Here is a 100,760-nt window from a genome sequence, read left to right as displayed (position 1 = left end):
TTTGCCATCATCTGCCACGAATTGACGCATTGGACATCGGCAAAGGGACGGCTCGATCGCGATCTCAGCCGCTATGGGACGGATCGCAGTGAGCGCGCCCGGGAAGAACTGATTGCCGAACTCGGCAGCGCATTCCTGTGCGCCGATCTCGGGATCGTTCCGGAACTCGAGCCGCGTCCCGATCATGCAAGCTATATCGATAGCTGGCTGACACTGCTCAGCGGTGACAAGCGCGCGATCTTCCAGGCGGCCTCACAGGCGCAGCGTGCCGTCGATTACCTGCACCACCTGCAGCCACGCATCGCAGACGAGGGGCGGCGTGAGCCGCCCTTTCACACATGACGATGCCGAATGGAAAACAGGACCCCGCCCAACCCGAGCGGGGTTGTTTCTCACTGGCTCGTTCAGTGCATCCCTTGGCCAGATCAAGTTTTCGACGCTTCTGATTAAATTCGCGGGCGATGACCGCTGCTCGCGGCTTGGCCAAGATACTGACGTCTCGGACTTGACGTGTATTGAAGAAAATGGCGCCCCGGAGAGCGCCTCCTCATCTTAAGTTTGCTGCTTTTCGAACAGTCCCGCAAATTCCGGATCCGCGTAATATCTGAGCTTTCCGGCGGCAATCGGCCGCTGTCCGGCGATGAACAGGATTTGGACACTGAGGGGCAGGTTGCGGACCTCATCGGGTGTCAGAAGCGGGCGGGCGACATGCTGCTCGGCCAACGAGAGACCGGTCTTTTCGGAATTGAGTGCGCGCGCAATCGTATTGAACACGACAGTCTCCTCACCGAGCAGATCGGAGACGAGCCGGGCACTGTCATGATCATTGACCCCGAAGACCTGCAACACGCCGGCATTCGATAAGAACGTGCCGGCGCGCTGGCCATAGGTGGCGCGTAGCTGATGAATGTCCTGGACGATGGGCCAGAGCTGCACGCCGTACCCCGCCATCAGCCCCATCGCTCGCTCGATCGGGGCGAGATGACCAAGGGCTGCAAACTCGTCGAGAAGATATAGGACGGGTGGTGCCGATGAACGTGGCGCCGATGGAACTGACGAAGGTGACGTGCGCGCCATCTCGATCAGGCTCTGGGAGATCAACAGGCGCAGCCAGCGCGAATAGGCCGCAAGCCTGTCTGGCGGCAACACCAGAAAGACGGTCGCCTTTTCTGACTTCAGATCGCCAAACCGGAAATCCGATCGCGAAAGCACGTTGGTCATGCGCGGGCTGTCGAGGAAATGCGTGTGCCGCTGGGCGGCCGAAAGCACGCCGCTTGCCTCACGATCGGACTTGCCTAGATGCCGATTGGCCGCACGCGCGATCAGTCCATTGACCGCATCACTGTCCTGCATCTCGTCGAGCAGGATGCGGAACGCTTCTGGTGCCAGCGTCAGCATGTGCCTCAGCATCGTCAGCGTGCGCCTGTCATCGGGCTGGGTTGCAACGACATGGAGGAGCAGTCCCGCAATCAGGGCCTTGGCTTCCTCGTTCCAGTGAGCATCGCCCGCAAGGCCTGGTTCGTCGAACACGAGCGCATCGGCAAGTGTGGCCGCGTCTTCGGCGACATCGATACTGTCAGCGTCAAAGCCGCTGAGAGGATTGAAGGCAGCCGATGGCATGCCGGAAATGCCGAATGGATCGAGGATATGAACCTGTCCGAAGCGGAGCCGTGCGTCCCCCGATATTGCTGCATTCTCGCCTTTCGGATCGACGCAGATGATCGAACGATCCGCCGTCAACAGGTTCGGGATGATCGTTCCGACACCTTTGCCGCTTCGGGTCGGTGCCATCGTGATGAGATGGGCCGGTCCGTCATAGCGGAGAAGCCGGCCCGAGCTAGGCGCGCGACCGATCAGCAGGCCGTCAGGTGATCGCGTCAGCGGTTTGATTTCCTTTTTGCTGGCAAGGCGCGCCGAGCCATGCGTGTCATCACTTGCCATTCCGAAATGGGTGATCAGGGGAGCCGACAGCATCCGCAGGAGCAGCGCCAGTGCAAACAGGAAAAACAGGCAATTGCCGACAAGGACGAGGATGCCTCCTTCGCTGCTGCCGGGAAGGCGCCAGGTCAGATAGTCGATCCCGATTGAGACGATCAGGATGATCAAGACATAGCCGAGCGCATGCATGGCGAACGACTTTGCGTAGCGGAACGGAAACGTGATCATCGCAACGATCGCCCATAGCGGGTCGCGCGCTGCCATGCGCATCATGTTTGCCGCTGCGCGTTTGACGAGAGCAAATTGGGTCATTGGCCCACCTCACTGTCAACGGTCTGGGTGCCCGAGGTTGGCGCCTGCGCCACCAGCAGGTCGTCAAATAGTTGCCGGTCGGCATCCCGGACCAGGAACTTCGGCAGTTCGGATCTGAGCCACGTGGCGAGCCCTTCCGATATCTGCACATCGCGGTTGGTCAGCCGATGCAGGATGAGGGCGCCGATCAGCACCTTGCGCCTGGTGTCGATGCTGCGCTCCTGCTTGCTGAGGCGAATCTGCAGTGTCTTTCGCCGCGCTTCCAGCTGCGCCAGCCGTTCGCCGATTGATTTCCGTGCCACGTTGCTGTCTCCCCTTTGAACGTTGCTGAAGCGCATGTCCGGCCAGGTGTCGTCCGCGATGAATGCGCGGCCATGAGGCTCATCGAACCCTTGCATTCCGGCAACTCGCAAATCTGCGGGTAGATACATGCAGCAGGCCACGGAGACACTGGTCGCGGGCATCGCCTGCATGCTCCCATTGGGCCGGAGGAGGCAAGCCGACGAGGGCACAAGGGCGCACTTACGAGTTGCCGGGCAACTCAGTGCGCGGGCCGGCAGACCCCGCGGGAAGAGGAGGACTATGGCGATCTATCATCTCAGCATGAAGGCGATCGCTCGCAGTGGCGGGCGCAGTGCTGTCGCCTCCGCCGCCTATCGTGCCGCGGCGCGGCTCACCAATGAGCGCGACGGGATGACCCATGACTTCACCAACAAAAAGGGTGTCGAGCATGCCGAGATCGTATTGCCCGCTGAAGTGTCGGCTGATTGGGCAATGAAGCGATCGGTCTTGTGGAACGCCGCCGAGCGTGCGGAGAAGCGAAGCGACGCGCGTATCGCCCGGGAATTCGAGATCGCGCTGCCGCACGAGCTCAATTCAGATCAGCGCTTGGCTTTGACCCGTGCGCTCGCCCAGCATCTCGCCAATCGCTATGGCGCGGCCGTCGACTTCGCAATCCATCAGCCCGACGTCAAAAGCGATCTGCGCAACTGCCACGCGCATCTGATGATGACGACCCGAGAGGTGAAAGAGTGTGGCCTTGGCGATAAGACGCTGCTTGAGCGAGAGAACCGATGGCTTCTCGCCAACCATATGCTCCCATCGCAGTTGCAGCTGCAGGAGCTCCGGCAAGCTTGGGAGCACCTCGCCAATCGGCATCTTGCGAAAGCAAGCGTCGATGTTCGCATTGACCACCGCTCGCACCTGGAGGCTGGGCTGACGATCGAGCCGACCGAACATGTCGGTGTTCACGCGACCCAGATAGGTCGCCAAGGTGGGCAAGTCTCGCGTGCCCGCATCGCTCCGCAATCGGCCGATCGAAATGCAGAGACAATTCGCCGGCGTCCCGAAGAGATTCTGAAGCTCATCACCAACGAGAAGAGTGTCTTCAACCGTTACGACATTGCCCGGGCCCTGCACCGCTACATCAATGATGATCCTCAGACATTCCAGAATGCCTTTGCATCAGTCATGTCGTCCAAGGCACTGGTCGAACTGAAACCTGAAACAGCGGATCGCGGCGGCAGCGGAGAGGCACGCTATTCGACGATGGAGATGGTTGCGGTCGAGGGTGCGATGGCAACCTCGGTGGTGGCAATGAAAGGACTTCAAAAGCACTGGGTCTCGAAGCGGCACGTTGAAAAAGCGATTTTCGATCAGGACCGGCTCATCAAGGCGAGCGGTGCATCATCGGGGCAGGGCCTGTCGGGCGAACAGCGTCGTGCGATCGAACATGTCACCGCGCCTGGTCAGATCGCAGTGGTGCTCGGCATGGCCGGTGCCGGCAAGAGCACGATGCTGGCAGCCGCTCGGCAGGCCTGGGAGGCTCAGGGCTATCGTGTTCACGGGGCAGCGCTTGCCGGCAAGGCGGCGAAGGATTGGAGGAATCGTCAGGCATAGTGAGCCGTACTCTTGCGTCCTGGGAATACAGTTGGCAGGCCGGTCGCAGTCGCCCCAAATCGAGGGATGTGTTCGTCATCGACGAAGCCGGAATGATTGGAAGCCGGCAGCTTGCGCGCTTCGTCGAGGAGATCAGAGAGGCTGGAGCAAAACTCGTCCTTGTCGGAGACCATGAACAGCTCCAGGCGATTGGAGCAGGAGCGCCGTTTCGAGCAATCGCAAAAGTGGTCGGACATGCGCAGCTTTCTGAAGTTCGCAGGCAAAGATCGGATTGGCAAAAGCGGGCCTCAATCGACTTTGCCTCTCACCGGACCGCTGCTGGGCTGTCAGCCTACAACGCACACGGAAATCTTCATCTGAAGGCAAGCCGCGAGGATGCTTTGAAGGCGATCATTGCGGATTATGTTGCTGACCGATCGGCAAACCCTGATGCTACACGCATTGCGATGGCGCACAGTCGCAAGGACGTGGCTTCGATCAATGCTGGAATACGGGCAGCATTACAGGAGCGTGGTGGCCTTGCGAAAGGCGCTAAAGGATCGGACGTTCAGGGTCATGAACTCACTTACCGGACGAACAACGGGATACGCGCCTTCGCCCCGTGCGATCGGATCGTTTTTCTGGAAAATGATCGCGACCTCGGCGTCAAGAACGGCATGTTGGGTGAAGTGATATCTGTCGCGCCGGACGCAATACAAGTCCGGCTTGATGGAAGCGCACAGGCGGCAAATGGCCAACGCTGCGTGACTATGCCGGTGAATAGTTATCAGGCGTTTGATCACGGCTACGCGACAACAATCCACAAGACCCAAGGGTCGACGGTGGATTGCAGTTTCGTTCTGGCATCGAGGACCATGGACCGACATCTGGCCTACGTCGCAATGACCCGTCATCGTGAGAAGGCGCAGCTTTATGCGGGGTTGGACGAGTTCAAGACGGTGCGGTCCTTGAGTGAGACACTCAGCAGGTCAGGGGCCAAGGAGACCACGCTCGACTATGCCCCATCGGTTGCCGGCCGACGCGGCATAGGTGATCACCATGGCAAGGGCGGTGAGGCCGAGAAGGAGGAGCGGTCCGTTCCGGCTGGGCACACTGTCGCGCCCACGCACGAAATGCCGTCGCTGAGTGGTCATAATGTGTGTGAAGGCGTCCGTCCTGAGAGGCTTGACCACGGTCATGATCGTCCGGTGCTAATTCCGGCAATCGCGAAGTATGAGAACAGCGTGGATGACGTCGCACGCTTGAAAGCGATGCCGGTATTTGAACGCGATTGGGAATCCGCGAAGTTGCTTGCCCGACGGATATACTCCAACGCACATGCCGTCATTGACGGGTTGCGGGGCCGCATTGTCGAAGGAAACGTAGACCCTGCTGAACTCGGGAAACAGCTTCGCTCCACACCGGAGACACTCGGCACTCTCGTCGGAAGGACAGGAACATTCGGAGAGAACGCCGAGCGCCGACAGGCACTTGGCCTCGTCAACGCGCTTGCGTTTCGTGTCGAACAATCCGGAAAGACTTGGCAACGCCGTTTTGAGGCGGAATGCAGTTCCGAGCAATGGAGGCGAGAAAAGCAGGATGTGATCGACGTGCCTGGTCTCAGCAACCATGCCGAGGCGCTGCTTCGGAAGCTCGATGATTTGCCTTACGCGGAAAAGGGGGCGTTCGTTGCACAGCTAAAGGTAACGATCGAGGGCTCCAAGGCGCTCGACGAGGCAAGTGAGACGGCGAGTGCGATCGAAAAACGCTTCGGCCGCGCCAATCCGTCGGATCTTGCGGAGCAGCTGAGGCGGGCTGGGCTCAATCAGACTGGCGATATCGAGCGCATCCGCGACGTCGTACGCCTCGCCGATCGTAGCCATCGGGCCGAACTCACTCAGCAGAGTGAGATGAAGCGCTCGCTTTCACGGAGGAAGGGGTTGCGATTGGGGATGTAGCGTCGACAATGCCGAACGCGCTGGCTGTCACCAGATGTTCATGGCGGAAGGCAAAAACTCGACTTGTGTGCCGTTCAGCAATGTGCAGACTTCATGTGGGTGGGGGACGGGAACGCGTGTCGGAGAAGGTGTTCGTAAGTGCGCAGGAAGTCGCTGATAGAGCGGGCGTTTCACGATCCGCTGTGTCGCGGACGTTTACGCCAGGTGCCAGCGTCTCACCCGAGACCCGGCGACGGGTGCTCGAGGCAGCCGAAACGCTCGGCTATCACGTAAATGCTCTTGCCCGCGGTCTCATGCGCAATGAAAGCGGCATTGTTTGCCTCATCGTGTCCGACGTGGCGACACCCAATCGTTCTGCTTTGCTACGCGAACTGACAATGTTGCTGCAGAATGCCGGCAAGGTGGCGATGTTGATCAACACGGACCGCTCGGACGGCAGCGTGGACCAAGCCCTTCGCCAAGCGATCCGCTATCGCGCAGATGCTTCGATCATCCTGTCCGGAATGCCGGACAAATCCATCGCACAACTCTGTCTGCGAAGCGGACAGCGGCTTGTCCTCATCAATCGCGATGACGAACAGCCCGGTCCATTGCGGATCAATCTTGATGATCGCGAGGCGGCCGGGCAGGTGGTGACCGCCTTCGTCAGAGCTGGATGCCGGAAGCTGGCTTTTGCCAACTCGGAAGCCGGAACACCAAGCTTGATGGCTCGTGAGCGGGGATTCGTCGCGGCGGCGAATGCGCTCGGAATGGAGGTTTCTGTCGAGCGTCATGGGTGGACGGGTTACGATGCGGGAAAAGTCCTTGCACAGCGAATGTTGACGCGCCTGGAACGCCCGGATGCCGTCTTCTGCGCGACCGACCTCCTCGCATGCGGGTTCATGGACGCCGCCCGCCACCAGTTTTCGATATCGGTGCCAGACCAGCTGTGCATTGCAGGCTTTGACAATATCGAGCAGGCCTCATGGTCCTCGTATGACCTGACGACCTTCGCCCAGCCGGTTTCAGCGATAGCTTCCAAGGCGATCGACTGGCTCTCGCATTCGCAGCCGGACAATGACGGCGCCCTCCAGGAGCAGTCGATCAGACTTCATGCCGAACTGGTTTGGCGCGGCTCGATTCGGGGCGGCTAAGTCGATCTGCCCGGCCGCGTTATTTCCATTCCCAGAACAGAGCAGATGCAAAAGGTCTGCGCAGCACCAAACTGTCCGTTCGAGCCGTCTGCTCGTAGGATGTGGCTTCCGCCTCCCCATTTAATCCAACAAAGTGCATCCGGGTGGACGCCGTCTTTGGTTGTCCCTTCCGACGGTAGTCAAAATGCACCGCACAGGTCGGGTACTGCCAATTATCGGTTAGAAGCTCGGCGAACTGTTTGGCATCCTGCTCGCGCCCCTGTCCGGTGAAGGCCAGAAACTGGCCAAGATTGAAGAACCCGCTGAACAGCGCATAGGCGCTTTCCTGCTGCATCCGGACAGCTTGCCCCGTCGTAAAGTCGCGTCGATAGGAGATGCCTTCCGTCAGCCCCTTCGCTTTTTTTGCGGAGTAGCTGACAAGGTTCTTTTGGGCCAGCAGTTCCATCGTCAACGCGTAGCTCTGATAGCTCTCCGCGTTGGTGTGCAGGTCATCGATCCTGGCTTTCAGGTCAACGATGTAGTCTCGATACAATGCGGCGGCCATCTCAACTGCTCCGGTGACGGTGGAGCGCGCTTGCTATCAGATTGTGCGGCGTGGCCAAACCGATATCGCGCCTCCCAAGCCGTTCCTGCGGAAAAATCGTATCAGATGTGCAGCGCGTGCCCCAACGCCTTCAGTGCTGCTTCCTGCACGGCCTCGCTCCGTGTCGGATGCGCGTGGATCGTGCCCGCGAGGTCCTCCAGCCGTGCGCCCATCTCGATTGCCAGCGCAAAGCTCGCCGACAGTTCTGAGACACCCGCACCGACGGCCTGCAGGCCAAGAACGAGACCGGTATCCGCACGCGCCACGACCCGCACGAAGCCTTCCTCAGACACCATCGTCATTGCGCGGCCGTTCGCGCTGAACGGGAATTGACCGACCCGGATCGCGTAGCCTTGGGCGCGCGCCTCCTCCGGCGAAAGTCCTGCCGTTACGATTTCCGGATCGGTAAAGCAGATCGCCGGGATGCAACGCTTGTCCCAGGCACGCTGCTTGCCGGCAACGATCTCCGCAACCATTTCTCCCTGCGCCATGGCGCGATGGGCCAGCATTGGCTCGCCGGTAATATCACCGATCGCATAGACGCCCCGCATCGAGGTGCGGCAGCGATCGTCGATACGCAGATATGGTCCTGTACGATCGAGATCGAGCTCTTCGATACCCGATCCCGATATTTTGGGGCGGCGACCCACGGTCACCAGCACGCGGTCGGCGGGAAGCAGTTGTTGCTGGCCGTCCGACGTCTCGACGGCCAGCGCATTGCCGTCGTCCGAAAGGCCCTTCGCTTTTGCGCCTGTCAGGACCCGAAGGCCAAGTTCGCCAAGCCGTCGTGCAACCGGCCGCACGAGATCGGCATCATATTGCGGCAGTATCTGCTCCATCGCCTCGACGATCGTTACCTCCGACCCCAGCTTCGCAAATGCCGTGCCGAGTTCGAGGCCGATATAGCCACCACCCACGACGACGAGTTTCTTCGGCAATTCGGCCAGCGAGAGCGCCTCCGTGGACGAGATGACCCAACCTCTGAATGGCAGCGCTGCGAGTTCCACAGGTTCGGAACCCGTAGCAATCACCACCGTCTCGGCACGAACGACCTGCGTGCCGACCTCCGTTTCGACCTCCACGGTTTTGCCGTCGCGGAAGGCCGCGCGGCCGTGAACGATCTTGACCCTGGCCTTCTGCAGCAGGGCGGAGACGCCTCCATTCAGCCGACCGACGATCCCATCCTTCCAGGCGATGGTCTTTGCGAGGTCGATCGAAGCAGCCTCGACACGAATGCCCATTGCGTTCTTGCCAGCAAGCATCTGTCTTGTGGCTCCGAACTCCTCGGCCGCATGGATGAGCGCCTTTGACGGAATACATCCGACATTCAGGCAGGTGCCGCCGGGCTTGCCCGCCTCGACGATGACGGTATCGAGGCCGAGTTGTCCGGCCCTGATGGCGCAGACATAGCCGCCCGGCCCGGCGCCGATGACGAGAAGCTTGCAGACGATCTCTTTCATGGATGTTAGCCTTCGATGAAGATAAGGGCGGGCGTCTCGAGAAGGACCCGAACACGTTGGACGAAGGTGGCGGCATCCCATCCGTCGATGATGCGGTGGTCGAAACTCGAGGAGAGATTCATCATCTTGCGCGGCACGAATTGGGTGCCGTCCCAGGCCGGGCGCACAGCGATCTTGTTCACGCCAACGATCGCGACCTCCGGGTGGTTGATGACAGGCGTCGAGACGATGCCGCCAAGCGCCCCAAGCGAGCTGATGGTGATGGTCGAACCGCTTAATTCATCGCGGGTCGCGGTGCCCGCGCGCGCAGCATCCGCCAGGCGGCCCATTTCGGTCGCGCACTCCCAGATGCCACGCGCCTCCGCGTTCTTGACAACAGGGACGACAAGCCCGGCGGGCGTCTGCGCGGCAATGCCGATATGGACACCGCCATGCCGGGTGAGGATGCCCTTGTCGTCGTCGAAGGTCGCGTTCACGTTCGGTTGTTCGGCGACAGCCCTCACGATTGCCCGCATCAGGAACGGCAGGACAGTGAGCTTCGGCTGCTCCGGTTTGCGGTCGCGGTTCATGGTGGCCCGCAATTCCTCCAGCGCCGTCATGTCGACTTCCTCGACATAGGTGATGTGGGGAATGCGAGAAGTCGACAACGACATCTTTTCGGCGATGCGGCGCCTGAGGCCGGTGAGCTTGATCTCCTCGGTCGACGTCCGTTTGGCGATCGTTACCGGTTGGGACGGCACTTCGCCGCGCGCGATAAATAGCTCGACATCCTCGCGAAGAATGCGGCCGGCGGGTCCCGATCCCTTGAGTTGGCGCAGGTCAACGCCGCTTTCCCTTGCAAAGAGCCGCACGGATGGTGATGCCAGCGGCTTTTCTGCCGGTGCCGGAGCCTCGGGGCGAAGCACAATCGCGGCCTTGGTGACCGGCCGGGTGTCCGGCTCGACTGCAGGGGGTGGACTGTCGGCAGCTTTCGCCGGTGCCTCGGCAGGAGGTGCCTTCACGTCGCCTGCCGTCTCGCCATCGCCAGTCTCGATCCTGACAAGCGGCGCCTTGACGGCGATCTTGTCGCCAACTTCAGCGCCCAACCAGACGACGGTCCCCGTAACGGGCGAAGGGATCTCGACCGTCGCCTTGTCGGTCATGACGGCGGCGATGACCATATCCTCCTTGACCGGGTCGCCCGCCTTGACGTGCCATTCAACAAGCTCGGCCTCCGCCACGCCTTCGCCGACATCGGGCATCTTGATCGTGAATTCGCCCATGTGTCAGGCCTCCATGACTTCGGCAAGCGCCCGTCCAACCCGTCCGGGGCCGGGGAAGTAGTCCCATTCCTGCGCATGCGGATAGGGCGTATCCCAGCCGGCAACGCGCATGACCGGCGCTTCGAGATGGTAGAAGCAGTGCTCCTGCACGAGAGATGCGATCTCTGCGCCAAACCCTGACGTCAGGGTCGCCTCATGGACGACGACGCATCGCCCGGTCTTGTTGACGGACTGCACGATGCTATCGAGGTCGAGCGGCAAGAGGCTGCGCAGATCGATCACCTCGGCATCGATGCCCGTGTCTTCGGCGGCAGCAAGCGCCACGTGCACCATCGTGCCGTAGGCGATGACCGTCACGGCTGAGCCTGAGCGCCGAATGTCGGCCTTGCCGATCGGGATCGAGTAATGGCCCTCGGGCACCTCTCCGAGGTCGTGCTTCGACCATGGCGTGACCGGACGCTCGTGGTGGCCATCAAATGGCCCGTTGTAGAGCCGCTTCGGTTCCAGGAACATCACCGGATCCGGATCCTCGATCGAGGAAATGAGCAGCCCCTTCGCGTCATAGGGATTGGACGGTACGACGACCTTCAAGCCGCAGACATGTGTGAACAATGCTTCCGGGCTCTGGCTGTGGGTCTGGCCGCCGAAAATGCCGCCGCCAGTGGGCATTCGCAACACGATCGGACATGTGAAGTCGCCGTTTGAGCGGTAGCGGATGCGGGCGGCCTCCTGGGTGATCTGATCGTAGGCCGGATACATGTAATCGGCGAACTGGATCTCGACACAGGGCTTCAGCCCATAGGCCGCCATGCCGATAGCGGTGCCGACAATGCCGGACTCGCTGATCGGCGTGTCGAAGCATCTTGTCTTGCCGTACTTCCCCTGCAGTCCTTGGGTACAACGAAACACGCCGCCGAAATATCCGACGTCCTCGCCGAACACCACCACGTTGTCGTCGCGGGCCATCGAAACGTCCATGGCGCTGCGCACCGCTTCAATCATCGTCATCCTGGCCATGTCAGAAACCTGCCTTCTGCCGCTGGCGACGAATGTGTGGCGGCATTTCCGCGTAGACGCCTTCGAAGATGTCTCGCACCGAGGGCTTGCCCCCTGCATGCAGCGTGCCGTGGTGCTCGGCCTGCTTCTGGGCTTCAATCACCTCATCCATGATTTCCGCTTCGGCCTGGACATGCCGCTCTTCCGACCATGCGCCCCTGATGATCAGGTGCTTTTTCAAGCGCAGCACCGGATCGCCCAGTGGCCAGGCTTCGGACTCCGTCTTTGGCCGATAGGCGCTCGGATCATCAGAAGTCGAATGGGCGCCAACGCGGTAGGTGACATATTCGATCAGGGTAGGTCCGAGGTTTCGCCGTGCCCGCTCGGTTGCCCAACGTGCGACGGCGTAGACCGCGAGATAGTCGTTGCCATCGACGCGCAGGGCCGGAATGCCGAAACCAAGTCCGCGCGCTGCAAACGTGCCGGAGCCGCCGCGGGCGATCCCCTGGAATGTCGAAATCGCCCACTGATTGTTGACGATATTGAGGATGACCGGGGCTTTGTAGGTAGAGGCGAACACGAGAGCGGAATGAAAATCAGACTCCGCCGTCGAGCCGTCGCCGATCCAGGCAGCCGCGATCCTGCTGTCGTTCTTGATGGCCGACGCCATGGCCCAGCCGACCGCCTGGACATATTGGGTGGCGAGGTTGCCCGAGATGGTGAAAAAGCCGTGTTCCTTCGACGAATACATGATCGGCAGCTGGCGCCCTCGCAACGGATCGCTTTCGTTCGAGAAGATCTGGTTCATCATCTCGACCATCGGATAGTCGTCGGCGATCAGGAGACCTGCCTGGCGGTAGGTCGGGAAGTTCATGTCGCCCTTGCGAAGCGCCTTACGGAAGGCGCAACTGACGGCTTCCTCGCCGAGATGCTGCATGTAGAAGGACGTCTTGCCCTGTCGCTGCGCCATGAGCATGCGAGCATCGAAGGCGCGAAGCTTCATCATGTTGCGCAGGCCGATCAGCAACTCTTCGTCGGAGAGCATGCCCGACCATGGGCCGACAGCCTCTCCCTCGCGGTTGAGGACACGAATGATCGAGTAGGCGAGGTCGCGGATCTCTTCCGGCGCAACGTCGACCTCAGGGCGCGGCACCACGCCTGCCTTGGCTATCTTCACGTTGGAGAAATCGGGTAGGCCGCCCGGCCGGACGGCAGGTTCCGGCACATGAAGGCTCAGTTGAGCTGTGTCCGTCATATCGTACTTTCCCTCCCAACTGCGGTGCTCGCTTCTCTCCTCAAAGAGGAACGCCGCAGTTCTTGTTCTTATAGATTGCGCGCGATCACCATTCTCTGCACGTCGCTTGTGCCTTCATAAATCTGGCAGATGCGCACATCCCGATAGATGCGCTCGACCGGATAGTCCGCCATATAACCGTAGCCCCCATGGATTTGGATCGCATCCGAACAGACCCGCTCTGCCATCTCGGACGCGAAGAGCTTGGCCATCGATGCTTCGGAGAGGCACGGCAGGCCATTGTCGCGCAGCGCCGCAGCGTGAAAGACGAGTTGGCGCGCTGCTTCGATCTGGGTCGCCATATCGGCGAGGCGAAAGGCGACCGCCTGGTGCTCTATGATCGCCTTGCCGAAAGCCGTGCGCTCGCGTGCATAGTCGCGCGCTGCCTCAAAAGCGGCGCGTGCCATGCCGACAGCCTGAGCGCCGATGCCGATGCGACCGCCTTCGAGATTTGCCAGCGCGATCCGGTAGCCTTCGCCCTCCGCACCCAACCGCAATTCGGCCGGGATGCGCATGCTGCTGAAGGCGATCTGACACGTGTCGGTCGAATGCAGGCCAAGCTTTTCCTCGACGCGGACGACTTCGTAGCCCGGCGTGTCGGTCGGTACGATGAAGGCGGTAATCCCCTTCTTGCCGGCATCCGGATCGGTCACCGCAAAGACGATGATCATCTGACCGTTCTTGCCCGACGTGATGAATTGCTTGGCGCCATCGAGCACGTAGTGATCGCCATCGAGGCGCGCGCGGCTGCGCAGGTTGGACGCTTCCGAACCTGCTTGCGGCTCCGTCAGCGCAAAGCCGCCAATCCATTCGCCGCTGGCAAGCTTCGGCAGGAAACGCTGCTTTTGCTCCTCGGTGCCGAACTTCAGGATCGGCACGCATGCGACCGAACTGTGGACACTCATGATGGTCGAGCATGGCCCGTCGCCTGCAGCGATCTCCTCGAGAGCTGCTGCATAAGCGAGCGTTCCGGTATTGGAGCCGCCATATTCCTCGGGAACCAGCATGCCAAGCAGACCGAGTTCGCCCATCTCGCTCATCTCTTCGCGCGGAAACCTGTGTTCCCGGTCACGTGCTGCCGCACCAGGGGCAAGTTGCTCGCGGGCAAAATCGCGTGCCAGATCGCGAATTTGCTGCTGGAGATCGGAAAGAACCATGCTTGCCTCCTTGCTGTCCGCTCTAGTGCCGCTCGATGGCCACGGCGGTCGCTTCGCCGCCGCCAATGCACAGAGCTGCCATCCCGCGCTTGAGGTCGTAGCGTTTGAGAGCGGCAAGCAACGTGACCAGGATACGCGCGCCGGATGCGCCGATCGGGTGGCCAAGAGCGCAGGCTCCGCCGTGCACGTTAACCTTTTCCTCTGGTAGCCTGAGGTCGCGCATCGCAGCCATGGCGACAACCGCAAAGGCCTCGTTAATCTCGAAGAGATCGACGGTCTCGAGCGGCCAGCCGGTGCGATCGGAGAGCTTCTGCAAGGCGCCGATCGGAGCCGTAGCAAAGAGATTGGGCGCCTGCGAGTGTGTGGCGTGTCCAGTAATGGTCGCGAGCGGTGCCAGTCCTTTGCGCTCGGCCTCGGAACGACGCATCAGCACGAGGGCGGCCGCACCGTCGGAAATCGAGCTGGAATTGGCAGCTGTCACGGTCCCGCCGTCACGAAAGGCAGGCTTGAGGAGCGGGATCTTGTCGATCTTCGCCTTGCCCGGCTGCTCGTCCCGGCTGACCGTTTGTTCGCTCTTTCCCGCAGCGATCGTGACTGGCGTGATCTCGGCTTCGAAGCAGCCGGTGTGGATCGCCTCTTGCGCTCGGGTCAATGATGTCACCGCATAATGGTCCTGCGCCTCGCGCGTGAACTGGTAAGCTTCGGCGCAGTCCTCGGCGAAGGTGCCCATCAAACGTCCCTTGTCATAAGCATCCTCCAGCCCGTCGAGGAACATATGATCGATGACGCGTCCGTGGCCGAGCCTGTAACCGCCACGGGCACGATCGAGAAGATAGGGCGCGTTGGTCATGCTTTCCATGCCGCCGGCGACGCCGATCGTGGCGCTGCCCGCTGCCAGGAGATCATGTGTCAACATGACGGCTTTCATGCCGGAGCCACACATCTTGTTGACGGTGGTTGCACCGGTCGAGAAAGGCAGGCCCGCGCCGATCGCCGCCTGCCGGGCAGGCGCCTGGCCGAGGCCGGCCGGGAGCACGCAGCCGAAGACGACCTCGTCGACGGCATCCAGCTCCACACGGCTTCGTTGAAGTGCCGCGCGGATCGCGGTGGCACCGAGGTCGGGCGCCGTTGCCCCTTTGAGTTCGCCTTGGAAGCCGCCGATCGGCGTGCGCGCCGTTCCGACAATGACGACAGGGTCCTGCAAAGCCATGTTCAAGTCTCCGGGTCAAAACGCGCTAGCGCGCGCTCATGCGCAATGCGCCGTCGAGGCGAATGACCTCGCCGTTCAGCATGCTGTTTTCACATATATGGCGCACCAGCGCCGCAAATTCCGCAGGCCTTCCGAGGCGTGGCGGGAAGGGCACGCTCTTGCCGAGCGCTTCCTGCACCTCATGTGGCATGCCGGCCATCATAGGCGTCTCGAAGATGCCCGGGGCGATCGACACGACCCGAATTCCATGGCGGGCAAGCTCGCGTGCAATCGGAAGCGTCATTGAGGCAATGCCACCCTTGGACGCTGCGTATGCGGCCTGTCCAACCTGTCCATCGAAGGCCGCGATCGATGCGGTGTTGACGATGACGCCGCGCTCCCCCTCAGCGTCCGGGTCCTGCTGCTGCATGGCAGATGCCGCCAATCGGATCATATTGAACGTGCCAACGAGGTTGATGGTGATCGTGCGCACGAAGCTGTCGAGGTCGTGGGGGCCGTTGCGACCGATGATCTTCTCGCCCGGCGCCACGCCTGCGCAGTTCACCAGCCCGCTCAGGCCGCCAAAGGCCCCCATCGCGGCGGCCACGACAGCTGCACCATCCCCGGCGCTTGTCACATCGGCCCTGATGTATCTTGCGTTCACCCCGAGTTCCGCGGCGATCGCTTCGCCGGCAGTCTCGTTGAGGTCGGCGATGATGACGCGCGCGCCGTTCTCAGCCAGCATGCGCGCCGTGGCAGCGCCCAGGCCAGAACCTCCACCGGTAACGATAAAGCTTCCTTCACGGATCAGCATCGGTTTGCTCCCATCACCTTGCGATCGTCTGCCCGGACTGTGACACCTCCCCGGCCCAGCCCAAGCTGACGGATTCTATTCCGTCGCCATATTGCAAGCGATGACAAAAATGCTGCATTGTTTCGGACAGTTTTGCCATAGGTGGAGGAGCTGGTGGCTGACATTGAGAGACGCATGATCGCGCGTGGCTTCGTCGAGGAGGCGCTTGACAGCTTGCGCCGAACAGGGCGGCCGACAGCGCCAATTCTATTGTCGCTGGGGCTGCCCGAGGTTATCGATGAGCCCGTATCCGCCGAGAGCTATGGCGCTCTCTGGCTTGCGATTGCCAAGGAGCTCGATGACGAGTTTTTCGGGATGGGCGGGCGTCCGATGCGAAGCGGCAGCTTTACGCTGCTTTGCCATTGTGTCCTGCAGGCGCCGACGCTCGGCCATGCGCTGCGCCGGGCACTGCGGTTCCTCGACGTGGTGCTGGACGATCCGCGTGGCAAGCTTGTTGTCAGAGACGGGCTTGCCCAGATCGAACTAACGGATGTCTGTGAAGCACGGTCGGCCTTCGCCTATCGCACCTACTGGATCCTTATCCATGGGATAACCTGCTGGCTGGTCGGCAGACGCATTCCGATTCGGCTTGTCGATTTCCGTTGCGCCGAGCCGACGCAGGGGGCTGACTATCGCCTCTTCTTCGGAGCGCCCGTCAGGTTTGGACAACCAACCAGTCGCCTCGGTTTCGACAGCGCAATGCTGGATTTGCCGGTCACACGCACGGAACAGGCGCTGAAGCAGTTTCTGCGGGGCGCACCGGCCAATATCCTCGTGCGCTATCGCTACGATGCGGGGCTCGCCTCCAGCGTCAGGCGGCGCTTGGACAAGGTGCCTCCTGCCGCATGGAAGAGATTTTCGGATCTCGCTGTTGAAATGCGGATACCGCCCTCAACCTTGCGTCACCGCTTGCGTGACGAAGGCCAGAGTTACGCCGGCATCAAGGATGACATACGCCGCGATCTTGCCGTCGATCTGCTGCTCAACACGTCGAAGACAACAGGCGATATCGCCGCCCAGCTTGGCTATTCGGAGCCCAGCGCCTTCTTCCGAGCCTTCCGCAAATGGATGTCGAAAAGCCCCGACGCGTTCCGGCGCGAGGGCAGTGGCGCGGCCGGGCAGGACGGGCGCAGCTCGCGGACGATGCGTCACGTCTCCCGGATCGAGCCCTGAACTTTTCAAGGTCCGTCACTCGGCGCATGAAAATACCCGGCTGACGATGGTATTTAAACGGCGCACCATTGCCGTGCCGAGTACGAGGGGGCGTCGTCAGGGGAGGGCAGCCAGGGATATGGCGGCAGCGAGCATTGCGGACTATCATGTTCCTCCGTGCATCGGTGCTTCGGATGCCGGAACGTGTGCCATCGAGCGCATGCGTGTTCTTGAAAGGAAAGGTTGATCGGTATGCCTGCCGCTCGCGAGGATTTGCGGGACTTCTTGCGCGGAGAACCGGATTGCATACTCGTCGAAGTGACGGGAGCGGTTGGCTCGACGCCGCGCGATACCGATGCCTGGATGCTGGTGTCCAAGAGCCGTTCCTTTTCAACGATCGGCGGCGGCCAACTGGAATATATGGCGATCGACCAGGCACGACGGGCACTCCGCCAGTCCCAGTCGGTAGCGACGATGAGCATTCCTCTCGGGCCTGAGATCGGTCAATGCTGCGGTGGTCGCGTTGGCCTTTCCTTCACCGCAGTCACAAGCGAACTGGCCGATGAGTTGATTGCTCGGGCCGATGACGAGATTGCCCAACGGCCCCATGTCTATGTCTTTGGAGCCGGTCACGTTGGCGACGCATTGGCCCTTGCGCTGTCACTGGCGCCATTGCGCACAATACTGGTCGATACCCGTGAAGACGAGCTTGCCGCCTCGCGTGCTTCGGGGATCGAAACGTGCCTGACCGCAATGCCCGAGGCGATCGTGCGCAATGCACCGGCAGGAAGCGCGTTTGTCATCCTCACCCACGATCACGCGCTCGACTTTTTGATTGCCACGGAAGCACTGCGTCGTGACGATGCCGCCTATGTCGGGATGATCGGCTCGAAGACGAAGCGTGCGACCTTCAGGAATTGGTTATCACGCGAAGTGGGCAGGCCAGAGCTTCTTGATCGCCTCGTCTGCCCGATCGGCGGCACCGCCATAAAAGATAAGCGCCCCGCTGTCATCGCAACGCTGGCGGCTGCCGAGATTATGGTGGCGGTGCTATCTTTCGGCGCGGGGGCCATTAGCGGAAAGCACAAGCTCAAGGCTGACGAATGACCTTTCGACTACCGCTCCCTCGAGGCAGCCGTCGGGTTCCTGACCGACCGTGATTTGTTACGATGTCACGATCGGTGGCTATCCGATGCCAAAGGGAACTCTTGACAGAGGCGTATGAATTTCGCGCCTTCGATGCAATGTTGTTCTGCCTCGCGCGGCAAGCAGCCTGTCCATTTCATGCCGGGAGCTGCCGAAACTGGTCAGCAGCCGCCGCGCTTCTCCCTTGTCGAGGCAATACTGTCTCTGCAACATGGCCGGTGAATACGATATCTCGCGTGACTCTTCTCTCATGACGTCTCCTTTCAACTAGGAAACAATCGCGGGCGCTCGGTCGTTCCTTCACTGCTTGAGACCGCGTGTAAGATTGGGCGAGGTCGAGGGCTACGGCCTGACGGCTAAGCCGACTTCGGTCGATGGGTCGGACGGACCGTGTGGCGTTCGATCCGCCCCGCGACTGAAAAGATCAGCACCTCGACTTCCATGTCGATCCTGTCGCCATCCATGAGCCTGACCACGTCGTCGATACCCGAGGTCGGGTGGCCATCAATCGCAAGCAGGTAGTCACCTTCCCGAAGCCCGGCTCGCGCTGCGGGACTGTCAATTTCGACCCGGCGCAGTCGCACTGCCGTTGTCTGGGCAAGCCCGGCTTCCAGGGCCACGCGGCGTTGCAGTTCCACGGTATCCGCCGCGATGCCGATGTAGGCGCGCCTCACATGGCCGAACCTCAAGAGTTCCGACACAACATGCTTGGCGGTGTTGGAAGCGACGGAGAAGGCGATGCTTTGCGCACCTTGGATCACGGCCGTGTTGACGCCAATGACCTCGCCTGCCGAGGACACCAGCGGGCCTCCGGAATTTCCCGGATTGAGCGCCGCATCGGTCTGGATGATATCATCCATCAAGCGTCCGCTGGCGGCACGCATCGATCGGCCGAGCGCGGACACGATGCCAGCCGTCACCGTCCACTCGAAACCGAGCGGATTGCCAATTGCGATTGCGATGTGGCCGCGCTTCAAGCTCTTCGAGTCCCCAAGCTTGGCCCAGGCGCCCGGCCAGTCGTTCGCTCGAATGAGAGCGAGGTCGCTGTCCGGATCCCGGCCCAGCACCTTGCCCTCGATCACGGCGCCATCTGGCGTTTTGATGCGAACGGTTTTGGCATCGTCGACGACATGGTTGTTCGTCACGACAAGACCATCGGGAGAGATCGCGAAACCGGAACCGTGTCCGGTGCGGCCGCCCACCCTTTCAATGCGACTGACCGCGGGGCCGACGAGGTCGACCGCGTTCGATACAGAATGAGAATAGGCATCCAACAGGCTAGCGTCCTGAGACGGTTGGATGTCACGATCCAGGAATCCCATGAAAACTCCTCCGACGCGCAAGCGTCGCTTTGAGGAACGGCAGCGGCTGCAAAGGCGAGGGGCTGTCGGTTCGACAGGTTGAAATAGTGTCTATTCAGATGAGATTGCGCGCAACTTAAATCAAGGGGTGAGTCCGAGCTGCTGTAGCGGACACGTTCAGAGACGCCGGCATTGCGCCGACCCATCACTGAAATTTGACCCAGGGGATGCAAGGCAACGTCGCCTGCATATCAAGCTGTGCTACATTTTTGACTGCTTGGATAAAGGGATTGGAGTGCCATGTTTGCGACGCTCGCGATGCTGATCAGCCTCTCCGGTGCAACCCCCGTTGTGGCGGAACCCGGGGGAGGCGAGGTTGACGTGAAACTCGTCCTTGCTGTCGATACCTCTCGATCCATGGATCAGGAAGAGGCTCGCATCCAGCGCGAAGGCTATGTCGAGGCGCTCAAGCACAGAGAATTCATCGACGCGGTGACCGGGGGCCTCACAGGCCGCATTGCGATCAGTTACTTCGAATGGGCGGGCTATGTGGTGCCGGATTCCGTCATCGATTGGCATGTGATCGCGACGGAACAGGACGCGATCGACTTTGCCAACAAGCTCGAGCAGCGGCCGATCGCCACGCAGCGCCGCACGTCGATCTCCACCGCGATTGCGCAAGGGGCTGCGATGATCGTCTCCAGCCCCTACACCGGTATGCGACAGGTGATCGACGTCTCGGGAGACGGTACGAACAATTCCGGCAGTCCGGTTGCGCCAACGCGCGACAAGGCAGTGGAGACGGGCATGGTCATCAATGGACTTGCGCTCATGCTGCGCCCGTCCGGGGCTCCAGCCGGTCTCGACAGGTATTATGCGGATTGCGTGATCGGCGGCCCCGGTTCTTTCGTCTTGCCGGTCTACAAGATCGAGGATTTCGCCGTCGCGGTGCGGCGGAAACTTGTGCTTGAGGTCAGTGGTCTTCCTCCACCGCCGGCGACACAGCGGATCGCCGGCCAACCCGCGACCGACTGCATGATCGGCGAGCGGCAATGGCAGGACATGTTCGAGCGATGATCGCGAGCCGGCTGCCGCCCGCTCAGCCCCTCAAAGTGTCGCGCAGCACATCGAAGACGCGGGCATCCAACGTCTGGGAAACATTGAAGCGCATAAAGTTCTGGGCTGATTGTGAAAGGCTGAACGCGTTTCCTGGGGCGAGGACAATTTTCTGTTCCAGGGCAGCGCGTGCAACATCGGCGGCGTTGACGTCTCCGGGCAACCGGCACCAAAGAAACATGCCTGCCGAGGGTTCCAGCCAGGGAACGATGCCGAGGTTCTTCAGCTTCGCCGAGACGTTAAACATCGCCTCCGAGAGCCGGCTGCGCAGAGCCTCGACATGCTTGCGGTAGTTGCCATCACTGAGGACCTTATAAACAAGTTCGGACGAAAGCCGCCCGCCGCCGAATGTGGTGGCGATCTTGAGGTCGATCAGTGCGTCGACCCATTCCGGCTTTGCGGCGATGAAACCGCAGCGCGCCGAGGCCGACAGGGTTTTGGAGAAGCTTCCGATATGGATGACCCTGTCCAGGCCATCAAACGCCGCAAGACGGGGCGCCGGCGTGTGCTCGAAATCGGCGAAAATATCGTCCTCGACGATGGTGAGTTCAAATTGATCCGCGATCTTCAACACCTTGTGGGCCGCAACAGGAGAAAGCGTCGCGCCTGTCGGGTTGTGGATTGCCGAGTTGGTGATGTAGAGGCGTGGTCGGTGTTCAGCGACAACCTGGCCGAACAGTTCGATGTTCGGACCTGAGGGTGTATAGGGAACGCTGACGATCCTGGCACGATGGGCCCGCAGCAGCGCCTGGAAATTGAAGTAGCAGGGATCATCCACCAGCACGACGTCATCAGGTTCGAGAAGGAAACGGCAGAGGAGATCGATCGCCTGTGTGCCCGATTCCGTCAGCATGATCTGATCCGGGGAGGCCTCCACGCCTCGCTCCGCCATGCGTCGCGCGATGTGCTGGCGCAACGGCGGTAATCCAAGGGGCGAGCCGTAGTCGGCGAACGCCGTGTTGTCGGCACGCGACAGTGTTCGCAAGGCCCGTCGAATGCCGTTTTCCGGAAGCCAGGACGGTGGGAGCCAGCCGCAGCCTGGCTTCAGATCCCCGTCATCGGCTTCAAGCGACTGCCGGGATACCCAGAACGGATCGACGGCTCGGTCCAGCTTGGGGCCGATGTCGGAGAGGGAAAATGGAGCGGCCTGGTTTGCGACGTAGAAACCGGAACCCGGTCGAGACAGGATCACGCCTTCGGCAACCAGGCGCTCATAGGCGTCGACGACCGTCGACGTGGACACGCCGGATGCTTTGGCCATTGCCCGCACCGATGGCAATTTCGCGCCTGGCGTCAGGTTGCGGCCGGCGATCCGTTGCCGGATCGTGGCCATGACCGTCGCCACCCGGCTGGTGTTGAGTTCCGTATTTACATCCATCTGTACTGCTACCTCAAGCATAACAGTTTTCTTGAACTGTACCAGATTGTCGCTGGCGCTGCCAAGGCTTTGGGCCGATAAGAACGGCATGTGAGAAAGGCAGTGTACATGGACCGCACCGCATCTGGGTGGCTTAACGGCCTTATTGGCGTCGTGATTTTCAGCGGCTCGCTGCCCGCCACGCGTGTGGCGGTCATGCAGTTTGATCCGGTGTTTCTGACAGTGGCGCGAGCGGGAATTGCAGGAGCACTGGCGCTTTTGCTTTTGCTGCTGTTCAAGGAGAAGCGTCCGGCAAGAGACGATCTGATATCGCTGGTGGTGGTTGCCGCAGGCGTGGTGGTCGGCTTTCCATTGTTGACTGCGCTTGCCCTGCAGCATGTTACCTCGGCACATTCGGTGGTCTTTATCGGGCTCCTGCCACTTGCCACCGCCATCTTTGGCGTGATCCGCGGCGGGGAACGTCCGAAGTTGGCATTCTGGCTCTTTGCAGTGATGGGAAGTGCGCTGGTCTGCAGTTTCGCCTTGGCGCAGGGACTGAGTGCTGCGCCCCTCGGAGACGCCTTGATGATGGCGGCGATCGTCGTCTGCGGGCTTGGTTACGCTGAAGGGGCGAAGCTTTCGCGGAAACTCGGGGGATGGCAGGTCATTTCCTGGGCGCTCGTTCTGTCGCTGCCGCTGATGATCCTTGCATCGATCTGGTTCATGCCGACAAGCTTCTCGGGCATCAATGCCCCTGCGTTGGCGGGCCTCGTCTATGTCTCTTTATTCAGCATGCTGATCGGCTTTGTTTTCTGGTATCGGGGCCTGGCACAAGGCGGAATCGCGAGCGTAGGTCAACTGCAATTGCTTCAGCCCTTCCTCGGCCTGACGCTTGCCGCAACGCTGCTGCATGAAACGGTGACCTGGACGATGTTTGCGGTAACCGCAGCGGTGATTGCCTGCGTGGCGGCTGCCCGCAAATTCGCCCGATAGCGCGGCGCCTCGTTGTCGGCAGCGCTTTTCAAGCGCCGTCGAACCTGAGTGCTCCTTCCGCCTCCAGACGAACGCGGCCCCTTCCGACCCTGACAATCCGGATTGGGGCCTGCTTCTCTTCGAGCCGCCGGCGCAGCAGCAACAGTCGGGTCTCGAGATTGTCCTTTATCTCCGGCATCCGGCCGCCAACGGCCAGCCTCATCTCCCTGTTGGTGAACTCGTTGCGGCCGTCGCTCAGGTGCCATTCGAGCATCAGACGAAGCAGCGTACCGGCAATGCCCTTCACGATATAGGTACCGTCGACGAACACGCTGTCGTCCACGCGATGATGGACAACACGGATATCCCGGCCGCTGGCCGCAGGTTCGGATGCAAGCGCGGGTGCACCCTGCGTCGGCTCGGCCGACGCCGCCTCCCGTTCGCTCGCCCTCAAGGCGCTGGCGGCCTGTCCTGCCAGAATTTCAAGCGCGGCCTCATCTTCCTCGCGAAAGGCCAGCCGTTCCGCGCTTTCGACGAAAAGTACTCCGATCACGGTGCCACGAGCTGACATGGGAACGGCGATCTGGCTCATTACCATGGGCAATTGCGGAAAGGCGACGATACGCGTGGCGTTTTCCGATGCCTCTGCCTCCATGCCGATCGCTTCCCCGAGCCGGCGCACGCGGCTCATGTCGCTGACCTTGATCGTTTGTCCGCTCGTTGCCGCCGCGCCGATCAGCCCCTCGCTCCCGGCGATTTCGGATCCCAGTCCCGAGCGGTCGTAGCCGAGGCTGCCGGTCGTGACCAGGCAGCCGCGATGGCTATCATGGATGAGCACGACCGCATTTCGATATCCAAGAACGCGCTGAATACCGGCGAGCAGGCTATCGATGATCTCGTCCGCTTCTCCCTGCCGTTCGATGGCCCGGATTGCGTCCGAGAGAGCGGGAAGGCTGACGCTATCACGGCCTGTCGGGCTACGCGTGGTTTCCACCGGGGAGGGGACCTTCTCGATCCGGCGCACCCGGAAGATATCCGCGCTCCGCAGCCGCATTACCTCCGACATGCCGACCTGCGCGCTGCTCGCCTTGAGCTGGAGCGCTATCTTGTCGAACAGCTGGCCGGCATCGACGGAGCGCACGAATCCGATGTCGAGCAGGAACTGGTCGCCCGTGAAGCCATCGACAAGGATCAGCGCGACCTGAGGGTTGGCGCGCACGTTCGCCGCCGTCTTGGCAAAGAACTGATTGGAGAGGGCAACGTGGTCTTCATCGACCCGCACCACATGAGAAAGATAGGAGATGTTTGGCGTTCCGTCGGCCGCGGCAGTGGCGATGATGGAGGGAATGACGCCTTCGAAGCAGGCTGACAGGTCGCTGAGACGCAAGCTCATCTGGGCCTCGCGAAAGCCAGCATGCCGGCAAGCGGGCCCGGCGTCTGGATATATATTTCACTCACGGAAAGCCGAGCGACCTTGGCCTCGCGCGCAGTAAGCCACGGCGTGATGATGCGCCCGGGCACTCCAAGGGCTTCAAGCTCGCCCGTGGCTGCCGCGATGAAGCGGTCGGCACGATCGATATCATGTGCCTCAGTGTCCCGCATCGAGGCGGCCCCCTTGAGCTGAAAGCTTACATAGTCAGACGGACTGACGAAGGTGGCGGCAATCCGGCCCGTCTGCCGGACGGAGGTTTCGAGCCGAGGCCATTGCCAGGACGAGAAGATGACGTCGATCGTCTCCCGGTCGTCGAAAATGTGGAAGCCGACACCGCGTCCAGCGGATGGGTGCCCCGTTTCGTCGGCGGCGGCTATGATGCACATAAGTGGTCGCTTGAAGAAATCGAGAAGCTTGTCGTCGACCTGCACCGCCGCCCCCACTGCGTGTCCTAACCCTCTTTAACATCCTTTTAGGATATTCGGCACGGTTTGCACATTCTTTTAGGAACGCGCGTTTTTCCGGCGCGCTATAGAAACGCCGCACGGATTGGGCCGTCTGGATAACCATCTGCCCCGTCGTTTGTGGATCTATGCCACCGAAGCTGCAAAGGCCGAGATCATGCCGGCATATCGGACCGGCACGGCATCCGAACCCGTCCGTGCACGAAATAGTCGCAACCGAAACGGCTGAAGCCTGGAGTGAATGATGGAGAAGTTTACGCATGCGGCGGTATCGCCGCCGAACCATGGAACGCCCGCAATGGCGTTCGGCAAGCATGTCATACGCATGATGGCGGCCAACACCGGCGGTTCGTTCGGTATGTTTGAGGCCACCGTGCCGCCCGGAGAAGGTCCGCCGCTTCATATGCACGAGCGCGAGGATGAGTTCTTCCGTGTCCTGTCTGGCCGCTTCGGTTTCTGGTGTGCCGGTGACTATGTCGAACTGACGGAAGGCGGCTGCATCGCGCTGCCACGCGGCGTTCCGCACCGCTTCCGGAATGTCGGCGAAAGCGAAGGCCATATCATGGTCGTTGTGACGCCCGGCGGGTTCGAGAATTTCTTTCCGATCATCGAGCTTTGCAAGCCCGAAACGCCCGAGCAAATCGCCTCTGTCGCGATGGATTTCGGCCTGACCTTCCTGCCCGTCGAAGGCCGCAAGGTCGCCTGATCCGGCGACAAGCCACCCTGAAATACAGCATCGAGAATTCAATAACGGTCCATCGAAAGGAGACCGAAGGATGACACGCGCGCCTTCAAACGAAAACGAAATGACGCTGACAGCCGATCAGCTGGATGCCTATCTTGCCAAGATCGGGGTCTCCCGGCCTATTTCTCTCGACCTTCAGGGCCTGTCGAGACTGCATCGCGCCCACCTCATGACATTCACATGGGAAGCGCTGGATGCCTTCATGGAGTGGCCGTCCTCGATAACACCAAGATCGGCTTTCGCCAAAATGGTGGAAGGAAGGCGCGGCGGTTGGTGCTACGAGATGAATGGCCTCTTCGGTGCGGCTCTCGATGCACTCGGCTTTCGAGTGACCCGCCTTTGCGGCGGCGTCGACCGTGAAAAGCTGGGGAACATCGCGATCGGCAATCACCTGACGCTACGGGTCGATCTTCATCGACCTTATCTCGCCGAAGTGGGCGTGGCCGACGCCATCATCGAACCCGTTCCACTTGCTGTCGGACCCATCAGCCAGCGCGGTTTCGATTTTTCGATCATGCCGACAGATGACGGCTGGTTGCGCTTCAACAATCACATGCGGGGTATAGCGTCCAGCTTCGATTTCCGGGCGGACCACAGCGACGAGGCGGCCATGGCCGCCACGCATGCCTGGTTGATGCAGGACCCGGGGTCGCCGTTCACAAATGCGCTTGCCGTTCTGCGTCATACCGCGGACGGCTATGTCGCCCTGCAGAACGATCGCTTGCGCAGCGTAACGCCGAACAGCGTTCGCGAGCTGCGCATCACAAGCGCGGACCATCTCGCGGACACGTTCGAAGCCTTTTTCGACCTCGACGTTCCCCACCTCGGACGGGTCTGGGAGAAGATCCAGGCGATTGGTCACAACAAGGCGGCCTGAACAGACCGCGCATTTCAGCACTATGGACTTCAAGGAAATATCCATGCTTCGAATAACGGCATTCTGTATCGGTCTCGCCCTGAACACGGCATTCTCCGTTGCCGCGGACTCCGGTGAGCCGGCTCCCGCGGGAGCCTACAAGACCGACCCCTCGCATTCGAGCGTCAATTGGTCGTTCAGCCATTTTGGCCTGTCCCACTACACCGCGCGCTTCACAAAGGTCGACGCGCGGCTTGAATGGAATCCTGAGAAGCCGGAGACATCCGCGCTTTCGGTCAAGATCGACCCGCTTTCAGTTCGCACCGATTATCCCTGGCCGGAACGGGTCGACTTCGACGCGAAGATCGGCGGTGACGAAATGTTCCTCGCTGGCAAGCCGATCACTTTCGTCTCAAGGGCGATCCGCGTGACGGGCGACAAGTCTGGGAGCGTCGAAGGGCTTCTAACCTTTCGCGGCCAAACGCACCCGGCAACCCTCGACGTCATCTTCAATGGTTCGATGGCGAAGCACCCGATGATGGGAATTCCGAAGGTCGGGTTCTCGGCGACCGGCAGCATTCGGCGCAGCGAATGGGGACTGGACTTCTCCATTCCGGAGCTGAGCGACGAAGTAACATTGGTCATCGAGACTCAAATGGTTCCCGCCGATTACGAGTTCCAGTGATCGGCCCATTGCCGGCGGAACGGGTTCGGCCGAATTCGGATCATTTAACCCGCCGCTCTGCAACGCATGGATATTGTCATGCCCGAACCAACGGCAAATTCCACTTGCAGAAGGGCGGGATGTTACGCGCAGTTTCAGTGGATTTACCGTTGCGTACTTCAGTCGCGAGGAATTGAAGGCAAAACTCGATACAGACGGTGATGGGCTGAGGTCAGCTCCCTTGCCGCCGGATATCGGAGGAAGTCTGAATGACGGCGCGTGACGACATTTTCGAGCTTGGCAAACGGGTCAGCCAATCCATCATTGGTCAAAATACAATGGTCGAGCGGCTGATCATCGGTCTCCTTGCAAACGGGCACCTGCTTGTCGAAGGTCTTCCGGGGCTTGCCAAGACGCGAGCGATCAAGAGCCTGGCGAAGAACCTCGATTCAGAGTTGTCACGCGTGCAGTTCACGCCCGATCTGCTTCCCGCCGACATCACGGGTTCGGAGGTGTATTTTTCCGAAGGTGGAAAGGGCGAGTTCAAATTTCAGCAGGGACCGATCTTCGCAAACCTTATCCTCGCCGATGAGATAAACCGCGCGCCAGCCAAGGTCCAATCCGCGCTTTTGGAAGCGATGGAGGAGCGGCAGGTAACCGTCGGCGGCACAAGCTATCCGCTGCCCGACCTTTTCATGGTGATGGCAACGCAGAACCCTATCGAGCAGGAAGGCACCTATCCCTTGCCGGAAGCTCAGCTTGACCGCTTCCTGATGCATGTCGAAGTCGGCTACCCCGACGAGACGTCCGAGGCGGCAATCATGCGCCTCAATCGCGACGAGGAGAATGCAGGGCAAGACAAGCACGCCGATGCCCCGAGACTCAACCCCCAGGCGATATTCGACGCGCGGAAGGAAATCGGTGCCACTGCGGTGTCAGAGCCGGTGGAGAAATATATCGTCGCTCTGGTGATAGCCACGAGGTACCCGGATCGCTACGACAAGGATCTCGCCAAGCTGTTGCATGTCGGGGCGAGCCCGCGCGGCGTCATCAGCCTAGACAAGGTTTCACGATCGCATGCCTGGCTCAAGGGGCGCGACTATGTGACGCCCGACGACGTCAAGGCGGTCGTCAACGACGTCCTGCGCCATCGCCTTATTCTGTCCTATGAGGCGCATGCCTCTAATACGAGCGCGGATGAGGTGATCAACCGCATCACTGAATTGGTGGCAGTCTCATGAAGGCCCCGACACCGAGCATCGGGAACGGCATACATGTCACGACCCAGGAACTTGTTGCCCTGGAGGGACGCGCGCGCGACCTGGCTTTCATACAGCGTGCGCGTAGCCATCAGCAGCTTGCGGGGCGCATGCAGTCCTCGGTGCGTGGCCGGGGTTTGATTTTCGAAGAGCTGCGAGAGTACCTCCCCGGTGACGACGTCCGCGCGATCGATTGGCGCGTCACCGCCCGAACGAGGAAGCCCGTCGTCAGGGTCTACGGCGAGGAAAAGGAGCGTCCTGCAATTGTTGTCGTGGACCAGCGCATCAACATGTTCTTTGGCAGCCGCTTCGCGATGAAATCGGTAGCAGCCGCGCAAGCGGCGATGCTCGCGGCCTGGCGCATATTGGGGTCCGGTGACCGCGTCGGCGGCTTCGTGTTTAATGATGAAGACATCAGCGAGATCAAGCCGCACCGCAGCCGGAATGCCGTGATTGCGCTGGCGGACAGGATCGCCGAAAAGAACGGGATGTTGAAGTCCACCTATGCGGGGGTGCCATCACCCGAGGCATTGGACAACGTTCTCCGGCAGGTCGCGGGCGTCGCACATCACGATTTTCTCCTCGTCGTGGTGAGTGACTACGATGGCCATGGGGACACAACGCGGCAGCTCCTTCTCGAGCTTTCCAGCCGCAACGATGTCATCTGCCTGCTGATCTACGATCCGTTCATGCTGGAATTGCCGACAACCGGGGATATCGTGGTGAGCGGCGGTGCGCTGCAGGCCGAACTCTCGTTCAGGCAAGCCGGCGTGCGCCAGTCCATCGATACCTTTGCCCGTGATCGCGGTCGCGAACTGCGGGAATGGCAACGGCAACTCGGCCTTCCAATGCTTCCGATTTCCACCGCAGAAGAGGTCGCTCCACAGCTCAGAAGCCTGCTTGAGCAATCCGCCTGGCGTCAGCGGAGGCGCTGATGGACTCCGAACCCAAACTCGACCCCATCACTGAAATGGCGCTTCGTTCGCTGAAGGACATCGTGGTCCCTGCGCCGGTTTCCTGGATGCCTCAAACCTGGGGCTGGCTGATTGTCGCGCTGCTCCTGCTCTCTGCGATGTTGCTGTGGTGCGCGCTCGCCTATCGTCGGTGGCGGAAAAACGCCTACCGCCGAGAAGCCTTGAAGCACCTTGAGGCAATAGAGGTCGCGGTTCGTGACGCCGATAAACGCGCGCGGGCACTCCGCGACCTTGGTGAATTGCTCAAGCGTACAGCTCTGGCGGCTTGGCGGCGGAAGGATGTTGCCGCGACCTCCGGGCTGGCTTGGGCAGCGTTTCTTGTCGAGCATGGCAATATGAAGAATGGGGAAGCATTTCAGCGGTTCTTTGACGATCTTGAATACCAGGCGGCTACGCTGGTTTCCACAGAGGCTGCAGACGAACTTGTTCGTGACGCTCGGCGCTGGATCGAGGGGCACCATGTACCAGCTTGATATCCCCTGGCTGCTCCTGATCTTGCCGATTCCCCTGATCGTGTGGTGGTTGTTGCCCCCGCATCGTGAAACGTCCGCTTCGATCCGCCTTCCGTTTTTCAACGAGGTCGCACGCGCCGCCGGCGTGGAGCCCACCGAGGGCTCCGTCGTGCCGAAGAGGTCCTGGATGCAGGTCGCGGTCGATCTGATCGCCTGGTGCCTCATCGTTCTCGCTCTGGCCCGGCCGCAATATGTCGAACCGCCGGTCGTGAAGAACGAACCGCAGCGAGACATACTGCTCGCGCTCGATCTGTCGCAATCGATGGATACGCGGGATTTCGCCGCGCCCGACGGCACGTCAAAGGCGCGCGTTGAGGCAGTCCGAACCGTCGTTGCCGATTTCGTCTCCAGACGACCCGGGGATCGCCTCGGGCTGATCGCCTTCGGAGACGCGCCGTATCCCCTTGCTCCATTCACGATGGACCATGCCCTTGTCAGAAACCTCGTGGAAAGCCTTTTGCCCGGCATTGCCGGTCCGCGCACGGCAATGGGGGATTCGCTTGGGCTCGCCATCCGAATGTTTGAGAAGACAACGGTGCCGCAAAAGGTCCTGATATTGCTGACCGACGGAAACGATACAGCCAGCAAGATGCCGCCTCTCAAAGCTGCCGGCATCGCCAAAAGCAAGCAGATTGTCATCCACACGGTCGGTATTGGCGACCCCGCGGCAACGGGAGAGGACAAACTCGACACCGCGTCGCTCGAGAAGATCGCCACTGATACGGGAGGCCGCTACTTCTTTGGGGGTGATCAAAGCCAGCTTCAGGAGATTTACGACGAGCTTGATCGCATCACGCCTGAGGACCAAAAGCAGCTTTCCTGGCGCCCCCGAACCGAGCTGTTCTTCTGGCCGCTGGGCGGAGCGATCGTCACGATGCTCGCCTGGTATGGTCTAACCGGATTGTATAGCCTCGTTCGCAGGAGATTGCCGGCATGATCTCCGATTTTCATTTCCTGCGCCCCCTGTGGCTGCTCGCTCTTCTGGCGCCACCGGCAATCGTCTGGATGGCATCCCGTTCAGGCGATATTCGCAATCGCTGGAAGGGCATGATCGCGCCGCACTTGCTCGACAGCCTCGTGATCGAGCCCGACGGCCAACGTCGGCATCTTCCAGCCTGGATGTTGGCCGGCGTGATTTCGATTGCGGTGCTCGGCGCTGCCGGACCGACCTGGAAACGCGAAGCCCCTCCCTTCGTTGCCGACACGGCTTCCCTGGTCATTGTCATTGATCTTTCGCCGACGATGGACGCCATCGACGTCTCCCCCAGCAGGCTTGAACGGGTCAAGCTGAAGATCCACGACATTCTGGCTGGCCGGAATGGCGCACGCACTGCTGTCGTGGCCTACGCCGGTACGGCGCACCTGGTGGTCCCTCTGACCGATGACACCGATCTCATCGAAACCTATACCGATGCCCTCGCCACAAACATTATGCCAAAGCCCGGTAGGAATACCCCTGCGGCCCTGAAACTCGCGGATGGGCTGCTTCAGCGGGATGGAGCTCCCGGAACGATCCTCCTTGTTACCGATGGCGTCGAAGCGGGAGCGACAGTCGCGTCCGACGGGCTGCATAGCGCAATTGTCGTTCTCGGTGTCGGCACCCCGGAGGGTGGCGTCGTCAAGCGCTCCGACGGTAGCTTCGTCAATGACGCAGGTGGCGCTCGGATCAATGCCAAGCTGGATGTGGAAGCTCTGAAGAAGTTCGCGAATGACGCTGGAGCGGATGTCGCGACGATGACGGACGATGACACCGACATCAGGTGGGTCGGACAGCGCGTAAGGACGAATTTTGCTCAACAAACGACAGCCCAGGGAGATCGCTGGCACGACGTCGGATGGTGGTTCATCGCACCGGCTGCTGCGCTATCAGCGCTTTCGTTTCGGCGAGGCTGGCTGGTCAAGTTTGCATTGATCGGGCTCTGCTTTCATCTGCTGCAGCCTTCGTCCGCGGGAGCAGCCGGGTTCATGGACCTTTGGTTGACGCCCGATCAGCAGGGCCGTCTTGCGTATGAGCGCGGAGACTATGCATCGGCCTCCGCGCACTTCCGCGATCCCATGTGGAAGGGGACGGCGCTCTATCGTGCCGGCCACTATCAGGATGCCATCGATGCGTTTGCGTCGATCGACAGCGCGGACAGCTGGTACAATCAGGGAAACGCGTTCTTTCATCTGGGCGATCTGGAAGAGGCGGTTTCGGCCTACCAAAAGGCCTTGGAAAAACGGAAGGACTGGTCCGACGCGCAAGGAAACCTGGCACTCGCGCAGCGACTGCTGAAGATACAGAAAGAGAAGGAGCAGGAGCAGCAGCAGGATCCGAACGAAAAGCCCGACAGCGTTCAATTCGATAAGAAAGCCGACAAGGGCAAGGCAGGCGAGGTCCAGGTCGTCGAACAGACGTCGGAGATGTGGATGAAGAACATTCAGGTGAGCCCCGCCGATCTCATGGCGCGAAAATTTGCCATCGAGGCGGGTGAGACCAAGCCATGATGAAGTTTCTGCCGGGTGTCTCCCTTTTGCTTTTACCGGCCCTGGCCTGGGGAGCGGAACCCTTCGCGCGTGCCACGGTGGAAGACAACGGCAACATAGTGCCCGGGCAGCAGGTGCGAGTTGATGTCGATGTGTTCGCGCCTGATTTCTTTACCTCGCCTCCGCAGTTTCCTCTTTTTGATGTTCCAGACGCTCTTGTCACTCTTCCAGAAGAGCGGACGCAGAACATCAGTGAAACCATCGACGGCGTTCAATATTCCGGAATCCGGAAATCCTATGCCGTCGTGCCGCAGGCGCCCGGAAAGTTTGTTCTGCCGGAGATCGACATCGGGTTGGGCTATTCGGTCGATGGAAAGCCGACAAAGGCAACGGTGAAAATGCCTTCGGTTTCGTTCAACGCCGGAGAGGCATCCGGGGCCGCTGGGCAAAAGATTGTCTTCGCAGCCAGCGATCTCACGATCGAACAGGCTTTCGACCCGAGCGCCCCGTCGCTCAAGGTCGGCGATGCTCTCGTCAGAACAATCACGGTGACGGTGGAAAACACGCAAGCCATGATGATACCCCCGGTTGGGGTCGGGACCGTTTCGGGGCTGCATCAATACGAGAAGCAACCGAAGATCGAAGACGGCATCCCCGCCGGGCGCGAGACGACAAGCCGACGAACCGAAACCTATGTGTATACCGCGGACAGGGAAGGGTCGTTTACAATCCCTGCGGTTTCCTATGATTGGTTCGATGTCGCGCGCCATGAGCAGACATCCGCTTCGCTGCCGTCGGTAACGGTTGCCGTCTCTCCCGCCGTCGCCATTACCCCGATCAAGCCTGTACTTGATGACGTACGACGCCAGGCGCCCCACGTCATCAGACAGAAAGTCGCGCTGGCAATCTTGGGGCTGTTGGCGGCGATGGGAGTGTTGTGGGCTGTCTTGCGCTTTTGGCCGGTGATCAACAGTCTGCGGCAGAACGCGCGCCTGAAATACCAGGCATCGCACGGCTACCGCTTGAAGCGGCTCCGCCAACTCATCCGCTCGGGGAGCGAACAAGAGATCTATAATGGTCTCCAAACCTGGAGCCGAAGTCTGGGGAATGGCACGCTGGAGGAATGGGTTCGTTTCGGCCCCGCCGACCTACAGCGCCAGGTCGACATTCTTTCTCAAAAGCTGTTCCGATCCGGGCGTGCTGAAATCGACAGGGAGCGACTGGCCGCAGTCGTTGACTACCGCCGACCAGCGCGCCTGGACGCGTCCCCCGTGCTTCCGCCGCTCAATCCTTGATCGGAAGCCATAGATGTTCGCCTTTGGTGGAGACCGTCCACTGGCGACGATATCGGGGAATGCGAGCTCCTGGTGACCTGCTGGCCCCGGTGGTGGGAATGCGCCAACACCTAAGAGGAAGCCGTTTCAAGCTCGTAGAGCTGGTCCATGCTCAAGGTCGCGATCTTGGCAAAGGAGGTCTGGTTCTTGACGCGGCCATCTTGAAGTATGACGACTTCGTCGCAGAACGAGATGGTGCTGCGATGATGGCTGATGACGATTGTCGTGCGCCGACCGGCTCTTGATTTCAAGGTTTCGACAATCGCTGCCTCCGACAGTCCGTCCATGGCATTCGTGGCCTCGTCCAGAATGAGGATTTCCGGATCGCGCACCAGGGCCCTTGCCAGAGCGATGCGCTGTCGCTGTCCCGCCGAAACGGTGGCTCCCCGGTAGCCGACGACGGTCTCATATCCATCTGGCAGCTTCTCGATGAATTCGTGCGCTTCAGCAAGTCTGGCTGCGTTCTTGACCTCTTCAAGCGAAGCGTTGTGGCCATAGGTGATATTTTCGAGAATGGTGCCGTCAATCAGCTCGAGATCCTGGCTGGCGAGCGCAATTTGCCCCCGCCACTGCATCGGATCGATTTGATTGAGTGGGGTGCCGTCGACCAGAATGTTTCCTCCGTCAGGCTCGACAAATCGACATAGGAGATTGACGATCGTCGTCTTTCCGGCGCCGGACCGTCCAATTATGGCGGTTGAACGACCTTTGGGAAGATTGAAGGTCGCAGCGCGCAGCACGACGGGTCGCGAGCCGGAGCCCGGATACTTGAACGTTACGCCATCGAATTTGATGTGCTGACGGATGGCCTGAACCGGAGCATCGCCTGCCGGTGGGTTCGGCTTGTCGGACGGATCCAGCAACCATCTGACCTCTTCCAGGGACCCGCTCCAGCCTTGCACGGCGCTCCATGCCATTTGCAGCGCACGGACATGCGGCTGGAGCCTATAGAGCAAGACAACGAAGGCCACGATAACAGGAAAGCTTATACCCCAAAGCCAGGCGCTGACGACGACAGTCAAAAAGAGAGCCGAATGCAGCACCTCTGTCAGTGGCGGCAATACCGCCTGGCGGGATTGGAGATCGAAGCCAGCCTCTCTGACCGCATCCGACGAGGTATCGAAGACTGCTTTCTCCCGCTGTTCCTGTCCGAAGGCGCGGATAAGCCGTCCGGCGTGAACGAGATGAAGCATCTTGGCGGCAAGTTCACCGTTGAACGACGTGACTTTGCGGCTCGGGGCTCTGAGGCTGGCTGAGAGAAGCGCGTGCAGGGCCTGGATCACCACCAGCCCAAGTGCAACGCCAAGCGTCATCTGCCATGAAAGAAGCAGGAGAAAGGCGAGGAGAATGACCACAGCCGATGCGTTTACGACCGCTGAAAGTGTAGTCTGGATTGCGTCCGAAGCACGCCATGACTCGTTTGATATGATGTTGAGCAGTCGCCCCGGACTTTGCTGGAGGAAGAATGAGTATCCAACCGTCAAAAGCTGGCGGGCAAGAGAGCTTCGCATGGCATGGCCGGCCCTGCCGTAGATCAAATTGGTGAGCACGGCGTTGGCGAAGGCGAGCACATTCTTCAGGGTGATCAATCCGAGGATTGCGGCGGCAATCACAATCAGCCTTGCCCGGTCATCCAACCCGGCACCGACTTGCTGAAAGACCGCTGAGAGCCCCGCCATTCCCGATGGTTCCTCCCCGCCGGCGATAATGCTGAGCATTGGGATGATGAGACCGATGCCCGTACCTTCGAGAACGGCGGTGCTTAGTCCCAAAATGACGACGACCACCAGCAGACCGACCTGCCGGCCGAGTGCCTGACGCAATAGACGAAAGCTCAATTTGGCGAACTCTAGCATGGCTGTGACCCCAGCGAGTGATGAACGCGTGCGCGCGGGAATTCGCGATACTTTCCGGCCATCATGCTAGCCCCTGAAGCGGCTGTACGGACTTGGCGGGCACCGATTGATAGTACCGCGTCATGAGGTCCATGCGCCGGGTTGCACCGTCCGAGAAACGGCACAGCCACGGTGCATAAGCGGCGGAAAGAAGGCCGTATCGCTCTCGACGCCGGATGAGCCGCCACTTTCCCGTCTGCGTGAGAAAGGCGTGTGTCAGCTCCGGGCGCTGCTCATCGATAATGAGCTGATAGAGGAAATAGAAGAAGCACAAGGTTCCATGCGCATAGCTCGAGGACGCGCGGCCTGCCTGCTCGGCGATTTTTCTTTCGATCGTAAGTATGCAATCCGCAGCGCGGCGCACGGTGTCATGGGTGACGGCAGCACCAATATCGTGAAGGGCGCCGGGATCGTCGCAGAGAGACTGTCGTTCAAGGTTCTCGGCCACGATCTTCAAGTGGGTTCGCCGCATTTGCCGCTTGTGCCTGCTTGAGACGCTGTCGCTATGAATACGATAGGCGACCAGGCTCTCATCGATCATCGCTGCTGGAAATTGCCGTGCAATGCGTCCGAAGAGATCGAAATCCTCGGCATGGACATAGCCTGCATCGTACACCAGCATATCTTCGGGAATGACATTGCGGTTGTACATCACTGTCGAATGCAAGAAGATGGTAAAAAACATCGACAAGATGTGCCAATCGCCGGTCTGATAGATTGGATTTGGCCTGCCGCGGACCACCCGGTTGCCGAGAAGCTGATCGATGCCGGTGCCGCTGATGGCGAGCTGAGGCTGTCGGGCAAAGAGCGCGACCTGACGCGAGAAGCGCGACGGGTAGGAAATATCGTCCGCATCCATTCTGGCGATGAGATCGCCTTTCGCCAAGGCGATTCCCTCATTCAGCGTCGCAATCAGCCCACGATTTTCGCGCGAGACGATCCGGATGCGATTGTCGGCGTTTTGATATCGTTGGAGGACCTCCAGCGAGCCATCGGTCGATCCGTCGTCAAGAGCGATGACCTCGAAGCGGGTGTAGTCCTGGCGCAGAATGCTTTCGAGTGCGGCGGCAACATGGGGTTCACCGTTATAGACCGGCAGCACGACGGAGATCAGTGGATCAGACATCCTTCAGCTCCCACGTTCATCAGGGTTGGCGTAGCTCGGGCGATAGGCCGAAGCCTCATACCGCTCGCCGGCAATGCTCGGCCGGGACGACGGCGTGCTCGGCCTCGCGGAGCTGACGTAGGGGAAATAGCGCTTGAGCTGGTTGAGCGGCCTCTCGAATGCCAGCCAGGAAATCGAAGCCAGCATCAATGTCGCTGCGGTCGCAACCACAAAACGACCGGGCCCCTGCTCTGAGACATTGACCGGGATCCAGGACTGAGCCTTGACGACCAGCGACAGCACAACTGGATGAAATAGGTAGACCCCGTAACTCATACGTCCGATCGCGGTACTCGTCGGTCGTTCCAGCATCCGGCCGAATGCACCCTGCATGCCCGATGAGCAGCATCCGACCAGCATGACGAGGGGTATGAGGGGGAACACCTCCCCGCCGATCCATGTCACCCATTCCAGGGGCGGTGTCATGGACACCGACTTCAACCACAGGAACGTGATCGAGGCTATGGTTAAGGGCACGACACTTACCCCAATCCATCGGGGCCAAGCCTCGGTTTTCCTGCGGTACACGGCAAGCAGAGCGCCGGCCACCAGCGCATCGACGGACGCCGGAGGAAGGAGGTCCCGCGCCAGAGACGGTGTGCCCGTAAATGGCCAATAGAGGCGATAGGCCAGCGAGAATGCTATGACGGCGACGCAGACAGGCGCAATCAGCCGGCGCGGAGCCAGCAGGATCACCAGAGGCCAGGCGATATAGAACTGTTCCTCGATGCTCAAGCTCCAGGCGTGACACAACACCCAGGGCGTCCATTCGTTTCGAAGCGCATACCAGAAGTTCGACAGATACAGCGCGTGCCACTTGAGGCTGCCCCGGGCGCCCTCAAGGTTGACAAACCATATGAAGCCCAACATCGCGAAGTAAGGAGGAAATATGCGCAGTGCGCGGCGAATGTAGAATGCCTTCAGCGCCGCACTCGGCTGGTAGTCGGCAAAGGAACGTGCGTCTAGCAGGAGCCGGGTTATCAGAAAGCCGCTGAGGACGAAGAACAGACGTACGCCGAGATGGCCCAGGACTGATCCATTGACCGCAAAGAAGTGGTGATAGAGGACCATTGTGACTGCGAGAGTCCTAAGTCCGTCCAGTTGCCGGTCGCGAGACATGGATCTCCTTGGCCGATCGGGACTCGCTCCTTGTGAGAGCCTTCCTCGATGGCATTCTTGCAGCTCGCATTGCTGCTGATTGTGCCGTCCCGGACGAGACGAACTGAAGTATCGACGCAGGCGCGAAAATTCTGGCGAAATCGGGCCAAACTGTGACCCTGGCGTGTGATCAGACTTTGGTCCGATGCCTCCGCGACAAGGTTTGCCTCGATCTCGGGGCTTCGCGTGTCGGCACTGATCCTCCAATTCTGCAGCCCAGATCGGGTTCCAAAGCCGCTCGCGGGCACCCGGAACATGACGGCTAGTCGACTGCCAGCTGACATCAGACGAGCCGCTGGCCCAGATGCACGAAAGCTATTCGGTACTCGCTACGAGCGCGTGAATTGCGCTCTCATTGCGGGGAGGGGAGAAGTCGTCGGGCCCTCATCGCGGCGCGATATTGCAAACCAAAGGCGAGGCTATTTCTGCATGACCCTTTGCCGAAATTGAATTGGTCAGCCGGCCCAAGTTCGCGTCAATGTGCCGGCCTGGGCCAAACAGTCGAAATGAGGGTTGCATGAGCAGGATCGTCTTTGTTCACGGGTCTTTCGTTCCCGAGGCGGAGGCGCGAATCAGTCTTTTCGATCGCGGCTTCCTGTTCGGCGACGCGGTCTACGAGGTCACGGCCGTGATCGATGGCCGGATGATTGACAACGATCTGCATCTGGCTCGGTTCGCCCGTTCTCTGAAGGAGATGGACATTCCCCTGGCCTTGTCTCTGGATCACATCGTCTCGATCCAGTTGGAGCTGATCGAACGCAATGACCTGCAGCACGGCACCGTCTATCTTCAGGTTTCGCGCGGCGAGGCCGATCGCGACTTTCTGTACAGCGACAAGATGGAGCCGAAGCTCGTCGGCTTCACCCAGGCGAAGCGGCTTACGGGAACCGTGGCGCAGCGCGACGGAATCTCCGTCGACCTGGCTCCGGATCAGCGCTGGCAGAGGCGGGACATCAAGACGGCAATGCTGCTCGCACAGGTCATGGCCAAACAGGCTGCACGCGCGCGAGGCTTCGACGATGTCTGGTTGGTCGAGGACGGACTGGTGACGGAAGGCGCGTCTTCGACTGCGCATATCATCACCGCGGATCGACGAATCCTCACCCGGCCGGCTTCCCGTGCCACGCTGCCGGGCTGTACGCAGCGCGCCGTTGCACGTTTATGTGCCGAACAGGGATTGCTCTTCGAAGAGCGTGCCTTTACGCCCGAGGAAGCGCAGGGCGCCGCCGAGGCGTTCCAGACCTCAGCCTCAAATCTGGTCATGCCGGTCGTGCGCATTGCCGACAAGTCGATCGGCGACGGCAAGCCTGGCCCGATGACGCGTCACCTCCAGACGCTCTATCTGAAGGCGGCTGGCGTTCTGGCATAGACAAGAGAATAGAGATGAAAACAGCGCGGGAACTCGGACTGATATTTGAGGGAGTAATGGCTCCCGGGCCAGAAAACGCCATTACCGATGTGCCTGGCGTGGCGGTTGGGCACCGCTCGCTGCGCGCCGAAGGCATCCATACGGGCGTCACCGCCATTGTTCCTCATCCAGGCGACATCTTTCGCAGGAAGCCGCGTGCGGCGGTCGAGGTGATAAACGGCTTCGGCAAGTCGGCGGGACTGATGCAGGTCGCTGAACTCGGCACGATCGAGACACCGATTCTCCTGACCAATACGTTTGGTGTGGCCGCCTGCACCGAAGCGCTGATTCGCCGTGCGATCGCGGCAAATCCGGCCATCGGGCGCAAGACCTCGACGGTCAATGGCCTCGTCTTCGAATGCAATGACGGCAGCATCAGCGACATCCAGGCCATGGCGGTAACGCCCGCCGACGCCTGTGCGGCGCTTGACGACGCACGGACGGGTGAGGTGGAGCAGGGTGCGGTCGGAGCCGGATCCGGCATGACGGCGTTCGGCTTCAAGGCTGGCATTGGTACCGCGTCGCGGCGACTGCGGGTTGCGAAGCGTGATTTCACCTTGGGAACACTGGTTCTTGCCAATTTCGGCGCTGCCGGCGATCTCATTCTGCCCGATGGTCGCCGTCCGGATCCTCGCCGTCCAGCCAGCCCGGAGCGGGGCTCCGTCATCGTCGTCATGGCGACGGATTTGCCGCTCGGCGATCGCCAGCTGCAGCGCGTCGCCAAACGCGGCGGTGCGGGGCTGGCGCGACTCGGTGCCTTCTGGGGCAACGGTAGCGGCGATATCTGCCTGTGCTTCACCACCGCCGATCCGGTCGATCAGGAACCGGCGTCACCCATTACGGCCCAGGACCGGCTTTCCGACGCGTTCATCGACACTGCCTTCCGCGCTGCCGCTGAAACCACCCAGGAGGCGGTACTGAACGCGCTCTGCATGGCGCCTGCAACGCCCGGCCGCAACGGCCGCCTTTATCCCGCCCTTGCCGACTGGCTACAGGAGAACCCGCTGCAATGAAAGTATTCATCTCTGCCGATATCGAAGGTACCGCAGGTATCGTTCATTGGGACGAGGCCGAGCGCACGCATGCCGACTGGAACGAGTTCCGCGCACTGATGACTGCCGAGGTCGTTGCTGCCTGCGACGGGGCCCGCGCTGCGGGAGCGACCGAGGTCGTGATCAAGGATGCCCATGACAGCGGGCGCAACCTGATCCTCGAGCGGTTGCCGGACTATGTCCGGATCGTGCGTGGCTGGTCGGGGCATCCCGATGCGATGATGTTCGGTCTCGATGCCGGTTTTGCGGCGGCGATCTACACCGGCTACCATTCCAAGGCAGGCAGCGAGGCCAATCCGCTCGCTCACACGTCCAACCTGCGCATATCGCGCCTGCTCCTGAACGGTGAGGTGGCTTCCGAATTCACCGTGAACGCCCTCTGCGCGGCGGGATATGGGGTGCCTTCCGTCTTCCTGTCCGGCGACGCGGCCATGTGCGCGGAAGCGCGCGCGATGGTGCCCGGTATGTCCACGGTGGAGACACTTGAGGGAAAGGGCCGTGCCTCCACGTCGATCTCGCCCGCTTGGTCGCGCCGGCTTATCCGCGAGGGCGTGGCGTCCGCGCTGTCGGCGGATTTCAGCCAGACGCTCCCCGACCGGGCCGAGCGCTACGAAGTGGTGATCGAGTTCAACAATCCGACCGACGCCTATCGTGCTGGCTGGTACCCGGGCGCACGAGCCCATGGTCCGCGCGCCGTTGCTTTCGCCAATGCGGATTTTGCCGAAATCCTGCGTGCACTCGTTTTCATGAAGGTCTGAGCCTGCCGTTTCGTGAGCCGGTCGTCAGGCCGGCTCGCGCTCCAGCAATTGCCCGGACATGCGCCAGAGTTCGTCGACCTTGCGATTGCGGCTCGCCGCGTGGCGGTAGAGGCGGATTTCGAGATCGAGGTTCCACCCCTCGTCCTTCGAGGCGGGGACGAGGCGCCCTGACTCCATCTCGTCGCGTGCGAGGCTTTCAGGCAGCCAGCAGACGCCCGCTCCCGCAAGCGCCATGTTCATCAAACCGGCACTGATCGTATTCTCATGTGTCGTCCGGCGACGAAATGGCGGGCGGCGAAGCAGAAGACGCGAGAGAGCTACGCCGAAGAAGGAATTGAAGCCGTAGCTGAGATAGGGGATTGCCAGCCGCTGCTGCTCGACGGCCCGATCCAGCAAATTTCTTCCGGCTTGCGAGTGACCGGAAACGATGACGTTCGGCGCCACCAGGGGGATCAGCCGGTCATGGGCGACAGTCAGCCACGCGAATTTGCCGCGGTCGAGATGGAATGGCACCTCCGGATGGGCGTAGGTCAGGAAAAAATCGGCCTCGTCGCCAACGAGCGCATCCAGGTTCGCCTCGATGCCACCTCGGTCCGGTATCAGCGAGGTGTTGAACGCTCCCCCTGCTTTCTCCAACGCCCTTAACCATTGCGGAAAGAATGTAACCGTCAGCGTGTGCAGTGCCGCGAAGCGAATGAGGCCGGGTTCATGTGACGGACGCAGGGCCTCTCGCGCCGCATAGCATGACCGGATCGTTTCCTGTGCGACGGGCAGGAAATTCCGGCCGGCCGGCGTCAGCTCGGCAGGCATCGCCGCACGGCTGATCAAGGTCGCGCCCAGCCATCCCTCGAGCTGCTTGATTCGGCGGCTGAAGGCCGGTTGTGTCACGTTGCGCAGTTCAGCCGCTCTCGAGAAACTGGAGGTGTCCGCAAGGGTTACGAAGTCCTCCAGCCATTTGATTTCCATTCCATTCTCCTCCCCAATACTCCTCGCCCAATTCAGCATAAGTCATTCATCTTGAATAGATATGCCAAATTCGCATGAGGTTGTGCCAAAACCGAATTGGCCAAGCCTGCCACAAGCTTTCACCTTGTCACACGACAGAAATTCATGGACGGAGCGAGCGCTTCGCATCGCCTGTCCTTAATGCCGGGTTCGTCCGGGTCGTGGCAACGGAGCAGTTAATGGCAGTCAGAATTGAAGCCGATCTCATCCTTCACAACGGCCGCATATGGTGCGGTCGCGAGGAAGGATCCTGCGAGGCGGTGGCCGTCTGGCAGGGAAAGGTTCTCGCAACCGGCAGCGATGCAGAGATGCTGAGCCTTAAGGGATCGCGCACCGAGGTCATCGATCTGGACGGCCGTTTTGCCAGCCCCGGGCTGATCGACAACCATCTGCACCTGATTTCGACCGGTATCGTCATGGGCTGGGTGGATGCGACGCCTGCCGCGGCCCCCACCCACGCCGAGCTGATGCGCCAGATCGCCGAACGCGCGGCGGTGACGCCGAAGGGCGAGTGGGTTCGCGCACGTGGCTATGATCAGGTCAAGCTCGATACGGGCCGGCATCCGACACGCGCGGACCTTGATCTCGCTGCGCCGGATCATCCGGTACTGGTGACGCGGGCGTGTGGCCATGTGGCGATCGCCAATTCGAAAGCTTTGACGCTGGCAGGCGTGACCGAGGCGACACCGGTGCCGGATGGCGGCGTCATCGGCCTGACGGACGGCAAACTGAACGGCCTTCTGGCGGAGAACGCCATGAACCTCGTCAAGGCCGTGATCCCGTCGGCCACGACCGCCGAACTGATCGATGGGATCGAGCGCGCCGGGCAATATCTCTTGTCCCTCGGCATTACGAGCTGCATGGACGCCGCCGTCGGGCAGCTTTCCGGCTTTGCGGAAATTCAGGCCTATGAAATGGCCAAGATCGCGGGTCGCTTGCCCGTGCGCGTCTGGCTGACCCTTCTTGGTGATCCCGGCGTGTCGATCGTCGAGGATTGCTGGCGCGCGGGCCTCATCTCCGGCGCCGGCGACGACATGCTGCGCGTTGGCGCGGTGAAAATATTTCTTGATGGATCGGCCGGCGGACGCACGGCCTGGATGACGAAGCCTTACAAGGACGAGCCGGAAAACCTCGGCGTGCAGATGCTGCCCGACGCGGTCGTCGAGGAGATTGTGCAGTCCTGCCATGACCGGGGCTACCAAATGGCTTGTCATGCAATCGGCGACGGCGCCATCGAGCAGTTGATCACGGCTTATGAGAAGGCGCTTGCTGCCAATCCTGATCCGGATCGTCGCCACCGTGTGGAGCATTGCGGCTATCCCTCTCCGGAGCAAAACGCGCGCATGAAAGCGGCGGGCATTCTGCCGGCGCCGCAGATGGCCTTCATTCACGATTTCGGCGACAGCTATATCTCCGTCCTCGGCGAGGAGCGTGGCGTGAAGTCCTACCCAATCGGCACGTGGGCGCGCATGGGGCTCAAACCCTCCACCGGCTCCGACTCACCGGTCTGCTCGCCCAATCCTTTCCCCGACCTCTACGCGATGATCACCCGCCAGACCGGCAAGGGCACCGTCATGGATGCCTCCGAGAAGCTTAGTCGCGAGGAGGCGCTCCAGGCCTACACGGAATACGGTGCCCATTCGCAGAAGGCTGAAAACGTGAAGGGGCGGCTGGTCGCTGGTCAGTGGGCTGACATCGCGGTCTTCGACAATGATCTTCTCACCGCATCGCCCGAGGCGATCCTGTCGGATACGCGCTGCCTGCTGACGCTGCTGGCGGGCAGCGTTGTGCACGACGCGCGAGGCTGAGCCACTCAAAAAAATGACTGACACGATGCCGAAAAGGGAACCCGGCACAAAGAGGGAGAACGAAATGCTGAAGAGACTTTCAATCGCTGCGATGCTCAGCCTGGGCGTCGCGACCATGGCGTTTGCGGATGGCGAGCGTCATGGCGGTACACTTGTATTCACCGCGCCTTATGGCTCCAGCTTCGCGACGCTGGATGTTCAGTCGAGCCCCAACACGCAGGAAGAATTCATCACCCAGGCCATTCACCGGGCGCTGTACAGCTGGGACTCGATCAACAACAAGCCGGTTCTGGAATTGGCGACCTCGGCTGATGTTTCCGAGGACGGGACGACCTACACCTATCATCTGCGCGACAACGCCGTCTTTCACAACGGCAAGCCGCTGACGGCCGATGACATCATCTACAGCTACAAGCGCATCGGCAACCCGAAGAACGCGTTCCCCGGTGCCAGCTACATCGCCATCATCAAGGGCGCCGACGACTATATCGCCGGCAAGGCGCAAGACATCAGCGGCCTGAAGAAGGTCGATGATCACACACTTCAGGTCACCTATACCGGGCCAATCAATCCCGGCTTTTCGTTGATGCAGAACACGACGGTGATCTATCCCTCGAACGTCGCGGACGAGTCGACTTTCGGCAAAAATCCGATCGGTCTCGGCGCCTTCGCCTTCAAGGAATACACGCCTGGCTCGCAGGTCGTCGTGGAGAAGTTCGACAAGTACTACGAGAAGGGCAAGCCCTATCTCGACCGCGTGAAGATCGTGCTGATGGGTGAGGATTCCGCCCGCGACGTGGCCTTCCGCAACAAGGAAATCGACGTGTCGATCCTTGGGCCCACCCAGTATCAAGCTTACCAGGGTGAGGATGCCCTGAAGGACCACCTGCTGGAGGTCGCCGAGGTCTACACCCGCAACATCGGCTTCAATCCGGCCTTCGAGCCGTTCAAGGACAAGCGGGTGCGTCAGGCCATCAACTACGCAATCAACACGCCGCTGATCGTCGAGCGCCTGGTCAAGAACAAGGCCTACCCGGCTTCCGGCTGGCTGCCGCTCTCCTCGCCGGCGTTCGACAAGGAAAAGCCTGCCTATGCCTATGATCCGGAAAAAGCCAAGGCGCTTCTCGCCGAAGCCGGTTACGCCAAAGGCTTCTCCTTCGAAGTGACCGCCAGCCCGAACGAAAGCTGGGGCGTGCCGATCGTCGAAGCCGTCCTGCCGATGCTGCAGAAGGTCGGCATCACGGTGAAGCCGAAGCCGGTCGAAAGCTCGGCACTCGGCGATGCGGTGACGTCGAACAACTTCCAGGCCTTCATCTGGTCGAACCTCTCAGGCCCGGATCCGCTGCAGGCGCTTCGCTGCTACTACTCCAAGACGCCGCAGTCGGCCTGCAACTACGAGAGCTTCTCGAACGCCGATTTCGACAAACTCTACGAGGCAGCGCAGCAGGAACGCGACCCGGCCAAGCAGAACGAACTGCTGCGCCAGGCGAACAACCTGATCCAGGACGAAGCGCCGGTCTGGTTCTTCAACTACAACAAGGCAGTGATGGCATACCAGCCGTGGATCCACGGGCTTGTTCCGAATGCGACGGAACTGGCCATCCAGCCTTACGATGAAATCTGGATCGACGACACGGCGCCGGACTCGCGCAGTTAATCCGGGAGTTCATGCCGGTGGTCGCGGGATTTCCCGCGGCCACTCGAATTCGCATTGCCGCGCTCCTCTCTAAAGGGCGACCAAATCGGGTGTGTTCATGCTTCGCTTCACTCTGCGCCGCGTCCTGCAGATCGTGCCGACGGTGATCGTCGTGGCGTTGTTGATCTTCGTCATCTTCAGCGTTGTGCCGGGCAGTTTTGCCTCCAGCCTTCTTGCCGACGGCAAGCGCACCGCTGACCCACAGCTGATTGCCCACCTCAACCAGGAATTCGGCCTCGACAAGCCGCTGACGGAGCGGTTCGTGAAATACGTCACCGACCTTGCGCGGCTCGACCTCGGGACCAGCTTTCGAAGCCGCCAGCCGGTGCTCGATCTGATCGGCGACCGCATGTGGGCTTCGCTGGAACTAGCGCTCGCCGCCATGGCGTTCGCGGTCGTGGTCGGCGTGCCCCTCGGCTTTCTCGCCGCTCTCCGTCCCGGATCGATTCTCGACACGACGACGATGATCGGCGCGGTCTCGGGTCTTTCGATGCCCCAGTTCTGGCTCGGGCTCCTGATGATGTACGTCTTTGCGCTTCATCTGAACTGGCTGCCGAGCTTCGGCTATGGCGACGGATCGTTCCGTAACCTGATCCTGCCCGCCGTCACGCTCGGCGTTACGCCGCTGGCGCTTCTGGCACGCACCACGCGGGCAGGGGTTCTCGACGTGCTGAACGCCGATTTCATTCGCACCGCGCATTCGAAGGGCATGAGCGAAGCCAAGGTCGTGCGCTGGCACGTGATGCGCAACGCTCTCGTGCTGATCGTGACAACGGTCGGCCTGCAATTCGGTTCGCTGATCGGGCAGGCCGTGGTGATCGAGAAACTTTTCGCCTGGCCTGGCATCGGCTCGCTCCTGGTGGACAGCGTGGCGATCCGCGACATTCCCGCGGTGCAGGGAACGATCCTGGTCATCGTCCTCTGGTTCCTCGTCATCAACACCCTTGTCGACCTGATCTACGCGGCGATCGACCCGCGCATCAAGCAGGGGTGAGGCGATGCGCTTTGGTTTCAATTTCATCCTCGGCGCGCTTCTCACGGTGCTCGTCATCCTCGCCGGCATCTTTGCTCCCTGGATCGCGCCGTTCGATCCGGTGTTGAATGCCGATCTGATGAATGCCGAATTGCCGCCCGATGCCACATTCTGGTTTGGTACGGACGCTCAGGGCCGCGACGTCTTTACGCGCATCCTCTTTGGCGCGCAGATCTCGCTGACCGTCGGGATCGTCTCGCAGGTCATCAACTCCATCATCGGCTGCACGCTCGGCATGACTGCCGGCTATTGGGGCGGCTGGTGGGACGATCTCGTAAACGGTCTCACAAACGTCATGCTTGCCATCCCCTCCTTGATCTTCGCGCTGGCGGTCATGGCCGTACTTGGCCCGGGCCTGCCATCACTTCTGATTGCCCTGGGGCTCACGAACTGGAGCTGGACGTGCCGCATTGCACGCTCCTCCACCCTGTCGCTGAAGTCTCAGGGATACGTCCAGGCGGCACAGACGCTTGGCTACGGCGATCTGCGCATCATGTTCACGCAGATCCTGCCCAACATGATGGGTCCGATCCTTGTCATGGCGACGCTGGGCATGGGCTCGGCGGTGCTTTCAGAGGCGGCTCTCTCCTTCCTCGGACTTGGCGTCCAGCCCCCCTTTCCGAGCTGGGGCTCGATGCTGACGGATGCGCGCCAGTTGATCCGTACCGCGCCCTGGGTCGCGGTGTTTCCGGGGCTCGCCATCTTCCTCTCGGTGCTTGGCTTCAACCTTCTGGGCGATGGGCTGCGCGACAGGCTCGATCCGCATATGAGGACGCGCACGCCATGACCGCTCCGCTTCTCGACATCAAGGAACTCAAGCTCGATGTTTCGGCCGGGCGCTCTCTTCTTCCAATCCTCAAGGGCGTCTCGTTCCAGATCATGCCGGGTGAGGCCTATGGGCTCGTGGGCGAATCCGGTTCTGGCAAATCGGTGACGTCGCTTGCCGTGATGGGTCTCCTGAAAAGGCCCTTGCGCGTTTCGGGCGGTGAAGTCGTCTTCAAGGGCCAGAACCTGCTCGCCCTGCCGAAGCGGGAGATGAGGCGGCTACGGGGAAACCGCGTCGCCATGATCTTCCAGGAGCCGATGACGGCGCTCAATCCGCTCTCCACGGTCGGGCGCCAGATCGCCGAGATGTTCGTCCTGCACCAGGGCAAGGACTGGGGCGAAGCCATGAAACTTGCCGTCGACGCGCTCGCAAGCGTGCGCGTCCCCAATCCGGACCGACGCGCCACGAACTATCCGCACCAGATGTCGGGCGGCTTGCGCCAGCGCGTGATGATCGCCATGGCGCTCGCCTGCAATCCCGACCTCTTGATCGCGGATGAGCCGACAACGGCGTTGGACGTAACCGTTCAGGCCGAAGTGTTACGGTTGATCAAGGAACTCTGCGCCGCGCGCGGCACCGCGGTCCTGTTCATCAGCCACGATCTCGGCGTGATCGCCAGTGTTTGCCAGCGGGTGGGAGTGATGTATGCCGGTTGCCTGGTGGAGGAGAACGATACCGCTCTGCTGTTTTCCGATCCGAGGCACGAATACACGCGCGGGCTTCTCGGAGCGCTGCCGCGGCTGGGGAGTCGCAGCCTGCATGGACGCCAGCGCCTGGTAGACATCGACAGCATCATCGCCGATCGCTCGAAGTTGACCGAGACGCGGTTCATTGCGCCACGCCGCGACGAAGGAGGAAAACCGTGACCGGGTCTTTGCTGCAAGTGGACGACCTGCATGTGCGCTTTCCGGTGTCTGGTGGCGGGCTTTTGGGAACCGGACGGCGGACACTTTACGCCGTAAACGGCATCAGCTTCGAATTGGGCAAGGGTGAGTGTCTGTCGATCGTTGGCGAATCAGGCTGCGGCAAGTCCACGACGGCGCTGTCGATCCTCGGTCTGCAGGCACCGACCTCAGGAACGATCCGCTACCGGGGTCAACCGCTGACCGGACCTGGTGCGCCGGGGCGCATGCAGCGCGCCAAGGCGGTGCAGATGGTATTTCAGGATCCTTACGCCTCGCTGAATCCCCGCCAATCGATAAGGGCTTCGCTCGCCGCACCCCTGCGCCTTCATGGCATCAAATCGGCATCGGAGATTTCCGACAGGATCGAGGCGATGCTGATCGATGTCGGGTTGAAGCCGGAACAGGCCAGTCGTTACCCGCACGAGTTCTCGGGAGGGCAGCGCCAGCGCATCGGCATTGCCCGCGCACTCATCCTCGAGCCCGAGATCGTTGTATTGGACGAACCGGTATCGGCCCTCGACGTCTCGATCCGAGCGCAGATCATCAATCTTCTTCTGGATCTGCAAGAAAAGCTTGGTCTTTCCTATTTGATGATCAGCCATGACCTAAGCGTCGTGGAGCACATGAGCGATCGTGTGCTGGTGATGTTCTTCGGCCAGGTCGTCGAGGAAGGTGGGTGGCGACAGATCTTCGAGACGCCGGCCCATCCCTATACGCGCCGCCTTATAGGGGCCATTCCCGATCCCGAAATCGCCATGAGCGGGCAGCCGAAGGCGAAGCGCTTCCATGATGCCCAGCTCCCGGCCGGACGCGGTTTCGGATCGGACGGGAGCCCGGCACCGGATGTCTTTGCCGCGCCGACCCCGTCGGAACTGGTCGAAATCGCCGACAATCACAGGGTGAGGCTGTCCGTCGCGGCTTGATTGAATTTCATGGTTTGATTTCCGGGAAAAGCGGCCCCGAATTGACGACTGTATAATTGCGTTGGGGCTCGTTCTCGAGCGGGGCATCATGCCCCTGTCGACGCATTGAGCAAGTCTGCCGATATGCCGTTCGCAATGTTCGCGGGCAGTACCTGCGAAGGGAATTCGCAGAGCGGGCCGAAGCTTCTGGACAACGAGAGTGGGCGAAGCTGCAAGAGCTTTCTCCGGATCAAAGCTGACTATCGATGCATACTACCTTTTCAGTAGGCGGCAGCGCTATTCTGCGAAGTTCAACGCGATGCAACTTATTGTAACTTGTGCTGGCATCACTCTTTTTTCAAAGGAAGCCAGCATGTCATCTACCGATGATCGGAAGTTGCCCCTCAATACCGCGCGCAGGCATTTTCTAGGTGTGGCGGCTGCGGCCGGTGCACGTTTCGCGAGCGTTGCAACCATAGCAGCGGCAGTTTCATCGTCTCCTGCGCGTGCAATGGGCCGGCGCTGGGGGCGCGGTCACTCCGGTGGAGGCGGGAACGGCAATTCTGGTGGAAACGCTGGCGGTGGCGGCGGTGGCGGCGGCGCGCAGTGCTTCCTGCGCGGGACGTCGATCCTCACCGATTGCGGTGAAAAGCGTGTTGAGGATCTTCGCATCGGTGATCGCGTGGCGCTTGCGGACGGAGATGCCCGACGGATCAAGTGGGTCGGTCGCCAGGTGTTCAAGAAGAGTGGTGCACGCTGGCAGGAGGGTGTCGTGCCGATCCGGGTCTTGCGCCATGCGCTGGATGATTGCGCGCCACATTCTGATCTCTATCTATCGCCAGGCCATGCACTGTTCCTGAATGGCGTTTTGATCCGGGTGCGTGATCTCGTGAACGGTACGACGATTGCGCCGATCCTTCCTGCCGACGACACGATGATCGAGTACTATGCGGTCTTGCTCGATACCCATGAGGTCGTTCTTGCCGAAGGCGCCGCGGCCGAGACGTTCCACATTTCAAGCGGCAATCACGAAAACTTCTCAAACTTTGCGGAGTACGAGCGCCTCTACGCCGCTGAGGGCCGCACTGCAATGACCTCCTATGCCCCGGTTGCCGGCGAGGAAGGCGGTTGGAAGCATTTGAAATCGCTTTTGCTGCTTGGTGCGTCGCGTTTGATCCCGATGCGTGACCCATACGAAGAGGCGTGCGAGAAGATCAACGCCCGCGCCAGGGAATTGTCGAGCTGATACCTTGGACCGTCGCTGGCGCCTGCGGCAAAGGGACAGCAAATAGAGGCCTGGTCGCCGGCCAGCCGTGACGGCTGTCGAACACCTCATCCAGGGACGTAGTGTCCTGTTTGACAAGAAAGCGCTGAGCCTTGTCAGCAAGACAGCTGACAGGCTCGCGTCAGTCGACAAACTCGACAGTCACGCCTGGTTTTACCATCGCGGCCAATTCCTCGGCGTCCCAGTTGGTCAGGCGGACGCATCCATGTGATCCGATCTTGTCGATAAGGGAGGGTTCCGGTGTGCCGTGAATTCCATACGTCGGCTCTGTCAGATCGATCCAGATGGTTCCAACGGGGCCGTTGGGACCTTTGGGCAGCGTTAGGGGCCTGGTGTTCTTTCCCTGCTGAAAGTTGATTTTCGGATCGTAACTGTATGGCGGCATTCGCGCGACGCCCTTGACCTTGTGGGTTCCTGACGGCGAAGGCGTTTGCCTGCTGCCGATCGTGGCGGGATAAACGGCCAGCAAGGAGCCATCCTTGCCAAACGCCAGGACTTGCCCAATTCGTCGTCGCACTTCAATCCTCTTGACCATTTCTTCCTTCGCGTTGCCGGGCATCGCCACCAGTATTGTCTTTCCGACCGTAAAGGGCGTGCCGGCGTTCAGCGCCTTCAGAAGATCGATGTCCATGTGGAACCGCTCGGACAGTTTCTCGGCAACACTTGTGTATCCGAGGTACCTCATCTTGGCTTGCCTGGCGTAGTCTTTGGGAATGCGGTCGACGAGATCTTGTGTGTCTTCCGGGGAGATTACATAGGTCCCGATGACTGGCTGGTCGTCAAGCAGAAGGCGAATGACGTCAGGATCCAGCTTTCCATCGGTCGGGATGCCCCGCATCGCTTCGAGGCCAGCGATCGCCTTGGTGACGTTCTCGCCGTAATGCCCGTCTATCACCCCGGGAGACGACCCCAAGCGATCCAGAAGCACCTGCAGACGTATAACGGCAGGCTCTGGTCGAGGGGAGGCTTTGGCTGGTCGCTCGGTTGGAATGGAGTCGAGCGAGGCACTGTTGATGGTTTCCGCACCAAGCTCCTGGGCACTTGCGTTGCCAAGCAGCCCCAGGGTCAGCAACACGACGAGAAAGATCGTTGTTTTCATGAGCGTGAAATCTACGACCGGCCAAGTTGTTCCAACGGCGGCGTCCGTTGAGGCAGTCGGAAGTTCAATATCATCAAACGGTATGCAGAATGCTTTCACGCGGTTCACTGCACGGCGACACTGTTACAGATCACTCACTGAGCGGAGTCTCCGTGGAAGCCGGATGGCAAGACTACGTCTTTAGAGAACGTAGCTGATCGGATCGTTGCTGACCGGATGCGGAAAGACACCCATTTCCAGATCGAAGACCGACTTGAGCACATCGGACCTTACGATGTCGGCTGGCGTGCCGTGTGCCGAGATGCGGCCTTTCCTCAAGGCCACGATCTCGTCGCAATAGCGGGCGGCCAGATTGATATCGTGGAGGACGACGACGATCGTTAGCCGGCGCTCGTGGCTGAGTTCGCGCAGCAGCGCCAACACGCTGTCCTGGTGTAGCAGATCCAGCGCGGAGGTCGGCTCATCAAGAAGCAGGCACTGCGCATTCTGCGCCAGCATCATGGCGATCCAGGCGCGTTGCCGCTCGCCGCCGGACATGCTTGCGACCGGGCTGTCTGCAAAACGCTCGAGATCGGTTCGCTCTATGGCCTCGTCGACGAGATTCTGATCGGCGCTGGTGAAACGGCCGAGCGTGCCGTGCCACGGGAAGCGGCCAAGCGCCACCAATTCACGAACCGTCATGCTATCGGTCGCTGGTGTGAACTGCGGCATGTAGGCAACCTGCCGGGCAAAGGGTCTGGCGCCCCAGCGCGAAATCGCCTCGCCTTTCAGCTCGACCCCACCAGAGGTCGGGGCAATCTGTCGGGCTATGATCTTCAGAAGCGTACTCTTGCCGCTACCGTTCTGCCCAACCAGACCGTAGATGCGTCCGCTCGTCAATGTCAGATCTATCCCGGAAAGGATGCTCTTTCCTGCGGCTTGATAGGCAATCTGTGACGTTATCAGGAACGGTGGTGTGGACATGCGGCTTCTCTTTGCTTGCATCAGATAGCGATCGCGGCTTTACACGCGCTCGTGCAAAACTCTACCGTTGCTGTCAACTTATATATTCTCTGGCGAGCAATTATTTCGAAATGAAGCTTTGCCGCCTTGAGACAGGTTGCCCCGGACGCCGTCTTAAAGAGGTGGGCACTTTCCGCGCATTCGCAAACAGCGGCCGAAATCGAGCTGGTCAAGTTGCATCTTAAGGCTTGCGAGTTGGTTGGAAGAGCAGCAGCCTGCCATGTCCGCTGATTTGCGGGTTGAGATCAGTGATTTCCGATAAGCGAACCCGGTCGCGCGCCGTGTTGCGCTCCGCGTCAAGCGAGGCGAGCACTGCGCGGTCGTCTTCTCTGCAATTGCGCCATCGACGGGAGCGTTGACGAGAGCCAAGCGTGCGTTGACGTCTGCGACTGGTTTGGCCGGTGAATTGCTGGCAATGAGACCACAACTGCCGGCGCAAGTGGTTGCAATGGAATTGTACTCACGAAGGGAGCACCAGAGTACCAAGCGGGCCAGAGGGAGACCCGCCGCCCGTTCTGCGCGGCCGCACAGGCGGCCGTCAGGTCATCCTCAGATCCACGCCGGGGTGCAGCTTCTTCAAATTGGGTAGCGATTTCGTCTGCCACGAAATTTGGGAGGAACCCAGAACGGTCAAATGGATCTCCGGGCGTTTGCGCGCTTCGATTGTCAGCTTGGCAAGCAGATTTATGCCGGAGGAATTGAGGAACTCCAACCCCGTCAGGTCCAAAGTGGTTTTGCCGCTGCCATTTTCGAGCGCCTTCATGGCGAGTTCTTGGACCGGGGCGTAAGCGTCAGGCCCCGATAACCGCATTGTCCCATCGAAATAGACGGTGCTGCCTTCGGACCAGACGCGGTAGGCTTCTTCTCTAATTTCCATCGCGCACCTCTTGCTGTTTCATGCCGGAATTGACATAGCTGCATAGGTTTCAAGCCTTGTTCGGTCGTAAGGGTCGTCCTCCTGGAAGAGCCAGGCCATTTGCACTTCGTAGTCGCTCATCAGGGTCAACAATCCGAGGCCCGATGCATTGCCTGACGTGGCCGTGGCGTTTGCTTCGATCTGCCTGATAAGCAGCTCGCTCGGATCACCGCTCGTTACCTTGCGGAGCAGTTGCTTGAATCTACCAGCCGTTTCACGGTCAACGAAATTGGACACCCTAAGCCGCAAACAATCGGCTTGCGCCAGGGCTTCGACAACCACCTCGCCGCGAATGCGAAACTTGATAGCGTTCTCTATCAGCTCGTTTGCAAGGTAACCGATGTCCTGTTTGAGCTGGTTGTAGATCCGTTTCGGCGGCCGAAACCTTGAGACCATCATTTCTGCAATGAAATCAGACGTCATGCCGGAGTGCTTCCAGGCAAGATCAAGTGGGCCATCAAGCAACCTAAGCCGAATTGCGTGGGCTGCAGTGGAGGAGGCGAGGTGCTCCTGCCCATAGAGTACGACTGCCATGTCATCACCTATGCCGCATCACGACCAGCGTGATGTCATCATGTATTTTTTGAGTTCCGATGTAGGCCATCAAACCTTCGACGATACCATCCTTCACTTCCTCCGCGGTCTGGCCATGAAGCAGCCGCGCACTCTGACAGAGCCGGTCGATGCCAAACAGCTCGCCACGCGGATTTTCGGCTTCCGTAACACCGTCCGTATGGAGCACGATAAGGTCGCCCTGCTTGAACGATATCTCGCGAGTATCAACAAAAGGCGAAATATCGGATTCAAGCCCAACCGGCAGACCGAGGTCACCGGTATCGATCCGCTCGACTTCACCTGTCTTGCGGATGACGATAAGGTCTTCATGCTGTCCTGAAATGGTGAGGCGATCGCCGTCATAGTCAAGAAATGACAAAGTGAGGTGCTTGTCGGTTTTTGTCCTCTCGATATTCTTGAATATCGCCCGATTGAGATGCGCGAGGAATTTCGAAGGATCGGTTTCTCCGGCTTCCTGGAGGGCACGGGCGACCGACTGCACCATCAGCATCAGCACGCCGCTTTCCAGCCCGTGACCGGTTACATCGCCAATGCCGATCTTCAGGCTTCGGCCGTTTTGCAGGACATCATAATAGTCGCCACCAACCTCGTCGGCCGGACGCATATAGGCGGCAATATCGAGGTGTTCGACCGCTCCAAGCTCAGCGGGCCGCGGCAAAACCATCATCTGGATGTGGCGTGCTACGTCGAGCTCTGCGCCGAGGCGCAGGTTCTCGCTCTTCAGCTGCGTATTCAACGCCTCGATTTCTTCCTTTGCCGCCTCGATTTCCTTCGTCCGTTCATCGACCAGCTTTTCAAGATTCTCCGTATGGAAGCTGATCTGCTCGGCCATGCGATTGAAGGCAAGTCCGGCCTGCGCCACCTCATCCTTGCTGGTAATCGCCACCCGAACGGAATAGTCCTTCGCCTCAATGCTCCTTGCAGCGGCTGCCAAGGCGCTGATCCCGCCAGTGATGCGCTTCGACGCCGCAAATACTGCGGCCGCAACGATGAGCAACGACACCAGAACCGCAAGAATCTGGTAAAGCAGGATACGATTGGTGGCACGCGCTATCTGCTCTCGAGCAGCGATAAGCGACGCATAAATTTCGTGCTCCCGTACGACGATACCAAGCGACATGACCTCGCGTTGAACCGGACCGTTGACCCAAAGATTCGATGGGCGGAGCTGCTTGGTGACCACCAGATAGGGCACATCCTCGCCATTCTCTCTCAGTGAAATGCGGTGAATGACGCCGTCGGCGTCGAGCGGAAGAGAGGCAATAGCTTTCTGCGTACTGTTTCGCAGCGAGCGGTCAACGCCGGTCACGCCCTGGTTGGTGGCGTCGCTTGCCGCGCGCAAGCCGATGATCTTCTCCCCCGTCCGGTTAATTGCGGCAACATTGCCGTTGGACATGGCAAGGAAGCCGAAACCGGTTTCGGCGACCTTCACGTGTTCGACGATTTCGGCCAGCTGGTCGAGCGTTATGTCGGCGCCGGCTATCCCGGCGACGTCGCGGCGATCTGCCGTCCAGAGAGGATGAAAAAAGCTGACGATCAGCTTTCCCGTTATCGCGTCTGTGTATGGTGCAGTCTGGGTAATGTCTTCAGGAACGGGGCGTGAGGCTGGATTTCGGGCCCACTGCTGCCATGACTCGTAGATGCCCGGAAAGAAGAAGGCCCAGAAGTTTTCTTTATTGTGGCCGGGGTAGAGCCTGTCGAACGTCTGCGCCTGGTCCGTATAGGGAGCCGTTCTAAAGATCGGCCGCTCTTTCGGACCGATATAGTACATTTGAAGTTTGGAGGCCCCATTTTGCAGGAGGTTAGGGGCAACCAGATCAAGAACGGCGCTGGTTTCGATGTCTGTCTGCACTTGCGGCAGCGGACGATGATCCTTGTCGAGAAGGTAACCCCAGACACTAACGACGGATGGTGACCCGGGTGCGTTCTGCGCCCAACCGCCGCCGCTGTCGAAAGTGACCGTCACGGCGTTAGGATCAGCTTTGGCCATTGCGGCCCCAACCTTACTGTTCCTCGTCGGCCGATCTATCTGCGACTGCAACACGCCAGCGAGCGCCTTAACGTCGGAATGCACCTGATTAAGAAGCAGCCCAACCTGTGCAACTGTGGACTCGGTGGACGAGCGAATATAGTCTTGGCTTGCCTTTTCAAGCCCTTCTCCGACTTGCGTGGTCGCGTCACGCGATAGCCGTTGCACGTTCCAGAGCGCCAGGCTGCCGCTGACAAGAAGATCGAAAAGCACGGCGCCGCCGACGACAAGGATGAATTTCGTCCGAAAGGAGCGTAATCCGAGGCTTGGCTTCTTTGGCGCAGCGGTCATAGCGGCTTCTGCCCCGACGCCGCCCAGATCGGCCAGCCGGCATAGCCTCTCGGGTGAAGCGCTGCAAAGATATGATCCCTGAAGCCCTGCCTGAACCGTGCGACGAACTCGGGAGAGTCCCCGCGTCTAGCGGACATCTCGCCTGCGTAGACATCTTCCCAGGCTTCAATGACATCGGCGAACTCCTGCGGGTCGCCGTCGTGGTTGGTGACCATGAAACTTTCGATCCTTACATCCTCGAAACCGGTATCCAGCAAGAGGCGAGAACCCTTTGGTCCCATTTCGACGTCCATGTCGAAATGGCGAAAGAGCTTGGCGACCTCGTTATAGGTCCATTGGATAGTTTCGGCGCGCGGTTCACCCAGGCAGTGAGAGTTCTTTTCGTTTGTGATGTAGACCCGGCCACCCGGCTTGCAGATCCGATAGAGTTCTCTCAGAAGGAGCTCGGGCCGATCGAAGATCTGTAACGAGTGGCGGCACGTCACAAAATCAAACTGGTCGCTTTCGAACAGCATCTGTGATGCATCGCCAAAGGTATATTCGATATCGCGAACGCAGAAGTCTTCCGCTACGGAGCGCGCATAGTCGAGGCTGGCCACGGAATGATCAAGCGCGACAATCCTGGCGGGGTCGAATTCTTTCCTGACAAGCATAGCGAAATCACCGATGCCGCAGCAAATGTCGGCAATCGCCATGCCGCCGCGCAGACCGTGCCGTGGTAAAATCGTCCGTTCGTGACGCCAGGTCATTTTCGTCTGGGTCCGGAGAATCGGTATGAAGCTCTTATCCTCGACGAACGCCTGACCAGGATAGAAAGCAGAGTCATAAATCTCCATGGAAATGTTGGGCGAAAGTTCCCCAAGGTGCCGAAACATCTGCGTCGCCCATGTGACGACACTTGATGCGAGCACGACAATCTTGAGTTCGGGTCGGGAGTACGAGGCATCGACGAGAACACGCGCCAGAGCGCCGAACGCCGTGCTGTTCATGTGGGTGACGCGTTTCAGATTGACGTAGAAGACGCCGTGCACCTTTTCGATTTTGTCGCGCAGCAGAAGCAGATCGTCCGCAATGTCTGCGATCGAACGAGGCCGGAAGACGCCTGTTGCCACGAATTCCTGGTTGCTTGTGTCGAATTGCGTCGCAAAGACAGGGGAGGGGTTGTTCGCGGTCAAGTGAGGAGCCTTTCAAGAGGCAGGTCGACAACGAATGTGAGCGCCTCGGCTGCCGAAGCGCGCAGCTCTATCTCCGCATCATAGTTGACCGCCAATCCCAACAGGATCGCTTGTTCCAGGGGAGCCGTCTCGTCGGCGATGACCTTCACGTAGTTCGCCAGTTTTCCACTGTGTTTCAGACCCCGGACGAGTTCAGCATAAAAGCGGTGCTGTTGTGATGGGCACGGAAAACTCAACTCGATCCGCTCGATTTGTTCATGACGATAGAAGGCGCATGCTAGTTCACCCTCTTGCGCCTCCGAGCGAAACGACATCTCGAGGAGTTCGTTGAGGGCGGAGGACAGAAGGTTGGAATGGCGCAGTGGATCACGGCGGTCATGGCTGACCATTTGGGCGACGTAGTTCGAGAGCTGGTCGCAATGCAGCCAATCGGATGTAAAGGTTGCCATCTCCATTTCCAGGTTGAGGAGTTGCTCAAAAGCTGCGTCTGCCATTGCCATCGCCTCCTGCCTTTTCAACCTGCACCTCCCTGGCCGATCGCCATCCCGGTTGCATCCCGCCCACCGCCGCCGTTTCCCCGTCGTCCTTTGCGGGGGGCGATGAATTGGCGAATGTGATCGACATGCATCGGCGGGCTCAGGAAATGCCCCTGCAGTCTGTCGCAGCCTTCCTCCAGGAGCCACGCGGCCTGTTCGGCAGTCTCCACGCCTTCGGCAGTGACGCGCATGCCTAGCCCATGCGAGAGGGCAATGACGGAACGTACAATCGTCCGGCTCTTTTCGTCGCTTAGGAGGTCGTTGACGAAGTATTTGTCGATCTTGATGTTATCGAAAGGAAAATTCTTCAGGTAACTCAGGGATGAGTACTCCGTCCCGAAGTCGTCGAGCGAGATCTGGATGCCAAGCACGTTCAGGGTGTTCAAAGTATCGAGATTGTTGATCGTGCGCTCCAGAAGGACGGTTTCCGTAATCTCGAGTTCCAGGCGTTCGGCGGGAAGACCGATAAGATCGAGAGTTTGCGACACACGATCTGTGAAACCTGCTGTCAAGAATTCCGCCGGGGATAAGTTGACGGCAACGGTGTAATGGTCCGGCCAGCTCAGAGCTTCCCGACAGGCCTGTTCCAGCACCCATTGGCCGATTTCGCTCATCAGCCCATCTGCCTCGGCCATCGGGATAAAGGCAATCGGAGGAATCACGCCGAGCCTCGGATGGCGCCAGCGCAGGAGAGCCTCGAAGCCGGTTACGGTGCGTGAGCGGTCAACAAGAGGCTGGTATTCGAGGAAGAACTCGCCATGCTGGAGCGCGACCCTGAGGCTGCGCCTCAGCAACTCCCGTTGTTCCAGGACCACCAACATGCTGGGATCAAAGGTTCGTGCGCGACGGCGTCCTTCCTTTTTGGCGGCATAAAGGGCGACGTCGGCTGCTTTCATTAATTGCTCGCCCTCATCGCCATCGCGGGGCGCAATCGCAATGCCGATACTGGCTCCCACAAAGACAGTGATGCCGTCCACCACGAATGGTTTCTTGAATTCGCCAACAAGCGCATCTGCCAGTCGTTCTGCCTCTGCGGGCTGCTCGTGAGAAGTTTGAATGACGGCAAATTCGTCGCCAGCAAGTCGGAAGGCTGTTTCGCCGGTACCGAGCACGCTTCGGATTCTGGCGGCCGCAAGCTTCAGAACGATGTCTCCGGCGCCGTGTCCCAAGGTATCGTTCACCGGCTTGAAGTCGTCCAAATCAATCTGCATCAGGGCGAGACCGCATCCGCCGCCGGTCGGAAGAAAGCGCCCCAACTGGTCGCTGAACTGCCGGCGGTTGGGAAGCCCGGTCAGGGCGTCATGGGTTGCCTGGTGCAAGAGGAGAGCCCGTTCCTGCTCATGCGCAGGTGTCGATTCGATACGGTCAGCAACGGCGATCTCGATAACTGCCAATCCCTCCTTTGCCGGCAGTAGCAGCAGGTCATAGCCGTTGTCGGTCGACACACCTATCCGTAGCGATTGTGGCGTGCCGTTTTTTATGACGAGTTGTACGAGGTCCGCTGAGGGAGCGGCTTTCAACATGGGGTAAATGTCGCCCAGCCTTGTGGGTTGCTGCCTGTTGAAGCCTGAGCGTTTCGCGAGCGTCTCAGACCAATCAATAAGAACGAGGTCTAGATCCCATAGCGAGAAAACAGCTGCGACACGGCTGAAGAATTCGGATCCATGTGGAACTAGCGTAGGCCAATTCTCACGATTTTCCGGCATATGGGTGGGCCTCCGCGTTGTGCCTGCGCCTAGGTTTTTTCCGATGCATCCCACACATGCTGAATCAGCAGTCTCTATGAAAGCTAGCGTATGCCGTGTTGCAGTCAATCAAAAACGCTACCATAGGGCAGTATTGTCCCTCTACCAGACTGCAATTGTCGAAATGTACGCGGGAGGGAAAGTTAGCTAAGCGGTAACCCAGGCCCCAATTCTTCGAGGGTCCGTCGGAGCCTGTAACCAGACAAAAGCGCGGTCATTCGAGTCGAGCCTATTGAGGCTCGGCCTAGATCTCGCGCATCGGACAGCAGAGAGCGCGGGGCTGGATATTGCGACGGCAGCAGTACAATTCCCGCTTCGCGATCCCATGGGAGTTTCCGCAGGACTCGGGTCGACCCAGCCCTCGCGTATAGCTGCAGGTGTCTCCGGACAAACTGATGAGATTCCTGAGACCATCTGGGGCCAGTTCACGTCCGCCGCGCATAATTAAAACAAAACTGTCGCTGAGTTCGGGTTCGGCCGCGCTCGCCGACGCGAAGCAACGCTCTTCAGCAAGCTCTGCAGGCAGAATGCAGACTGTCGTGCAACTTGCTCCCGACCTGCATAAATCCTTTCGCAATGATCTTGATTGGGCCTCGCTGTCCCCTAGCTGAATTATTCAGGGCGTACGCGGCAATGGGGCTGCGCAAATTTCAGCCGAATGGAGCCCACCATGAAACATCAGACATTGGAGCAACTGCAGAATATTGCGGATATCGACCAGGCATATCCGCACCGCGTCATGTCGCGAAGCGAGCGTCTCGAGCGCTGGGTGGAGCTTCTCGAGTTAAGCCCGCATCGACGACTGGCTACCCTCTACCAGACCGAACATCAGCCGACGTCAGTACTGTCGCTCCTGCGTAGCGATAACTCGCCGATCTCGGTCGCCTTCGAGGACCCGATCCTGCGAGCAGCGGGGCTTGAGAACGATACTTACGGTCAGGCCAAGAAGTTCTTCAGTCTCACCGACGGCGAACTGCATAACGTTCTTTGCTACTGCCATTTCGGCGCGACGGTCAGCGCCGCCACAGCCGCCCACTATGTACGCGGTATTCTTGGCGTGGATCGCCCAGGTTTATTCGCTCGCCTGCGGGCACTGTTCACATATTGACCGGAACGAGACCAGGCGCCATTCGAACACCTGATCACTGCTCCCGTCTTCAAGCCGCCGCTCCGGCGGTCGCCGGCTTGTCGCTTGCGATCGCCAGCTAGCTGATCACTCACCATCCTCGCCAGACAGTCCGGTCTGCTGCTCCAGACTGCTCAGGCAGGCATCGTTATGGGCAAAGCGGAAAATGCTGTAGACCGCCAGTCCCCAATCCTCACTTCCAGAAATCGTGACGCTGGCCGACTGGGCATTCTGGAACTTCGTGCTCAGATTGTCCCATTGTTCGAACACCTGTCGCTCCTGAGCGATGACCGCCTGCCGGAACATGCCGTCCTTTCCGAATTTGGACGTGGCGACATGGTCGACCTTCTCGTCCGCTGGCCCGAACTGGGAAGCGAGCAGCGAAGCCGCTTCCTTGTAAACCTGCCGTGTGGTCGTGCCGCGCTGATCATCGTCGATGTAACGGGAGATCGCGACGACGTTGCATATTCCCATGCCGTGGACGTAGGCCAGCACATATTGGTCAAAGAGGTCGCTTCCGCCAGGCAGAACGTTGCATGAGTACTGGCCCGTCGTATCCGGCTGCTCGCCATTGATCGGTTTGCAGCCGAGCGCTGACGGCAGCGTATCCTGCGAAACGCCGAGCGGCCGGAAGGCAGGTACATTTGTCTCGGACGGTGAAATGGACGCAGTCATAGTTGCGGCAAAAGCCACGGACGCCAGAATATCGATTACGGCCATCGAATCTCTCCCGAGTAAGATCGGGCAATACCACAACAGCAGCCGTCAGAAACCCGATCTGCGCGCCAGGCAGCGTGCCGCAAGTTGACTTTCCACAGCCTTTCGCGTTCAGCACATTCGCGCCGAAGGTTGAAATCCAATGGTCGGGAATTGTTCCATCACGATTCTGTGGCGAGCGGTGCCGCACTGTCCGCATAGGGTGCCATTCAAGCATGAGTTGCTTGCTGGTTGGAGTGGCTGTGGCAAACGGTCGCGCGGACCGATCGTGCTAGACAGGCATATGAGGAGATGCTTGCATGCCGCCAGCTGAGGGGCCGATGTAGGGATAAGATCATGGACATTCGAAATCTTTTTGCGAATGGCAAAAAGAACTTGAACGTGTCAGCGACGATCGGAGGTGAACCAATCGAGGTTGTTCAGTCGCGCTCCCGGGCTCAGCCGAATCACAGTATCGATAGCGATGAGCGGGAAACACACACCGAAAGGAGCGCACGCATGACGCAAGGAAGCTTTGGCTTTCCGCCTGCGGATCTTCGAGTACGCGCCTTGGGGGAAATTCATGCACGTCCCTATGCGCTTGTTCAGGCGCCACGCGTCATTTTCCAGCTTGCTTTCCTGACGGAGAGTGCCGGTGACAATGACCATGAGATGCTTGCGGATCTTTCCCGATCCAGCGGCGTTGCTCCGCCGGCCCGTGAGACCAGCCATCATGCGATAAGCTGGGGCCAGGGCACGTTGCGCTGGGAACGCCACACCGAATTTTCGACCTACTTCTGGGACTGCCCCGCACCAGAGAAGTTCGGCGCCCCGATCGCCGTTCATCCTTTCGGCGACAGCTTCTCGCCACCAGGTCCGTTCATATCGGGCATTCGTTTGGAAATACGCCCCGACACGCCCGAGACAGTGCAGGAAATTGCCGTTTTCGATCCGACCAGCCTGTGTCGAAGCGAGCTCAGAAACGGTCAGGCAACGATCCTCACCGATTTCCGCCAGGATGGCGACGGATTGACGAAGTTTCTCGTGATCGATCGCGGCATGTCCGACAGCGCCCGCGGTGCGCTGGTCCAGCGGCTTCTCGATATCGAGACCTATCGCACGCTGGCGATGATGGGCCTGCCGCTTGCACAGTCACTCTCGCCCGAAATCCGCCAGATCGAGTCCGGCCTGACGGCCATTACGCAGCGGATGAAGCTGCATGCACGGGATGAAGCGGACCAGATGCTGTCCGAGATCACGCGCCTTGCGGCCGAACTCGAGGCGAATGCAGCGCTCAGCCTCTATCGGTTCGGGGCAAGCCGCGCCTACTACGAAATCGTTCAGGAGCGCATTCGGGCTCTTGCCGAGACGGCAATACCAGGCAGCGAAACACTCGGCTCGTTCCTGGAACGGCGACTGGCACCGGCCATGCGAACCTGTCAGTCGGTCGAGGAGCGCCAGGCGAACCTTTCGCGCAAGCTTGCCCGGGCCACGGCCCTGCTGCGAAGCTGGATCGACGTCGAACTCGAGCGTATCAATACGACGGTGCTGAATTCGATGGATCGCCGGGCGCAACTGCAGCTGCGTTTGCAGCAGACCGTCGAAGGCCTGTCGGTGGCGGCCATCTCTTACTATGTCGTCGGGCTCTTCGGTTATGTGGCAAAGGGTGCGCACAATGTCGGCTTCGAGGTGTCCCCCGAGACGCTGACAGGTCTCTCGGTACCGATCGTGGTTGCCGGCATGTGGCTTGTCGTGCGAAGCATCCGGCGGAGGCATGCCGAAGAGGACAAGCGTTGACGTTTGGCGCCGTAGGCTGCCACCGCCCTGTCAGGGCGCGTCGGCCGGCCAGACGATGCCAGGAAGTCCGTCATGGACGGCACCATGCTTCCCGAGACGTACACAAGGGAGCCGTCGTAAAGGAAGTCGGCCAACACGCGTTCGATCCGGAGGGCAAGCGCTTTCATTGACCGTAAGCCGCATGGCTCCCACCGTTCCGCTAATCCCAGCTGGCTTCAGAGTTGCGCCGTCGAACACTCGTAGAGCACCGCACCCGTTCCAGCATCGACACCACTCAGGCTCACGTCGTAACCCCAGAGGTGGCGAATATGGCCGAGCGTGGCATCACGGGTGCTCTCTTCCAGGAGGATGCCATTCTTCACATTATGCTGTAGCCGAAGTTGCCGGTCACCTAGCAAGTCCACGTCGGTAACCTGGATATCGGGCTGTCTGGCCCCGACGTCGTAACTATGGGCAAGCGCCGAGCGGATCCTGGAATAGCCGCGCTCATTATGGATTGCGGATACTTCGCAATAGCTGTCGGTGGCGCGATCGGAGAGCAGGAACAGCCGGAACTTGCGGATCATCGCCGGGCTCAGATATTGGAGCATGAAGGACTCGTCGCGGTGGTTTGCCCAGGCGTCGAGCAGCGTCCCCTGCCAATCGCCGTTGCCGGCAAACGACGGAAACCAGTCGCGATCTTCCGCCGTCGGTTCCATGCAGATGCGCTCGATGTCCTGCATCATCGCGAATCCCAGTGCGTAAGGGTTGATGCCCGGGAAGCGCGAATCATCAAAGGCCGGTTGAAAAACGACGTTGGAGTGGCTTTTCAGCAATTCCAGCATCGCCCCTTCGCTGATCCGGCCCTGATCGAAGAGGCGGTTGATGATCGTGTAGTGAACGAAGGTCGCGCAGCCCTCGTTCATCACCTTGGTTTGGCGCTGTGGATAGAAATATTGCGCAATGACGCGCACGATCCGGAGAAGTTCGCGCTGCCATGGATCGAGGATGAGGCTGTGCTTTTCCAGGAAGTAGAGCAGGTTCTCCTCCGGAAGATTGAGAACCTTCTTGCGTTCGGACGCGTCGCGTTCGGCCTCTTCCGGATTGCGGTTTTCCGTTGCCAGCGGCAGCGTGCGCCACAGATCGCTGTAGGTCTGCTCTTCATATTCCAATCGCTCTCGGGCGCGTTCTCTGACTTTTTCGGAGGAAAGGCGGGGCGGGCGGCGGTAGCGGAAGACGCCCTGGTCCATCAGGGCGTGCGCTGAATCGAGGATCGCCTCGACGGCGCTCAATCCATGCCGCTCCTCGCACTTGGCGATGTATTTCTTGGCGAAGTCCATATAACTCAGGATGGAGCCGGCGTCCGTCCACTGGCGGAACAAGTAGTTGTTCTTGAAAAAATGATTGTGGCCGAAGGCTGCATGCGCGGTCACCAACGCCTGCATCGCCATGGTGTTTTCTTCCATGAGATAGGTGATGCAGGGGTTGGAGTTTATGACCAATTCGTAGGCGAGGCCGCGCTGTCCCTTCCGATACAAGTGATCCTCGAAGATGAAGCGCTTGCCGAAGGACCAGTGCTGATACATCAGCGGCATGCCAACCGAGGAATAGGCATCGAGCATCTGCTCGGAGGAAATGATCTCCAACTGGTTGGGATAGACGTCCAGTCCCATCTCATCGAGCGCAACGGTCTCTATCGCATCGTAGGCGCGCGAAAGGGTTGTGAAATTCCAGTCGGAACCATCAAACAGCAGGCCTGAACTCGAACGTCTCGCCATTCGGTCGTCCCTTACTTACGCGTGCGCATGGCAGGCTGTCGGGTAAAGAGCTTGCGGAACACGGGGTAGATGTCTGCCGGTCTGGAGATCCGCGTCATCTGGAAGTTAGGCACTTCGCCGTCGACCGTGCGATAGGCGCGCCACAGCGACGTGCCGTTGTCGGTCGCTCCAAAGATTTCGGTTTCACGCTCGTCGATGATCTCGACATAGGCGTAGTATTGGCAAAGGCGCATCAGGTGGTCGCGAAGCAGCGCCGCGCACCGTTCGGAATCTCCGCTGATGTTGTCGCCGTCGGACGCTTGAGCGGCGTAGATGTTCCACAGATGGGCCGGATAGCGTTCCTCGATGACACGAAGCATTTCCTCGAGGGCAGTGGAAACGACCGTGCCGCCGCTCTGCTTGCTGTAGAAGAACGTCTCCTCGTCGACCTCGCGCGCCTCGTCGGTATGGCGGATGAAAACGATATCGATCCGCTCGTAACGGCGGGTCAGGAAGAGGTGGAGCAGTACGAAGAAGCGTTTCGCGAGGTCCTTTTCGCGTTCGCCCATCGAGGCCGACACGTCCATCAGGCAGAACATCACCGCGCTGGCATTGGGAAGCGGCTGGCGCTCGAAACGGTTGAAGCGAATATCAACCGGATCGACATAGGAGATGCGTCGGCGCCTGCGTTCCAATTGCTCGAGCTCCTCGCGCAATGCCTGCAGGCGCCGCCGCTCCTGTGCCGACAGGTTCGGTTCGGCCTCCAAGATGGCGATCTGATCTGCAATCGCCTTCACCGCCGCTTCGCTCGGACGTTGCAGCGCGATCCGGCGGCCGAAGCTATTGCGCATCGTCCGCCCGACATTGATGTTCGTGGGGGTGCCGGCCGTGCTGAAGCCGACGCGGTGAGGCTTGTAGGTCACCGTCTCCTTCAGGTTCAACTTGACCATGTCGGGCAGTTCCAGATCCTCGAAGAAAAGGTCGAGAACCTCGTCGCGGGACAGGATGAACTGAAAGTCATCCTCGCTCTCGCCGCGGCCGGCGCCCTTGCCACTTCCGCCGGCACCGCCTTGCGGTCGCGAGAGCTTATCGCCCGCCATATATTCCTTGTTTCCGGGCAGAATATACTCGCGCGCTCCACTACCGGAGGCAGGCTGAAAAGTCGGCTCGCCGGCGCCGCGTTTCGGCATCGGAACGCCATGGGCGGCGTCCACGTCGGCAATCCTATCCGATTTGACCTGCTCCTTGATCGCCCGTTTGAGTTCTTCCCGGGCTCGCTTCAGGAAACGCTGCCGGTTGCCGAGGCTCTTATCCTTCGGGTTGAGCCGGCGGTCGATAAAATTCGCCATCTGCCATTCCCCCGGTTCGGCATCGTCAGCCGGCCTTGTTGACCCGCATATACCAATCGACGAGCCGCCGGACCTGGCGAACGGTGTAGCCGCGTTCCGTCATGCGCTCGACGAATTCCGCGTGCTGCTTTTCTGTTGAACTGTCCTTCTTGGAGCCAAAGCTGATGACTGGCAGGAGGTCTTCGACCTGGCCAAACATGCGCTTCTCGATCACTTCGCGAAGCTTTTCATAGCTCGTCCAGGACGGGTTGCGCCCATGGTTCTTGGCGCGGGCGCGCAGCGTGAATTTCACAACTTCATTTCGGAAGTCCTTGGGGTTGGCAATGCCCGCCGGCTTCTCGATTTGCGACAACTCGCTGTCGAGAATTTCGCGGTTGAGGATCTGGCCTGTGTCGTAGTCCTTGAAGTCCTGGTCTTCCAGCCAGGCATCGGCGTAGGAGATGTACCGGTCGAACAGGTTTTGTCCATATTCGCTGTAGGATTCCAGATAGGCTTTCTGGATTTCATGACCGATGAATTCGGCATAGCGTGCTGCAAGCTCGGACTTGATGAAATCCAGGTAGCGCGCTTCGGTTTCCTTCGGGAACTGTTCGCGCCGAATTGCCTGCTCCATGATGTACATCAGGTGTACCGGGTCGGCAGCGACCTCCTTTGTATCGTAGTTGAAGGTTTCCGACAGCACCTTGAAGGCAAAACGCGTGCTGACGCCTGTCATGCCCTCATCCACACCGGCGGCGTCACGATACTCCTGCACCGACTTGGCCTTGGGATCGGTGTCCTTCAGGTTTTCGCCGTCGTAGACGCGCATCTTCGTGTAGAGCGGTGAATTCTCATGAACATGGAGGCGCGTCGCAACGGTGAACCGGCTAAGATTCTCGAGCACTTCAGGGGCGCATGGGCTCTTTGCCAGCTCGCTTTCACGAAGCAGCTTTTCATAGATTTGCCGCTCCTCGGTGACCCTCAGGCAATAGGGCACCTTGACCACGAGAATGCGGTCGAGGAATGCCTCGTTGTTCTTGTTGTTCTTGAATTGCAGCCATTCGGACTCGTTCGAATGAGCAACGACAATGCCCTGGAAGGGGAAGGCGCCGAAGTTCTCCGTACCGTTATAGCTGCCCTCCTGGGTGGCGGTCAGCAGGGGATGCAGCACCTTGATAGGCGCCTTGAACATTTCGACGAACTCAAGAAGCCCCTGCGTCGTTCGGTTCAGCCCGCCACTGTAGGAGTAGGCATCAGGATCGGCCTGACTGAAGTTTTCAAGTTGACGGATGTCCACTTTGCCGACGAGTGCGGACACGTCCTGATTGTTTTCGTCACCCGGCTCGGTCTTCGCGATTGCGATTTGTCGCAGACGGGAGGGCGTCAGTTTGACCACGCTGAATTTCGAAATGTCGCCGCCGATCTCGTCGAGCCGTTTCGTCGCCCAGGGCGAGATAAGGCCCGTCAGCCTTCGCGGCGCAATCCCGTACTTGTCTTCCAAGAGACCCGCCATCCGTTCCGGGTGGAACAGGCCGAGAGGGGATTCGAAGACGGGGCTGATCTTGCCATTGACCGCCAAAGTATAGATCGGGCGCTGCTCCATCAGTCTCTTGAGGCGCTCGGCGAGCGACGATTTGCCGCCTCCCACAGGACCGAGCAGATAGAGGATCTGCTTTCGCTCCTCGAGACCTTGCGCGGCGTATCTGAAGTAGCCGACAATCCGCTCGATTGTATCTTCCATTCCATAGAAGTCGGCGAAGGACGGGTAAATCTTGACTGTGCGGTTGGCGAAAATCCGCCCTAGCCGCTCATCGGCGCTCGTATCGATTAATGTCGGCTCGCCGATCGCTTCGACCATTCGCTCTTGCGCGGTCGCATAAAGGCTTTTGTCATCACGGCAGGCTAGCAGGTATTCCTGTAGACTTAGTTCTTCTTGCGCGGCGCTTGTGTAAATCTCCGAGAAAAGATCAAAGACGTCACTTTCACCTTTTTGCATGATGCTCTCCCGCGGCCGGTCGGTTGAGGCGGGATTGCCGCCCCGTCGGCGCGCTCATTGAGACAACGGCACAAACTAGCATTCGTTCCTTCAAATACTTACAGGAATTCGAATTTGGCTCGAGTAGGCCATGTAGCATCTCATCGTCTCCATTCTTGCGCCAGATTGCGACTCAAATGTTGAACTGTGCTGATTGCTAATATGGCACGAAAGACGTGCAATAACCATGGCTAAGGTAATCACGCTATCGCTATGAACAGCGCATTTCATCCCGAGCCAATGCTATGCCGGCGAACAAAATCGCAGCGCTGAGCGATCATGCGCCGGTGGACGGCAGCTCCAGAACCCGTGCCGTCCATGGCGAAGGAAGCGCTAAAGGAAATTGCGAGCTGGCGCCCGTCGGGCGCTAGCTGATGCCGCCGAGGCAGACATATTTAATTTCCATAAATTCTTCGATCCCGTATTTGGAACCCTCACGGCCAAGGCCGGAGAGTTTGACGCCGCCGAAAGGAGCTTCCGCCGTCGAGATCAATCCTGTGTTGACACCAACCATGCCGTATTCGAGGGCCTCGGCGACGCGGAAAACGCGAGCGAGATCCTTCGCGTAGAAGTACGAGGCCAGGCCAAACTCGGTATCGTTTGCCTGCTCGATCACGTCGGCCTCGTCCTTGAAGCGGAAGAGCGGCGCCACCGGCCCGAAAGTCTCCTCGCGGGCAACGACCATCTCTTTGGTGACGTTGGCGAGCACCGTCGCCTCGAAGAAAGTGCCGCCGAGCACGTGGCGCTTTCCGCCCTGTACGACGCTCGCACCCTTGGCGAGCGCATCGGCAACGTGTTCCTCGACCTTCTCCAGCGCTGGCTGGTCGATCAGCGGTCCCAGAATGACACCCTCGTCGAAGCCATTGCCGGTCTTCAATTTGCCGACGGCTGCCGCAAGCTTCTGTGAGAAAGCATCATAGACACCTTCCTGCACGTATAACCGGTTTGCGCACACGCAAGTCTGGCCATTGTTGCGGAACTTGGCGATCAGCGCACCTTCGACGGCGGCATCAAGATCAGCGTCGTCGAAGACGATGAAGGGTGCATTGCCGCCGAGTTCCAGTCCAAGTTTCTTGATTGTCGGAGCACTCTGCTTGTAGAGCTCGGCGCCGATTTCCGTGGAACCGGTGAAGGTCAATTTGCGGACGGTCGGATTGGCGGTCATTTCGGCGCCAATCTCGCGTGCCGAGCCGGTGACAACCGAAAACAGGCCCTTCGGAAGCCCGGCGCGTTGCGCAAGCACGGCAATTGCAATGGCCGAGAAGGGCGTCTGGCTGGCCGGCTTCAGCACCATGGCGCAACCGGCAGCAAAGGCAGGCCCCGCTTTTCGCGTGATCATGGCATTCGGGAAGTTCCAGGGGGTGATCGCGGCAACCACGCCGATCGGCTGCTTCATCACCATGATGCGCTTGTCGGGTTGGTGACCGGGAACCAGATCGCCATAGACCCGCCGCCCTTCCTCCGCGAACCATTCGACGAAGCTTGCGCCATAGACGATCTCGCCGGTCGCTTCGGCAACCGGTTTGCCCTGTTCAAGCGTCAGGATACGGCCGAGATCGTCCTTGTTTTCGATCATCAGCTCGAACCATTTGCGAAGAATGCCCGAGCGTTCCTTGGCGGTGCGCGCCGCCCAGCCCTTTTGGGCGACGCGTGCCGCCTCGATCGCGGCTTTTGTCTCGGGCGCTCCCAGCTTGGGCACGCGGCCGATGATTTCACCGGTCGCCGGATTGTTGACTTCGATCGCATTCGCCGGATCGGCCTCGATCCATCGGTCGCCGATCAGGGCTGCCTGCCGAAAGAGTGTGGGGTCCTTGAGGTTCATGTTGTCCATCCCATCGAGAAATTGTGCCGTTCAGCATCTCCGCGGCCGCCTCGGCCAAGCCTTAGGACAATGTCGCCATCCTCTTCCGCCCTGTCAAACGCGTTGTGGTAAAAGGGTCGCCCAGTGCCGAGGCGCAATCTCGAAAATGGTTGGAGGTTTCCAACACCGGCGCGCAATTTTCGGGAACCTTTGCCGTCGAGCTCCATCTATATCAATGCGAAAGCGGTGACATGAAAGAGGTGACGATGTCGCAGATTCAAGCAGATGGGGCCGAAGCACTCGATACGCTCGCCGATGTCGAGCTGGCGCGCCGCGCGGTCGCCCGCGATCGCCACGCTTTTCGCGCGATCATGAAGGCTCACAATCAGAGGCTCTACCGTCTGGCAAGAAGCATTGTTCGCAATGACAGCGAGGCGGAGGACGTTGTTCAGGAGGCCTATGTGCTCGGATTTGCGCATCTCGATCGTTTCCGAGGAGAGTCCTCGCTCGGGACCTGGCTTTCGCGCATCGTAATCAACGAAGCTCTTGGACGTCTGCGCAAGAAGCGGCGGGCGGCGGGCGTCGCGCGTCCTGCCGACGAAAACAGCGGAGCAATGATCCTCCGATTTCCTGTCGACAACACCGGCGATCCGGAGCGCACCATGGCACAGCGGCAAATTCTGCAATTGGTCGAGCAGGCGACCGACGCCCTGCCGGATATCTACCGAACCGTCTTTGTCGCAAGAGTGATCGAGGGGCTGAATGTGGATGAGACCGCGGCGTTGCTCGGCCTGCGGGCCGAGACCGTCAAGAGCCGGCTTCATCGCGCCAGGCGCCTGGTAAGGGAGCGCCTCGACGAGCAGATCGGTCCCGTGCTCCTTTCCGCATTTCCCTTCGCGGGCCGTCGTTGCGAACGCCTGACAACGGCGGTGATGAGCCGTCTCGGTTTTCTCGACTGATTGCGGGAACCTTCCCGTCGGGCTGACATCCAATGTCTGTTCCAGAAAAACAATGCCCGGCCTCGCCGGTTCGGGCGAAGGAGGTTCCTATGCAGACTCGACAGATTGCGACCCTGACCGCGCTTTGCCTGTTCGGACTTGCGCCATCCGCATGGGCAGCGGACAAGCCGACGGACCCGCAGATCGCGCATATCGCCTATACGGCCGGCACCATCGATATCGAGGCCGCAAAACTTGCGATCTCGAAATCCAAGAACAAGGACGTTGTTGCCTTCGCGGAGGACATGGTGCGAGACCATGAGGCCGTGAACAAGCAGGCTCTTGCACTGGTCAAGAAGCTCAAGGTTACGCCGGTGGACAATGAAACGAGCAAGACGTTGACCAAGGCTGCAACCGATGAGCGAACAAAACTTGCCAAACTCAGCGGAGCGAGCTTCGACAAGGCCTATGTCGACAACGAGGTCGCCTACCACAAGCAGGTCAATGGCGCGCTCGAGACGCTATTGATCCCGTCGGCGAGCAACGCGGAGCTCAAGGAGTTGCTCCAAACCGGCCTCAAGGTCTTCCAGGGCCATCAGCAGCATGCCGAGCATGTCGCTGGCGAGCTTAAATAGGAGATACCAGCATGCTGAGACGGCATCTGTGGATCGTTGCGGTATCTGCGTTGACCATCGGTGTCGTTCCGGTGCGGGCGGAAACAGTCACTGTAACAATCGAAAAGATGATGTTTTCGCCCGCTGAGATCAGCGCAAGGCCAGGCGACACGATCGAATGGATCAACAAGGATATTCTTGCCCATACGGCGACCGTGAAGGGTGACTGGGAGGTGGTCATTCCTCCCGGGAAATCCGCAAGTGCCGTGCTGAAGGCGACCACGTCGGTTGATTACTATTGTCGCTTTCATCCGAACATGAAGGGTCGTATCTCGATACCCGCTCAATAGTAAGGCTGCGCGGCGCTGCGTGGAGACACCCTCCGCCGCCATATCCGACCATCCCCGGATAGAATCCGTCTTCGCTCGGCCTTCGCGCTGTCCTATAGAGCTTTCATGTATTCGCTGGAACGCCCTGTAGCCCTTGAGCAAATCGTGAAGAAGAGCCGGTTTCTGGCGATTGGTGTTCCGATCGTCAGCGAGATCGACGCGAAGGAGGCGCTTGCGGTACGCAGCCATGGCGATGCCAACCATAATTGTTGGGCCTGGCGCATCGGCCAGACCTACCGTTTCAGTGATGACGGCGAGCCAAGCGGAACAGCAGGAAAACCCATACTGCAGGCGATCGATGGCCAATCACTCGACAAGGTCATTGTCATCGTGACGCGCTGGTTCGGAGGTGTGCTTCTTGGCACCGGTGGTTTGATCCGCGCCTATGGCGGGACGGCGGCCGCCTGCCTCCGGTCCGGCGAACTCATCGAACTCGTTCCAACTTTGGAAGGAACGATCCGAGCCGGGTTTTCCGACCTTGCGATCCTCAGGGCAAGGCTCGCCGCCTTCGAGGGGGTGCACGTCCTCAGCGAGGCTTTCTTCGAGGCTGGCGCGGAGATCGCGGTGAGCTTTCCGCAGGCACGGTCGGACGAGATTGCCCGTTTGATTGCCGACACCACAAGTGGACGCAGCGCGCTCACCCTCAAACAATAGGGCGAGCGCGAGCCTTCAGGTCAGCATCGCGTAAGCGCTCGAGCAAGCAATCCGGCGCCCGACTTAACGCCAGCCTAGTGCCGGTGCCACATATTTGAGGATCGCCTCGATCACATGAGCGTTGTATTCGACGCCGAGTTGATTGGGGACTGTCAGCAACAGGGTGTCGGCTTCGGCAATGGCTTCGTCTTCGGAGAGCTGCTTGACCAGCGCCTCAGGTTCGGCCGCATAGGAGCGACCAAAGATCGCCTTGGTGTTTTCGTCGATATAGCCGATCGAATCCTGTTCCTTGCCGCCGCGGCCGAAGTAGGCACGGTCGCGATCGTCGACGAGCGCGAAGATGCTGCGGCTGACTGACACGCGTGGGGTGCGAGTATGGCCGGCTGCCTTCCATGCCTCCCTGTAGGCGCGGATTTGTGCGGCCTGCTGGACATGGAAGGGTTCACCGGTTTCGTCATCCTTCAGCGTCGAACTCTGCAGGTTCATGCCGAGCTTGGCTGCCCAGATTGCAGTTGCATTGGACCCCGCGCCCCACCAGATGCGCTCGCGCAATCCTTCCGAATAGGGTTCAAGGCGCAGCAGGCCGGGCGGGTTAGGGAACATCGGACGCGGGTTCGGTTGGGCAAAACCTTCGCCCTTGAGTGCTTCCAGGAACACCTCGGCATGGCCGCGGCCCATGTCTGCATCGCTCGTACCATCCTGTGGCTGGTAGCCGAAATAGCGCCAGCCATCGATGACCTGCTCCGGAGAGCCGCGGCTGATCCCCAGTTGCAGGCGGCCACCGGCAATGAGATCGGCAGCACCGGCGTCCTCGGCCATGTAGAGAGGGTTCTCGTAACGCATGTCGATGACCGCGGTGCCGGTCTCTATGGTCTTCGTCTTCGCACCGACTGCCGCCAGGAGCGGAAAAGGCGACGCCAGCTGCCGCGCAAAGTGGTGGACGCGGAAATACGCGCCGTCCGCACCGAGTTCTTCGGCGGCAACGGCAAGATCGATGGATTGGAGCAGCGCATCACCCGCGGAGCGGGTTTTTGATTGAGGCGAGGGCGCCCAATGGCCGAAGGAGAGAAAGCCGATTTTCTTCATGATTTTACCCGTTGGATATCGCGGTTTGCGGTGGGAATTTTGATGGGCATAACATGGGGATCAGCGTCTGCCACGAAAAGACGATTGAACGCTCTGTTCATCCTTTGAGATTGACGTCCACCAAATGAGCGGCCGCTACTGCTGCGATGCGGTCGGCCGTCTTGCAAAAGGCAGGAAGAGCAGCGCGCAGCCTGTCAGTATGGCGACGATCAGCCAAGCCTGGTTGATCGCCTGGACACTTGCTGCTGTCTGTACGAGCGGATCAAGCGCAGCGATCGTGTCCGGTGTGAAGTCGCCGGTGCTGCCGGTGATCGTTCCCGCCGGAGCCCCGATAAACGCCGCCGTGGCTGCGTCGCCGGCCCGCAGTTGATCCCATAGTCTCTGCCCAAGCGGCTCCGACCTCGTGTAGATGATCGTATCGATCATGGCGATGCCGATCGCCCCGCCCAGATTGCGCATCAGATTGAAGAGGCCGCTTGCGTCGGGCACCCGCGATGCCGGCAAGGTTCCGAGGGCGAGGCGTGTCGGCGGCAGAAGGCAGAACATGATCGCGGCACCGCGCACGACCTGCGGCCAGAACATGGCATCGAAGTCGGAGCGCGGATCATGGACTGCGCTCATCCCCAGTCCGATCGCAAACAACCCGAAGCCTGCGGCTGAGAGCAGACGCGGATCTGTCCGCTTTTCCAGCGCAACGGCGATCGGTGCGGTGAACAGCTGCGTTATGCCTGTGACCAGCATCGTCATCCCGATTTCCAGGGCATTGTGCCCCCTGACGAAGGCAAGGAACACCGGCATGAGATAGACCGAGCCGAACAGGCCGATCCCGAGCACGAAGCTGAGGGCCGACCCGACCAAGAAATTCCGATCTCGGAAATGATGCAGGTCGACGATGGGACGCGTTCTGCGCAGCGACCGGGATGCAAATGCGGACCCCGATACCAGGCTGAAAGCTAGCAAGCTCAGGACGTAAGGCGAGATCCAGCCGCTCGTCGGCGCCTCCTTCAAACCCAGTTCCAGGCTCGCCAGCGCCAGCGCCATCATAAGGAGCGACAGACCATCGAGGTGCCGTAGTTCGGACACGTCGCCCTTCTGCCGGGGCAGGAACTGCCACGCCACCAGCGCCGAGACAATGCCGGGAACGATATTGATGAGGAACAGCCAATGCCACGAATAGGTTGACGTCAGCCAGCCGCCGATAATCGGTCCAACCGTCGGTGCCAAGACAGCCAGCACGCCGGCGATTGTCGTGGCGAGTGCCTGCCGCTCATTGGGAAAGAGGATGAAAACGGCCGAAAAAACCGCCGGGATCAGCGTTCCACCGGAAAAGCCCTGAACGACCCTCCAGGCAACCAGTTCGCCAAAGCCGTTGCTTGCCGCACAGCCAGTGGAAGCGACGACAAACAAGCCTATGGAGGCGACGAACAGCCATCTCATCGTCAGGACACGCGTCAGCAAGCCTGTCAACGGTATCGCGATCACCTCTGCGATCAGATAGACGGTCTGGATCCAGCTCATCTGGTCAGGATCGATATTGATGGCCTGCTGAATTGTCGGCAGGGATGTCGCGACCACCTGGATGTCCAGGATCCCCATGAACATCCCGATGCACATCGCAATGAAGCCCACCCAGATCACCGCCGAAGGCGGATGAGAGGAGGCGGGCTCAAGGTGTTGCGACATGCGGTTGCCCTGCGATCGGGATGGTTCAAGACGGCCCGCGCTGCGGGCCTTCACTCAGGACGGCGGAAAAACGCTTCCAGGCGATAGCCGTCCGGATCGATGACAAATGCTGCGTAATAGAACGATCCGTACTCGGGGCGTATTCCCGGTTCTCCGTTGTCCGTCCCGCCGCCGGCCATTGCGTTTGCGTGGAAGGCTCTGACGCCTTCCTCGTTGGGGGCAACAAAACAGAAGTGCAGTCCCGACTCCATGTCGGGAACGACAGGCCGCTCGGCGAGCTTTATCCAGAGCTGGGGCTGTTCAGCACCGTAGCCCAGCCATCCGTCACTCGTTGAAAGCCTCGTATAGCCCAGCGGCTCGAGTGCTGCGTCGTAGAATTTTCGTGCACGCTGGAGATCGGACACGCCGATAGAAACATGATGAAACATCATTCCTCCTTCTATGCCGGCGCTCGTGTTTGATGAGCCGCAGCCAATCGGGCCGCTCGCGACTGTACAGCGTCGCATCAGTAAAGCAAATGATGGAGCTCAATTGTCGATCCCGGTGCTGCCCCGAGGACTGACCAGCAGAAAGGAACATTGCCAAAGCAGGCTGAAGTCTTTGAAAAGAAACTGATGGATTGTGGCGCCAAGCGAGTTTGACAAGCCGTCAGGAACGCGCAGCGTCGGCTCAACGACCGAGGCCCACCGCTTGCATTAGTGCAAAGCGGTGGGCCCCGGACACGCTGAAGAGATGCTGGCATTTCGCGTTCAGGTGGTGCTGCACGCGAAAGTTACTCGATGCTAGTTCGCCTTAACCCTTCGCGCGAGAGCCATTACGTAATCGTCGGCGATATCGGCCAAGGTCAGAGCGACCTCGGTTTCCTTCCATCCCGCAGCAACGGCTCGTTGCACGAAAGCTCGAAAAGCCTGTGCAAGGACTTCCTCACGCTCGACGACGCGGTACGGATCATTCGTAGAATATTGAGGGTTGCTGATCTGGATCGTAGGGTTGGTCGGTTCCATGATATGCCCCTGAAAGTTGCCCCATCTGATGACGGGCGCATTTCCTTGTGCGTTCCGTCTCACTGCCTGCACTGCGATTATGCTTCTTTATTAAGGGGTTACTGGGATCTTGTCGTTAGCTACGCATCCGGAAACTTGCAGCAGCGTACATTTCTGCGGCTCCAGGGACGGCCCCAGGTGCTCTCGCTGTTGAGCGATATTGGCACAGCCGCGGCTGTTCGCTTTGCACGAGGCATCACCCCCAAAACGCGGGAACTTGCGGCGGCGGGCATTCAGCGCGAACGGGGAGGCGACCGACGCAAGGCGCTAACGCAACAACCGCGCTCAGGCTCGACGGTTGTGCCCAAGCGTTCTCAGCCATGTGTCGAAGGACTGACCACTCTCAGCCTCGGCTACCGGCTCGACGGAATAGCCAATATTGGACGGCATGCCCGAAGTCCTCGCCTCACGCGGGCTGTAGCCGAATTCCTTGCTGAAGGCGCGGCTGAAATGTGCGGCTGAGGAAAAGCCAGCCGCGAAGGCGATATCGGCGATTTGTTGCCGGTTGGAGGTATCGCTCAATGCGGCGTGCGCGGACAAGAGCCGGCGTCGCTGGATATAGTGATGCACACCGCCGTCTGTCTCGAAAGCCTGGTAGAGCCGCGTGCGGGAGACGCCCAGTTCCCGGCACAAACGGTCGGTCGTCAGGTCGGGTGACATCAGATTGTGCTGGACGAAGCGGTGGACGCGTTCCTTCAGTGGCAAGCCGCTGCTTTGTTCTGGCGACGAGACATGTGCTGACGATGATGAAACACAGGCCAGGATCAGATCGCGGACGGTCTGTACCACGTGAGAAAGATCCGCCTCAGCAAGCAGGGCCAGCTTCGTCTCGACGCCATCCAGATAGTCGATCAGCAGTTTGGCGCGTGTTCCGACAAGCGCGATGTTGTTCTTGATTTCGACAGCGGAGGCGGGATGGAGCAATTCGCGAGGCAGGTAGAGGGACAGGGTTTGGGCGTCCGTCGATCGACCACGAAAGGGATGCCCCAAACTACGCAATTCGACATTTCCAGGCTCGCCCTCGGAAACATGTCCGCCAACTTCCGTCCATGTTCGACCGCCGCGCAATACAGAGATATGCCAGTGATCGATCGGGCTTGATCGAACCTTCGCTTCCGAACGCATATAGCTATGGGCGGGCGTGCTTTGCTGAACGACAAGCATGCCGCCGAGGTTCCAGACCGCATGGTCGGCCACAAAACCCGTATCCGTGGGAATGCTGTCCGGGCGCCTGATATCGACAAGCGGCGCGACATAAGACTGCCAGGCGAAAAATTGCTGTGCCGGCTCAAGGTCGCGCGTGGAAAATCGCAGGGGTTTCAATGCCGGAGGAGGCGCAGGGTGCTCGTCCGGTGGTTTGGTGTCGCGAGGAAAGCGACGGCGTTCCACCTGCACGGTCTTGCTATCGTCGCGCTTGCCGCCATCAGGGTGTGGAGGGGAGAGGCGAGATCGTTCATCGTCCGGCAATTCGGTCTCCATATTGGATCAGGGAGCACGGCCTAGCTATCCCACCAGTACTGAATCAGCTGTTGTCAAAGCTAGCGCATGCCGCGTTGTAGTCAATGAAAACGCTACCATAGGACGCCGTTATGCACACTCGCGCGATTGTGGATGCGTGCTGCATGCAACGGTGCCGTCTGGGTGATAGTGGGGGACGCCAGTCGAACTCACAGCGCGCGGCTATTTGCGAGCCGCCCGCGCTAGTCCCGCCAGCCCTCGAGGATCTGGACGAAAGACGTCAACCAGGCATTTGTCTGGTGGGCGTCCAGCGCGCGATGGTCGATCGTTAGCGAGACATAGGCCATCGGCCGAATCTGGATGGTATCGACGCCGTCGATCTCTCGTACGACGACGCGCTTCTCCATTTTTCCGACGCCAAGAATTGCCGACTGCGGCTGATTGATGACGATGGGCGTAGCGACCAGCGAGCCAGACACGCCATGGTTTGAGATGGTGAAGGTGCCGCCGCGCATGTCGGCGTTGGTCAGGCCACCGGAACGCCCGCGATTGGTCAGGTCTTGAAGTCTGGCGGCGACATCGGGTAACGCGAGGCTCTGCGCTTGCTGGATCACCGGGACGACCAGGCCCCTGTCGCCGAGGGCCATGCCGACGCCGATGTTGATATCGTCGAAGACCTCCAGATGATCCTCATGCCAGCGGCTGTTGATCTCCGGTACTGCCCGCATCGCCACGACGCAAGCGACGATGATATAGGCCGTATAGGAGAGATTGATGCCATCGGCGGCCATTGCCGCCTTGTTCCTTTCGCGATGCCTGATGACTGCCGTGAAATCGGCCTCGAAGATCGACGTGACATGGGGGGCAGCCGTAAGCGACTCCAGCATGTGCCGGGCGATGGAAAGCCGCATGGGCGTATGGGCGACCATACGCGACCCGTGACTGGTCTGATCGCGGGCAAGAGTGGCCGGCCCGGAGCCGGTCGGCGTGTTCAGGGGCGACGGTATCCCGTCGCGGCGCTGCTTTTTTTCGAACGCGGCATCCATATCCAAACGCGTGACACGTCCGTCCTTGCCGGTGCCAAGCACCGCAGCCGGGTCGATGCCATATTGTGCGCCGGCGCTGCGAACCGCTGGCGAGAACCGGTCCCCGCCTGCATCGCTTGTCTCGCGGGACGGCAAGGTGGGAGTATCCCGCACATGGTCATCACCGGCAGCGGTAGCTATCAGGCGAATACGGCCGAGAACTGCGCCAGGCGTCGCATCCGTGCCCGATCCCATTACGATCTCGTCAAGTATCCCGGCTGCGGGTGCGGAAATCTCCTGCGTCACCTTGTCCGTCTCAAGTTCGACGAGGGGATCATCCAGCGCGACAGTCTCACCCGGTTGCTTCAGCCAGCTGCGGACGACCGTCTTCGTACCCTCCTGCTCGACGGGAACGAGGACTTCGGCGAAATCGACCATGATCTAGTACTCCACCAAGGCGGTGATCTTCTGCCGGATCCGGTCCACGGACGGCAGTGCCCATTCGAGCAAGGATGGATTGTGCGGGCTCGGGATGTCAGGCATCGTCAACCGTGCGACCGGGGCGTCGAGATCCAGGAAGGTCTCGTCAGCAACGACGGCGGCGATCTCCGCGCCGAAGCCGGCTGTCTTAAGGTCCTCATGGACGATAAGGCAGCGCCGTGTGCGACGAACCGACGAGATGACGCTCTCGCGGTCCCACGGCATCAATGTTCGCAGATCGATGACATCGGCGGAGATGTCTTCTGCCGCTTCCTCGCAGCGCGGAACCATGGCACCCCAGGTCACGATCGTGATTGCGTCGCCCCTGCGTGTAAAGCGTGCCTTGCCAAAGGGAAGCGCGAAGTTGTCGCCGGGGTAGGGGCGACGAGCCCATGGATGGTCGAGCATGGCGCGATGCTCGAAGAAGATCACCGGATCGTTCCCGCGCAGGGCCGTTCGCAACAGCCCGACGGCGTCTTCGGCGTTCGAGGGAACGGCAACCTGCCAGCCTGGTTGATGGACGAAGGCGACCTCGTTCGTCTGGCTGTGCCACGGATCCCCACATTTGAAAAAGCCGCCGGGCACGCGCAGCACGACCGGCGCGGCGAACCGGTTGTTGGTGCGCCAGCGGATCGTACCGCAATCGTTGATCTGTTCGGTCGCGGGCTCGGCGTATTTGCGGAACTGGATCTCGGGAACGGGAACGAGGCCCGCGAGCGCCATCCCGACGGCGCGACCGACGATGCCTTCTTCCGACAGCGATGTGTCAAAGACACGGTCCTTGCCGAATTTCTCCTGGAGTCCAAGCGTGACCGCGTGAACGCCGCCCTTCGGACCAATGTCCTCGCCAAACAGCACCACGCGTGGGTTGGTGGCCAATTCGTGGTCCAGTGTGCGCCTGATCGCCGTGACCATATTGATGCGTTGGCCGTCTGGCGCGGCCTCGTTGCTGCATTCCGGAGCCCGGTAGCCGTCGCAGTGCTGACCGCCCATTGACTGCATTTCCCCGTCGAAAAACACATGACGGGTGACGGTTTCGGGAGACGAAAAGGCGCGGCTTTCAGCCTCGGCGCGTGCCTTTTCCGCGGTGTCGCCGGCCTCAAGCCTGCAGGCTTCCCACTCGTCCGCGCTGATTGCCAAGGGAACCAGGTAGTCTCGCAGACGGGGCAGCGGATCACGGGCCCATTCCGCCTTTACGAGCTCTTCACTCTTGTAGGACTGGGTGTCCTGGAAGCTATGACCCTCCAGCCGCGGAACCGTCAGCCGCAGGAGAGCTGGCATTCTCTGATCGCGGACGAAACCGACGGCGTTTTGCGTGAGGCGAGCCACGTCAGCGGGATCGCAGCCATCACCTTCAAAGATGGCAAGGCCGCGCCAGCTCGCGAGATTGGCTGCAATGTTTCCGCCCGGCGTTTGCATGTCGGAGGGAACTGAGATCCCGAAGCCGTTATCCTCGACGTAAAACAACATCGGCAGCTTCTGCGTTGTAGCGATTGTCAGCGCCGACCAGAAGCCATTCGATGCGACCGAGCCATCTCCACCAAGGACGACCGCTACCGCGTCACTGTAGTCATGCTCCCCGAGGACCGTTGCATGGTAGTGAATTGCCTGGGCCCAGCCCGCGGTCGGGGTGTACTGGGCACCGACACCGCCGCACATCGGCAGGGCAGAAGCGCCGTCGCGGTTCGGATAGTTGAAGACGACGCCAATATCGCGACCGTCCGAATAGCCGCCGGCGCGCGCCATCGCCGAGCCGAGCGCATCGGCCGGATCGACGCCGAGCGACAAAAGCAGCGGGCGTGACCGATAGTAGCCGCAGGTAGCATCGTGGCGGTTCGTCAGCTGCAGCCCGAGCATGATCTGCGCCATGTCGTGGCCGCGGGCGGAAAACTGATAGAGGATCTTTTTTTCGGGGACGAGCCGCGTTTCTTCCATCTCGTCAAGGATGCGCGAGAGATGCAGGAGATAGGTAACGCGCTTCCAGTCTATTCCCTCATCGGGTGCGTTCCTGCCACGCATTATAAGCGCGGTCGCCTGTGCCATCTTCGATCCTCCCAAATCTCTGATCCACGAGGAGGTTAGTACAGCCTTGGAGAAATTTCGTTTCAGTTTTCCGCGAAAGGCACGGTGGTGTGAAACGTTCATTTCACCAGACGGCGATATTTCACACCATCAATTCGGCACTCTCGATAAGGTTCCGGTTTGGCCGGTATTGCCGGTGGCTGCGTATCGAATCGTCGGGCAGATCCGCGTGTCGCCGAGGGGATCGTGCAAGTTTCCTTCGCAACCTGCATCTCGAGGCTGCAAATTCCAGATGCCTCATATGCGCTTTTCGAAATGCTCATTCATAAAGCAATGCGCTATATAATTGTGCATCGCACAAGGAGATATGACATGAAAATCGGCAACAAGATCGGAGAGTTCCTTCAGCTCCGTAAGGCATACAGAGATCTTTCCAGACTTGACGACTCGGCGCTGAAGGACATCGGCGTCAGCCGTGGCGACATCAAGCGGCTGGTTTACGGCCGCTAAGGCACCGAACGAGACCCAGACCTCAAGGCCCGCCCAAGCGGGCCTTTATTATTTCAGGGATTGCCTGGCAGGTTCTTGGCGTCCGCTGCCAGCGACACCAGCCCCCCCTTTATGAGAAGGCATCCTCGCTTACCTCAGAGTGGCGATCCAAGATGCCTGTTGTCAGCGCATCAGGGGCTAGTGGCTTCGATTTGCGGTGAGAGGATTTGCGATCTGTTAATGATCTGGGCGCCCGAAATTAACTATTTGTTAACCAAATCAGACATAGAAATAGTCAACGATTTCTTAACATAGATGACCAAAGTGCTAACTGACGCTCGCTCGATCCGTATCAAGGGCCGCTCTTTTCTGGCGGTCATGCTTTCGCCAGATCTTCCCTTCGATGACTGGCTCGTGAGACTAGACGATCTTGCCGCGCGCTCCGCCGGCTTCTTCCTGGGGCGACCAGTCGTGCTTGACGTCGGCGATCTCCAGATCGACCGGGCGCAGCTGAAGGGCCTGATTGCCGAGCTGGCGCAGCGCAACGTCAGCATCATGGGGATCGAGGGCTGCCGCCCGTCGCTGATCGGCCCCGGCATGCCCCCAGCCCTCAAGGGCGGGCGCCCTGTTTCGGATTTCGAGGTTCCGCAGCAGGAGCCGGTCATCGATGTTCGCGCCGCCCAGCCCGAAGCCGTCGAGGCCCGACCTGCGCTGCAGTCGATCGTCATCCGCGAGCCGATTCGTTCAGGCCAGTCGCTGATCTTTCCAGAAGGCGATGTCACGGTCATCGGGTCCGTCGCTTCCGGTTCGGAAATCATCGCCGGTGGCTCGGTTCATATCTACGGGACACTGAGGGGGCGGGCCATGGCGGGCTCCGTCGGAAATACATCGGCGCGAATCTTCTGCCGCAAGCTTGAGGCAGAGTTGGTGGCGATAGATGGCATCTACAAAATGGCGGAAGACATTGCGCCGAACCTTCGCGGACAGCCCGTTCAGCTTTGGCTGGAAGGCGAATCGATCAAGGCAGAGAAACTTATCTAGGCCCGAAGCTGGCTATCACACAGGAGAGAAAGATGGGGAAAGTCATCGTCGTCACTTCGGGCAAGGGCGGAGTGGGCAAGACCACATCCACCGCAGCCCTCGGAGCAGCCTTGGCTCAAAGAAACGAGAAAGTCGTTGTTGTCGACTTTGACGTCGGCCTGCGCAATCTCGATCTCGTCATGGGCGCTGAACGAAGGGTCGTTTACGATCTGATCAACGTCATCCAGGGGGACGCGAAGCTTTCGCAGGCGCTGATCCGTGACAAGAGACTTGAGACGCTCTTCCTGCTGCCGGCATCCCAGACGCGCGACAAGGACAACCTGACCGCGGAAGGCGTGGAGCGCGTTATCAACGACCTGAAGCGTCATTTCGACTGGATCATCTGCGACAGTCCGGCCGGGATCGAGCGCGGTGCCACGCTTGCCATGCGCCACGCCGACGTCGCCGTCGTCGTCACCAATCCCGAAGTCTCTTCAGTGCGTGATTCCGACCGTATCATCGGGCTGCTCGACTCGAAGACCGCGAAGGCCGAAAGCGGAGAACGGATGGAAAAACATCTGCTCCTGACGCGCTACGACCCCAACCGTGCAGAACGCGGTGACATGCTGAAAGTCGATGACGTGCTGGAGATCCTCTCCATCCCACTTCTCGGCATCATCCCAGAAAGCTCGGATGTGCTTCGCGCATCCAACATTGGTGCCCCCGTGACCCTGGCCGATAGCCGCAGCGCGCCGGCGATGGCCTATTTCGATGCTGCGCGCAGGCTGGCGGGTGAGGAGCTTCCAGTCGTCGTTCCGGGAGAAAGGCGGGGCATCTTCGGTAAAATCTTCGGACGGAGGGCCGCTGCATGAGCATCTTCAGCATCTTTGGCAAGCAAAGGACCGCGCCAGCGGCCAGGGAACGACTACAGATTCTACTCGCGCATGAGCGCGTTTCGGCAGGATCCGATCTCGTATCGTTGCTGCGCGAGGAGATCCTCGCCGTTATCGCCAAACACGTGCAGGTCGACAGCGAACGGGTTCGCGTGACGATGGATCGCGACGAGCATATGTCGATCCTCGAGATCGACGTCGAAATCCCACTGGGCGCGACCGTCCGGGCAGCATGAACGAAGGGCGGCGCCACGAGCGCCGCCTCCCGCTTGGCGCAAAGCCTGGCGATGGCGTTATTTCTTCGTCCGCAACCCATCCATCAAGAGACCGATCAGCCGGTTCGAGCGATCCCGCCACTCCGCGGATGCCGGTAGCGAATAGATGCTCGAAAGGGCGTGCAGAAGGTCGCTCGTGTCGATATCGTTTCGAATGAAGCCCTGATCGGCTGCCGCTCTCAGGAGCCGTTCAACGGCGCCGCGCAGGATGCCGCTGCCTTCGGCAAACAGCGAGGCGTTGGAGTCCATCAGGATTTTCAAGCTGCTTGCCATCCCCCGCTTTGCGGCAATGTAGCCTACAAAGCGGCGCATCCATTCTTCCAGCGCAGCGTCAGGCGCGTGGCTTGCCGCGAGATCCTCCGCCGCCGCGGCGAGGCTTTCCAGTTCCCGCCGATAGACCACCTCGACCAGATGCTCGCGCGTTGGAAAATGCCGGTAGAGCGTTCCAATGCCGACGCCGGCCCGGCGGGCAATGTCTTCCAGCGATGTTTCGACGCCAGCTTCCGCAAAGACGGCGGCGGCGACTTCGACGAGCTTCTCACGATTACGACGGGCGTCGGCGCGCAGTGGCGGCGGTGTCGACTGTGCTGTCTTCGGCGGTGCCGAGGCCAAAATAAGCTCCAAGCGCATTCCGGACTTGACGGCAACCGGCAAGTCACTAGATTAAACGGAGGCTCCTCCGTTTGTGAGGAGGTGCCTTTTACCTCTTAATCCAGAAGGGGGCAGGATGTCATGTCGAAACGTGCCCAGACTTGCTTCCCGTGAGTTTAGGTAGCGCTCCTATTCCCGGCGGCCACCCTCTTTCTGGATTTACCTCCAATCTCGTGACGATAGCAGGAGCTTATCATGACACGAACGGTTCATCTTTCCCTGGACATCAACGGACGGCGGCATGATCTCGATGTCGAACCGCGCGTGATGTTGCTCGACGCACTGCGTGAGCAACTTGGCCTTACTGGCACGAAGAAGGGTTGCGACCAGGGGCAGTGCGGCGCATGCACCGTCCACGTCGACGGCAAGCGCGTGCTCGCCTGTCTGACGCTCGCCGCCCAGGTCGAAGGGCGAAGCATCATGACGATCGAAGGACTTGCGCCCGAAAGCGGCGACCTGCATCCGGTACAGACCGCCTTCCTGGAACATGACGCCTTCCAGTGCGGCTATTGCACGCCGGGCCAGATCATGTCGGCCGTCGCCTGCATCCGCGAGGGGCGAGCGGGCTCGGACGACGAGATCCGGGAATACATGGCCGGCAATCTCTGTCGGTGCGGCGCCTATAATCATATCGTGGCGGCGGTCCGCGAAGCGGCGGAGATGGCGTGATGAGGGACTTCAGCTATTTCCGGGCAGGTTCGCTCGACGACGCCCGCCAGCATGCCACGCAGCCAGGCGCGATGCTGCTTGCCGGCGGCACGACGCTTCTCGACCTGGCAAAATGTGGCGTTGCGGAACCCGATTCAGTCGTCGATATCAGTCACCTCTCGGGCCTGTCGCAGATTGCGGCGGATGCTGATGGCGTTGCCATTGGCGCGCTGGCGAAAATGGAAGATGTGGCCCGCAGCCCAGGGATACGGGCCGACTATCCGGCCGTTTCGCAGTCGCTGTTGCTGGCGGCTTCTCCTCAGTTGCGCAATATGGCGACGATAGGCGGCAATCTTCTGCAGCGTACGCGGTGCCCCTATTTCCGTGACCCTGCGACGTTTTCTGCCTGCAACAAGCGCAACCCCGGTTCCGGCTGCTCGGCGATCGGGGGTGTGACCCGTAATCATGCGGTGCTGGGTACCAGCGAGGCGTGCATTGCTGTCTATCCGGGGGATCTCGCCGTTGCGCTGGTTGCACTGGACGCCACGATCGACCTCGGTGGCCGAAAGGTGACTGCTGACGAATTCTTCGTGCTTCCCGGCGACACACCCGATCGTGAAACCGTCCTTGAGCGCGGCGAGATGGTGGTTGCGGTTCTCATTCCGGCTTCGCCAATCGCGAGACATTCGACCTATCTCAAGATCCGGGACCGCCAGTCCTATGAATTCGCAGCCGCAAGCGCTGCCGTCGGTCTCGAGATGGAGCCAGACGGCAGGACGGTCCGCGACATCCGCGTCGCGCTGGGTGGCGTTGCCACCAAGCCCTGGCGTGCTCGGGCGGTCGAGGAGGCTCTGATTGGGAAGCCCCTCGATGCCGGTATCATCGAGAAGGCAAGCAGACTGGCGATGGACGGCGCCATCGCGCATGGCGCCAATCGCTACAAGGTCGAACTCGCGCCGCGCGTCATTGCGCGCGCCATCCTCAATCTGGGAGGTCTTGCATGACCATCATGGAACCCCGAAACAAACGTGGTGATGCTTCCGACGGTACGATCGGCGGTCGCCTCTCGCGCTTCGATGGAAAGCTGAAGATCACCGGTAGCGCTACCTATGCTTTGGAACAGCCAGTCGAGGGCTTGGCCTATGCTGTCCTGGTGCAGAGCCGGATTGCTGCCGGTCGGGTTGTAAAGGTCGACACGACGCGGGCAGAGGCGGCTCCAGGCACGCTACTGGTGCTGACACCCGATGTCGATCTCGGCCTGAAGGTGGCGTCCGACTGGTACGGAAACCGGCCGGACAACCAGCCCTACCATCCCCTTTCGCACAATGTCAGCTTCAACGGTCAGGCGGTTGCTGCCGTGATCGCGGAAACACTGGAGCAGGCAACCGAAGCGGCAAGGTTGGTCGACATCACCTACGAGGAAGGGCCGGCGGTCGTCGATCTCGATGACCCCGATGCCGGAGAAGGAAAGCTGCTCGATGCGCTCACGGTGAGCTGGGGCGATGCCGAGGCCGCGCTCGCCGCCTCCGCGGTGCGTGTCGAGGAAGAGTATCGAACGCCACGCGAATATCACGTGACGATCGAGCCGCATGGCCTGATTGCCAAATGGGACGGTGATCAGCTGACAATCTGGGAACCGAGCCAATGGACGCACGGGATGGCCCGCACCTATGCCGAGTGGTACGGACTGCCCCCTGAAAATGTGCGTATCGTCTCGCCCTTTATCGGTGGTGGCTTCGGCTCCAAGGCAACAGCCTATGCCTATGGCGCCGTAGCAACGGCAGCAGCGCGCAAGCTTGGGCGAGCGGTAAAGCTCGCTGTCGCGCGCCCGCAGACTTTTACGGCCTATGGTGGCCGTGCCGCGACCAGGCAGACAATCGCTCTTGGCGCCAACGCCGATGGCGTGCTGCAGTCCATCGTGCATCGGGGTGCCAGCGAGACAGCGACTTACGCCGATTTTCCCGAGCAGACAAACGCGGCGACGCCCCTGATGTACGCTGTGGAGAATTTCAGCGCGAAGCACAGCATCGTACCTGTCAATACGGTTGTGCCGGGAGCTTTGCGCGCCCCTGGCAAGAATCCAAGCGCCTTTGGCCTGGAAAGCGCCATGGATGAGCTCTCCTACGCGGTCGGGATCGATCCTGTCGAACTCAGGTTGCGCAACTACGCCGAGGCGGACCCACAGTCCGGCAAGCCGTGGTCGACCCGCCGCTTGCGCGAGGCGCTTGCCGAGGGCGGCAAGGCGTTCGGATGGTCACGCCGCAGCTTCGAGCCACGCTCGATGCGAGATGGCAGACAACTGATCGGCTGGGGGGTGGCGTGCGGAACCTTCCCGGTCCTGCGCGCTTCGAGCGAGGCACTGATCCGAATTCTCGCCGATGGTTCGGTGGAAGTCGTCAGTGGCGCGATCGACATGGGACAGGGCACTTACACGATCCTCGCCCAAACCGCGGCTGAAGTGCTCGGTGTTCCGGTCGAAAGCATCAATGTCCGGCTTGGTGACTCATCGCTTCCCGGCGCTACGGTTGCTGGCGGCTCGATGCTTGCCGGCGCAATCACCGGGGCCGTCCACAAGGCAGCATCGGCTGCCCGCGACGAGCTGATCGAGCTTGCCCTCAACGACAGTGCCTCTCCTTTCCGTGATACTGGCGCCAATACGTTGACACTCGCAAGCGGTCGGATTTCAGTGCCTCGCGACGGGGGGCTTTCCGTCTCCATACCGGAGCTGATGACAGCTCTTGGCCGCGACAGCGTTGAGACACGGCGAAACACTCTTCCTGACGGAGAGCAGGGGCCGGAAGGTCACCGGAAAGCCTGGACCACGATGACAAGCATCAAGGGGCCGACTGCGGGCGAGTTCGCCATGCACAGCTGGTGCGCGCATTTTGTGGAAGTGAAGGTGGATGAGGATTTCGGTACCGTCCGTGTCTCCCGAATGGTCTCGGCCTTCGATTGCGGCAGGATCTACAACCCCAAGCTTACCGAAAGCCAATGGCGTGGTGGGATCATCATGGGGATCGGTCAGGCGCTCCTCGAGGAAGGCCTGGTTGACCCGCGCAACGGGCGCGTCATCAACAACAACCTCGGCGACTACCTCGTTGCGACCAATGCCGACATTCCGCCGATCGAGGTAATCTCTGTTGGCATCCCCGACCTCAACGCCTCGGTGCTCGGGGGCAAGGGTGTCGGCGAAGTCGGCATTGTCGGCGTTGCGCCGGCAATCGCCAATGCCGTCTTTCACGCCACCGGCAAGCGGGTTCGCGACCTGCCGATAACGCTTGAGAAGCTGCAGTGACGAGTGGCTTCGTCGGCTTGCGTTCTGCGCAGGCGACGGGCCGTGCAGCGTAAAGCGCGTATGGCGAGTTCCCGCGCATCCTGGCCGGTCGTGAATTCGCACCTACCGGAAGGATGTCGAATGACAACGCTTCGCTGATATCTCAGCATCGACGGCAGCCATTGGCATTCAGGCACATGAAGCCGCTTCAATGCCGCTAACCGCACCGCAAATTTTGAACCCGATCAGCACGCCTTGTTCCCGGAACTGAGCATTTGCTCATCCGTGGAGGTAGATGTCACGCAACGGTTATCTGCGCTCACTATACCGGGCCGCTAACGCTGTCCGTTAGGCGGCTAAAGCGCAGACCGAGGGCCCCACGCGATGCCAGCTTCTAAAAGAGGCGTGCGTCGATGCTCCACTCCTGTCGCCTTGGCCGCGAGACGTGACGGTGCCTGTCACATTGCTGGCAGCCGAGCGTCGCTTCCGGGAGGCGGCACTTTCGACCAGTTGATCTTTACGGAAGGTATTTCCCATGACGAAAATCGTTGGCCATCGCGGAGCACGAAACAAATGGCCCGAAAATTCGATTGAGGGTTTCAGAAGGACCTTGGAACTCCCTGTCGATGCGATCGAATTTGATGTGCATTTGACCGACGCCGGGGAACTCGTCGTCATTCACGACGCCACGCTTGAGCGTACGACCGAGAAAGCGGGCAAGGTCCGGGCTTTGTCACCCTCCGATCATCAGGCGACCCGCCTCAAAGGATCGCAGGAGTCAATCCCGACCCTTGACGAGGTGCTTGCTCTGTTTGCTTCCTCGAGACCCGTCGAGCTTCATGTCGAGCTGAAAGCCGACGCGGATGGAGCGCATTACGAAGGGCTTGAGGCCCTGGCGGCAGCGGCCATTCGACGTCACGGGCTTGCCGGGCGCAGCCTGCTGACAAGCTTCAATCTGGGGGTTCTCGCGCGGTGCCAGGAGGTTGCTCCCGAAATCGGCCGCCTGTGCTCGATCAATGCCAAGTCCGCCGAGGCGCTGGGTGCGGCTGCGACCTTCGCCAAAGCTGCGGAAGTCGCCGGCCTCGTTGCCATCGAGAAGTCGCTGCTGGCCGCAACCTTTCACGACGTTGCCGCGATCGTTTCACGAGATCGTCTCTGCTGCTGGGTGTTGAATGAGCAAGAGGAGATCGAACACTGGCTCGGGCAGGGCGTCGGCTGGATCACCAGCGATGATCCAGCCCTGGCCCTGGCGGTGCGCGCCGGATCGCGGCATTCGGCCGCTTGATCACTTGGGGCCCCTCAGCAATGGCCTGTGCACGCAGACATGCGAACCACCGAATACCTGAATAGCGAACCTATGAGTAATTTGGATCTTCTGATTTTTGATTGCGATGGCGTGCTGATCGATAGCGAACCGATTGCGGCGCGCACGCTTGCGCATGCCATAACCCAGGCCGGCATGGAGATGACGCCGCGCCAGGTGCTCGTCGAGTTTACCGGAAAGTCGGAGGCTGACTTGCGGCGGATTCTGGCCAGCCGCATCCGCGCCGACCTCGATACCGTTTTTGCCGGATGGCATGCCGAAATATTTGCTGCCTTCCGCCGCGACCTTCTGCCGATGGAGGGCATCAGCGCCGTTCTCGATGGGCTCGACGTTGCAAAATGCGTCGCATCGAACAGCACGGTCGAACGCCTCAAAAAGAGCCTGGGCCTTCTCGATCTGTGGCCACGCTTTGCCCCGAACATATTCAGCGCCGAGATGGTCGCCGCCCCAAAGCCCGCGCCGGATCTCATCCGGTTCTGCCTGTCCAAAATGAACGCGAGCAGCGCGCGCAGCATCGTCATCGATGACAGCGCAGCGGGTATTCAGGCGGCAGTTGCTGCCGGTGTACCGGCAATCGGCTTCGTGGCGCCAAACGATCCGCGTTCGGGCCGGCGCGAGGCGCTGTTTGCGGCAGGAGCCGAGGAGGTCGTTCTCGGTGCCAAAGAGCTGCTGCATGTCCTGTGGCGACGAGTCGGCAACCAGCACCAGGCCCGGCCATCGGTCGAGGTGGGTGCGTGACGTCGATCGACGCCGTGACGCAGATGAGGATGAACCAGCGGGGAGGCGGGCGACATGATTGCGAGGCGAGATGATCATGGCAGCCGGCTCGATTTCACGGCCAAGGCTGGCTGGCTTTATTACATAGGGGGGCACAGCCAGGACGAGATCGCGCAGAAGCTCGGCGTTTCCCGGCAAACCGCCCAGCGTCTCGTATCGCGCGCTGTCTCGCAAGGCTTGATCAAGATCCGGCTCGATCATCCGGTTGGCCACTGCATGAGTATGGCAGCAAGGCTGAAGAGCAAGTTTTCGCTGCAGTTCGTGGAAGTCATTCCGTCCGGCGATCAGGCTCAGGGTTTGAGCGGTGGCCTTGCCCAGGCGACGGCTGCCGAAATCGAGCGCCGGTTGGCTTGCGACAAGCCTGCCGTGATCGCCATTGGTACCGGTCACACGTTGAAGGCCGCGATCGAGGAAATGGTGCCCATGGAAGCACACCAGCACAAGATCGTTTCCTTGACAGGCAATATCACCCGCGAAGGCTCGGTCTGGTTCTATAATGTGGTCTTCAAGCTTGCCGACTTGATCACGGCGAAATGCTTTCCGATGCCGGTTCCGGTTATCGCCTCATCGCGACAGGAACGAGCGGTCCTTCACAACCAGCCCGTAATCCGCCAGACACTGTCGCTTGCCGCACGCGCTGACGTTGCCTTTGTCGGCATTGGGGACGTCGGCGTTCAGGCGCCTCTTTTCCTTGATGGTTTCATCCTGAGGGACGAACTGAAGCTCCTGCACCAGGCAGGCGCAGTCGGAGAGATTGTCGGGTGGACTTTCGACAAGGACGGCAAGCTGATTGAAGGCATTACCAACGATCGCGTCGCGAGTGCGCCCATTCCATCCTGCAGCAGGACATTGGTGATCGGCGTGGCGAAGGGTCAACAAAAACTGGCGGCGATCCAGGGTGCCCTGAAGGGGTGCCTGATCAACGGTCTGATGACCGACGAGATTACTGCGCAGAGCCTGCTGGGATCATAAAGGTCGAGGCGCCCGAAAGGGCGACTTGATCGGCGAATTGTGCATCGCTCGCCTTGGCTCGACGAAGAGCCCGTGAACCAAAATCCGGACGGATTGGGGGCGGAATTCGATGCCTGGATAAGCCGAGATAAGTTAACAAATACAGCATCTTAAATGTCACGTAAACTTCATCGTTTCATCAAGAAACCGACATGCAGTCTGCCATAAAACACCGCGACATTATGACCGATCCATTTCCGTCAAAACTTCGTCAAAGGGAGACCTTCATGCTTTCTATCAATCGACGCAACGTCCTGGGGCTGCTTGGCGCAACGGCAGGCACCGCGATTTTGCCACGCTTCGCGTTGAGCCAAGGCAAACGGCCGTCCGTGACGATCGCCGTGCAGAAAATCACCAATAACAACACGCTTGATATCTGGAACGAGCAGTCGAATGTCGGCGAGCGAGTTTTCTTCCCCAACCTCTGGGAAGGTTTGATCCTGCGTGACTGGATGGGCAATCAGGGTCCAGTTGCCGGTCTCGCCACAGAGTGGAAGCGCATCGACGACAAGACGCTGGAACTCAAGCTGCGTCAGGGCGTGAGGTTCCACAACGGCGACGAGTTGACTGCTGACGATGTCGCCTTCAGCTTTTCCTCCCAGCGCGTGTTCGGCAGCACGCAGCCGGCAGGCGGCAAGACGATCTTCGAAAACGACAACAAGCCGACGTCCGTCAAGGAATTGCCGGCAGCGGTACCGGGCGTCGGCCGTCGTCTGTGGCCGGCGCTCGCTGGCGTCGAAGCCGTCGACAAGTACACGGTTCGCTTCCACAACGCGACGCCTGACGTGACGCTCGAAGGCCGCCTCTACGCTTTCGGCAGCCAGATCGCCAATCGTCGCGCCTGGGATGAAGCCGGAACCTATGTCGACTGGGCCCGCAAGCCGGTCACGACAGGTCCTTACATGGTCGCCGAGTTCAAACCCGATGTGTCGCTGACACTCGTGGCCTTCGACGAATATTGGGGCGGTCGCCCGCCGCTCGAACAGATCCGCTTTGTCGAAGTTCCCGAAGTCGCCTCGCGCGTCAACGGTCTGCTTTCCGGTGAATATGATTTCGCCTGCGACCTTCCGCCCGACCAGATCGCAGCCGTTCAGGCGGCTCCTGGCTTCGAGGTGCAGGGTTCGACGATCAACAATCACCGCATCTCGGTCTTCAATATCCAGAATCCGGTCCTCAAGGACCCGCTGGTCCGCCGCGCCATGACGCATTCGATCGACCGCCAGGCGATCGTCGACGCGCTGTGGGCTGGCCAGACGAAGATCCCGGCAGGCCTGCAGTTTCCGTTCTACGGCGACATGTTCGTCGAAGGCTGGTCGGTTCCTGAATACAATCCGGCTCTCGCCCAGGACCTTCTGAAGCAGGCGAACTATAAGGGCGACGCGATCCCCTTCCGCCTGCTCAACAATTACTACACCAACCAGACCGCCAACGGTCAGATCATGGTGGAGATGTGGAAGCAGGTCGGTCTCAATGTCGAGATCGAGATGAAGGAAAACTGGGGCCAGATCCACGATCCGGCAGGCGTCAAGGGGGTCCGCGACTGGTCGGCCTCAGCCAACTTCAACGATCCCGTCTCCTCGATCGTTGCCCAGTTTGGCCCGAACGGCGAAGTCCAGCAGAAGAAGGACTGGTCGAATGCCGAGGTCAACCAGATGTCTCAGATCCTGGAAACCAGCACCGACCGCGGGCAGCGCAAGAAGGCCTTCGCCCGTATGCTCGAGATCTGCGAGCGCGAAGACCCCGTCTACCAGGTCTTGCATCAGAACGCTGTCTTCACCGGCATGAAATCGTCGCTGAAGTGGAAGGCCGCTCCCGCCTTTGCAATGGATTTCCGCGCCAACAACTGGCCGAGCTGATCTCAGCGATGAACCGGATCCGGCGGCGGCGAACCGCCGGATCCATCTCGTTCGTCATGAACGCAACCGCCGACAGGAAGGGTGAGCCGATGAGCACAGCTGCCGCCAAGCTCGTGGAAATGCGCGGGCTGAAAGTCGCTTTCGATAGCGTGCAGGTACTGCATGGGATCGATCTCGACATTGCAAAAGGCGAGGCCGTCGGCCTGGTCGGTGAATCGGGCTGCGGCAAGTCGGTGACATGGCTTGCGGCGCTGGGTCTGTTGCCCGGCAAGGCGAGCGTCATGGGATCGGTCAAAATCGACGGGCAGGAATTACTCGCCGCGCCTCGTTCCGCGCTGGAGCAAGTCCGAGGCGGACGCGTCGCGATGATTTTCCAGGACCCGTCAAGCTCTCTCAATCCGGTTCTGAAGATCGGGCGCCAGATCACCGAGGCGCTTCTCATTCACCGCGGCCTTCGCGGCGAGGCGGCAAAGACTGAAGCATGGCGGCTCATGGATATGGTCGGCATCCCGGATGTGCGGCGCCGTTTTGACCTTTATCCGCATGAATTTTCAGGCGGACAGTGCCAGCGGTTGATGATTGCGATGGCCCTTGCCGGCGAGCCGGATCTGCTGATCGCCGACGAGCCGACGACAGCGCTCGACGCGACAATCCAGGCGCAAATCCTGGACCTGTTGACCTCTCTCAGGACCGAGACGGGCATGGCGACCGTTTTCATCAGCCACGACCTCGGCGCGGTGTCGCAGGTTTGCGAGCGAGTATGCGTCATGTATGCCGGGCGCATTGTCGAGGAAGGGATGGTGGACGAGCTTTTCGCTGAGCCACGCCATCCTTACACCCGCGGTCTCTTCGATGCCATTCCAAGTATCGATGGTCCGCGGCAACGTTTGATCCCGATCACAGGGACTGTGCCGGATCCACGGAACCTGCCCAAAGGATGCTCCTTTTCGCCGCGCTGTCCTCGCGCTGTCGAGGCATGCAGTCACGAGTTGCCTCCGCTTGTTTCGATCGGCCGTGGACGCCAGCTCGCATGTGCTCGGCCGGTCCCGCCAGCCGCGATTGCCGCCGAGACGAGAGACCGCATCGCAGAGGGGATGATGCATTGACGCCGTTGATCGAAGTCCGCGACCTCGTTCGCATCTACCATGTCCGCCGTGGACTGTTAGGTCGCCCGACACCGGTGCGCGCCGTCGACGGTATCTCGCTGGCCGTGATGCCCGGCGAGACCCTTGGCATCGTCGGAGAGTCTGGCTCGGGAAAATCGACGCTCGGGCGTATGCTGCTCGGGATCGACGCCGCACAGGAAGGCGAGGTCGTGTTCGATGGCAAGCCCATGCCGGAAAGCAGAACCCCGGAGTGGCGCAAGCTGCGGGCAAAGATGCAACTTGTCTACCAGGATCCGCTCGCAGCCCTCGACCGACGCCTGACGATTGCCACGCAGCTGTCCGAACCGCTGGAAATCCACCGGCTGATCCCAAGGGAACATCGCGCCGCACGGGTTGCCGAACTCATGAACGCGGTTGGCCTTCGGCCGGATCAGGCCCCACGCTTCCCGCACGAATTGTCAGGTGGTCAACGCCAGCGCGCCGTGATTGCGCGCGCAATCGCTTCCCGCCCGAAGCTTCTGGTGTGCGACGAACCGGTTTCGGCACTCGACGTCTCTATCCAGGCCCAGATCATCAACATGCTTCGCGATCTTCAGCAGCAACACAGCATCGCAATGGTGTTCATCAGCCATGACCTCAAGGTGGTGCGCAACATGGCCGATAAGGTTGCCGTCATGTATCTCGGCCGTGTCGTCGAAGAGGCATCGGCTGACGTGATCTTCCACTCGCCGATGCATCCCTACACGCGCGCTCTGGTATCGAGCGTACCGCGTGCGGGCATCCCGCTGCAAGGACGCACGATCCTTCAGGGCGAGCCGCCCAATCCGGCAAACCGACCGTCAGGCTGTGCCTTTCATCCGCGCTGCCCGCTGGCGCGCGATCGATGCCGTATCGACGCGCCTCAGCTTAAGACCATCGGACACGGGCGGACAGTGGCCTGCCACGTGACAGCGGGCGAAGACGCCCGGATTGCAGCATAGGGAATGTTCAGATGATCCGCTTCGTTCTCGTGCGGTTGTTCCGGGCGCTGATCACGATCCTCGCTGTCGTGACGTTTGCCTTCGTCGTTTTGCGCATGTCGGGCGATCCGGCGCAGGTCATGCTAGGACCCGACGTGCCGCAGGATTCCATCGACGCCTTCAGAAAGGCGTGGGGTCTCGATCAGCCGCTCTGGATCCAGTATATCGCTTATCTCAAATCGATATTCACCGGCGATTTTGGCGTGTCGATGCGCGATAAGGCGTCAGCTCTGCGTCTCGTCATGGAGCGCGTTCCGGCCACCCTGCAACTGACGGTGCCGGCGTTGATCCTGAAACTTGTGATCGGCATTCCAGCAGGCGTCTACGCCGCGCTGCATCGGCAGAGTTTTGCCGATCGCGGGGTCATCCTTCTGGCGATCTTTGGCTTCACAATTCCCTCCTTCGTGATGGGGCTCGTGCTGGTTCTGATTTTCTCCGTCATGCTCGGGCTTCTGCCATCCGGCGGTCAGGACACGTGGATGCATGGCATCCTGCCGACGATCACGATGAGCATTGGGGGGATCGGCATCCTTGCCCGCTTTTCGCGCAGCGCCATGATCGAGGTGATGGGGCAGCCCTATATCCGGACGGCGTCTGCCAAGGGGCTGAAGTGGCGCGACGTCGTCTGGAGCCACGCGCTGCCCAATGCCGCCGTCCCGATCGTCACCATCGTCGGCTTCATGGTCGGATCGCTGATCGCGGGTGCCGTTGTCGTGGAGTCGATCTTCTCCTGGCCGGGCATCGGTCGTTTGCTAGTCGTGTCTGTCAGCAATCGAGATCTGGCGGTCGTTCAATGCATTCTCCTGATCATCGCAGCCACGATGGTCGTCTCCAACCTTGTTGTCGATCTGCTCTATGGCTGGCTCGATCCGCGGTTGCGCTCTCACACAGGACATTGAGGAAAGAAGCATGGCTAATGTCGAACTTGGTGAAGCGCGGACCGTCCGAATGGCAAATGGCAGGACGTCGCGGCTGCTGCAAACCGTACCGCCGCTCGTTTTCCTTGGCATTATGTGGCTTCTCACAATGGTGGTGGTTGCTGCCTTCGCCGACCACATGCGGCCCTATAATATTACCGCCATGGACCTCACCAGCCGGCTTTCTGCACCCGGCTCCAGCAAACATTGGCTTGGCACAGACGAGCTGGGTCGCGACGTTCTCTCGCGCCTGATCCAGTCGATCCGCCTCTCGTTGATCATCGCCTTTGGCGCGACGCTTCTATCAGCAGTCTTTGGCACGCTTCTCGGCTTCGCCGCTGCCCGTTTTCGCGGCGCAGTCGAGCACGTCGTGCTCGTGCTGGCGGACTTCCAGGCGGCCTTGCCTTTCCTGATCATGTCGCTTGCCGTACTCGCCTTTTTCGGCTCATCCATGGTGCTCTTGGTTTGCCTCATGGGCTTCTATGGCTGGGAGCGTTATGCCCGCATTGCTCGCGGCCTGGCCATTGCCGCTGGCGCGCAGGGCTATGCGGCGGCAGTTGTGCAGCTCGGCGCGACCCCGACGCGGGTCTATCTCCGCCACATCCTGCCCAATGTCGCTTCGACCCTCATCGTCTCGATGACGCTGACCTTTCCGGAGATCATCCTGATGGAAAGCGGCCTGTCGTTCCTCGGGCTGGGTGTCCAGCCGCCCGAGACCAGTCTTGGCAACATGGTCGGCTTCGGACGGGAATACCTGACGCGTGCCCCCTGGATCATGCTGGCACCAGCCACGGTCATCATGCTGACGACGCTTTCGATCTCGCTTGCCGGCGACTGGCTTCGCGACAAGCTGGACCCGACCGTCAGTTGAGGCGGACGCAGGGCTCACGTGTCGCAAGCCAGACCTCTCCATTCTGCGGCGACACCGCCGCAGTTCACACACCCTCAACAAAGGACATGCCCATGAGCAATATCATCTCGACCGGCTTCAATTCCGGTTCCACCGACGGAGAACTCGACAGCCTCGAAGCCGATCTGCGCCGCCTTGCTGGCCTCGGTGTGGAGACCGTCGAACTCGGCCTGACGACCATCGACCTGATCGCCGGTGGCCGCGTCGTCAAGGATCGCGCAGAACGCCTGGCCGCACTGACCACCCAGTTTCCATTCCGCTACACGGTCCATGGGCTCGTATCGTCCAACTTCATGGATCCGGCAACCGCACGCTATCAGATCGATGCCGCCAAGGCGCTCGTCGAGGTCTGCGATCGGATCGGTGCAAGGGTGATCGTACAGCATGGCGGCCACTTGCGCGCCGACCAGCTGTTCGAGCGCGCCACGGCTGATCAGCGCGAACGCGAGGCTCTGTTCGAGCTGGCTGAACATGCCAAACGCTACGACGTGCGCATCGCCTTCGAAAACATCTTCACCACGGAACCGGGCCAGTACCGTCAGACGCCGGCCGAGGTTGCCGCGACGGTTAACGCGGTCGGCCATCCGAACCTGGTGGCGCTGATCGACTTCAGTCATGCCTATATAGAGGCGACCTATCGCGGCCTGAACTTCCGCGAACAGATCCGCGCCATGGCGCCCGTTGCCGGCCACCTGCACGTCCATGATTCCTTCGGTCGTCCGCAGGCCTTCTACAAGCCCTATCATCTTCAGGAATCGACCGCGCTCGGCATCGGCGACCTGCACATGCCACTTGGCTGGGGTGACATTGATTGGGAGGATATTTTCAGCGAGCTTGAGTTCCTGCCCGGCACCGTTCTGATGATGGAAATCGGCGCCCGCTATCGCAACGAGCAGAGCGCATCGCTTGAGCGCGCAAAGGGTCTCATTGCATTGAACCGCAGCCGCACTGCCGTAGCTGCGGAATAACGGCCGCGAGACGGGCGTCACTACTGGCGACTACATCTCGAGAAGATTGAACTGGGAGGCACACATGAGAAATCCAGATGGCCGCCCAGTATTCCGAGTTGGCTGGCGGCCTGCCCCGGAGCCTCAAGGCGCCTTCATCTCGTGCTATGGTTATGCAAACAATGGAGCCAGCGGCGACCCCGAGTGTGCTATGGCATGAGCGCCGATTAAAACAGGGAGGTTCATGAGAGGGTCGAACCTCCCTGCCACTATTTCTGAAGTGAAGTCTCGTTGGCGGCGGGGGATCCGCGAGACGAAGGCTTCGCTCCGTCACATCCCAGGTTGCGACGCTCCTAATATACACTTACTCGCAAAGGTTTCTATCCGCGCAAAAGTACTAAGCAGCTAGTATAAATCATTGCCCCATCTTCCGTTTGTCCCGCTTCGGTGGAAGCTCGAAATGCTCTAGGCTTGCGTCCATGCTGATTGGCTGCTTTCGCAGCCATGACGTTGTGGTGCCCCGACCTAAATTCCGGCAGAAGTGGGAGATTCCGGGAAGGGGTCCAGCCGACCACGGAACCTCCCTGTCTCTCCATGGGAGGCAGACACAGAAAAATTACACCAACCACTAATATAAGTCATCGACAAAATACACGCCGGAACCTCAGTGTTGTGGTTCGAGCGCTCTCGCTGCGGGTTGCGCTATGAGGCCGGCTCCGGAAGCTCCGAGGGGTTTACACACGAGGGGCGTGCCGGAGCATTCCGGTGTCCGGTGGGGTTGGACGGCACAAGTTATGCGGGATTGGGCTGGCTTGAACAGTCGGACAAAGGTCCTGAAGCCACCAGACCCGAGTCCGATCCATCTCGGACTTAGGTCCGATGTTCAGGAACAACGCTAATGACGTATTAAGACCGAAGCGTGAGACACCGCCTTACCAACGTCTATGCGCAAACCGGAATGGGAATAAGACATGAAGAAGCTCGCTATCGCAGCGCTGGCGTTCGCGACTACGCTGTCAGCGTCGCCGGCATTCTCTCAGATCTACTTTGAGTATGGCAGCGGCCCTCGCTACTACGATGATCCGCCAGCCCCGCGGTACTATCGCTCTTCACCACGCTACGTGTACGATGACGACTACGATGGCCCGGGATATCGCGACGCCCAACGCTGCTGGACACAGAGGTACTACGGATACCGCCACGGCCACCGGGTTGTGCGATACAGGAACGTCTGCGACTAGGCGCTGGCCTGGCCCCTCGATCATATCATCGTCGGTTCGGGATCAGGGTCGATCTCGTCGATGATGTCCGCCGTATCGTTCCTTGGCGAGCCGACCTTTCTGTCGACCGGCCACATCTTCATCAGTTCGGCGGGGAAGGGCCTCATGAGGTCGTCCGGGTCTGGCTCCGGTGATAGCCACCGGTCGTAATCGCCTCGATGCAGGATGACGGGCATTCGGTCATGGATTGTCGCCATCATCTCGTTTGGTGGGCACGTAATGGCCGCGAAATTGCGGATCTCAACGCCGGTGGTTGGATCTCGCCATGTGTCCCATATGCCGGCGAGCGCGAATGGGCTGTCATCGGCCATGGCAATCGCGTNGGGCTGCTTGTTCTTGCCCGTCCCGTAGATGTCCTTCCATTCGAAGTAGCCGTTGATTGGCACGAGGCACCGACGTAATCGATACGCCGACTTGAACAGGC

At 60.2% G+C, this 100,760-nt stretch carries 87 protein-coding genes and 1 pseudogene; 48 read left to right on the top strand and 40 right to left on the bottom strand.

The genetic code is table 11. The features are described from left to right. Window positions 1–342: zincin-like metallopeptidase domain-containing protein (locus AF71_RS23090; protein ID WP_246733778.1), on the top strand; the 342-nt coding region annotated here is incomplete at its 5' end. A gap of 210 nt (window positions 343–552) precedes the next feature. Here the strand turns inward: AF71_RS23090 and AF71_RS23085 are convergent. Then, the gene (locus tag AF71_RS23085) at window positions 553–2,250 is read right to left on the bottom strand and encodes a type IV secretory system conjugative DNA transfer family protein (protein WP_169683334.1); all 1,698 of its coding nucleotides are present in this window, start codon (window positions 2,248–2,250) and stop codon (window positions 553–555) included. Then, window positions 2,247–2,552 (bottom strand): mobilization protein, encoded by a 306-nt coding sequence (locus AF71_RS23080; RefSeq protein WP_169683338.1) that lies wholly within the window; start codon window positions 2,550–2,552, stop codon window positions 2,247–2,249. Before AF71_RS23080 ends, AF71_RS23085 begins: the two co-directional genes overlap by 4 nt. 280 nt (window positions 2,553–2,832) lie before the next feature. On the opposite strand from AF71_RS23080, the pseudogene traA reads away from it, so the two are divergent. Beyond that, window positions 2,833–6,086, top strand: a pseudogene (traA, locus tag AF71_RS23075) (Ti-type conjugative transfer relaxase TraA). Window positions 6,087–6,202: 116 nt separating this feature from the next. Then, the gene (locus AF71_RS23070) at window positions 6,203–7,219 is read left to right on the top strand and encodes a substrate-binding domain-containing protein (protein ID WP_169683332.1); all 1,017 of its coding nucleotides are present in this window, start codon (window positions 6,203–6,205) and stop codon (window positions 7,217–7,219) included. 19 nt (window positions 7,220–7,238) lie between these two features. Here the strand turns inward: AF71_RS23070 and AF71_RS23065 are convergent, their stop codons facing one another. From AF71_RS23065 to AF71_RS23030, 8 genes are all read right to left on the bottom strand, one after another. Then, on the bottom strand, window positions 7,239–7,763 hold the full coding sequence (locus AF71_RS23065) for a hypothetical protein (protein ID WP_169683329.1): 525 nt from the start codon (window positions 7,761–7,763) through the stop codon (window positions 7,239–7,241). 101 nt (window positions 7,764–7,864) lie between these two features. Beyond that, window positions 7,865–9,262 (bottom strand): dihydrolipoyl dehydrogenase, encoded by a 1,398-nt coding sequence (lpdA, locus tag AF71_RS23060; protein WP_169683327.1) that lies wholly within the window; start codon window positions 9,260–9,262, stop codon window positions 7,865–7,867. Window positions 9,263–9,267: 5 nt separating this feature from the next. Continuing rightward, window positions 9,268–10,524, bottom strand: coding sequence for a dihydrolipoamide acetyltransferase family protein (locus AF71_RS23055; protein ID WP_169683325.1), 1,257 nt, complete (start codon window positions 10,522–10,524; stop codon window positions 9,268–9,270). A 3-nt stretch (window positions 10,525–10,527) separates the two neighbouring features. Next, window positions 10,528–11,541 (bottom strand): alpha-ketoacid dehydrogenase subunit beta, encoded by a 1,014-nt coding sequence (locus tag AF71_RS23050; RefSeq protein ID WP_169683323.1) that lies wholly within the window; start codon window positions 11,539–11,541, stop codon window positions 10,528–10,530. A 1-nt stretch (window position 11,542) separates the two neighbouring features. Next, a complete protein-coding gene (locus AF71_RS23045) occupies window positions 11,543–12,775 on the bottom strand; it encodes a thiamine pyrophosphate-dependent enzyme (protein ID WP_018857998.1) in 1,233 nt (410 codons plus the stop codon). A 68-nt stretch (window positions 12,776–12,843) separates the two neighbouring features. Next, complete coding sequence (locus AF71_RS23040; RefSeq protein ID WP_169683321.1) at window positions 12,844–13,971, bottom strand: acyl-CoA dehydrogenase family protein; 1,128 nt, start codon at window positions 13,969–13,971, stop codon at window positions 12,844–12,846. Between the two features lie 22 nt (window positions 13,972–13,993). Further along, window positions 13,994–15,181 carry an acetyl-CoA C-acyltransferase gene (locus AF71_RS23035; RefSeq protein ID WP_169683320.1) on the bottom strand — a complete coding sequence of 396 codons (1,188 nt, stop codon included), beginning with the start codon at window positions 15,179–15,181 and terminating at the stop codon, window positions 13,994–13,996. A gap of 25 nt (window positions 15,182–15,206) precedes the next feature. Continuing rightward, window positions 15,207–15,974, bottom strand: coding sequence for a 3-hydroxyacyl-CoA dehydrogenase (locus tag AF71_RS23030; RefSeq protein WP_169683318.1), 768 nt, complete (start codon window positions 15,972–15,974; stop codon window positions 15,207–15,209). Window positions 15,975–16,127: 153 nt separating this feature from the next. Here AF71_RS23030 and AF71_RS23025 point away from each other — a divergent pair, with 153 nt between their 5' ends. Then, on the top strand, window positions 16,128–17,186 hold the full coding sequence (locus AF71_RS23025) for an AraC family transcriptional regulator (protein ID WP_169683316.1): 1,059 nt from the start codon (window positions 16,128–16,130) through the stop codon (window positions 17,184–17,186). A 231-nt stretch (window positions 17,187–17,417) separates the two neighbouring features. Further along, window positions 17,418–18,272, top strand: a complete 855-nt coding sequence (gene xdhC / locus AF71_RS23020) for a xanthine dehydrogenase accessory protein XdhC (RefSeq protein WP_169683314.1) — start codon at window positions 17,418–17,420, stop codon at window positions 18,270–18,272. 395 nt (window positions 18,273–18,667) lie between these two features. Here the strand turns inward: xdhC and AF71_RS23015 are convergent, their stop codons facing one another. After that, a complete protein-coding gene (locus AF71_RS23015) occupies window positions 18,668–19,633 on the bottom strand; it encodes a trypsin-like peptidase domain-containing protein (RefSeq protein WP_169683312.1) in 966 nt (321 codons plus the stop codon). A 279-nt stretch (window positions 19,634–19,912) separates the two neighbouring features. On the opposite strand from AF71_RS23015, the gene AF71_RS23010 reads away from it, so the two are divergent. Beyond that, complete coding sequence (locus AF71_RS23010) at window positions 19,913–20,689, top strand: DUF1194 domain-containing protein (protein ID WP_169683310.1); 777 nt, start codon at window positions 19,913–19,915, stop codon at window positions 20,687–20,689. 22 nt (window positions 20,690–20,711) lie between these two features. On the opposite strand, the gene AF71_RS23005 is transcribed toward AF71_RS23010, so the two are convergent. Further along, window positions 20,712–22,127 (bottom strand): PLP-dependent aminotransferase family protein, encoded by a 1,416-nt coding sequence (locus AF71_RS23005; RefSeq protein WP_169683308.1) that lies wholly within the window; start codon window positions 22,125–22,127, stop codon window positions 20,712–20,714. Between the two features lie 87 nt (window positions 22,128–22,214). Here AF71_RS23005 and AF71_RS23000 point away from each other — a divergent pair, with 87 nt between their 5' ends. Next, window positions 22,215–23,078, top strand: a complete 864-nt coding sequence (locus AF71_RS23000; protein ID WP_169683307.1) for a DMT family transporter — start codon at window positions 22,215–22,217, stop codon at window positions 23,076–23,078. Between the two features lie 28 nt (window positions 23,079–23,106). On the opposite strand, the gene AF71_RS22995 is transcribed toward AF71_RS23000, so the two are convergent. After that, a complete protein-coding gene (locus AF71_RS22995; RefSeq protein WP_169683304.1) occupies window positions 23,107–24,450 on the bottom strand; it encodes a GAF domain-containing protein in 1,344 nt (447 codons plus the stop codon). Continuing rightward, a complete protein-coding gene (locus tag AF71_RS22990) occupies window positions 24,447–24,932 on the bottom strand; it encodes a pyridoxamine 5'-phosphate oxidase family protein (protein WP_169683302.1) in 486 nt (161 codons plus the stop codon). The genes AF71_RS22995 and AF71_RS22990 overlap by 4 nt, the downstream gene beginning before the upstream one ends. A 265-nt stretch (window positions 24,933–25,197) precedes the next feature. Between AF71_RS22990 and AF71_RS22985 the strand changes: the two genes are divergently transcribed. The 9 genes from AF71_RS22985 (at window position 25,198) to AF71_RS22945 (ending at window position 33,724) form a co-directional block, all read left to right on the top strand. Beyond that, window positions 25,198–25,659, top strand: a complete 462-nt coding sequence (locus AF71_RS22985; RefSeq protein WP_018858010.1) for a cupin domain-containing protein — start codon at window positions 25,198–25,200, stop codon at window positions 25,657–25,659. Window positions 25,660–25,729: 70 nt separating this feature from the next. Further along, entirely contained in the window at window positions 25,730–26,575 is an 846-nt protein-coding gene (locus tag AF71_RS22980) for an arylamine N-acetyltransferase (protein ID WP_169683300.1), read from the top strand. A 43-nt stretch (window positions 26,576–26,618) separates the two neighbouring features. Further along, window positions 26,619–27,239, top strand: a complete 621-nt coding sequence (locus AF71_RS22975; RefSeq protein WP_169683298.1) for a YceI family protein — start codon at window positions 26,619–26,621, stop codon at window positions 27,237–27,239. A gap of 248 nt (window positions 27,240–27,487) precedes the next feature. Further along, on the top strand, window positions 27,488–28,459 hold the full coding sequence (locus tag AF71_RS22970; protein WP_169683295.1) for a MoxR family ATPase: 972 nt from the start codon (window positions 27,488–27,490) through the stop codon (window positions 28,457–28,459). Beyond that, window positions 28,456–29,412, top strand: coding sequence for a DUF58 domain-containing protein (locus tag AF71_RS22965; RefSeq protein ID WP_169683293.1), 957 nt, complete (start codon window positions 28,456–28,458; stop codon window positions 29,410–29,412). The genes AF71_RS22970 and AF71_RS22965 overlap by 4 nt, the downstream gene beginning before the upstream one ends. Continuing rightward, window positions 29,412–29,924 (top strand): DUF4381 domain-containing protein, encoded by a 513-nt coding sequence (locus AF71_RS22960; RefSeq protein ID WP_169683291.1) that lies wholly within the window; start codon window positions 29,412–29,414, stop codon window positions 29,922–29,924. The genes AF71_RS22965 and AF71_RS22960 overlap by 1 nt, the downstream gene beginning before the upstream one ends. Beyond that, a complete protein-coding gene (locus AF71_RS22955) occupies window positions 29,911–30,900 on the top strand; it encodes a VWA domain-containing protein (protein WP_169683289.1) in 990 nt (329 codons plus the stop codon). Before AF71_RS22960 ends, AF71_RS22955 begins: the two co-directional genes overlap by 14 nt. Beyond that, window positions 30,897–32,450, top strand: coding sequence for a VWA domain-containing protein (locus tag AF71_RS22950; RefSeq protein ID WP_169683287.1), 1,554 nt, complete (start codon window positions 30,897–30,899; stop codon window positions 32,448–32,450). The genes AF71_RS22955 and AF71_RS22950 overlap by 4 nt, the downstream gene beginning before the upstream one ends. Beyond that, window positions 32,447–33,724: a BatD family protein gene (locus AF71_RS22945; protein ID WP_169683285.1), complete on the top strand. Its 1,278-nt coding sequence runs from the start codon at window positions 32,447–32,449 to the stop codon at window positions 33,722–33,724. Before AF71_RS22950 ends, AF71_RS22945 begins: the two co-directional genes overlap by 4 nt. Before the next feature lie 110 nt (window positions 33,725–33,834). On the opposite strand, the gene AF71_RS22940 is transcribed toward AF71_RS22945, so the two are convergent. The 3 genes from AF71_RS22940 to AF71_RS22930 all read right to left on the bottom strand — a co-directional run bounded on the left by AF71_RS22940 (window position 33,835) and on the right by AF71_RS22930 (window position 37,942). After that, complete coding sequence (locus tag AF71_RS22940) at window positions 33,835–35,619, bottom strand: ABC transporter ATP-binding protein (protein ID WP_169683283.1); 1,785 nt, start codon at window positions 35,617–35,619, stop codon at window positions 33,835–33,837. Window positions 35,620–35,680: 61 nt separating this feature from the next. Further along, entirely contained in the window at window positions 35,681–36,784 is a 1,104-nt protein-coding gene (locus AF71_RS22935; RefSeq protein WP_113489709.1) for a glycosyltransferase family 2 protein, read from the bottom strand. Window positions 36,785–36,787: 3 nt separating this feature from the next. Then, window positions 36,788–37,942, bottom strand: coding sequence for an acyltransferase (locus tag AF71_RS22930; protein ID WP_169683281.1), 1,155 nt, complete (start codon window positions 37,940–37,942; stop codon window positions 36,788–36,790). A 556-nt stretch (window positions 37,943–38,498) separates the two neighbouring features. Here AF71_RS22930 and AF71_RS22925 point away from each other — a divergent pair. From AF71_RS22925 to AF71_RS22915, 3 genes are read left to right on the top strand one after another with little or no spacing between them, the layout of a single operon-like run. Then, entirely contained in the window at window positions 38,499–39,350 is an 852-nt protein-coding gene (locus AF71_RS22925) for a D-amino-acid transaminase (protein WP_169683279.1), read from the top strand. A gap of 14 nt (window positions 39,351–39,364) precedes the next feature. Next, window positions 39,365–40,402 (top strand): P1 family peptidase, encoded by a 1,038-nt coding sequence (locus AF71_RS22920; RefSeq protein WP_169683277.1) that lies wholly within the window; start codon window positions 39,365–39,367, stop codon window positions 40,400–40,402. Next, a complete protein-coding gene (locus tag AF71_RS22915; RefSeq protein WP_169683275.1) occupies window positions 40,399–41,199 on the top strand; it encodes a M55 family metallopeptidase in 801 nt (266 codons plus the stop codon). The genes AF71_RS22920 and AF71_RS22915 overlap by 4 nt, the downstream gene beginning before the upstream one ends. A gap of 24 nt (window positions 41,200–41,223) precedes the next feature. Here the strand turns inward: AF71_RS22915 and AF71_RS22910 are convergent, their stop codons facing one another. Further along, complete coding sequence (locus AF71_RS22910; protein ID WP_169683273.1) at window positions 41,224–42,165, bottom strand: LysR family transcriptional regulator; 942 nt, start codon at window positions 42,163–42,165, stop codon at window positions 41,224–41,226. Between the two features lie 218 nt (window positions 42,166–42,383). Here AF71_RS22910 and AF71_RS22905 point away from each other — a divergent pair, with 218 nt between their 5' ends. The 7 genes from AF71_RS22905 to AF71_RS22875 all read left to right on the top strand — a co-directional run bounded on the left by AF71_RS22905 (window position 42,384) and on the right by AF71_RS22875 (window position 50,620). Further along, window positions 42,384–44,012, top strand: a complete 1,629-nt coding sequence (locus AF71_RS22905) for an amidohydrolase (protein ID WP_169683271.1) — start codon at window positions 42,384–42,386, stop codon at window positions 44,010–44,012. Window positions 44,013–44,076: 64 nt separating this feature from the next. Further along, window positions 44,077–45,669 carry an ABC transporter substrate-binding protein gene (locus AF71_RS22900; RefSeq protein ID WP_169683269.1) on the top strand — a complete coding sequence of 531 codons (1,593 nt, stop codon included), beginning with the start codon at window positions 44,077–44,079 and terminating at the stop codon, window positions 45,667–45,669. Window positions 45,670–45,766: 97 nt separating this feature from the next. Then, window positions 45,767–46,702 carry an ABC transporter permease gene (locus tag AF71_RS22895; protein WP_169683266.1) on the top strand — a complete coding sequence of 312 codons (936 nt, stop codon included), beginning with the start codon at window positions 45,767–45,769 and terminating at the stop codon, window positions 46,700–46,702. 4 nt (window positions 46,703–46,706) lie between these two features. Continuing rightward, the gene (locus AF71_RS22890) at window positions 46,707–47,528 is read left to right on the top strand and encodes an ABC transporter permease (RefSeq protein WP_062369167.1); all 822 of its coding nucleotides are present in this window, start codon (window positions 46,707–46,709) and stop codon (window positions 47,526–47,528) included. Beyond that, window positions 47,525–48,433, top strand: a complete 909-nt coding sequence (locus AF71_RS22885) for an ABC transporter ATP-binding protein (RefSeq protein WP_018858032.1) — start codon at window positions 47,525–47,527, stop codon at window positions 48,431–48,433. The genes AF71_RS22890 and AF71_RS22885 overlap by 4 nt, the downstream gene beginning before the upstream one ends. Beyond that, window positions 48,430–49,395 carry an ATP-binding cassette domain-containing protein gene (locus AF71_RS22880; protein WP_169683264.1) on the top strand — a complete coding sequence of 322 codons (966 nt, stop codon included), beginning with the start codon at window positions 48,430–48,432 and terminating at the stop codon, window positions 49,393–49,395. Before AF71_RS22885 ends, AF71_RS22880 begins: the two co-directional genes overlap by 4 nt. A gap of 352 nt (window positions 49,396–49,747) precedes the next feature. After that, complete coding sequence (locus tag AF71_RS22875) at window positions 49,748–50,620, top strand: Hint domain-containing protein (RefSeq protein WP_169683262.1); 873 nt, start codon at window positions 49,748–49,750, stop codon at window positions 50,618–50,620. Between the two features lie 160 nt (window positions 50,621–50,780). Here AF71_RS22875 and AF71_RS22870 read toward each other — a convergent pair whose 3' ends face one another. From AF71_RS22870 to AF71_RS22835, 8 genes are all read right to left on the bottom strand, one after another. Continuing rightward, window positions 50,781–51,758, bottom strand: a complete 978-nt coding sequence (locus AF71_RS22870) for a L,D-transpeptidase (RefSeq protein ID WP_169683260.1) — start codon at window positions 51,756–51,758, stop codon at window positions 50,781–50,783. A 180-nt stretch (window positions 51,759–51,938) separates the two neighbouring features. Then, complete coding sequence (locus tag AF71_RS22865) at window positions 51,939–52,721, bottom strand: ATP-binding cassette domain-containing protein (protein ID WP_169683258.1); 783 nt, start codon at window positions 52,719–52,721, stop codon at window positions 51,939–51,941. 577 nt (window positions 52,722–53,298) lie between these two features. Continuing rightward, window positions 53,299–53,637: a hypothetical protein gene (locus AF71_RS22860; RefSeq protein ID WP_025660241.1), complete on the bottom strand. Its 339-nt coding sequence runs from the start codon at window positions 53,635–53,637 to the stop codon at window positions 53,299–53,301. 18 nt (window positions 53,638–53,655) lie between these two features. Beyond that, entirely contained in the window at window positions 53,656–54,210 is a 555-nt protein-coding gene (locus tag AF71_RS22855) for an ATP-binding protein (RefSeq protein WP_169683256.1), read from the bottom strand. Window positions 54,211–54,214: 4 nt separating this feature from the next. Continuing rightward, complete coding sequence (locus tag AF71_RS22850; RefSeq protein ID WP_169683253.1) at window positions 54,215–56,572, bottom strand: SpoIIE family protein phosphatase; 2,358 nt, start codon at window positions 56,570–56,572, stop codon at window positions 54,215–54,217. Next, window positions 56,569–57,747, bottom strand: coding sequence for a class I SAM-dependent methyltransferase (locus AF71_RS22845; protein WP_169683251.1), 1,179 nt, complete (start codon window positions 57,745–57,747; stop codon window positions 56,569–56,571). The genes AF71_RS22850 and AF71_RS22845 overlap by 4 nt, the downstream gene beginning before the upstream one ends. Continuing rightward, window positions 57,744–58,241 (bottom strand): ubiquinone biosynthesis methyltransferase UbiE, encoded by a 498-nt coding sequence (locus AF71_RS22840; protein WP_169683250.1) that lies wholly within the window; start codon window positions 58,239–58,241, stop codon window positions 57,744–57,746. The genes AF71_RS22845 and AF71_RS22840 overlap by 4 nt, the downstream gene beginning before the upstream one ends. A 20-nt stretch (window positions 58,242–58,261) precedes the next feature. Next, window positions 58,262–59,989 (bottom strand): EAL domain-containing protein, encoded by a 1,728-nt coding sequence (locus AF71_RS22835; RefSeq protein ID WP_169683248.1) that lies wholly within the window; start codon window positions 59,987–59,989, stop codon window positions 58,262–58,264. A 709-nt stretch (window positions 59,990–60,698) separates the two neighbouring features. Between AF71_RS22835 and AF71_RS22830 the strand changes: the two genes are divergently transcribed. After that, window positions 60,699–61,136: a hypothetical protein gene (locus tag AF71_RS22830; protein WP_169683246.1), complete on the top strand. Its 438-nt coding sequence runs from the start codon at window positions 60,699–60,701 to the stop codon at window positions 61,134–61,136. Between the two features lie 105 nt (window positions 61,137–61,241). On the opposite strand, the gene AF71_RS22825 is transcribed toward AF71_RS22830, so the two are convergent. Next, window positions 61,242–61,874, bottom strand: coding sequence for a hypothetical protein (locus AF71_RS22825; RefSeq protein ID WP_025660249.1), 633 nt, complete (start codon window positions 61,872–61,874; stop codon window positions 61,242–61,244). Window positions 61,875–62,369: 495 nt separating this feature from the next. Between AF71_RS22825 and AF71_RS22820 the strand changes: the two genes are divergently transcribed. After that, window positions 62,370–63,647: a DUF3422 family protein gene (locus AF71_RS22820; protein ID WP_169683244.1), complete on the top strand. Its 1,278-nt coding sequence runs from the start codon at window positions 62,370–62,372 to the stop codon at window positions 63,645–63,647. A gap of 215 nt (window positions 63,648–63,862) precedes the next feature. Here AF71_RS22820 and AF71_RS22815 read toward each other — a convergent pair whose 3' ends face one another. The 4 genes from AF71_RS22815 to gabD all read right to left on the bottom strand — a co-directional run bounded on the left by AF71_RS22815 (window position 63,863) and on the right by gabD (window position 70,568). Next, window positions 63,863–65,404, bottom strand: a complete 1,542-nt coding sequence (locus AF71_RS22815) for a SpoVR family protein (protein ID WP_169683242.1) — start codon at window positions 65,402–65,404, stop codon at window positions 63,863–63,865. 11 nt (window positions 65,405–65,415) lie between these two features. Continuing rightward, complete coding sequence (locus tag AF71_RS22810) at window positions 65,416–66,732, bottom strand: YeaH/YhbH family protein (protein WP_169683240.1); 1,317 nt, start codon at window positions 66,730–66,732, stop codon at window positions 65,416–65,418. 25 nt (window positions 66,733–66,757) lie between these two features. Then, window positions 66,758–68,707, bottom strand: coding sequence for a PrkA family serine protein kinase (locus AF71_RS22805; protein WP_169683238.1), 1,950 nt, complete (start codon window positions 68,705–68,707; stop codon window positions 66,758–66,760). Window positions 68,708–69,113: 406 nt separating this feature from the next. Next, a complete protein-coding gene (gene gabD, locus AF71_RS22800) occupies window positions 69,114–70,568 on the bottom strand; it encodes an NADP-dependent succinate-semialdehyde dehydrogenase (RefSeq protein WP_169683236.1) in 1,455 nt (484 codons plus the stop codon). Window positions 70,569–70,813: 245 nt separating this feature from the next. Between gabD and AF71_RS22795 the strand changes: the two genes are divergently transcribed. The 4 genes from AF71_RS22795 to AF71_RS22780 all read left to right on the top strand — a co-directional run bounded on the left by AF71_RS22795 (window position 70,814) and on the right by AF71_RS22780 (window position 73,142). Then, a complete protein-coding gene (locus tag AF71_RS22795; RefSeq protein ID WP_169683234.1) occupies window positions 70,814–71,506 on the top strand; it encodes an RNA polymerase sigma factor in 693 nt (230 codons plus the stop codon). 89 nt (window positions 71,507–71,595) lie between these two features. Beyond that, entirely contained in the window at window positions 71,596–72,120 is a 525-nt protein-coding gene (locus tag AF71_RS22790) for a DUF4142 domain-containing protein (RefSeq protein WP_169683232.1), read from the top strand. Window positions 72,121–72,131: 11 nt separating this feature from the next. After that, window positions 72,132–72,449, top strand: coding sequence for a plastocyanin/azurin family copper-binding protein (locus AF71_RS22785; protein WP_169683230.1), 318 nt, complete (start codon window positions 72,132–72,134; stop codon window positions 72,447–72,449). A 105-nt stretch (window positions 72,450–72,554) separates the two neighbouring features. After that, window positions 72,555–73,142, top strand: a complete 588-nt coding sequence (locus tag AF71_RS22780; RefSeq protein ID WP_169683228.1) for a YigZ family protein — start codon at window positions 72,555–72,557, stop codon at window positions 73,140–73,142. A 63-nt stretch (window positions 73,143–73,205) separates the two neighbouring features. On the opposite strand, the gene AF71_RS22775 is transcribed toward AF71_RS22780, so the two are convergent. The 7 genes from AF71_RS22775 to AF71_RS22745 form a co-directional block, all read right to left on the bottom strand. Continuing rightward, window positions 73,206–74,228 (bottom strand): LLM class flavin-dependent oxidoreductase, encoded by a 1,023-nt coding sequence (locus AF71_RS22775; RefSeq protein ID WP_169683225.1) that lies wholly within the window; start codon window positions 74,226–74,228, stop codon window positions 73,206–73,208. A 135-nt stretch (window positions 74,229–74,363) separates the two neighbouring features. After that, window positions 74,364–75,911: a DHA2 family efflux MFS transporter permease subunit gene (locus tag AF71_RS22770; RefSeq protein ID WP_169683223.1), complete on the bottom strand. Its 1,548-nt coding sequence runs from the start codon at window positions 75,909–75,911 to the stop codon at window positions 74,364–74,366. A 50-nt stretch (window positions 75,912–75,961) separates the two neighbouring features. Further along, window positions 75,962–76,339, bottom strand: coding sequence for a VOC family protein (locus AF71_RS22765; RefSeq protein WP_169683222.1), 378 nt, complete (start codon window positions 76,337–76,339; stop codon window positions 75,962–75,964). 354 nt (window positions 76,340–76,693) lie between these two features. After that, entirely contained in the window at window positions 76,694–76,915 is a 222-nt protein-coding gene (locus AF71_RS22760; protein WP_062369148.1) for a hypothetical protein, read from the bottom strand. A 324-nt stretch (window positions 76,916–77,239) separates the two neighbouring features. Beyond that, entirely contained in the window at window positions 77,240–78,421 is a 1,182-nt protein-coding gene (locus AF71_RS22755; RefSeq protein WP_246733777.1) for a helix-turn-helix domain-containing protein, read from the bottom strand. Between the two features lie 233 nt (window positions 78,422–78,654). After that, entirely contained in the window at window positions 78,655–79,875 is a 1,221-nt protein-coding gene (locus tag AF71_RS22750) for a 2-oxo acid dehydrogenase subunit E2 (RefSeq protein WP_169683220.1), read from the bottom strand. 3 nt (window positions 79,876–79,878) lie between these two features. After that, the gene (locus AF71_RS22745) at window positions 79,879–81,960 is read right to left on the bottom strand and encodes a transketolase C-terminal domain-containing protein (protein ID WP_169683219.1); all 2,082 of its coding nucleotides are present in this window, start codon (window positions 81,958–81,960) and stop codon (window positions 79,879–79,881) included. Between the two features lie 351 nt (window positions 81,961–82,311). Between AF71_RS22745 and AF71_RS22740 the strand changes: the two genes are divergently transcribed. From AF71_RS22740 to minE, 4 genes are all read left to right on the top strand, one after another. Then, window positions 82,312–82,449 (top strand): DUF1127 domain-containing protein, encoded by a 138-nt coding sequence (locus tag AF71_RS22740; RefSeq protein ID WP_018858054.1) that lies wholly within the window; start codon window positions 82,312–82,314, stop codon window positions 82,447–82,449. Window positions 82,450–82,743: 294 nt separating this feature from the next. After that, window positions 82,744–83,469, top strand: coding sequence for a septum site-determining protein MinC (gene minC / locus AF71_RS22735; RefSeq protein WP_113471831.1), 726 nt, complete (start codon window positions 82,744–82,746; stop codon window positions 83,467–83,469). A 32-nt stretch (window positions 83,470–83,501) separates the two neighbouring features. Continuing rightward, a complete protein-coding gene (gene minD / locus AF71_RS22730) occupies window positions 83,502–84,320 on the top strand; it encodes a septum site-determining protein MinD (protein ID WP_062369144.1) in 819 nt (272 codons plus the stop codon). Continuing rightward, a complete protein-coding gene (gene minE, locus AF71_RS22725; protein WP_018858057.1) occupies window positions 84,317–84,577 on the top strand; it encodes a cell division topological specificity factor MinE in 261 nt (86 codons plus the stop codon). Before minD ends, minE begins: the two co-directional genes overlap by 4 nt. Before the next feature lie 57 nt (window positions 84,578–84,634). On the opposite strand, the gene AF71_RS22720 is transcribed toward minE, so the two are convergent. Beyond that, window positions 84,635–85,246: a TetR/AcrR family transcriptional regulator gene (locus AF71_RS22720; protein ID WP_246733776.1), complete on the bottom strand. Its 612-nt coding sequence runs from the start codon at window positions 85,244–85,246 to the stop codon at window positions 84,635–84,637. A gap of 216 nt (window positions 85,247–85,462) precedes the next feature. Here AF71_RS22720 and AF71_RS22715 point away from each other — a divergent pair, with 216 nt between their 5' ends. The 12 genes from AF71_RS22715 (at window position 85,463) to AF71_RS22660 (ending at window position 99,077) form a co-directional block, all read left to right on the top strand. Further along, window positions 85,463–85,936 carry a (2Fe-2S)-binding protein gene (locus tag AF71_RS22715; RefSeq protein WP_169683217.1) on the top strand — a complete coding sequence of 158 codons (474 nt, stop codon included), beginning with the start codon at window positions 85,463–85,465 and terminating at the stop codon, window positions 85,934–85,936. Then, complete coding sequence (locus tag AF71_RS22710; RefSeq protein ID WP_169683215.1) at window positions 85,936–86,919, top strand: xanthine dehydrogenase family protein subunit M; 984 nt, start codon at window positions 85,936–85,938, stop codon at window positions 86,917–86,919. Before AF71_RS22715 ends, AF71_RS22710 begins: the two co-directional genes overlap by 1 nt. Further along, window positions 86,916–89,210, top strand: a complete 2,295-nt coding sequence (locus AF71_RS22705; RefSeq protein WP_169683213.1) for a xanthine dehydrogenase family protein molybdopterin-binding subunit — start codon at window positions 86,916–86,918, stop codon at window positions 89,208–89,210. Before AF71_RS22710 ends, AF71_RS22705 begins: the two co-directional genes overlap by 4 nt. Window positions 89,211–89,724: 514 nt before the next feature. Continuing rightward, window positions 89,725–90,474, top strand: a complete 750-nt coding sequence (locus tag AF71_RS22700) for a glycerophosphodiester phosphodiesterase family protein (RefSeq protein ID WP_169683211.1) — start codon at window positions 89,725–89,727, stop codon at window positions 90,472–90,474. 72 nt (window positions 90,475–90,546) lie between these two features. Beyond that, complete coding sequence (locus tag AF71_RS22695) at window positions 90,547–91,251, top strand: HAD-IA family hydrolase (protein ID WP_169683209.1); 705 nt, start codon at window positions 90,547–90,549, stop codon at window positions 91,249–91,251. 54 nt (window positions 91,252–91,305) lie between these two features. Beyond that, window positions 91,306–92,262 carry a sugar-binding transcriptional regulator gene (locus AF71_RS22690; RefSeq protein WP_169683208.1) on the top strand — a complete coding sequence of 319 codons (957 nt, stop codon included), beginning with the start codon at window positions 91,306–91,308 and terminating at the stop codon, window positions 92,260–92,262. 266 nt (window positions 92,263–92,528) lie between these two features. Then, the gene (locus AF71_RS22685) at window positions 92,529–94,157 is read left to right on the top strand and encodes an ABC transporter substrate-binding protein (protein WP_169683206.1); all 1,629 of its coding nucleotides are present in this window, start codon (window positions 92,529–92,531) and stop codon (window positions 94,155–94,157) included. Window positions 94,158–94,246: 89 nt separating this feature from the next. Continuing rightward, window positions 94,247–95,263 (top strand): ABC transporter ATP-binding protein, encoded by a 1,017-nt coding sequence (locus AF71_RS22680; RefSeq protein ID WP_169683204.1) that lies wholly within the window; start codon window positions 94,247–94,249, stop codon window positions 95,261–95,263. Further along, on the top strand, window positions 95,260–96,243 hold the full coding sequence (locus tag AF71_RS22675; protein WP_169683202.1) for an oligopeptide/dipeptide ABC transporter ATP-binding protein: 984 nt from the start codon (window positions 95,260–95,262) through the stop codon (window positions 96,241–96,243). The genes AF71_RS22680 and AF71_RS22675 overlap by 4 nt, the downstream gene beginning before the upstream one ends. Before the next feature lie 11 nt (window positions 96,244–96,254). Beyond that, on the top strand, window positions 96,255–97,181 hold the full coding sequence (locus AF71_RS22670) for an ABC transporter permease (protein ID WP_169683199.1): 927 nt from the start codon (window positions 96,255–96,257) through the stop codon (window positions 97,179–97,181). Between the two features lie 10 nt (window positions 97,182–97,191). Further along, a complete protein-coding gene (locus AF71_RS22665) occupies window positions 97,192–98,070 on the top strand; it encodes an ABC transporter permease (RefSeq protein WP_169683197.1) in 879 nt (292 codons plus the stop codon). Window positions 98,071–98,162: 92 nt separating this feature from the next. Beyond that, window positions 98,163–99,077 (top strand): TIM barrel protein, encoded by a 915-nt coding sequence (locus tag AF71_RS22660; protein ID WP_169683195.1) that lies wholly within the window; start codon window positions 98,163–98,165, stop codon window positions 99,075–99,077. Window positions 99,078–100,317: 1,240 nt separating this feature from the next. Here AF71_RS22660 and AF71_RS22650 read toward each other — a convergent pair. Continuing rightward, the coding region (locus AF71_RS22650) for an SOS response-associated peptidase (RefSeq protein WP_169683192.1) at window positions 100,318–100,760 on the bottom strand (443 nt) is incomplete at its 5' end.

The sequence above is a fragment of the Rhizobium sp. 57MFTsu3.2 genome, from assembly GCF_012932765.1.
Taxonomy (GTDB): Bacteria; Pseudomonadota; Alphaproteobacteria; order Rhizobiales; family Rhizobiaceae; genus Rhizobium; species Rhizobium altiplani.
This window is presented reverse-complemented; position numbering and strand designations above follow the sequence as displayed.

What these genes read in the sequence shown, in the direction of transcription:
- AF71_RS23085 (WP_169683334.1), bottom strand. Translation starts at nt 2,250, where the DNA reads ATGACCCAATTTGCTCTCGTCAAACGCGCAGCGGCAAACATGATGCGC.
- AF71_RS23065 (WP_169683329.1), bottom strand. Translation starts at nt 7,763, where the DNA reads ATGGCCGCCGCATTGTATCGAGACTACATCGTTGACCTGAAAGCCAGG.
- lpdA (WP_169683327.1), bottom strand. Translation starts at nt 9,262, where the DNA reads ATGAAAGAGATCGTCTGCAAGCTTCTCGTCATCGGCGCCGGGCCGGGC.
- AF71_RS23055 (WP_169683325.1), bottom strand. Translation starts at nt 10,524, where the DNA reads ATGGGCGAATTCACGATCAAGATGCCCGATGTCGGCGAAGGCGTGGCG.
- AF71_RS23050 (WP_169683323.1), bottom strand. Translation starts at nt 11,541, where the DNA reads ATGGCCAGGATGACGATGATTGAAGCGGTGCGCAGCGCCATGGACGTT.
- AF71_RS23045 (WP_018857998.1), bottom strand. Translation starts at nt 12,775, where the DNA reads ATGACGGACACAGCTCAACTGAGCCTTCATGTGCCGGAACCTGCCGTC.
- AF71_RS23040 (WP_169683321.1), bottom strand. Translation starts at nt 13,971, where the DNA reads ATGGTTCTTTCCGATCTCCAGCAGCAAATTCGCGATCTGGCACGCGAT.
- AF71_RS23035 (WP_169683320.1), bottom strand. Translation starts at nt 15,181, where the DNA reads ATGGCTTTGCAGGACCCTGTCGTCATTGTCGGAACGGCGCGCACGCCG.
- AF71_RS23030 (WP_169683318.1), bottom strand. Translation starts at nt 15,974, where the DNA reads ATGCTGATCCGTGAAGGAAGCTTTATCGTTACCGGTGGAGGTTCTGGC.
- xdhC (WP_169683314.1), top strand. Translation starts at nt 17,418, where the DNA reads ATGCCTGCCGCTCGCGAGGATTTGCGGGACTTCTTGCGCGGAGAACCG.
- AF71_RS23015 (WP_169683312.1), bottom strand. Translation starts at nt 19,633, where the DNA reads ATGGGATTCCTGGATCGTGACATCCAACCGTCTCAGGACGCTAGCCTG.
- AF71_RS23010 (WP_169683310.1), top strand. Translation starts at nt 19,913, where the DNA reads ATGTTTGCGACGCTCGCGATGCTGATCAGCCTCTCCGGTGCAACCCCC.
- AF71_RS23005 (WP_169683308.1), bottom strand. Translation starts at nt 22,127, where the DNA reads ATGCTTGAGGTAGCAGTACAGATGGATGTAAATACGGAACTCAACACC.
- AF71_RS23000 (WP_169683307.1), top strand. Translation starts at nt 22,215, where the DNA reads ATGGACCGCACCGCATCTGGGTGGCTTAACGGCCTTATTGGCGTCGTG.
- AF71_RS22995 (WP_169683304.1), bottom strand. Translation starts at nt 24,450, where the DNA reads ATGAGCTTGCGTCTCAGCGACCTGTCAGCCTGCTTCGAAGGCGTCATT.
- AF71_RS22985 (WP_018858010.1), top strand. Translation starts at nt 25,198, where the DNA reads ATGGAGAAGTTTACGCATGCGGCGGTATCGCCGCCGAACCATGGAACG.
- AF71_RS22980 (WP_169683300.1), top strand. Translation starts at nt 25,730, where the DNA reads ATGACACGCGCGCCTTCAAACGAAAACGAAATGACGCTGACAGCCGAT.
- AF71_RS22975 (WP_169683298.1), top strand. Translation starts at nt 26,619, where the DNA reads ATGCTTCGAATAACGGCATTCTGTATCGGTCTCGCCCTGAACACGGCA.
- AF71_RS22970 (WP_169683295.1), top strand. Translation starts at nt 27,488, where the DNA reads ATGACGGCGCGTGACGACATTTTCGAGCTTGGCAAACGGGTCAGCCAA.
- AF71_RS22965 (WP_169683293.1), top strand. Translation starts at nt 28,456, where the DNA reads ATGAAGGCCCCGACACCGAGCATCGGGAACGGCATACATGTCACGACC.
- AF71_RS22960 (WP_169683291.1), top strand. Translation starts at nt 29,412, where the DNA reads ATGGACTCCGAACCCAAACTCGACCCCATCACTGAAATGGCGCTTCGT.
- AF71_RS22955 (WP_169683289.1), top strand. Translation starts at nt 29,911, where the DNA reads ATGTACCAGCTTGATATCCCCTGGCTGCTCCTGATCTTGCCGATTCCC.
- AF71_RS22950 (WP_169683287.1), top strand. Translation starts at nt 30,897, where the DNA reads ATGATCTCCGATTTTCATTTCCTGCGCCCCCTGTGGCTGCTCGCTCTT.
- AF71_RS22945 (WP_169683285.1), top strand. Translation starts at nt 32,447, where the DNA reads ATGATGAAGTTTCTGCCGGGTGTCTCCCTTTTGCTTTTACCGGCCCTG.
- AF71_RS22940 (WP_169683283.1), bottom strand. Translation starts at nt 35,619, where the DNA reads ATGCTAGAGTTCGCCAAATTGAGCTTTCGTCTATTGCGTCAGGCACTC.
- AF71_RS22935 (WP_113489709.1), bottom strand. Translation starts at nt 36,784, where the DNA reads ATGTCTGATCCACTGATCTCCGTCGTGCTGCCGGTCTATAACGGTGAA.
- AF71_RS22930 (WP_169683281.1), bottom strand. Translation starts at nt 37,942, where the DNA reads ATGTCTCGCGACCGGCAACTGGACGGACTTAGGACTCTCGCAGTCACA.
- AF71_RS22925 (WP_169683279.1), top strand. Translation starts at nt 38,499, where the DNA reads ATGAGCAGGATCGTCTTTGTTCACGGGTCTTTCGTTCCCGAGGCGGAG.
- AF71_RS22920 (WP_169683277.1), top strand. Translation starts at nt 39,365, where the DNA reads ATGAAAACAGCGCGGGAACTCGGACTGATATTTGAGGGAGTAATGGCT.
- AF71_RS22915 (WP_169683275.1), top strand. Translation starts at nt 40,399, where the DNA reads ATGAAAGTATTCATCTCTGCCGATATCGAAGGTACCGCAGGTATCGTT.
- AF71_RS22910 (WP_169683273.1), bottom strand. Translation starts at nt 42,165, where the DNA reads ATGGAAATCAAATGGCTGGAGGACTTCGTAACCCTTGCGGACACCTCC.
- AF71_RS22905 (WP_169683271.1), top strand. Translation starts at nt 42,384, where the DNA reads ATGGCAGTCAGAATTGAAGCCGATCTCATCCTTCACAACGGCCGCATA.
- AF71_RS22900 (WP_169683269.1), top strand. Translation starts at nt 44,077, where the DNA reads ATGCTGAAGAGACTTTCAATCGCTGCGATGCTCAGCCTGGGCGTCGCG.
- AF71_RS22895 (WP_169683266.1), top strand. Translation starts at nt 45,767, where the DNA reads ATGCTTCGCTTCACTCTGCGCCGCGTCCTGCAGATCGTGCCGACGGTG.
- AF71_RS22890 (WP_062369167.1), top strand. Translation starts at nt 46,707, where the DNA reads ATGCGCTTTGGTTTCAATTTCATCCTCGGCGCGCTTCTCACGGTGCTC.
- AF71_RS22885 (WP_018858032.1), top strand. Translation starts at nt 47,525, where the DNA reads ATGACCGCTCCGCTTCTCGACATCAAGGAACTCAAGCTCGATGTTTCG.
- AF71_RS22875 (WP_169683262.1), top strand. Translation starts at nt 49,748, where the DNA reads ATGTCATCTACCGATGATCGGAAGTTGCCCCTCAATACCGCGCGCAGG.
- AF71_RS22870 (WP_169683260.1), bottom strand. Translation starts at nt 51,758, where the DNA reads ATGAAAACAACGATCTTTCTCGTCGTGTTGCTGACCCTGGGGCTGCTT.
- AF71_RS22865 (WP_169683258.1), bottom strand. Translation starts at nt 52,721, where the DNA reads ATGTCCACACCACCGTTCCTGATAACGTCACAGATTGCCTATCAAGCC.
- AF71_RS22860 (WP_025660241.1), bottom strand. Translation starts at nt 53,637, where the DNA reads ATGGAAATTAGAGAAGAAGCCTACCGCGTCTGGTCCGAAGGCAGCACC.
- AF71_RS22855 (WP_169683256.1), bottom strand. Translation starts at nt 54,210, where the DNA reads ATGGCAGTCGTACTCTATGGGCAGGAGCACCTCGCCTCCTCCACTGCA.
- AF71_RS22850 (WP_169683253.1), bottom strand. Translation starts at nt 56,572, where the DNA reads ATGACCGCTGCGCCAAAGAAGCCAAGCCTCGGATTACGCTCCTTTCGG.
- AF71_RS22840 (WP_169683250.1), bottom strand. Translation starts at nt 58,241, where the DNA reads ATGGCAGACGCAGCTTTTGAGCAACTCCTCAACCTGGAAATGGAGATG.
- AF71_RS22835 (WP_169683248.1), bottom strand. Translation starts at nt 59,989, where the DNA reads ATGCCGGAAAATCGTGAGAATTGGCCTACGCTAGTTCCACATGGATCC.
- AF71_RS22830 (WP_169683246.1), top strand. Translation starts at nt 60,699, where the DNA reads ATGAAACATCAGACATTGGAGCAACTGCAGAATATTGCGGATATCGAC.
- AF71_RS22825 (WP_025660249.1), bottom strand. Translation starts at nt 61,874, where the DNA reads ATGGCCGTAATCGATATTCTGGCGTCCGTGGCTTTTGCCGCAACTATG.
- AF71_RS22820 (WP_169683244.1), top strand. Translation starts at nt 62,370, where the DNA reads ATGACGCAAGGAAGCTTTGGCTTTCCGCCTGCGGATCTTCGAGTACGC.
- AF71_RS22815 (WP_169683242.1), bottom strand. Translation starts at nt 65,404, where the DNA reads ATGGCGAGACGTTCGAGTTCAGGCCTGCTGTTTGATGGTTCCGACTGG.
- AF71_RS22810 (WP_169683240.1), bottom strand. Translation starts at nt 66,732, where the DNA reads ATGGCGAATTTTATCGACCGCCGGCTCAACCCGAAGGATAAGAGCCTC.
- AF71_RS22805 (WP_169683238.1), bottom strand. Translation starts at nt 68,707, where the DNA reads ATGCAAAAAGGTGAAAGTGACGTCTTTGATCTTTTCTCGGAGATTTAC.
- gabD (WP_169683236.1), bottom strand. Translation starts at nt 70,568, where the DNA reads ATGAACCTCAAGGACCCCACACTCTTTCGGCAGGCAGCCCTGATCGGC.
- AF71_RS22795 (WP_169683234.1), top strand. Translation starts at nt 70,814, where the DNA reads ATGTCGCAGATTCAAGCAGATGGGGCCGAAGCACTCGATACGCTCGCC.
- AF71_RS22790 (WP_169683232.1), top strand. Translation starts at nt 71,596, where the DNA reads ATGCAGACTCGACAGATTGCGACCCTGACCGCGCTTTGCCTGTTCGGA.
- AF71_RS22785 (WP_169683230.1), top strand. Translation starts at nt 72,132, where the DNA reads ATGCTGAGACGGCATCTGTGGATCGTTGCGGTATCTGCGTTGACCATC.
- AF71_RS22780 (WP_169683228.1), top strand. Translation starts at nt 72,555, where the DNA reads ATGTATTCGCTGGAACGCCCTGTAGCCCTTGAGCAAATCGTGAAGAAG.
- AF71_RS22775 (WP_169683225.1), bottom strand. Translation starts at nt 74,228, where the DNA reads ATGAAGAAAATCGGCTTTCTCTCCTTCGGCCATTGGGCGCCCTCGCCT.
- AF71_RS22770 (WP_169683223.1), bottom strand. Translation starts at nt 75,911, where the DNA reads ATGTCGCAACACCTTGAGCCCGCCTCCTCTCATCCGCCTTCGGCGGTG.
- AF71_RS22765 (WP_169683222.1), bottom strand. Translation starts at nt 76,339, where the DNA reads ATGTTTCATCATGTTTCTATCGGCGTGTCCGATCTCCAGCGTGCACGA.
- AF71_RS22760 (WP_062369148.1), bottom strand. Translation starts at nt 76,915, where the DNA reads ATGGAACCGACCAACCCTACGATCCAGATCAGCAACCCTCAATATTCT.
- AF71_RS22750 (WP_169683220.1), bottom strand. Translation starts at nt 79,875, where the DNA reads ATGGTCGATTTCGCCGAAGTCCTCGTTCCCGTCGAGCAGGAGGGTACG.
- AF71_RS22745 (WP_169683219.1), bottom strand. Translation starts at nt 81,960, where the DNA reads ATGGCACAGGCGACCGCGCTTATAATGCGTGGCAGGAACGCACCCGAT.
- AF71_RS22740 (WP_018858054.1), top strand. Translation starts at nt 82,312, where the DNA reads ATGAAAATCGGCAACAAGATCGGAGAGTTCCTTCAGCTCCGTAAGGCA.
- minC (WP_113471831.1), top strand. Translation starts at nt 82,744, where the DNA reads ATGACCAAAGTGCTAACTGACGCTCGCTCGATCCGTATCAAGGGCCGC.
- minD (WP_062369144.1), top strand. Translation starts at nt 83,502, where the DNA reads ATGGGGAAAGTCATCGTCGTCACTTCGGGCAAGGGCGGAGTGGGCAAG.
- minE (WP_018858057.1), top strand. Translation starts at nt 84,317, where the DNA reads ATGAGCATCTTCAGCATCTTTGGCAAGCAAAGGACCGCGCCAGCGGCC.
- AF71_RS22720 (WP_246733776.1), bottom strand. Translation starts at nt 85,246, where the DNA reads ATGCGCTTGGAGCTTATTTTGGCCTCGGCACCGCCGAAGACAGCACAG.
- AF71_RS22715 (WP_169683217.1), top strand. Translation starts at nt 85,463, where the DNA reads ATGACACGAACGGTTCATCTTTCCCTGGACATCAACGGACGGCGGCAT.
- AF71_RS22710 (WP_169683215.1), top strand. Translation starts at nt 85,936, where the DNA reads ATGAGGGACTTCAGCTATTTCCGGGCAGGTTCGCTCGACGACGCCCGC.
- AF71_RS22705 (WP_169683213.1), top strand. Translation starts at nt 86,916, where the DNA reads ATGACCATCATGGAACCCCGAAACAAACGTGGTGATGCTTCCGACGGT.
- AF71_RS22700 (WP_169683211.1), top strand. Translation starts at nt 89,725, where the DNA reads ATGACGAAAATCGTTGGCCATCGCGGAGCACGAAACAAATGGCCCGAA.
- AF71_RS22695 (WP_169683209.1), top strand. Translation starts at nt 90,547, where the DNA reads ATGAGTAATTTGGATCTTCTGATTTTTGATTGCGATGGCGTGCTGATC.
- AF71_RS22690 (WP_169683208.1), top strand. Translation starts at nt 91,306, where the DNA reads ATGATTGCGAGGCGAGATGATCATGGCAGCCGGCTCGATTTCACGGCC.
- AF71_RS22685 (WP_169683206.1), top strand. Translation starts at nt 92,529, where the DNA reads ATGCTTTCTATCAATCGACGCAACGTCCTGGGGCTGCTTGGCGCAACG.
- AF71_RS22680 (WP_169683204.1), top strand. Translation starts at nt 94,247, where the DNA reads ATGAGCACAGCTGCCGCCAAGCTCGTGGAAATGCGCGGGCTGAAAGTC.
- AF71_RS22670 (WP_169683199.1), top strand. Translation starts at nt 96,255, where the DNA reads ATGATCCGCTTCGTTCTCGTGCGGTTGTTCCGGGCGCTGATCACGATC.
- AF71_RS22665 (WP_169683197.1), top strand. Translation starts at nt 97,192, where the DNA reads ATGGCTAATGTCGAACTTGGTGAAGCGCGGACCGTCCGAATGGCAAAT.
- AF71_RS22660 (WP_169683195.1), top strand. Translation starts at nt 98,163, where the DNA reads ATGAGCAATATCATCTCGACCGGCTTCAATTCCGGTTCCACCGACGGA.